We start from the raw sequence: 115343 nt of genomic DNA on the forward strand, positions 1-115343 counted from the left end.
GAAGCTTTTCTGTCGTTCTGTTCCTTATTTGCGGTTGCAAAAGTAATTATTTATTTTTAATTGACCAAATGTTTCAGAGGAAAATTTTAAAGTTTTTTAAGTAACCTTAACCCCTCCTAAACCTCAATCCTTACTCGCTTCTGCTCCCCGTTTAACCGGACTGCAAAGATACAAACTTTTTTAACTCTCGCAACTTTTATTTCTAAAAATTTTAAGAAGTTTTTCGTCTGTCTCTTAAAGCTCGTTTTAAATAGTTATGCTTATCTAAAAGCTCTTCTGTGCTACTGTATAACTCTCGTTTTTCAGTGGGGCAAAGATAACAACTTATTAATACGCAAAACAAGTTTATTTAACATAAAATTCATGAACAGGCCTTATAAATCCATAAGACACTGGGAAGCAGAGAGAAAAATTTTAAACTAATGTTTGATTTTCAGGCTTGCCTTTTCTAGAATAGTGATTTTACCTTTTTGAACGTTCATAGATCAGGCTCAAAAACTCGGCATAGGACTTTTCTAAGCCTATAATATCTCCGGATTTTAGATTTAAACCGCCGGTTCCGGAGGTGTCGGATTTTATTTTTGCTGAAGAAGCCTGGAAATAGAGGTTTTCATCGGCTGTCTTGGGTTGAACCTTAATAGTAGACCCTAAAAGTTTCTTTGTTGAAATGGTGTAGACCTCTTCGGGAATAATATCCAAGGTAAGATACGACCTTGGGGTCAATATATAATCTTTCTTATTGATGTTAATCTTCTGATCTCTGTCTGAGGAAGCAAAAACATACAACATTCCTTTCTTTACCTTCAATTCTTCTTTGGGAGTATAGTATAAAGCAATTTTATAATTTGCCGGATTGAGGGGCTGCAGAGTTCCATCTATGTTTTCAAAAGGTTTAAATGAAAATGTATTGGCTCCGATTTCTTTTGCCTTCTTATATATTAACGAAAAAATAGCAGCGTCATCATTTGAGAATCCCTGAACTTCTATTTCTCCCAAATATTCGGCACCGACTGTAGATTCTGTTTTTTGATACAGGAATTTATCTGTGTTATCGTTTGTTTTTGCCACTTTTGAAAGGTATACATTCTGGGCAGAGCACAGATGGACACAGAATATGGAAATGGCAACTGCAAGATTCTTGATCATAATTATTGTTGTGTTAGTATTCTGACAGATTCTTCAAGACTGTTTTCCCAATGTTTGGGTTCAATCTTATATATCTCTTCTATTTTATCTAAAGACATGGTGCTTCTGGCCGGTCTTTTTGCAGGAGTAGGATACTGTTCTGTCGTCAGCGGGTTTAACTGTATTGAAGAGTTTGAAAATTCTGCAATCTTTTTTGCAAACTCAAACCATGTTGTTTCCGGATAGTTTGAAAAATGAAAAACACCAAAGCTCTTGTTTGGATTCTGAACGATGTCCATGATTGCTTCTGCAAGGTCATTGGCATTGGTAGGCTGTCCGAACTGATCGGCAACAATTCCAAGCTCGTCTTTCTGAGAAAAGAGGTTCAGCATGGTTTTAACAAAATTCTTATTGAACTCTGAGTACAACCAAGAGGTTCTCAAAACTATGGTTCTTGGGTTAATCTCCAAAGCCAGTTCTTCACCTTTTCTTTTTGATTCCCCGTATATTCCCGTCGGGCTGGTAAAATCATCTTCTGAGTATGGAAGATTTGTATCTCCATCAAAAACATAATCGGTGGAGATGTGGATCAGGATACTTTTATGATCAGCACAAGCCTGAGCCAGATACCCAACTCCGTCTGCATTGACTGCAAAAGCCTTATCAATTTCTTTTTCGGCTAAATCAACTGCTGTATATGCAGAAGCATTGATACAGTAGTCCGGCTTGTTGTCATAAAAAAAACTACTGACCTGATCTTCGTCTGTAATATCTAAAGTCTGTGAATCTGTAAATATGAACTCATAAGAGTTTTCAAAATCAGGGGCAATTTTTCTGATACAGTTACCCAACTGTCCATTGCTTCCTAATACGGCTATTTTTTTCATCTGTAATTTTATTATTTTACTTATCAAATGTACTGTTAAAAGAAAATATTCACTTTATACTGCGTAATTATTTTCCTTTATCATGTGATCACGAATTTCTTGCGTTCTGAGATCTTAAAAACTTCACTCTCGGCTGGAAATCTTTCTGTTCAAGGTCTACATAGAATTTATGGAACGTTTCTTTTATATCTTCCGGATGAATTTCGGATTTTCTTGTTTTGATATTGAAATAGATCACGGTAACCCACAGTACGGCGTGAACCGTTTTTTCGTCAAGGCTTTTCATTAAAATTTCCACCTTAGCCGTTCTATCCTGTATTTCGATGGTTTTGCTGCTGATCACAACCTGCGTATTGTATCTTACTTCTTTCAGATAAGCGATCTCATTTTGAATGGCGATCCATGTACACCCTGTTTTCTTGGTGTATTCTTCATAGGTAAATCCATAAAATGTTTCTACATGATCTTCTCTGGCATTGAACATATAATCCAGATATTTTACATTATTCAAATGTCCTATCGGATCACAATCGCTGAACCTAACTTTTACGGTTGTTGATACTTCTTTTTCCATAGCGCAAAAATAAAAAAACCACCTCTAAAAGAGGCGGTTAATTTATAAAACTTTGTTAATTTATTAGTTGATCCCTAATTCTTTCTTAACAGCAGCTGTAGCATCAGCTCCAGATCTGTAAACAAATGCCGGAGAATTTGCATCCATGATGAATTCGTATCCGTTAGCTTTAGCTACTTTCTCGATAGCATCATTTAATTTTTTCTCAATCGGTCCGAAAACAACATCTTTCTTAGCTTCTAAATCTTTTCCAGCTTTTTCCTGCATCTGTCCGATTTCTTCCTGAAGCTTCTGTAATTCTGCTTCTCTTGCTTTGTTCTCGTCAGCTGTTTTCTTAGGAGCTTCGTCCGTATACTGCTTTAATTTAGCCTGACCTGCATCTGCTTTTTTCTTGATCTCAGATTGTTTTGTATCTAAGAAAGTTTTTATATCAGCATCAGCTTTCTTTTTTTCCGGCATTGCATTAAGCACTCCCATTACATCTACAGTAGCAAATTTCTGAGCTTTTGCCATACTTACCGACACAACCATTATTACCGCGGCAAATAATACACTTAATTTTTTCATAATTGGTAAAATAAATAATTTAATTTGTTTTTAGATTGTAAATTTAAGCAAAAGTTAATTGATTTACTTTTTGCTTTTAGATTTTTCTTTTTTATCAGATGTGGATCCTTTTAATAAGATCGTCAAGACTTTTTCTGTATAATCATATCTTGGAAGAAGGAAAAGCACATTGTTATCGGTTTTATCAAGAACCGTGCCCAATCCGTTTTTCTCAGCCATAGTTTTAATAGCGTTCCAGATCTCGTCCTGGAAAGGTACTACAAGATTTGTTCTCAGTTTTGTAATCTCTCCGTTAGCTCCAAAACGCAAACTGGTTGTCGTTTTGACGTTCTTTTCAAGATCCATTACTTCTTTTTCTCTAAGCTTCAGCTGGTCTCCTATCAACAATACTTTCTCACTTTCAAATGCCGCTTTTTTTCTTTCGTACTCAGACTGCAGATTCTGAAGTTCAGACTGCCAGGTATCGATCTGGGAATTTAATCTTGCTTCAGCTTCTTTGTATTGTGGCATCTTGTCTAAAATATAGCCTGTGTCTACCACTCCAACTTTCTGGGCGTTTGAAAACCCGAAAAGAAGGAATAATACAAATGTGAAAATGATTTTAAAGTTCTTCATATCTATGAATTATAATGATTGGTTCATTAAGAAGTGAGGAATCATTTTAGATTGTTTTTGTCCGGAAATCGTCTTATCAAATCCATAAGCAAAGTCAAATCCGATCAAACCAAAAGCTCCCATATAAACTCTTACCCCAATACCTACTGATCTTTTCAATTCAAATGGGTTATACGTTCCCCAGCTGTTCCATACGTTACCTCCTTCAGCGAATGTAAGTGCATAGATCTTAGCGGTTTGGTTCATTGAGATCGGGTATCTTAGTTCTAACGTAAATCTGTTATAGATTGTACCTCCTCCTTTTGGTGTAATATCATCTGGTTCTCCTCCGTAAGTGGAAGCATTTTCATATCCTCTTAAAGGAATCAATTCACGGCCGTCATATCTACCACCAAATAAACCTGTCCCTCCTACATAGAATCTTTCGAATGGCGGAGCACCCAGTTTTTTGTTATATCCATCCATGAATCCCATTTCAGCGGAAGATCTTAATACCAGTTTTCCAGCGATCTCGTTATAGATATCAGCTTTGAACTTGATTTTATAGAATTCCATCCACTTGTATTTATCCACCGGTGACATTGTAGAATAGTCTTTATTACTAAACAATGAGTAAGGGGCAGTCATTTTCGCGGAAAGTTCAATATTTGAACCCATTGTCGGGAAAATAGGGTCAAGACCTGCAGAGTTTCTGCTTAAACCTAAGTTAAGACTTAAGTTATTCGCATCACCGTAATATTCCGTAGTATCTCCAAACTGGAAAGGATAGTTACTGAATTTATAATTCTGAAACTGAATACCTGTGTATAGTGAGAAGTAATCATCCGGCCAGTTTAATAGTCTGTTCAGACCTACTGATGCGGAGAAAATATTAAGTTTCTGGGCACTACCAGTAGCATCACTATATTTTACTCTGGATGTATTTAAACTTACCGAAAGCGCTGTCGGTTTTGTTCCGAACAACCAAGGTTCAGTAAAGGAAACTCCGTAGTTTTGGAAATACTGTCCTGCCTGTGCCTGGATAGACAAGGTCTGACCGTCTCCCTGAGGTACCGGCTTAAAGTCTTTAAACTTAAGGAAGTTTTTCAGAGAGAAGTTGTTGAACGTAAGTCCTAATGTTCCGATAAAGCTGTTACCACCGTAACCTGCCTGTAGCTGAACCTGAGAAGAACCTTTTTCAACTAATTTCCAGTTGATATCTACCGTATTATCCTGTTGGTTTGGCTGAATATCCTGACCTACCTGCTGTGGATCAAAGAACGTCATTCCTGCAAGATCAAAGTAAGTTCTCTTAATCTCTGTCTTTTTGAAAAGCTCTCCCGGTTTTGTTCTTAGAGCTCTAAGTACCACGTGGTCATGGGTCGTTGTATTCCCCTGCCATGTTACTTTATTCCAGGTTGCCTGCTCTCCCTCAGTAATTCTGATTTCAAGATTTACAGCATCTCCTGATACCGATTTTTCTACTGGTGTAACACTGGAGAAAAGGTAACCGTTATTCATGTACACAGATTTGATATCTGAGTCATCTTCTTTACCTCCGTCTTCTCCTACTTTTTTGTTGAAACCTACAGCATCGTAGATATCTCCTTTTTTATATCCTAAAAGTCTTTGTAAATGCTCTGTAGCGTAAACTGTATTTCCGGTGAATGTAATATCCCCGATATAATATTTTTTACCTTCTTTAAGCTTTACATTGATCTCGTAATTGTTTCTTTTGTTTCTCCATACAGAATCTGAAACGATAGTAGCATCTCTGTATCCTAAAGAGTTATAATAGCTTACAAGGCTCTGCTTGTCTTCTTGGTATTTTTCTTCAATAAATTTTGAAGATTTCAGGATACCACCAATACTAAATCTTCTTTGTTTGGTTTCTTTGAAAGCTTTATTTCTAAGCTTAGCATCAGTAACGCTTTGATTTCCTTCAAATTCGATATGGTCGATTTTTATTCTCTTGCCCTTATCTACGTTGATGGTCCAGTCTACCATAGACGGATCGTTTGCGTTTACTTTATCCTGAATGGTAATTTTAGCATCAGCAAAACCTTTTTTCACGTAATCTTTAGGGACTTTCGTCTTAAGGCCGGAGATCAGGTTTTGAGTGATCTTTGTTCCAGGCTTCAGATTGTTGTCTTTGATCAGTTTTTCGTTTTTAGATTTACCAATCCCTTTACCTGCGAATTTTACTTCACCAAGTTCTTTAAGGTCTTGCAGGTAGAATCTTAAAATTATGGTTTCCCCTTCAATACTCTGCACATACACTTCAACTTCCGAAAAAGACTGGGTATCCCAAAGCTTTTTAACAGCGTTGCTGATTTTCTGTCCTGGAATATCTACAACTTCGCCTTTTGTTAAGCCTGTAAATCGTAAGATCTGAGCCGGCGTGTATTTTTTTACCCCATCTACAACAATGTCTTTAAGCGTGTAAGTTCCTGTGCCATTTTCTGCATGTACAGCATTATTTACTTTAGTGCTGTCCTGAGGAGTCACTTGTCCATAAAAATGCGCAGAAGCAGCAAACATTATGATGGGTAATAGTCTAAACTTCATTTTATCGAGTCTTTCTTTTCTTTAAATTTATTGGGCTTTTATCTGATCGCCGGTTAATCCGTATCTTCTTTCTTTGTTTTGATAATCAACAATACACTGGAAGAAAATATCTTTTGTGAAATCGGGCCATAGGACATTTAAAAACTGTAGTTCCGCATAAGCAATCTGCCAGAGGAGGAAGTTACTTATTCTTATTTCTCCGCTGGTTCTTATCAACAGGTCTACAGGAGGAAAGTCTTTTGTATAAAGGTAGCTTTCGAATAATTTTTCATCAATATTCTCAACATCCACTTTTCCTTCCTTCACATCAGAACTGATGTTTTTCACGGCTTCCAGTATTTCGTTCTGTGAGCCGTAGCTTATGGCAAGCACTAAGTTACCTTTTGTGTTTTCTTTTGTAAGCTCTACTACACGTTCCAGCTGTTCTCTCACCAGGAGAGGAAGCTTTGCCAGATTCCCTATAACATGCATTCTGAGACCTTTGCTAAAGATTTCTTCAGCTTCCAGCAATAAAGTTTCCACCAGCAGATTCATCAGTGTACTTACTTCATCTGCAGGACGGCTCCAGTTTTCAGAAGAAAATGTATACAGTGTTAAATAAGGTATATCAATCTCATTACAGGCATTAATGGCATTTCTTACTGCATTAATGGCATTCTTGTGACCGAAGGTTCTGTCTTCGCCACGAGTTTTTGCCCATCTTCCATTGCCATCCATAATGATGGCGACGTGTTTCGGTAAATTCTCAGAATTTATTTTATCTTTAATCAACGACATATTAGTTAATCACAATAGCACGGAGGTCTTCCGAATGAATAGGTAAGTCCTAAACTAAAAGTATTCATCCAGTCCTTAGACCTTTCGTCACCTATATTTCTTTTGTTAATAAGTTCTTGCTCTCTTTCTTTAGAGACTGCATAATAGTTTCCAGACTGCAATAACGAAGCTCCTGTAGCAGGATCCAAAATATCCGCATTAAAGCTGGATGTTACATCTTTTGGCATTAATCTGCTATGGTCAAGCTGATCCGTCATTGTATATCTGAATGTAGCTTCTGCAAATATAGCCCAATTATGATTGAACTTATACTTTAAACCTACTCCAAAAGGAATATGCATCGTTACTTTTTTTCCTAATGTATATACCGGAGTACTTTTAAAATCCAGTTCATTAAGAGGAGCCTGTGCTACTCCGTCTGCATCTCTTCTGAAGTCGTTCACAAGATCTGCTTTGGGAGCATCAAACATCAAAGCACCGATACCTCCGAAGATGTATGGGCTTACCATGCTTACCTGCTCATTATTAACAGGGAAAAGATTGTATTCGAACATTAAACTGGCTTCGTATACATTATTTTTTCCGTAAGAGTTTCTGTTCACTCTGTATTCTTCTTTCGCAGCTTTATCGCTGAACTGGATCTGGTTGTAGCCAAGGTCCAATCTCACGGTCTGATGCGGGTTAAAATTAAATCTATATAATAAACCTCCATAAAATGGGAATCCCCATTCTGACATCCTGTCTAAATCCAACGGCTTTTGTAAAATGTAATTGGTCCTTCCTACGTCCCCAACTAGGTTACTCATCCCTAGACGAACTCCCAATTCGTTTCTTTGTGCTTTAACACTTACCATTCCAAGGAACGCAAGAAAGCTAAACAATAATTTTTTATTCATAAAAGAATATGGATTTATGGTTATTTTAAAATTTAATTTTTGCAAATATAAAACATTTTTATATTAATGATATTCTTAATGTATAGTTAAAAATAAACAAAAAAACATAATTTGTTATAAAGTAAACGGCAAAGTGCCAAAAATATTCTTTTTTCCTTAGATTCCAAATACTGATAGTATAAAAAAACCCCCATTTGCTGAGGGTTTAAAACGCTATTTTTTATTAAATATTGTTTGTACCTTATTTCGTATTTTTATCAGTAATGGTTCTTTATAATTTTTGTCTTCATCAAAATAGCCATATCCGTACCCATAACCATATCCGTAACCATATCCATAGCCATATCCCTGCTTCGTATTGTAATCATTATATATAAGTCCGAAATGATCAATCTCTCCATTGTGGTACTTTTCAGTGATCATTTTCAGCATATATTTTTCTGTATATTCATGACGTACCACATAAATATTAGCATCAGAATGCTTCATCAGTTCATAAGAGTCTGCTACCAGTCCTACCGGCGGCGAATCAATGATAATGAAATCATATTTCTCTTTCAATTCTTCAATAAATCTGATATTCCTTTCACTCATTAAGAGTTCAGAAGGGTTTGGAGGAATCGGTCCAGAAGTCGCAACATCCAGATTCGGAATTTTCGTCTTGTTGATGATCTGATCTATTCCCACTTCTCCCGTAAGATAATTTGAGATCCCGTATTTGTTATCGATCTTAAAATCTCCAAAAATCTTTGGTTTTCTAAGGTCCATCCCAAGAAGGATTGTTTTTTTATCACTCAAACCTATTACTGAAGCCAGGTTGATGGAAACATAGGTCTTCCCTTCTCCACCGATGGACGATGTTATCAGAATAGTCTTTCCTTTACCATCTTCCTTATTATTCTCCATCAGGAATCTAATATTAGCACGAATTCCTCTAAATGCTTCTGATACTGACGATTTAGGCTGCTCAAGAACAGTCAGCATATTTTCGTTGCTGTTGTTTCCAATCACACCCAGAAGTGGGATTTTAGTTGCGCTCAGCAGTTCTTTAATATTTCTGATCTTGTTGTCCAGAACTTCTGCTATCAGGATAAATAATAACGGAAGTAGCATTAATCCAGCAATAATTCCAAACTTGATTGCTTTTACGTTGGGACCTATCGCACCTTGCCCAAGATTTTTGGCAGGGTCAATTACGGTAATATCAGACTGATTGGTCGCCACTTTCATCTGCGCTTCATTCTGTCTGGATAAAAGGCTGTTGTAGGTAGCTTCTATCATATTATACCCTCTCTCTGCATCCAGATACTTTCTTTCTTTCTCGGGATAGGAGGTCAGATCGGAATTGGCATCCGCTACCTGACGCTCGATCTTATTGATCTCATCATAATATTTCGTATAATAATTTCTCAAAGTTCCGGATGAGCCGGATCTTGCTTCATCAATAAGTCTGTTGATTTCTTTGATAGGCTCAGAGTTTGGCCTGTAAATAGAAGCCATTTCTCTTTTCTTCGCGTACAGGGCTTTAAGCTCTGTAACGGTAGCAGAGAAGAAACCATCTTCAAAACCGGCAGCATTGGTGCTGATCATCTTATCGAAATCCTGTGACTGAAGAGTAGTTCTGATATTATTCAGTGAACTGATTTTACTTACAATATCAGCTTTTTTCGCTTCAAGATCTTTTATTCTGTCCAAAGATTTCTCGTCTCTGTCCTTAATATTATACAGCTTTTCCGAAGTTTTTAAATAATTCAGGACTGCCGCACTTGAATCCAGTTTTTTACGGATGTTATCTATATTGGCCTGCAGATAAACATCTGTATTTTTATTAACAATATTTTTGTCAGCCAATCTTTTCTTTTGAAGCTCGGTTACTGATTTATTCAGGAAGTTAACGGTACTGTTAAGATTGAATCCTTTTTTATTAATAATCATGATCGTACCGATTTCTTTGTCAAACTCTACTGCTATTGTGGAAACAATATCATTAACACTCTGATTCACAGAATTAAGTGTTACGATAATATTGTCAACCTTTATTTTTGGAGTTTCTGTACTTTTAAGCAATCTGAATCTAAGGTTCGGAGAATTATACCATTCATTGATCTTGATGATCTTGTTGGCAGGTCTGCTATATCCATTTATAGACTGAAATCCTTCTGATTCATAACTGTATAAATTGGTAGACTGTCCTTCTTCAGGAAGAACCACTTCATAAGAATCATGTCCTTTTGGAATCAAAGTCACAGGATAATTGATCTGCTGAAGGTGTTTTTTATCGATCTGCATAAAAACCGGTGAATCCGTTTTATCAATATATGTAGATTTGATCATCCCTTTCGTGGAATAATTCACAAAAAGATCCAGTTCCTTTACCAAAAACTCGTTATGAGATCTGGATAGAAGCATTTTTTTCAGATAAATCCCGTCCTGATTTCCACTCGACCCCCAGATAAAGTTGATAGACTGGTTAGGCGTAAAATAACTGGAGGTATTATTGGATATACTTAAAGAAAGGTTAGAAGCATAAATGTTCTGTGCGTAGTATTTACTGTATACCCACGAAATGGCATAGCCTATAAACAGCATAAATACAAACCAGTACCAGTTTTTGAGTATTCTTCTCAGGAAATGTTCAATATCAAATAATGCAAACGATCCGTACTTTTCCTTCTGGGGTTCGTTTTTCCCTACTTTGGTGTCTCTTTCTGGAATCATGGTTAAAGATTTTTAAGAAGCAGGTAAATTGATAATGCTGTTGTAATCACAGATACTCCGGTGGTTAAAGTCTGTACAGGATCTTTTCCAAATCCGTTCAAGCTTTTCCCTCTCGTGTTCAGATAAATCTCATCTCCATTTTGTACGTAGTAGAAAGGAGAATTCATGATATCTTCACGGGTAAGATCTATTCTTGCCTTTTTGATTCCTTCCGGAAGTTTTCTGTGGATAACGATATTTTTACGGTCAATGGTTCGGTTCAAACCTCCGTTAATAGCTAATGCTTCGGTGATCGTCAATGTATTTTTATGTACTACTTTTTCACCTGAAAGACCGGTAGTTTCCACATCTCCCAAAATATAATAGGTAATTCCGTTGGTATTCAGTCTTACTTCCGCTTTTCCTTCCTGGAAGTTTTGGTTTACTTTTTCCTGAAGTTCCTGGCTGATATCTTCTACCGTTCGGCCTTCGGCCTTTACATATCCGATACCGAAAACATTGATATCTCCTTTGGAATCTACCTTCAGTCCATTAAAATAAAAGTTGATGTTGCCACCCATAGCAGAACCGCCTGTTGTTCCTAATGCTGTAGGGTTGGCAGCGCCTCCTACACCTCCTGATGTATTCAGAGATGAATAAAATTGAGCCGCATCTCCCTTAGGAGTGGTCACAATGTTAAGATTAAGGATGTCGTTTTTTGTAATTCGATAAGTGGGAATGTTGTAGGGAACCAATCCTTCTTCATTAATGACCAGGCTTTCACTTGGCTGCATATACCTTACATCTTTTTTGGTGATGCAGGAAGTAATAAACAAGGGGAAAATTAAAAATAAATACTTTAAGTTCTTCATCATATTTGAATGTATTGCAAAAGTAAAAATTAAATTGATATTTTCTTATTATTTCGTAAACGATAAATCAAATCCGGTAGATAAGCACCAAAAAAACCTAATAAGACAATGATCAACAGTAAAAGATTGATATTAAGATGTCTCAGGTAGTAGGCTACCGTCACAATCATAAGATAATATATAATGATATAAAATGTGGAACGTCTATGGGTAAGATCCAGTTTCAGGAGCTTGTGATGGATGTGGTTTTTATCTGCATCAAACGGCGATTTCTTATTGCACAGCCTTACAATGATCACATTTAAAGTATCCACAATCGGCAATATAAGAATAGCTACTGCTACGGCTGGTGCCGACTGAAGATGGTATCTCGGAACATTAGGAAGTTCTTTATCAATAAAAATATCAATGAAACAGATGGATGTAAAAGCCAGCAGGAAACCAAGAAGCATAGATCCTGTATCTCCCATGAATATTTTACTGGTCCTGTAATTGGATAAATTATAGTAGAGGAATGCCAGTACGGTTCCTATGATAATCGCGGACAAAACAACCAACGGATAATTATACTCCCCTAATCTGTAATAGCTTATTCCGAACAGGGCGCTACAGATCACAGAATAGCCACCGGCAAGCCCGTCGATCCCGTCTATCAAATTGAATGCATTGATCAGAATAATAAAAGTAATGATGCTGAACAGCACACTTACAAAATAGCTCATCTCATAAATTCCGAAAATCCCGAATAAACTCCGGATTCTGATATCTGATCCTATCACAACAAGTGAAGACACAATAATCTGTGCCACAAGCTTCTTATAAGCGCGCATCACCACAATGTCGTCCATTACCCCGATATACAGAAGGATAATTAATGAAGCGAATAAGAATTTGTATAGGTCAAAAAGCTCATACGCAAAGATCGATGCGCTGATCCCGATGGAATAAAAGATGGCAATCCCGCCAAGATTGGGGATTTTTCTGAGATGGGAACTCCTTACTCCGGGTTCATCCATAAGATTCTTTCTTCTGGATATTTTAATGATGGTGGGTATGGAGAAAAAGGTAATTAAAAAAGCGAACAGAAAACCGAATCCTATTTTCACGTAAAAAATAGAAATTCCTGATTCGCTTAAGAACAATTCAAAATTCTTCATTTTTTTTTATCAAGCACATCATCCATGCCCTTCATAAAACTCATTAAAATCTTTTTTTAAAAGACTCTCTGTCAAAGTTTTAGTAATGACCGAAATAATTGCACTTATCATTTGTGTTATAACATTTTTCTTATCAGCTTCTTTTGTCCGGCAAAAAATAACAGATAAAAAATCTTTTTTTTCACCGGCAAAGATAAAAGATAATTCTTACCAAAACGACTATAGCTCAATATATCTTGAATATTTATTTTCCTTTCCTGCATAAAAACAGCCAGTTCATCAGCCATTGTATTGAAAGTTTCTTCGCTCTTCACAAATGCCACATAAGCCAGAAAAGAATATACACCCTCAAAGATCTGAAAATTTTTCAATTCTTTTCTTTTGTGGGAATATCCGGATTTTTCAAAGGCCGATTCCACATCTTTCACCGCTTTCAGAATGTCCAATCCTTTTTCAGTGTGGGTTTTTGTGATAGAATCTGTACGTTCCAGATACTGATAATGAAAATTCTGCGTCTGAGCCACCACTTCACACTCGAGAAGCAACTGCGGGATCAGCTGAATATCTTCAAAATGAACTCCTTTCTTAAATCTTTTATGGTCAAAAAGCTCTTTTTTAAACAGCTTATTGCATGCAAAATAACTCAAATCTGAAAATACAGAGAAATGATCTTCCAACACTATCTTTTCAGATAAATGAGGAATCTGAGTCAGTTTCTGGGTAATTTTCCCGTTCTGGTCCACTTTCTGGATATTACAGATCACCATTTTGGCATTATGTTTTTCTGCCAGCTGCATCATTTCTTCAAACATCGTCTCCGTCACGTAATCGTCACTATCCACGAAACCAATATATTTTCCTGATGCTTTTTCCAGTCCAAAATTCCGGGCATCGCTCAAACCTCCGTTTTCTTTGGTAAAAGCTTTTATTTTCTCCGGAAATTTCCGGGCATATTCCTCAATGATCAATCCGGAACCGTCTTTACTCCCATCATCAACCACAATAATCTCGATTTCCTGAAGACTTTGGTTAATCAGAGAATCCAGACATTTGGCCAGGTAATTTTCAACATTATATACGGGAACTATAATTGAAACCATCATTTTGCATCTGTTAAATTAATAATTCCTTTTGCTAAAAACTCACTGAATTTAAGGTATCCAAGCTTATTCAGATGCAAAGGATCTCCAAATAAATTCCGGTCTTTTTCATAATCTCTGGTCACTTCATCGAAATTTAAAACGACTACTTTCTGATCCAGTCCATTACGTTTTAAATCTTTCAGAAGTGCATTTCTGTAATCCTGTATTTTAAATGCTGTACCGTCGTTTAAGACCAGTTCAGCACCTTTGTTACTCAGTCCGCTTATGATATTTTTATTTTTAAAATCTTCCTCTACTCCAAATTCCGGCAGAGAAACCACCACCGGCTTGATGTTGTAATGAAGCAGTGTTTTAATGATCATCATCATGTGATGGGTATAAAAATCCGGTCCCACATGGGTGGCTGCATCATTTACGCCTGCGATAACGATACAGTAGTCCGGTTTTTTCTCAATCACTTTTTTGGAAGAAAATTCTTCACTATCTTCTTTAAAAAGGTTTTCATAGATCTTTTTGGTCTTCGCACCCGGATTTCCGGATGAATAGATCTCTGCATGAACGCCCTGATCAGACAATTTTCTGCTTAAAAGGGAGTCCAGGTTCTGCCTTACGACCCAGCTGTCACCAATAATACCGATCTGTAAACCATCTTCGGGTTTTGTACCGGACGAAAAATAATTTTCTTCCCCGGCATAAGCGTATTTATTCCAGAAATAAACGAAGCAGAAGGCTCCGGCTAACAGAACAATACTTAAAACAATCTTTTTTTTCATCTTGTGTATCCTTAAAAGGTCAGCCTGGGATTAAGCGTTCCTCTTTTTGCTTCTTCAAAATCTTTTTTGGAACATGGAATGCAGTTCTCAATATTCTCATCATCTCCAAAGTACCATAAATTACTGAATGTATCCCGTTTGAACGCATACTGATCATCATCTATCAAAACATAGAACAGTTCATAATGTCTTTCCCTTGGATGAGATCTCTGGATATTAATTCCTTCGATCAGATACCAGATCATCTGGGCCAGTAACTGGTGATTCAGCTGGTTTTCCGAATAAATATTATAATTAAAAATCCCGACAGATTTTAAATTTTCACTCAATCCTATTTCTTTCATGTAGGCACAGATCTCTCTTCTGTTCAATCCGTTGACCTGAGGATTCATAGAAAACGGTTCGCTGAAACTTTCAACCGCATCACAATTCAACGTTACCAGATCGGTTTTTCTGAAGAAAGGCTCTGTTTTTTCTGTGGAATTCATCATTTCGGCAAGACGGATGATGTCAAACTCCACTTCCTTGATCAGCCTGATGGAATCTGCTTCATTCAAATGCTTCTGATAGCCTAAGTGATGGTAATTTTTAATCGAGAAATTTTTAGACCCTAATATTTTGCCTAAAAAAGTATGTTCATTGATCTGCTCGCCCTGCTTTAGGGAAATAATATTGCTGATCTGAGTATAATTAATATTTTTCTTATGAAAATTCAGTGTAGAAAACAATGAAAAAGCAAAATCATTGGATCCTCCGATAATGACCGGAAGCGCTCTTTTGTAATGACATGCCGACAAAACCTCCTGTAGAATATAATGGGAATCCTGAACTGATTTTCCGGAAACCAGATCTCCAAGATCTACGACAGGAATTTCAAAATCCAGCTGTGAAAGTTTATAAAACTCTTTTCTTACCGCTGTAAAATCCTGTACTTCCGCATCGCCGCCTGCTCCTCTGTAATCCGAAACAAAGAGAAGCACAATGCTATCTTCTTTGATATCTTTCGTGATCCTGCTGCCTATCTGCCAGCTTTCTGTTTTGAAATTTCTTGGTGAAATGATAAAATCTTCAAAATCCATATTTTTAATCTGAAAACTTGAGAAAATGTTAGTTTATTAATTCCTTTACCGAACAAACATACAAAAAAACCACAGCAAGTTCATATGCTGTGGCGTATTTTGTTGATAAAAAAAGCCGTCAACACATATTGTTAACGGCTTTGTATACTTATTTTAATATTACTTCTTTTTGGCGGCTGGCTTTTTAGCAGCAGTTGTTTTCTTCGCTGCAGGTTTCTTGGCGGCCGGCTTCTTTTTCTCTACAAAAGCATTTTTATCCTGATCCGTAATCCATTTTTTCACCTCATCCAGAGACACGTCTTTCAGCTCTTCAGCTTCATATTTGGTGTCGTCTTTTTTCTTCGGAATTTTGAACATGGCTTTTCCGAATTTTACGAATGGGCCCCATCTTCCGTTTTCAATAGAAATTTTTTCTTTTTCCCATTGCTGGATGTATCGGTTGGCTTCTTTTTCAAGTTTTGCATCAATCAGTTCATTGATGTCATCCTGAGAAAGATTATCGAAATTGTATTTTTTAGGAACATTGATAAAAAGATCTTTGTACTTGATAAACGGTCCGAATCTTCCGGTTCCTTTCGTTACAGGATCTCCTTTGTAAGAAGCAATCGGTGCATCAGCTTTTTTCTTTTCGTTGATGATCTCTTCTGCACGCGCCTGGCTTACTGAAAGCGGATCTTCTCCTTTTGGAATGCTGATGAATGTTTCGCCCCACTTCACGTAAGGTCCGAATCTGCCCACTCCCACGGAAACAGGCTGCCCGTCAAATGCACTCAGTTCAAACGGCAATTTGAAAAGTTCCAATGCTTCAGCCAGAGAAATGGTAGCAATATTCTGACCTGTCATCAGGGAAGCAAAGATTGGTTTTTCCTCATCTTCCGTTTCTCCGATCTGGATCATCGCCCCAAATCTTCCGATTCTTGCATGAACATTTTTACCGGTCTTAGGATCTACTCCAAGAAGTCTGTCGCCATTCGCTCTGTCTGCATTTTCTTCTACATCTTCAATTCTCGGGTGGAATTTTGAGTAGAAAGTGGTCATCATTTCTTTCCACTTCTGGTCTCCGTTTGCAATTTCGTCAAAACTTTCTTCTACTCTTGCTGTAAATCCGTAGTCCAGAATTTCTTTGAAATTATCGGTCAGGAAGTCATTAACGACCTCACCGATATCTGTAGGGATGAATTTATTTTTGTCGCCCCCGAATTTTTCTTCAAGAACTTCTTTTTTGATCTTATCGTTGGTAAGAGACATTTTCACAACCTCACGAGTCTGAGGATCGATTTCTCTTTTGTCTACATATTCTCTGTTCTGAATGGTCTGAATCGTCGGTGCATAAGTAGACGGACGACCAATTCCCAATTCTTCCAGCTTTTTCACCAAACCTGCTTCCGTATATCTCGCGCTTGGTCTTGTGAATTTTTCCGAAGCGGTGATCTTTTTATAACTTAAAATTTCACCTACACTTACTTTAGGAAGTAATTTCTCGTTGTTGTCCTCATCATCATCTTCTGTCTTTACAATTCCGTAAGCTTTTAAGAAACCATCAAAAATGATCACCTCCCCTTGTGCTTCAAAATGCTGAGGCAGTGATGCATTTCCTATTTCGATCACCGTCTTCTCAATTTTAGCATTAGCCATCTGAGAAGCTAGTGTTCTTCTGTATATTAATTGGTATAATCTGTTCAGTTGGGCATCACCGATACTTTTTACAGCAAAATCAGTTGGACGGATCGCTTCGTGAGCTTCCTGTGCCGATGCAGATTTTGTGGTGTAATTTCTTGGTGAAGAATATTCAGCGCCGTATTCTGATGTGATTTGTTTTTTTGCGCCTTCGATCGCTTCCTGGGAAAGGTTTACGGAGTCCGTTCTCATATAGGTAATGTACCCTTCTTCATACAGTCTTTGGGCAAGACGCATGGTGTTGGTTACATTGTATCCTAATCTTGATGAAGCTTCCTGCTGTAATGTGGAAGTCGTGAACGGTGCAGATGCAGTACGTGTTCCCGGTCTTGTTTCAACATTCAGAACTTTAAATTCTGTCGTTTTTGCTTTTTCAAGGAATTTCTCTGCGTCTTCTTCTTTTTCGAAGTCTTTTTTAAGCTTGGCCGAAATTTCCTGCTCGGTTTTATTTAAGAAGATCCCGTCCAGTTTAAAGCTCGCTTTCGGAACAAACTCACGAATCTCTTTTTCTCTTTCTACGATTAATCTTACGGCTACAGACTGCACTCTACCCGCAGATAGACCCGGTTTTACTTTTTTCCAAAGTACCGGAGACATTTCAAAACCTACGATTCTGTCCAGAACTCTTCTTGCCTGCTGGGCATTCACAAGATTCTGATCAATATCTCTTGGGTTTTCAATGGCTTTTAGAATGGCATTTTTAGTAATCTCGTGGAAAACAATTCTTTTTCTGTTTTCAGGCTTTAATTTCAATTCGTCTGCAAGGTGCCATGCAATAGCTTCCCCTTCACGGTCCTCATCGGAAGCCAGCCATACCATCTCTGCTTTCTTTACTGCAGCCTTTAATTCTGTTACCAGTTTCTTTTTATCAGCCGAAACTTCGTAATCAGGACTGAAGGTGGCAAGGTCAATTCCCATTCCTTTTTTCGGAAGGTCACGGATGTGTCCGAAACTCGATTTCACTTCGAAATCCTTCCCTAAATATTTCTGAATAGTTTTTGCTTTTGCCGGGGACTCTACGATTACTAAATTTTTCGACATTCTAAAAAAATTTTTTGCAAAAGTAAAGCTTTTTTATTAGATAGTTTTTTGGAGTTACATTTTATTTAGCAATTCAAGGGGAACAACAAACACTCTGTAGAGAATTCCCTCAAATGTAAAACCTCTTCCCGACATCTCTACTCTGTACATTAATGAGAAAATAATAATGAACTGTGTCATATAAAAGCTTTTATTAATAACAATGGGTCTAAACATGTATGCACAAACGTTTTTCTCTAATAATAAACCAAAAAGTACGATCATAAGCATCATGTGAATATACATCCACCTTCCCCAGTCTATAGCCAGATAAAACAGTGGAAAAGAAAATAAGAACGCGCCAATTAATAAAATAGACACCACCTTTCGGTTGTTTAGATATTTTAAATAATACCCAATATGAAAAATACTTAAAACCAAACTTACCAAATACAACAGATATTCGTTAAGATGCTGTTTAATATAATCTCTTTCATTTATATTCCAATATAAAATTCCGTATTTAGGGTGAACTCCCCTTTTGGCAAGAATCTGTAAGGACATTCCTTCGTTGATATTCTTACCAAATTTTAAAATCAAAAGTGCAGGAATTCCAACCGAGAGGAAATATTTAATATATCTTTTAAATTCTCGCTCCCCGGTTTTCAGATATAATGCAATGGCAAAATAAGGAACATAAAACAAAACCACTTCATGAAAAAAAGTTGCTAAACTAAGTGTAGCACAGAAAATATATTCTTTATTTTTCGAAAGCTTTTCATTATCCAGAAGATATACAAACCATGTAAATAAAAGAAAAACTATAAATTCTTTTTTTCCTACATAACTCACTGTATTTAAAAGCCCTACAAATCCTATTGGGGAAAGCAGCAGTGACAGGTAAAGAAGGTCAGTGAATTTATAGCGGATGAGTTTAATGAACAGTAAAAAAAATCCTGAAATAATTGAAAACTGAGCAAAATACACAAGATAATTGAGTCTTAAATTCGTAAAATCCTGAAGCAAAAAGAAGAAACTTCCCGACAGGCCTCTTCTTTTAAAACCGCCATCCTGATAATTGATCAGCCAATCTGCAAGGATATATCCGTCGTCTTTAAGATTGTAATAATAAGTAAATAACAGGGTATAAGCAGCCGTAACTGCAACCATAAGATAAATAAAAATCTTGAGATTGAAATAGGGTACAATTTTTTCTAGCATCATTTGTGTGTTTAAAATTTGGGACAAAAAAAAGAGAAGCAAAACAGCTTTTGTTTGGATTCCATCATTTTATAGCGCCTAAAATATTGAAATTAAACCAATTAGCTTTTTGCCTCTCCTTAATTACGTACCGAATTTCTTACCTATTTCTTGATAATTTTCACAATTTCTTTTAAATCATTAATTGTTAAAAAGTAGATCCCTGAAATCAAAGAAGAAAGATCTATTTTACCGTTTTTAAACTGCCCTGATTTCACAAGCTGACCAGACATGTTAAAAATCTGATAATCAAAATCTTTACTCTCCTGTGTCTGAATATGAAGCATATCTTTTACCGGATTCGGGAATAAGGTGATTTTGTTTTCATTCACTCTTTCTCTCACCTCAGCACTGCTTAAAATGGCAGCTCCTTTTCCGGAGGCCAAAGCGGTAATCTGCAGTTTTGGAATAGGTCCAGCTTCATTTCCATCGGAATCATATTTCATTCTAACGCATCGGCAGCCCGTTCCAAAATACGGGTCATTATTATCATGAAAAGCAATGAAACGGTTGGATGAAGATGCCGCATCAAATAAAACATTAATGGATCTTCCCAAATAATTGGCAGCCAAAGCTCCGGTCCATACCCCCGGAAACTGAAAATTCACAGTATTGAAAGTTCCTTGCGGAGACTGATTAGCCAGAACACTTCTGAACCCGCGGGATCCGGAATCCGGAAAATTCCCTACAGTGTACCCGGAACCATTGAACATGTACCCTATCGTAGACGTTGTAGAAGGGTTTCTCACCCTTGTTCCGGAATAATCTGTAGGTACACTGTAAAAAGTGGCTGCATTTTTATCTTTTTTATACCATGGCGACTGTCCAAAATCCTGATTCGAGATCAAAGCAGAGCTTGTAATATCCGGAATTCTCCAGCCTTCAGGACATGGATCAAAAGGAGATTTCTTCCCTCCTCTTCCCCATCGGTCCGGAGCAAGGTTGGGCTCATTCGCCAGCCAGTCTGTTCCATTGGTATAATTCGGCATGGCACTGTTATAAGATGCAAAAGAACTCGGAATCATATATACCAGAGGGTTTTTAACGGAGTAAGACATCACTTTCGCTACTTTCTCTGCCGGTCTGTCTGTACTCTGCGCATTTACAGCTGCTGCGTACGTATTGTAAGGAACAATATAGTTTCCAGGCGCAGTGTTGTATGTAGCCGGAGTAAGTGTTGTATAGGTAACTGTCCCGTTATCTGCTGCCGTTCCTAAAAACACATTATAGGAAGCTCTGTTATCTGCATATTGAAAGGTAGGAATCGGGTCTTTTCTTCCCCACTGATAATGCATTCCGGTAGAAGCTCTTATTTTAGCGAGTTCCGCAGCAGTGGGACTCAATCCGTTAGCCACCATGGGAAAAGCATCTGTTGCTCCCAGGTTTCTATCCATGAACTCTGTCTGAAGGGCGACATCCGCTTTGTTCACATAATTCACATAATTGACCGCTTCAATTGCCGGAAGCTCTGTGGTATAATTAAAGGATCCAAGAGCGGAATCTGTGATCCAGATATGCCAGCTCCAGTATACCGGAGATGTGATATTTCCATTATGAAGCGTTACTACAGCATTTCCACTTTGGTTAGGTCTGATTTCCACTAAAATTTTTGAGCTGCTAACACTTTGAAGTGATGAAGGCGAAGGATTTACCACACTTATCTTATTGATCAGAGCTGTATTGGTCGTCCACAACACATTCGCTTTTAAGTTGCTGAAACTGGAAGGGTTTAGAATTTCCTGGTTGTTCAATAATTGGCTTTGTACCGAAAATGCTTTACTTACAGGAATTTCTACCGTAAAAAGCTGGGCATTCTTAACAACCTGGTAGGTATTGGGATTATTGATTCCCTCTCTGTATTCTGTAGGGGGCGCTAAATATTCGGAAGGGAAATTATATTTATTCACAACATACAGCGGGTCTTTGATGCATCGGCAGCCATTCGCTTCTGAGGTATACATTCCGGACATCGGCATATAGGTATATCTTCCTTTAATGTTGGGATAAGCGGGATCAGGGACATCCGGCTGCCCTTTGTCGGGGATCATATAAAGCCCTCTGGTGATTACCGTGGGAGATCCATCAAAATGTCTGCCCATCGTGGCGGTCCATAAAGCGGTATGATGCTGGTCGGTATACTGCCCTTCATGGGCGCTTCTGATCAGCTGTCCTGTTCCCGGAAAAACGCCCATATTGTTTCCACCCACATTCGAAAGATCAAAACCCAGATTGGGATAAATTCTGAATCCGGTCATGAATGCAGGAACACCGGTGTTGGTAGGTTTTATAATGTGATATTTATTCGTTTCAAAAAGATCTTTCCCCATATTGGTTCTGACCCCGAAAGGAGAAAAATCTACCCTGATATCATCTGCATAAGACTGAGAACCTAAATTGGCAACAAGCATCGACGGTATTCTCCATCCGTTCGGGCAAGGGTCGTAAGGAGACTTGTCTCTATAAGGCTGGGCGCTGCCGTCATTATTATAATCCTCACTGATTATCCCTCGCGAGTTATCAGACCAAAGATTAAGCTCAGAAAGCCTTCCATCGCCTATTTCCGGAAAACGACCAAACCAGTTGACCGGAAGATTCGGGTTATTATTGTAATAGGCCTGGTTATTACTGCCATCTTTATTTACATAGATCAGGCTGAGCGGGTTCTTTACGGAAAGTCTCATATTACTGATGACTTCCGCATTGGCTAGCGGAACGAATCTCGTAAGGTTGTCAATACTTGCAGCTCCGGCAAAGTTCTTTGCTGCCCTGTGTCTTACTCTCCCCATGGAACCGGACACTTCATAGAAGTCATTTCCTCTTGTCACCAATGGTGGAATCGGGTCTTTCCGTCCCCACTGATAAAGAAGTCCGATGCTCCTGTTCCAGTCTGAGGAAGTGATAGAACTGCTCAATGCGCCAAGATTACGATCCATCCAACCCCAGTCTGCATCTGGAATAGGCTCAATGGTCCCATCGGCTTTCATTCTTGTGATGTTGTTGAAACTTTTGTAGGTTGATCCGTTACCAGGATCGTCAGTTACCCAGATATGCCAGCTCCAGTAGATCTCTCCGTTTACTCTGAAAGCAATGACGGCATTTCCTTTTTTTGTTTTGTTGATGGGAACTTTTATTTTGGCACTCTGATTAGAATCCAGAATCTCGAGCGAATACCCTGTTCCTGATTTGATCAGCCCGTGGGTATCTTCCCACAATACATCGGCTGTTACTGTACCGGCAGGAATTCCACCGTCTCTAATGTATTTATCTTCCGCCCACATGGCGTAGGCTTTTCGTACAGGGATCAGCAGGCCTTCACTGCTTTGACCGGGATCAAAAATATAGCTGTTGGGAGCTTTTGTCCAGTCCGGACCTGTGTCTCTGTTAGCAGGTCTCCGTAAGGTATCCCCTGTTAACACTAATCTTTCCGTATATCTATACGAGGGAGGAATTTCATTTAATTCCCTGCTATTCATGGAATAGGTACCAATCGACACTAAGCAAAAAATTGCCGCAAAATTCTTAATTAAATTTCTCATATCCTTAGACTTGTGTGCCTTTCAGGAAATACAACTTTTAAGCCTTCGCCAATAATAAATCATTAATAATATAAATAAGAATTAAATATTCAAATTATATCATTAATAATCAATCAGTAAAAGATTATAAATACGAAAACGGCACAACTCGTTTCACAGCGTGCAAAAATAAATGATTCAAATGACATATCTGAACCGAGAATTCAAGTTGAATAAATATTAACAAAGAGACAGAAATCCGCAAATGGGAAGATGAAAGTGGTAATTGCTCCTTTATTTTTAACAGCTCTCTTCACTGATAAAATAATAAAGCCGTCTGTGTTTCAGACAGAAAAGAAATAACAAAAAAGACAACCATAAAGCTGTCTTTTATATAGTATCATATATGAATTAAGTTCTTAAGGAAGGATGTGGTTTTTATAAAGTTCAGTCGTAAATCTACCCACTTTAATATTGTTAAATGAGCAGAAAACAATAATATTAAAAATAACAAGGGCTAAGATAAAGGCATAAATCATTTTCTTCACCCCACTGGACACTACATACATCGCATTAGGGATAATAACGAAGGAGAAACCAATAAATGCACCTACCAGCCTGGATGAGAATACAGGATTGTTTCTGAAAATAAAGTAAAAACATATTCCTATTACCGCATAAGCTCTATGGTATTCGTAATACGGATACAATTCTTTCATCTTGGTATCGAAAGCAAAAAGGAAGAAGGTAAGGATCATCATCATGGCCTCGGGAATTCCGAAACCACCATTCAGCCTTTCTATAGACTCATCCATATATCCGTTCAGACCTTCTACAAGGATATTCTCAGACGCCATACTGCTCAGGAAATCTCCAAAAACCCTGTACACTTCAAAAGGCGAAAGAAATACGGAAATAATAATCAGCACGAGCATCACAGTTTTGCTCAAAGGAATACGAACCAGCCAATACAGCGGAAGAAACAGATAACTTACCGTATGGATTCCGGATGCAATAAATATAAAGAAGAGATAATGCCAGAGCTTCCGCTCTTTGATATAGCGTATCGCAAAATAAACAATAAATGTTCCTAAATTCTGCCTGATCTGTCCACTCTCTCCAACAAAGAAGTAGGGGACAAACATAAACAGGATAAACGTAAAGGGGTAAAAAGTATTATCCTCCGTATATTCTATCTTAAAAAAGATGGCACAAATGGCAATTATTAAGGTAAGAACATAAAAAGGAGCATCGAAGACATTGAGCAATATTTTATTGATCAAAGTATACAGCCATTCTACATCCAGCTGATCCGGCCCCTCCATATGAAGCATCTTAAGAAAGATACTTTCATAGCTTTTGGTATCGGAATAAATGTACAATCCTTTATAACTTCCGTAATCCGGACCTACGTTGTCACGGAAACCGACCAGTATGATGAGATAAACCCCTAAAAACCAGAGCCATTTTTTATCTACTTTTTTGCCGAAAACTTCCTGTACACTAAAAAAAAGCATATAGACAATCGCCACTATAAAATATGGATGTAATACACTCATGCTAGTTGTAGGTTTTGTTTAACCGGTGCAGGGTGCACAAGAAGGCTCCAAATCTGTAATAAGATAAGAAATACAGCAGAAAAGGGAATACTATTGGGAATAGAAATCCGTCTATTTTTTCATCATTTTTTTTCAACATATCTAAAACAGATTCTTATTTCTTTAATAATAATATGGGTTTAAAATATATTTCTTGAAAGGGAACTTTTGCAAAAGTAGAATATTTTTTTATTCTGCCTAGAATATTTTGTTGATTTTCAGACAAAACTTATAGCCCAAATGTTTTGAACTAATGTTGAAAAAATTAAATTTGCAGACTTGATTTCACCATATAATGCATCGTTTTTTTATTTTTTTATATTATCTCATTTCTAAAAACAGGGTCCTTTCTGCTCTTATTGCTATTGGGACGGCTGTTCTATGCGGATTTTTTGCTTCAAAAATTAATTTTGAAGAAGATATCAACCAGATAATTCCTAAAAATGAAAAATCAGATCTTACGGCAAAAGTTCTCAAACAGCTGAATTTTTCGGACAAGATCATCGTGATTATAGAAAACAAGTCCAAAGAAGATAATTTTCAGTTATCCGAAACCGCTGATACTTTTCTGCAGAAAGTGGAACCTTTGAAGAAATATATCGGTTCTGTTCAGGGTAAAGTGAACGACAGTGAAATTTCGGAAACATTTGATTTTGTGAATCAGAATCTGCCTTTGTTCCTTGATGAAAACGATTATAAGGAAATCGAAAGAAAACTTCAGAAAGACAGCATTTCAAAACAGGTAGAGAACAATTATGTATCTCTGGTTTCGCCTACGAGTCTTGTGACAAAGGAGTTTATCAAAAAAGATCCGTTAGGAATCACTTATTTAGGCATTAAGAAATTAAATGCTTTAAACATCAGCAAAGATTTCAAACTTGAAGACAATTATATTGTCACCAAAGATGGGAAAAACCTTCTTCTCTTCATCGATCCGAAAAACAAAAGCAACGACACCAAGGGCAATGAAGTCTTTGTCAATCAGCTTAATGAGATAAAAGACGGCATCAATAAACAGTTCAAAGGGAAAACGGAGCTCAGCTATTTCGGTTCTCCAGTGATTGCCGTAGCGAATGCACAACAAATAAAAAAAGACATCCAGAATACGGTTATGATCTCAATGACAGTGCTATTGGTCCTGCTTATCTATTATTTCCGAAACTTTTTCACTCCGATTATCGTATTTCTCCCGACTGTATTTTCAGTGCTTCTCGCCCTGCTGATTCTTTATTTTATTAAAGATAAAATTTCCGCTATTTCTTTGAGTGTGGGAGCCATTCTTATCGGGATCACGATAGATTATGCCCTTCATATTCTTACCCATTATAAACATAACAACAATATAGAAGAACTTTACAAAGAGATCACCCAGCCCATCATACTGAGCAGTGCTACAACCGCTGTTTCTTTTCTGTGTCTGGTATTTGTGCGTTCTGAAGCGTTGAAAGATCTTGGTCTTTTTGCCGCGATTACTGTTATTTTATCTTCCGTCACGGCATTGATCATCGTCCCTCAGTTGTATAAACCCAAGCAGAAAGAAGAACACCAAAGCACCAATTTTATAGACAGGATAGGGTCTTATCCTTATGAGAAAAACAAACCTTTGATTATAGGCTGTTCTATCATCATCGTGGCCTGTCTGTTTGGTTTCAGACATGTAGGATTCAATGAAGATATCGGGGACCTTAATTATATTCCGAAAGATTTAAAAATAAGTGAAGCCAAGCTGCAGAAGCTTTCCGACATCACCTCAAAATCTATTTACACCATTTCTTACGGTAATTCTGAGGAAGAAGCCTTGGCAAGAAACTCCCGCCTGAGCAATTTCCTTGAAAAAGAGAAAAAGGAAGGAAAAATTCTGAGCTACAGTTCGCTCGGAAATGTTGTCTTGTCTGAAAAAGATCAGAAACAAAGGATTGAAACCTGGAAGAAATTCTGGGATGCAGATAAAAAGAACCGCACCGTTTCTGAACTGGTGAGCAGCGGAAATCAATTTGGCTTCAACAGCAGTGCCTTTGATAACTTCAATGAAGTTTTAAATAAAAATTATACGGAATTAAGTCTCAAAGACTACGAAAAAGTAAAAGCATTACAGATCTCCGAATTCCTGAGCAATGAAAATGGTTTTTACACGGTTTCCAATGTGGTCAAGGTAGATGAAAAGAAAAGAGATCACTTTATAAAAGATGTTGAGAAGCATCACGACGCGTTGGCCATTGACCGCCAGCAGATGAACGAAAACTTTCTGGGACTGCTGAAAAGAGATTTCAGTACGCTGATTAATTATTCGCTTCTGGCCATTGTTCTGACGATTATTGTTTTCTTCAGAAACTTTGAACTTACGGTTCTTACGATGTTTCCTATTGTTTTGACCGGAGTTGTAACAGCAGGTATTCTGTATTTTCTTGGATTGGAATTAAATATTTTCAGTACCGTGGTTTGTACACTGGTATTCGGTGTGGGTGACGACTTCAGTATTTTCCTTACAAAGGCGATGCAGAAGGAACATACCACCGGGAAAAACGAACTTCCGACTTACAGAACCTCCATTATTCTGGCGGTTTTCACAACGATATTGTCCATCGGCTCTCTGATCTTTGCAAAACATCCGGCATTACATTCACTGGCGCTGGTTGCCCTGATCGGAATGTTCTCCGTGATTATTATTACCTCAACGCTTTATCCGTTCTGGTTTAGATTGCTGATCACGAACAGAGCGAAAAAAGGACTTTCTCCTATCACGTTCAGACTGTTTTTAAGATGCATCATTTCATTCTTTTATTATGGATTGGGAGGATTGGTCTTTTCACTGATCGGAAGTGTCTTTGTCAAAAGATCGAAAGGGAAAACCTTAGATATTATTAAATTAATTTTAGCTAAATTTCTAACATCAGTCCTGCACATCAGTCCTTTTGTAAGAAAAAGAGTGATAAAAAATCCCGCAGAAGATTTCAGCAAACCGGCCGTGATCATTGCCAATCATACTTCTTTCCTGGACACCCTTGCGATCGCCATGGCAACGCATAAGATTATTTATCTGGTGAATGACTGGGTGTATGATTCTCCGGTTTTCGGAAAACTGGTAAGAGCATTGGGCTTTTATCCCGTTTCTCAGGGAATAGAGAACGGTATGGAAAAGCTGAAAGAAAAAATTGATCAGGGATATTCGCTGGTTGTTTTTCCGGAAGCGGAACGTTCTTATACGAATGATGTAAAAAGATTCCACAAAGGAGCCTTTTATCTTGCCGAACAGTTCGGACTGGATATTCTTCCCTTATACATTCACGGGAATTCTGAAGTGCTGCCGAAAGGTGACTTTATCATCTACGACGGAAGCATTACCGTAAAAGTTGGTGACAGGATCAGTAAAGATGACCTCAGCTTTGGAAAAAACTATTCCGAAAGAACGAAAAAGATTAATGCCTATTTCAGAGAAAAGTTTGCCGAACTGAGAATCGAACTGGAGGATGAAAATTATTTCAGGAAAAAACTATTTCTGAGTTATTTATTCAAAGACAGTGAGATGGTAAAAGAAGTCAAGGATGATTTCAATGCCCATAAATCGGTTTACTTTGAATTGAATAAGCACATTGCCAGAGATGCATCTATTCTGCATATGGCTGATGATTTTGGACAAAAAGATGTACTTTTAACTCTTTATCAGGCCGAAAGAAGAATTTTCTCTCTTATTAAAGATGAGGAGAGAAGACAAACCGCTATGCAGACGTATCTGGTTAAGAGAAGAAAGATTCACTATATCAAAAATGTTTCTGAGATTCATAAGGCTATTGATATCCTTTTGATTTCGGATCAGCAGTTTGACATCAGTACCCTGGAAAATCTTCCGGAGACCATTATCTTCCTGAATACGATTCATTCAGACTTTAATAATTCAGATTATTATGAAGAATTTAATTCAAAAGGAATAAAAATATTCAAAAAACACTAAATAAATATGAAAAGCATATTTTTGTAACCGTTAAAGAATACTAATGAAAAAAAATATACTCGTAATCTACTATTCGCAGACAGGACAGCTGGAAGATATTGTGAAGAATATAGCGCAGCCTTTCGAAGCCAAAAAGGAGGAATATGACGTTACGTATTATAATATTCAGCTGAAAGAGGATTTTCCTTTCCCCTGGCCGGAAGATGTTTTCTTCAATACGTTCCCTGAATCTTATCTTCAGATCCCGAAAGAGATCTTTCCTCCTTCTGAAGAGATTCTGAACAAAAAATATGACCTCATCTTATTCGGATATCAGGTATGGTATCTTACACCGTCTATTCCTATCATCTCTTTTTTAAAGAGTGGTTTTGCGGAAAAAATACTAAAAGGCACGGATGTGGTTACCATCTCAGGAACCAGAAATATGTGGATGCTTTCTCAGGAGAAACTGAAGGTATATTTAAAAGACCTGGGAGCAAAACTGGTAGGAAATATCGCTTTAGTAGACAGACATGACAATTATACAAGTGTACTCACGATCTTACGCTGGCTGACCACAGGAAAGAAAGAGAAATCGGGAATGCTTCCTCCTGCAGGGATTTCGGATGAAGAAATTTCGGGATCTGTAAAGTATGGCCGCATTATAGAAAAGCATTTCAACAGTGGAAATCTTTCCGGTCTTCAACCTGAACTGGTACAGAACGGAGCGATAGAAATCCGCCCATTTTTAGTGAGAGTGGAAAAAGTAGGGAACAAGATCTTCACCATATGGTCTAATCTCATTATGAAGAAAAAAGAGAAACGTCCATTGCTGATAAAATTCTTTAAGGTATATTTGATGGCTGCGATATGGATTATCTCACCTGTCGTCTTAGTTTTACACCTACTGACAACCCCCATATTTTGGTCTAAAAGACAAAAACAAAAAACATATTTACAAGGAATTAATTTAAAATAGAATGTACGACGTATTTATAACAAAAGCATCAACATACTTACCTAACAACCCGGTATCAAATGATGAAATGGAGACTTATCTTGGTCTGATAAATGACGCTCCTTCTAAAGCAAGATCACTGATTTTAAGAAATAACAAGATCACCACAAGATATTATGCTTTGGACAAAGAAGGAAATCCTACTCATACCAATGCACAGCTGACCGCAAAAGCTGTAGAAGGACTATTCGATGAAAATTTCAAAAAGGAAGATATGAAACTGTTGTCCGTAGGAACGACTTCTCCGGATCAGATGCAGCCTTCACACGCTTCTATGGTTCATGGTGAGCTGAATATCGGTAAATCTATTGAAATTAATACCGCTACAGGTCTTTGTAATTCCGGGATGAATGCCCTGAACTACGGATTCCTTTCTGTAAAGGCCGGTGTGAATGAAAATGCAGTATGTGCAGGTTCTGAGAGAATGTCTGCATGGATGACCGCCGATAAATTCAACCATGAAGCTGAAAATTTAAAAGCACTGGAAGAAAGACCTATCGTTGCCTTCAAGAGAGAATTCCTGAGATGGATGCTTTCTGATGGTGCAGGTTCATTCCTTCTTGAAAATAAACCAAGAGAAACCGGAATTTCTTTAAAAATAGAGTTCATCGATTTCTATTCCTACGCTCACGAGATCGAAGCATGTATGTATGCAGGATGCGACAAGCAGGAGGACGGAAGCCTTAAATCTTGGGCAGACTACCCTTCTGATGAGTGGCTGAAGCAGTCTATCTTTGCTATTAAACAAGACACCAAGATCCTGGATAAATACATCCTGGTAAAAGGTGCAGAAAGCTTAAGATCTTCTTTTGACAAACATCAATTAGATCCAGCAAAAATCGATCACGTTCTGGCTCATATTTCTTCAGGGTATTTCAAAGACGGCCTGAAAGATGAATTTGCTAAAAAAGGAATGGATTTCCCTGCGGAAAAATGGTTCTACAACCTTTCCGACATCGGAAATATCGGAGCTGGTTCTATCTTCGTAGCACTGGAAGAATTAATGAATTCAGGAACGCTGAAAAAAGGAGAAAAAGTATTGCTTTGTGTTCCTGAAAGTGGAAGATTTGCTTACTCTTGTGCCCTATTAACGGTTTGCTAATGGAGAACCAATTGCCAACATCTGATACGAATTTTGTAGGAAGCCTTATTCCCCAGCGTTTTCCGTTTGTCATGGTTCATGAGCTTACGGAATATTCTGAAAATCATCTGGTATCGGGATTTGAAATCAAGGATGACGCTATTTTTATCCAGGACGGAATATTTCAGGCTTCGGGACTTATAGAGCATCAGGCACAGAGTGTGGCTTTGCATACCGGTTACAAATATCATCTTTTAGGAAAAGATGCGCCTACCGGATATATCGGTGCCATCAAATCTTTTGAAGCGGAAACTCTTCCTAAAACAGGTGACCGCCTGGTATCGGAAGTAACGATCCTGAATGAAGTAATGGGTGTAACGCTGGTAGATATTGTAACGAAACTGAATGGCGCAATCATTGCAAAATCCCAAATGAAAACTGCTGTAAAATAACTGTCATGGAGATCAAAGAAGACCAACTTATCAATATACATAACTTTCTGCCGCACCGCGAACCGATGCTGATGGCAGATTATATCCTGGAATTGACCAAAGAAAAAGTTGTGACTTCCTTTGAAATAAAAGAAGATAATGTGTTCGTCCACAATCATGAACTTGTGGAAGCCGGCCTGATTGAAAATCTTGCCCAAACCTGCTCTTCTATTCTGGGACAAAGCTTCTTTGAAAACCCTGAAGCAGATACCAAAGTAATTGGCTTTATCACCAATATTAAAAAGATCGAACTTTTCGGTCTTCCAAAAACCGGCGATAAGATCATTTCAAAGGCCTCACTGATCTCTCAGTATGAAAATGTCTGCAATATCTTTTGTGAGACGTTTAATCATGATGAACTGCTCATCAGGGCGGAGATCAATCTGTTTATTCAGGAGGTAAAATCTTAAGAATCTATTTTAGTTAAAATATATAACCGTGCGATTATCGTGCGGTTTTTTTTGTGTTACATCAATGCTAAATTTAGGTTTTGGCTAAAGCCTTTTGTAAAGCGTATATCTTGTAAGCGGGCTAAAGCCCGCCCCTATTGATGTGTCTATTTGTGAAAAGATTCGTTTTATTTTTTAACCATAGATGGCACGGATTTTCACAGATGATTGTGAAGAACGGAAGCTGGAGGTTGGGAGCAGGAAGTTATTGAAGTTGGAGAATAACTTTAAGCCTGTCTTATTGTTCTTTTAAAACTACCTCATCAAATTGTAAGATAAACTATGAGATATGGAAAGCCTGCCGGTAACTTCCAGCCTCCATCTTCCCTCTTCCCTCCTAATGATCAAACAACCCTTATTTTTCGATATATTTGATGAAAATAAAAGTATGAGTGTAAAAGTAAGGTTCTATTCAGATAATGTTGAATTTGATTTTGAAAATTCTGTTGAGTTTCCCGTAGCTCCGCAAATTGGGGATGAAGTGAATCTTATTTCATTTTTTAAATACAAAACCTCCGAAAGACTGGAATACTATAACAATATGGACGATCTTGATCTGTATAATGACGCGGTAGTATCTCAGCGTACCTGGTGCAATGATCTTGACAAACAGGAAGTGTATCTGCTGGTAAAACTAACTTACCGTCAAAACAGATAAAAGTTGCTTTCCAAATTAAATTCAGAAAATAAAAAAGCGGAGCATTGCTGCTCCGCTTAAAAAAATTGGTATCATAAAGGGTTAGTATCCGAAGATTTCTTCAAGAGATACCTCCTGGAACGTTCCCATTTTATTGATGGATTCCATATTCAGGTTTTCTTTCTTACCGATGATCGCTGTGTTGTATTTCATAGGCTTGATCTCAGTATTGTAGAAGCTGGTAAGCTGTGGCAATGTCAGCCCCTGGATTTCAGCATATGTATCTTTTCTGATATCATAATCTACTCCCAGTTTTTTCAATGCTAACTGATTAAAGAAAATATTCGTTCTGTTAATTCTGTTAGACGCAATTTGCTTCAGGGCAGAACCTTTTGAGTTCTCAAACTGTGCAGGAATCTGTGGAAGAGAAGCCATAAGATCGCTCATTGCATTGACTGCTGATGGAAGCTTATTAGCCTGAGTTCCGATATAATTCGTGATATAGTTGGCATGTCCTTTTTCTGAAGCATTAGCATAATACACATAAGCTGAATACGCCAGTGATTTACTTTCTCTGATCTCCTGGAAAACAATAGAAGAAAGGCCTGATCCGAAATAGCCATTGAAAACATTAGCTTTTCCGAAATTACTTAAGTTTACATCACCTCCTTTAGCCACTTTAGACATTTCCATCTGAACCATGTCGTAGTTGGTGAAATATACTTTTCCGTCTGCTGCAGGCTCCTGGTATTCTTTAGCTTTTGCCGGCTGAACGCTCGCTTCTGAGATATACGGCTTAACTGCTTTTTCTAAACCTGACTGCTCCTGTCCATAAAGGAATACCTCATATGGCGACTGGTTCAGTACTTTGATTTTCTTAGTCAGTTCATTCACATCAATGCCTTCAAGACGTTCTTTAGAAACGATGTCTGCCATTCTTGAATTTTTGCCGTATTTAGCATAGTTCGTTAAAGCAGCCATGATTCTGGTTTTATCTTTTTTAGCAGCAGCTCTTGCTTCAAGGATTGTTTTCACAGTCTTTCCGTAAGTCTCTTTATCTGCTTTTACATTTGTCACCCAGTGATTCATCAGCTCAACACCTTTCTTCATATTGGCTTCAAGACCGCTCAGTGTGATAACTACCTGATCGTTTGAAGTTCTGAAGCTGTACGTGATTCCCAGTTTGTAGAATTCACCTTTCAGCTGCTCAGGCGTATATTTATCCGTTCCAAGGTATTCAAAAAGGGTTACCGCTACTGAAAGCTCCTTATCATTATCCGTTCCGAAAGGGAAAATATAGCTGATCTGTGCTACATCATTGTATTTATTCTTTACAAAGCTTACTTTCTTATCTTTGATCTGCGTTGTCTGGATCGCTGCTTTATAATCGATGAACTCAGGTTTGATCTCAGTTACTTTGCTGCTCAAAATACCTTTAAGGAAAGGAGATTGCGCTTCTCTGTTCAGTTTGATTGGAGTAATTCCAGGATTCTGTACACGAACCAGTTTGTCATTCACTCCTTTTTCTTTGTAAACAACCACGTAGTTGTCTTTGAAAAATTCGTTGGCAAACTTGACCACATCAGCCTTGGTGATTTTCTCGTATTGGTTGATATCATTTAATTCCTGCTCCCAACTTTGCTCGTTGATATACGTGCTGTATAGAGTAGTAGCTAATCCGTCTGCAGTTTCCCACGACTTCATACGCTGTACCTTTTTATCATTAACGATTGCCTTCAGCATCCAATCCGGGAACTGACCTTTTTTCACAAGATCCAGCTGATCCAATAGCAATTTCTTAGCATCATCAAAACTCTGTCCCTCTTTCGGCGTTACGGACATGGTAAAAGCACCATAGGTTTTAAAAGCAGATTCGTAAGCGCCTGCACTTAATACTTTTTGGGTCTGGTTCATATTAAGATCTATAAGACCCGCATCTCCACTATTACTTAAAATTTCTGCAACTACATCCGCTAATCTTGCATTCTGGCTTCCATTAGAATCGGATCTCCATGCAAGGGTCATTCTTTGTGTGCTCGGGCTTTTCACAGTTCTGGAAACAATGCTTTCCATAGGCTGTTCCGATACCATTTTTTTCATTGGCAGCTCTTTGTATTTGAAAGTTCCAAAATACTGATCTACCATTTTGATGGTTTTATCAAAATCCAGATCTCCTACCAGAACCACTGCCATATTATTAGGCACATAATACGTGTCAAAATATTTATGAATAGCAACCATTGAAGGGCTTTTCAAGTGCTCTGAAGTACCGATAGTGGTCTGCTGACCGTTTGGATGTTTTGGGAAAAGAGCTTCCATCATCGCATAATTGACAAGACGGAAATCGTTATCCTGAGCTCTGTTGTATTCCTCATAAACCGCTTCTAATTCTGTATGGAAAAGACGCAGTACCAGTTCGGAAAAACGTTCTTTCTCTACCTGAAGCCACTTTTCAAGCTCATTGGCCGGAATATTATTTTTATAAACCGTTTCATCAAGCCATGTGTGAGCGTTTGTTCCTGTTGCTCCCAATGAAGAGATCGCTTTGTCATATTCGTTAGCGATCGCATATTTAGATGCTTCCTGAGAAACTTCATCTATTTTCTTATAGAGTAATTTTTTCTTTTCAGGATCCTTTTCTGCTTTGTGCTGCTCATAAAGATCAGAGATCTGCTGAAGCAATGCTTTTTCCTTTGCCCAGTCCTGTGTTCCCAAGTGAGAAGTTCCTTTGAAAACCATGTGCTCAAGGTAATGCGCCAAACCGGTATTATCGCTAGGGTCGTTATTAGATCCTGTTCTTACCGGAATATAGGTTTGAATTCTCGGAGCGTCATCATTTTTTGCCAGATACACCTTCAGTCCGTTTTTCAGGGTATAAACTCTTACCCCTGACTGGTCATTCTTTACCGTTTTGTATGTATACCCCTGACTGTCTGTCATCTTCTGAGTATCAAACTTCTGTGCCATTGCATGAAGCATGCAGAAAAGCGAAACAGAAATAAAAAATTTCTTCATAAGTCTTATTTTATTTTATCCAAATTTCTTAGAACCTTATTAGTCTACATTTATATGACACTTGTTACAGCCTGTATATTACAAATTCAGGATTAATATTTTTGAGTTAAACACCGCTCTTCTCCTTTTAAAAAGCCCATCCTGAGCATTCTGATTTAATATGATTTACATATAATGTATTTTCACTATTTTAGCCAACTGATTAAAAAGAATTAAAAAGGCGACCCCTTTTTCATCTTAAAGTAGAAAAATAATACAGTTTACATGAAAAAACAAGACCTGCCTCAGGATGAAAGCAATCTGAAGTCAGCAAACATGACCGAAGTCTTGTATGTGACGGACGAAAACGATAATTATACGACGGCCAACAGCATCGGCTGGGAAGCTAAAAAAGCAGCCCTGGAAGAATCTTTAGAGCTTATTCATGAAAGAATTGAAGAAGCAAGACAGGATGTTGTTAATAATGTATCAAGTCCCATTATGTATTTTATGGAACTGAATAAAATGGATCTGGGTGTTCTTGCTTCCTATGTCGGAATGTGGCAATGGAGAGTAAAAAGACACGCAAAACCAAGAGTATTTAAAACACTAAACGAATCCGTACTGAAAAAATATGCCGATGCATTCGGGATTTCAGTGGATGAATTAAAGAACTTTGACGGAAAATAATACTGAAATGAAGCATACCATCCTATGCACAATTTCATTTCGCCAATGAAAAAGATAAAAGCAGCAAATGAAACTTAACTTTGAACACCATCAGACCGCGCATTGCGAAAACGGTGTTGCCTCCAATCTGTTACTCAACAAAGGCTTAAAACTCAGTGAACCAATGATCTTCGGGATCGGTTCCGGACTGTTTTTTGTCTATCTGCCATTTTTGAAAGTCAATTTTGCTCCCGGCTTCAGCTATCGTCCGATGCCCGGTGCTATTTTCAGCAAAGCAGCCAAAAGATTGGGAATTAAAATCAAAAGAGAAAAATTTTCTAATCCTAAAGACGCACAATCCGCTTTAGAAAGAAACTTAAATCAGAATATCCCGACTGGGCTTCAGGTAGGCGTTTTCAACCTTACCTATTTCCCTGAAGAATATAAATTCCACTTCAATGCACACAACCTGGTGGTATACGGAAAAGAAGACGGAAAATTCCTGATCAGCGATCCGGTAATGGATTATACAACTTCCTTGTCCGAAGCTGAACTTGAAAAAGTAAGATATGCCAAAGGCGCACTGCCTCCAAAAGGACATATGTACTACCCGACTTATATCCCTGAAAATGTAAATATTGAAGAAGCCATTAAAAAAGGAATCAAAGACACCTGTAAAAACATGCTGGCTCCGGTTCCCCTTATCGGGGTAAAAGCCATGAGATGGGTCGCCAAAAGCATCCCGAAATGGGCAGCAAAGAAGGGAACCAAAGTCACTAACCACTATCTCGGACAGCTGATCAGAATGCAGGAAGAGATTGGAACTGGCGGAGGCGGTTTCAGATTTATCTATGGCGCTTTTCTTCAGGAAGCAGCGGTCATCCTTAAAAATGATGAATTAAAAGAGCTGTCCAAAGAAATCACTGCGATTGGTGACCTGTGGAGAGACTTTGCCGTGGATATTGCCCGTGTTTACAAAAACAGGAATTCAAAAAGCGATATCTACAACAACCTTTCAAAATCTATGCTTCATATCGCAGATCTGGAAGAAGCTTTCTATAAAAAACTGAGAAAAGCGATCTGATATGGAGGAGAATATGATTGAGATCAAAAATCTATACAAAAAGTACAAAAACTCCGAAGAGTTTTCTGTGAACGATATCTCGCTGAATATTGAGAAAAATGAGATCTATGGAATTCTGGGGCCAAACGGTGCCGGAAAAACCACTCTGATTTCCATGCTTTCAGGATTAATCAAACCCACTTCCGGACAATTTACGATCAATGGTCTGTCTCCCCAAAAAGACAGTTTTAAGATCAAAGAAATCATCGGAATCGTGCCTCAGGAATACGCGCTCTATCCTACTCTTACGGCTAAGGAAAACTTAATGTTTTACGGAAGTCTGTACGGATTAAAGCATAAGGAACTTAAAAGAACCATCGATGAATCTTTAGAAATCATGGGCCTTTCAAAGTTTGCAGATAAAAAAGTGGAACAGTTTTCCGGAGGGATGAAACGCCGATGCAACCTTATCGCTGGAACGCTTCACAATCCGAAAGTATTATTCCTCGATGAACCCACTGTAGGTGTTGATGTTCAGTCTAAAAAAGTCATCATCGATTTCTTACAGGAACTGAATAAAAACGGGACGTGTATCATTTACACTTCTCACCACCTTTCCGAGGCGGAAGAATTCTGTACGAAGATCGCCATTATCGACAGAGGAAGGATCCACGCCGTAGGAACGCCGGAAGAACTGGTGTCACAGATCGCCAACGCTGAAAACCTGGAAGACGTTTTCATATCATTAACAGGAAAAGAACTAAGAGATGTTGTTGTATAAACTTTGGAGAAGCTTCGTGAAGGAAATCCTTCTTCTGAAGAGAGATATTGGGGGAATAGTCATTATTTTCGTCATGCCGTTGCTGTTAATTGTAACGATTACATTAATTCAGGATTCAACTTTCAAAAATCTGGAAGGCTCAAAGATCCCGATTATTTTCATTGACAATGACAAATCCGAGGTATCCAAAAACATAAAACAGGAACTGGAAACCAGCAAAACATTCCAGCTGCTGACGAATTATGACGAAAAATCAGCGCAGGAAGCCGTGTTTTCCGGAGATTACCAGATGGCGATTGTCATTCCTGAAAATTTAACGAAAGATTTAAATTCAAATATAGATTCCAAAGTTCAGACGATCGTAAGTTCGTTCGGACTGGAAGGCGATACGGCAGCGGTGAAAAAAGCGGCACCGAAAGCCAAAGAAATTCATCTGTATTTTGATCCGGCAACCAACGTAGGATTCAAAAACTCCGTGATGAATTCCGTGAATAAAATGGTTTTTGAGATTGAAAACAAAAAGATCTACAAAGCATTTCAGGATCAGCTGGGAACGGAAGAAAACCTTGATGAGAACAAAAATCTCATCAGTTTCAAAGAAATCACCCCGAAAAAAGGAGCGATGGATGTGATGCCGAACTCAGTTCAGCACAATGTTCCGGCCTGGACGCTTTTCGCGATCTTCTTTATTGTCGTTCCGCTCTCTATCAATTTAGTCAAAGAAAAAAGTCAGGGCACGAGTGTAAGAGCAAGGATCAGCCCTACGCCATACTTTGTTCATATTTTAGGAAAAACATTTACGTATCTCATCATCTGCATCATTCAGTTTTTACTGATGGTCGCAGTGGGAATTTACCTTTTCCCTTATATGGATCTGCCAGCTTTTGATGTTTCGGGGAAAATGTTCCAGCTTATTGTGGTGACTTTATTTTCCGGACTGGCAGCTATCGGATTTGGGGTTTTACTGGGAACTATTGCAGATACTCAGGAACAGTCTGCGCCTTTTGGAGCTACTTCAGTAGTGGTTCTGGCCGCTATTGGAGGAATATGGGTTCCCGTATTCTTAATGCCGGAATTTATGCAGACCGTAGCCAAATTCTCCCCGATGAACTGGGGACTGAATGCCTATTATGATATTATTTTAAGAAACAGCGGTATCGGAGGAATTGCCAAAGAACTTGCTTTCCTTTTTGCATTCTATATTGCAATGGTCGCTATTTCTATTTTTTACGAACGAAAACAAAATGCAGTCTAAAGAAAACATATTAACCTGTACGGAAGAAGTAAGGGTAAGATTCAACGAAACAGATCCGCTGGGCATCGTCTGGCACGGACATTATATCGTTTATTTCGAAGACGGAAGAGAAGCTTTCGGAAGAGAGCACGGCCTTACTTATCTCGATATTCAGAGAGAAGGCTATGTGACGCCTATCGTAAAAAGTACCTGTGAACATTTTCTTCCTTTAAAATATGGAGAAACGTTCAGGATCGTTACCACTTTTGTGAATTCCGTATCTGCCAAACTGATCTATACCTATGAACTGTTCAATCAGGATGATCAGCTGGTATGCAGCGGAGAAACCATTCAGGTTTTCTTAGACAGCAACGGAAGCTTATGCCTTTATAATCCTGAGTTTTTTCAGGCATGGAAAGATAAAATGGGATTATAATGAGGAAAGAAATTTATATTACAGACTACAACTGTGTCACTCCTTTAGGGTTTGACGTTACTTCGAACTGGAATCATCTGGTAGAAGGAAAATCAGGCGTGGGTCTGCATCAGGTGATAGAAAACCAGGACGCTTTTTATGCTTCCATTATTGATACTGAAAAGCTGGAAGAAGAATTTAAAAACAACTTTGACAATCAGGATTTTACAAGACTGGAGAAAATGTTTCTTCTAAGTTTAAAACCTCTGGTTGAAAAGCATCATATTTCAGAAGAAACGGCTTTTATCCTATCAACGACCAAAGGAAATATCAGCTTATTAAAAAATCAGACAGCATTACCGGAAGGCGTTTATCTTTCAAAATTAGCACAGAAAATTGCTGATTATTTTGGATTTAAAACAAAACCCATCGTGGTTTCCAATGCCTGCGTTTCAGGAGTAATGGCCATTGCTGTTGCTAAAAATATGATCCAGGCCGGGAAATATAAAGATGCTTTTGTAACTGCCGGTGATGAGGTTTCAGAGTTTGTGATCTCAGGATTCAACTCTTTTCAGGCCATCGGAACCGAACCGTGCAAACCTTATGACAAAAACAGAAACGGAATCAATATCGGCGAAGCGACAGCAGGGGTGTATATCACTTCCGTTCCTAGCGAAAACGAAAAACTTAGGTTTAAAATATCAGGAGACTCTGCAGTAAATGATGCCAATCACATTTCAGGACCTTCCAGAACGGGAGACGGATTGTATGCAAGCATCAAAAATGCCATGACAGAAGCGAATATCACCTCTGATCAGATCGATTTTATTTCCGCCCACGGAACCGCCACTATCTACAATGACGAAATGGAAGCTATCGCTTTCAACAGAATGGAACTTCAATATGCTCCATTGAACAGCATGAAGGGCTATTACGGACACTGTCTTGGTGCATCGGGACTTTTGGAAAGTATTATCTCTATGGAAAGTGCCCGCCACGGACTGCTGATTCCTTCTAAGAATTTTGAAGAAACGGGAGTTTCCCAACCTTTGAATATCATTACAGAAAACCAGTCTGCAAGCGTTCAGTATATATTAAAAACAGCTTCTGGATTCGGCGGATGCAATGCAGCGATTGTTTTGGAAAAATGTTAAAATGAAAGTGATGAAGAAAACGGACAGCTGTACCATAGAACATTCAAAAATAACCGTTAACGGACATCCTGTTTTTGAAAGCCAGACGGAAACATTTCACGATTTTGCGAAAGAGGCTTATAAAAGCTTAGAAATCAATTATTCCAAATTTCACAAGATGGATAATCTGAGTAAGCTTGCGTTTCTCGCCTCGGAAATGATTTTAAAAGACGAAGATCACAGCAGAACAGCAGTGGTTCTTGCCAACCGTTCATCCAGTCTCGATACAGATTTCAAATACCAGGAAAGCATCAACTCAGAAGAAAATTACTTCCCTAGCCCTGCCGTATTTGTCTACACCTTACCTAACATCTGCGTAGGTGAGATCAGCATCAGACATCAAATGCAGACGGAGAATGCTTTTTTCGTTCTGGATGAATTGGATGAACAATTTTTAAACGATTATGCAGAGCAGATCCTGCTGTCCGGAAAGGCAGAAAAAGTTCTCTGCGGCTGGACGGAACTTTATCAGGAAAATTATAAAGCTTTTGTATATTTGCTAACCTTATAAAAATGTAACAATATAACAATGGAACAATATAACAATGTAACAGTCTAGCAATGTAACAATTCTAAACATAGAAATGGATATATTCATGCATTGTTACACTGGTACATTAAGTACATTGGTACACTATTAATCTATATTATGGAAAACTTAAAAACAGAATTAAAGCACAAAATCATTGAAGTTCTAAACCTTGAAGACGTTTCTGTAGAAGAGATCAAAGATACAGATCCTCTGTTTGGAGGCGGTTTAGGTCTTGATTCTATTGACGCTCTTGAGCTTATTGTTCTTTTGGATAAAGACTACGGAATAAAATTAGCCGATCCAAAAAAAGGAAAGGAAATTTTCCAATCTATCGATACGATGGCTCAATTCATTGAAGACAACAGAACGAAATAAATAAATGTACCAATGTATCAGTTTAACAGTCTAGCAATCATTGTTACACTGGTACATTGCTACATTGGTACACTGTTATATTAAAATAATAAATGAACAAGAAAATTGCCATCACAGGAATGGGCATCATTTCTTCCATCGGAAACAATGTGGAGGAAAATTTTATTTCGTTAAAAACCGGAAAACATGGAATTTCTGACATCCAGATGTTTGAAACCCGCCATGCCGGAACTATAAAAACCGGCGAGATAAAATGGTCTAATGAAGAGCTTGTACAACAACTTCAGCTGCCTGAAGACAATAATGTGACGAGAACTTCTTTATTGGGCATGATCGCTGCAAGAGAAGCTGTAGCATCTGCCGGAATTTCGGATATCAATGAATACAAAACCGGGCTCATCTCTTCTACCAGTGTAGCCGGAATGGATATCACGGAAAGGTATTTCTACTCTTACGAAGACTTTCCTGAAAAGCAAAAATACATCGATGCTCATGATGCGGGAAATTCCTCATTGGCCATCGCTGATTATCTTGGATTAAATGGTATGGTTTCCACCATCAGCACAGCCTGCTCTTCAGCAGCGAATGCGATCATGATGGGTGCTAAACTGATTAAAAACGGTGTTTTGGACCGTGTGATCGTGGGTGGAACAGATTCCCTTTCAAAATTTACGTTGAACGGATTCAATACGCTGATGATTCTTACGGATTCTTACAACACCCCATTTGATAACGACAGAAAAGGATTGAATCTTGGTGAAGCAGCTGCTTTTATCGTTCTTGAGTCTGATGAAGTCGTGAAAAAAGAAAACAAAAAAGTCCTGGCTTACCTTTCCGGCTATGGCAATGCGAATGATGCCCATCATCAGACCGCTTCGTCAGAAAACGGACAGGGTGCTTTTCTCGCCATGCAACAGGCTCTTAAAATATCCGGCCTGGAAAAAGAGAACATCGATTATATCAACGTTCACGGAACGGCAACTCCCAATAATGATTTATCAGAAGGAATTGCCATGATCAGAATCTTCGGTGAAGATCAGGTTCCTGAATTCAGTTCTACCAAAGCTTTTACAGGACATACTCTGGCGGCGGCGGCAGGAATTGAAGCGGTATTTTCCATTTTGGCGATGCAGCACAGCGTCATTTTTCCCAATCTGAATTTCAAAACGAAAATGGCAGAATTTGATTTAACTCCGGTTACAGAGCTGAAGGAGAAAGACATTAACCATGTTCTTTCCAATTCATTTGGCTTCGGAGGAAACTGTTCTACTTTAATTTTCTCAAAATCATGAACGCAGTATACATCAACAGTGCATCCTGCATCTCTGTTCAGGACACTTTAAAAGAAAATTTTTCCCAGGATCTTAAGGCTGGCCCATCTGTTCAGATCTTAAAAGCTGTAGATCCCAACTATAAAGAATTCATTCCGCCTGCGATGATCAGGAGAATGTCTAAAACCGTAAAAATGAGCTCCGTAGCTTCCACTTACGCTTTAAAAGAAGCAGGAATTGAAAAACCGGACGCTATCATTGTAGGAACAGGAATGGGATGTTCCCAGGATTCTGAAAAGTTCCTGAAAAACGTAATCGATAATCATGAAGAGTTTCTGACTCCTACATTTTTTATCCAGTCTACCCATAACACCGTTGCAGGCCAGATTGCTCTTGGTCTTCAGTGTCATGCGTACAATTTCACGTATGTCAATACTTCTTCCTCACTGGAATTCTCTTTTCTGGACGCTCAGCTTCAGATCAACGACGGAGAGGCTGAAAATGTTCTCGTAGGCGCTGCAGATGAGCAGACGGCCAGAACCATGGAACTTTACCGTCTCAACAATACCATAAAAAAAGAAGAAGATCTTCCCGCTGATTATTTACATTCAAAAACGGATGGTGTGATCTGGGGCGAAGGTGCTGCTTTTTTTGTTTTAGGAAAAGATAAAACGGAAAGTTCTTACGCTCAACTTAGAGACATTCAGATCATCAACAGATTGGATATAGAAAAAACAACCTCTTTTATAGGAGATTTTTTAGCTAAAAACAATTTAAAACCTGAAGACATTGATGCTGTGATTTTAGGATTCAGTGGTGATGCAACATCTGATGTTTACTATACAAAAGCAATGGATGCATTTCAGAATTCAGCTTTATTATATTACAAGCATTTGAGCGGGGAATTCAATACGGCAAGTGGGTTTTCTACATTTATGGCCTGTCATATATTGAAGGAACAGCAAATTCCGGAAGTCATGATGATCCGTTCAGAGCAAAAGACCGACATTAAAAATATTCTTCTTTACAATCATCTGGCTGGAAATGACCATAGTCTGATGTTGTTGGAAAGAGCTTAATCAAACAGGAAAACATCTAATTTACGGGTTTTCTGAATGCAGTGATCAACATAAGTACAACTCAAAATACCGGAAGATGAAGCACTATCCATTTATTCTATTTTATCTTTTCTGCAACGTATTTATTTATGCGTTTCATGGAAGTATCTGGGTTTATCTGGCTGGATTTCTGGCTTTTTCTTTCGTAGTGGTTTGGGGATCATTTGATATTACGCTGGGGTATTTTGTGAACAGCATTACCCATAAAAGGACGAAAATCAATGAAGTTGCCCTGACTTTCGATGACGGACCGACTGAATTTACACCCCAATTTTTAGATCTGCTTAAAGAACATCAGGTAAAAGCTACTTTTTTCTGTATCGGAAAACAGATCGAAAAATACCCGGAAACTTTTCAGCGGATTATTGCTGAAGGCCACACCATCGGAAATCACACGCTTTCGCATTCTAACAATACAGGCTTTCTGTCTGCCTCAAAAATGACAGAGGAGATTGAAAAATGTGACGAAATCATCTTAAAAACCGGTCAGATTAAAACTGATTGGTACCGACCTCCTTTCGGTGTTACGAATCCGAGCATCGCCAAGGCCATTAAAAGAACTCATAAAAAAAGCATCGGCTGGAATGTCCGTTCACTGGATACGGTTACAGACGATAAAAAGAAAATCTATAAAAAAGTAACCAAAGGCCTGAAGAAAGGAAGCATTATCCTTCTTCATGATACCTCTGAAAAGACGTACAACATATTGGTCGATTTATTGTTATTTTTGAAGGAGAAAAAACATTCGACGTTTACGGTCGATTCAATTAACAAAATCAAATAAAAATGATTAAAAATATTGTTTTAGGCGCATTTATATTCATTTCAGGCTTCTTTTCTGCGCAGATGACCGCGATGTCCGGCGCAGAAGCTAAAGCATTTGTAACGAAAGTGTCTTCTGAAACCCAGGAGATCAAAACCCTTCAGAGCGATTTTACCCAGACCAAAAAGATGGATTTTCTTGATAAAAGCATTGTTACCTACGGAAAAATGTCTTTGAAATCACCGAATATGCTGAGCTGGAAGTATACAAAACCTTATCAGTACAGCATTGTTTTTAAAGAAGGTAAAATTTTCATCAATGATCAGGGGAAAAAATCGTCAGTAGATGCCAAGAGTAAGACCTTTGAGAAGATCAATAAGCTGATTGTAGGAAGTTCAAACGGAAAAATGTTCAGCGATCCTGAATTTACCGTGTCCTATTATAAAAACGGAAATTTCAATGTGGCCAAATTCACTCCGAAATCTGCCCAGCTGTTGAAATACATCAAACAGATTGAACTTCATTTTCCAAAAAACCAGTCAACGGTTTCACAGGTGAATATGACGGAAGCCTCGGGAGACACGACGAATATTGTATTCAAAAATACCAAGATCAATGCAGCGATTGCAGCTTCAGAGTTTAGTTTATAGTCTGGTTTTCCTGCTGTTGGTTTCGTGTAAAAGCTACCAGCTGACAGATGCAAAACCGGTTCAGAGTGCTGAGAAAACGGTTGAAAATTTATATTTTTCTTCTGGTGAAGATTATGTGTATAAATGCCAAATGGATATTTATAAGAATCATGTAAGCGGAATTCTGATCATTAAAAAACTGAGTGAAACGACTCACCGCGTGGCCATGACTTCAGATTTTGGAAATAAATTAATTGATTTCGAGATTTCTGAGAATGATTTTAAATTGAACTATGTCCTTCCGGATCTTGATAAGAGGATTGTGATTAATTTTTTAAAGAACGACTTCCGGGAGCTGCTGAAAAGGAAATTTCCGGTGAATGAATCTTTTGAAAACGATCATTCTAAAATCTATCTTTCCAAAGCTGACAAAAGGGCTTACTATCTGTTTTTCAATAAGGAAGACGGACTGCTGAAGAACATCATTTACACGAAAAACAATAAGGAAAAAATCGATTTCAGTTTTGCAGCAAAAAAACATATCTTCGCGGATAGCTTAAACCTGCAACACAAGGACTTTAAGATCAATATAAAACTATTTCAAATAACTGAAACCGAACAGAATTAACATGAACAAATTTCTACTATCAGCTGTCCTATTCATTTCAAGCCTGTCTTTTGCACAGGTAACTTTCAATCCGGGAATCAGAGTGGGGGCTAATATCGCCCATTTTTCTGATGGTCCTGCTCACGACTACTGGTATTATGTGGATAGTCAAAACTATTATTATAACGGAAGCAACACCTATGATATAAAGTCGAAAATTGATTTTTATATCGGTTTTCAGGCTAATATCCGATTTGCTAAATTCTATGCTCTTCAACCGGAAGTTTACTATACGCGTCAGGGAGCGAAATACGAAAGCCAGAACCCGGCTGTAGCCTCAAAGACTGTAAGTGTTTCTTATGTGGGAGCAGCGGTAGTGAATAAATTTTATTTTGATAAATTTAATATTCATTTCGGACCTACTTTAGAGCTTCTTACTGATCATAAAAACATTGAATCGCCTACTGATGCAGATTTAGGACTGCTTTTTGGAGCAGGATATGACATTACGAAAAACTTTGGCGTAGAAGCCCGAATTAAAAAAGGTTTTGTACACATCAAGAGCGATCAGACGAATGTGACATTCCAAACAGGTATTTATTATACCTTTAACACGAAAAAATAATTGTATGCAGACCATTCTTACAGACTTTTACACTTTAGAATCTTTTGAAAAGGGAGACCATGGAAGTTTCACTGCCAACATTCATCTGAATAAAGATCACGATATTTTTAAAGGCCATTTTCCGGGTAATCCAGTGACGCCGGGAGTTTGTATGATGCAGATCGTAAAAGAGCTAACAGAAGAATTTACCGGTTCAAAATTATTTTTAAAAACAGCCTCGAATGTAAAGTTCATGGCCATTATCAATCCTTTTGAGACGCCGGATCTGAAACTTCAGCTGGATATTACTGAAAATGAAGAAGATATTAAAGTAAAAAACATCACTTCTTTTGGCGAGACTATTGCATTGAAAATGTCTGTAAGCTATAAAAAATAAGATCATGAAACTTCTCTTATCTCTCGTAACCGCTTTTATCTTTTTCTTCCAGACTGATCTTGAGTCTTTAAGAAACAGCTATGCAAAGGCCAATCAGTCCAATGACAATACGGAAGCATTCATCAATCTTGCAGAAAAACAATCCGGTTCGGATGCCGTGACTACAGGCTATAAAGCTGCTGCACAGATTATGGAAGCTAAGATTACTAAAAAGAACAGAAAAGCACTTGTAAAAACCGGTGCAACAAGCCTTGAAAGCATTATCAAAAGTAACCCGAACAATATAGAACTGCGACTGATCAGACTGAGTGTTCAGGAAAATATTCCGAAAATAGTAGGTTACAGAGGCAGTATCAAAGATGATAAGGCATTTCTGATCAATAATTACAGCAAGCAGAATGCAGCCCTGAAAAGCTATGTGAAGAAGTTTGCAATGCAGTCCAAATCCTTTTCAGAGGCAGAAAGAGCCACTATAAAATAAAACAATGACCCTTCAAGAAGTACAAAATGCAGTGATTGAGAAAAAAATCTGCATTTTAATACCTACTTACAACAATGAAAAAACCCTGAGAAGGGTAATAGACGGTGTTTTGGGCTACACCGACAATATTATTGCGGTCAATGACGGTTCTACCGACTCTACTGCACATATTTTAACTGATTATCCCCAAATAACCGTTATTTCCCTGCCTGAGAACAAAGGCAAAGGAAACGGGCTGAAAATAGGCTTCAGAAAAGCCAAAGAGCTGGGTTATCATTATGCCATCACCATTGATTCTGATGGGCAGCATTATCCGGATGACATTCCTGTATTTGTGGAAGCTTTAATTCAGGAAAAACATGATGTTCTTCTGATCGGAAACCGGAATATGTCACAGGACGGAATTCCGAAAAAAAGTAGCTTTGGGAACAGGTTTTCCAATTTCTGGTTTTGGTTTGAGACCGGAATTAAACTGGAAGATACCCAATCCGGTTACAGGTTATATCCGTTATTAAAAATTCCCAAGAAATATTTCACTCCAAAATTTGAATTTGAAATCGAGATCATTGTAAGAACTGCCTGGAGGCACGTTCCTGTAAAAAATGTTCCGATCAAGGTTTTATATGATCCAGCAGAAAGGGTTTCTCATTTCAGGCCGTTCAAAGATTTTACGCGGATCAGTATTCTGAATACTATCTTGGTAACAATCACACTGCTGTACATTATTCCGCGAAATTTCGTGAATAATTTCAAAAAAAAAAGCTTTAAAAGATTCATCAAGGAAGATGTCCTTGAAAGTGACGGCAGCAACCGTACGAAGGCGTTTTCTATTGCGTTGGGCGTATTTATAGGATTTTCTCCCTTCTGGGGATTCCATACGCTTCTTGTGATCTCGCTATCTGTTCTGTTTAAACTGAATAAAGTTCTGGCTTTTGTGGCATCCAACGTAAGTCTTCCGCCATTTATTCCCTTTGTTATTGCAGCTTCTCTATTTTTAGGTTCTCCTTTTGTACACGGCGACAGTAATATTTTAAGCAGCGAACTCAATTTTGAACTGATCAAGAATAACCTGCTTCAATATGTGATCGGAAGTGCTATTCTGGCCACCTCTATGTCTGCACTCTGCGGCATTGCAACATTTTTTTTCCTGAATAAACTGAATCCGGAGAATGAGTAGGGGGTGTAAGAGTCAAGAACCAAGATGTCAGATTTCAGATTTCAGACGTAAGACCTTTTGCATTAAGCTTAAAGACTAGCAACTAGCAACTAGCAACTAGCAACTAGCAACTAGCAACTAGCAACTAGCAACAAAAATACTCTCAAACCCGGAAATAAATTCTACAACAAAAAAGCCCTGAAGCTGAGCTCCAGGACTTTCCTCTCTATATTGTTATTATTCTACTTTTATTTTGAAACAATAATTTTCTGGCTGTAATCAATGGTGTTGCCTTTGATGGTCACCATATAAGCACCGTTCAGCAGGGTATTAACATTTACTGTAGTCTGCTTATTAAGATTGATTTTCTCTGAAGAAACCAGTTTCCCTGTAAAATCATACACTGAAACCGTAGTGATTCCTGAAAGATCCATTCCTGAAGGGGTTTTGATCGTAAATTCAGTTTTCACCGGATTCGGATAGATGGATATTCCTTTGGTGTTGGAAGCGGCTTCATTCACTGCAAGAACACCACACTCTGCAGGGATGGTAAAGTCTTCAACCTGGTCGCTTAAGTCCGGAGCCGGCTGGTTGAATCCCTGCCATACACCTGTCAATCCGCCAGGAGCTGCATTAACACCTAAACCTCTTTTGGCAAATACTTTCCATATCAGACATTTATCTGCACCATTGGTTTTAGCCTGATCAGCAGCTAAGATAGCGTTTCTTCCCTGTATGAAATTAGGGTTACAAGGCTGTAATTTTAGAGCATCAACAACCAACTGCAGCACTCTTGCACTTCCACTGTTAGGATCGGCCAAAACATTACTGTTATATCCGTATTTCTCTACATATTTCCAATTAAGATCCCAAAGCATCGTTGCCCATACAAATCCGATGCTGTGAACATCTGCTCTTGTAACAGGAAGAACTCCACCAAGAATATCATTTACTTTCATCCCGTTGGTTCTTGCGTATGTAAAATTATTAATAGCAAAATCAGGTGAATATTTTGCAGGTCTTATCCCTGCTCCGTCGGTAGTCTGACTTGCTGTAAAGGTTGCCATACCTCTAGGAACAGAAGCATTGTCTCCCGGCTTGTTAGTCAGCATCAGGGCAAAGAAATCAGACCATCCTTCTCCCATTTGCTCATTGGACGTTCCGAAATTTAAACAGTTGTTCCCTGTACCCGTCATACGGTTGGTGATCCCATGACCATATTCGTGAGCTACAACACCGTTGTCTAAGCTTCCGTCTTTATAAACGTAATTTAATTTATCATATTTTAATGTTGCATTAATCGTTGCCCCATTAGTAATTTCAGCCGTTAAAAACTGTCCTTCTGTTTTTCCGATCATAATGGTAGGGATCGTAATCGTAGCATCAGTACCTCCTAAAGGTATTGGTGTATCACTGTTGGGATGATATTGTACGACTCCTATAGCCCCGGCATTCTGCAGATTTTTAGTCTTCACCGCAAAACCACAGGTAGCAGCAGTTACTACAGCTATTTTACCCGTTAAGCTTCCCGCTGCAACGGCGGTACACGCATCTGCAGGAGTAGAAAGTGCTAAATCTCCGGTTACTGGAGCATTCCCTTCAAGTCTTGGACCAAACTGTGCTGTTTTGCTTATAGGGATTCTCGCTGTATAAGCCGATGGCGAGTTGTAGAAAAGATTCTGCATCTGTGTAGGCTCAAATAGGTACATCTGCATTCTAGGTGCGGATCCGTCTGCAGGTGACTGAAAATTCGCATTATTATATGCTCCACCGTCTCTGGCTTCAGCTAAAACAGCATCATTTCCTGTAGCTCCTATTCCAAAGTTATTGGTTTGAAAGTTTCTGGCTGTTTCCGTGAACCCTAATTTATAAAATACATCATGCATTTTATTGTTGACATAGAATAGATTAGTCACTGCTGCAGAGGTATAGTTCTGAGGCGGCAGTGTCACATCCATTGGAAAGTCAAAAGCTCTTGAAGCTCCACCATCAGCAGAAAACTGAACCGTATTGGTATTATTTTCGTCGGTATATGCGTAGGCATTATTCCCTCTGGTGTTGGTATAATGATTGGTTCCGTCAGAATGCCATCCTTCCGGAGAAGCTGTGAGATCCCAAGGATTATTCAGCAGTGCTCTTGCCCCAAAAGAAGGTGCTTCTACAGGGAAAGGCAGTACGTTATAAGAGGCGTTGTCGGGAGCCAGAACAAAATTCTTATTCATGCCATTATTCTCTTGCTTTATGTAAGCAGGAAGTACAGAAGGCTGGCTATCCAGTTCTGTCTGATGTAATTCTGTAGGAAGATGCTCATGATTTCCATCATGGAAATTACATGAGATAGTAAGATTTTCACGGTATAAAACTGATCCATCTTCTGTGTTGATGACCAAACTCCAAAGATTACCGCTTCCCTTCTCCTCTACATTAAACAAATATCCAAGGACCAGTTCTCCGCCTTTCGCGAAATAAACCAGCTTAGTTTTTATAGGCTCTTCTTTTCCTTCACTGTTCTTTGCAGTAGTAAGCCCGTTCAATTCTTTTGCGGCATTCGCTACAAGTATATCTTTTTGTGCGCTCTGCTTGCCTTTTACGCTGGAAGGATAAGTTTTAAGAAAAGTATCTGCAAAACTCAATACTTTATCCTCTCTGATCAGAACATTAGCTGAACTTCCAAAGACAGGAACTCCATTGATCGTCTGCTGGATTCCAACAATGTCACCATTTAAACTTTTTGACGGATCCACATTCACGATGGTAAATGCTTTCAGTTCAGGGTTTATTCTTTGAAATGTCTTTTCGGAATTAACATAATCTTTTATTACCTGTTCATGCTTTTGGGCAGACAATGCGCCAAAACCAAAAAAAGAACAAAGCAATAAAAACTTAACACTTAGTCGAATTCTTTTCATATGATTTACTTTTTAACAAAATATTGATTAGATAACTTCCCTAGTTAGTAGTAAAAATAACAAAATGTTACATTATTTACACAAAAACTTAAAAAAGCATTCTATTATATGAAGCAAAAAGGAAATTTCAGATGCAAATATTACTTATTTCTGCTTCTAAAAATAAATCTTATTCATTCAGTGAATTACTTAAAGACGACATCTGAAAAAGATAACGGACTCAGAATCAATGTAACAAATATGGCGAGAATGATTAAAACCAGCTGATACTGATAAGAGGTTTTTTCCTTATCCTCTTCTTTCACTTCAAAAGTAAATTTGATCTTATCCGGTTTTCTGATGATCATCCATATAAAGCCTAAAATGATTAGATTTAAGACAATAGGTGCAAAAAGAAACAGTTTACTACCGAATCCGTCATTCTTCCCTCCATATCCATGAATTGGAATAATATCCGGAATAGCACTGTATCTGGTAAGAAGGTACGCAGTGTAGCCGATAATGATGATAAAAGGGATGCAGAACAGCAGTTTTATATGTTTTGGGATCATTTTAATTTTTTTAGAGTCTTCTTGAGATATTTTTCCACATCTTTCCGGTCCGGAACTGTGGTAATTTCTTTTGTCAGAGCTTTTTCAAAAGCTGCCTTTGCATTGGCAAACTCTTTTTTACTGTAATAATATTGGCCTGCCTGGTAATAACCTAACCAGAAATCAGGATTCAAAGACTGATAATGAGGAATGAAATCGTCTGTCAGGAATATATCTCTACTGTCTGTCGCAGCAATCACCTCTTCGCTCATCATTTTATACATTTCATAGTTCTCAAATTCCTGAGAATCTGCAAAAGGATCTCTGGCGATATTCAGTACTGTTTTTGCCTGTAAGCTTTCCGCTGCCCTTTTACCGGAAAAGATTTCATTGAGATCATAGCATACAAATTCTCCCAGCTGATAAGGATTGGAAGAAACCCAAACCAGTTTTTTTTCAGGTGAAAAGATAACGGCATGATGAGCCAGCAGCTGATTGATCGCCTTTTCATTTCCGTAACCTATCTTTTCATCATTTAAACCGGATTTATCCCGTAAAATAGCGGCCATTTTTTCAGGATTGAGTTTTTTCTTTTCCTCAAGAAGTTCCTGAAGTTTTTCGTAGCGATACTCGGAATGGCTTTCTATGATATGTTTCTGATTTCTTTTATCGTCCTTATAGGCTTCAGACTGGAAATGATTGGTACAGAAAACCTTGCTTGTATTTTCAACTCTATAAACTCCGAAATTTTTTGGGGAAACTTCGATAATCACTGCATTTTTATCATGAGCACTTCCCACCAGAATAGATTCGGAAACGAACACTTTTCTTTTTTTTGCAATGGCAATGGCCTCGTCAATATTTTTTGCATACTGCAGAATTTCCCTCGTTACGAGAGAGATTGGAGTCTTGGCAGTCAGAGGAATCTTAGATTTTCCGGCATTGATGGTTACTGTAATTCCTTCTTTATTCATCCCTGAAACTACGCCTATCATTCCCGGCCAGCTTACGGACATGTATGGAATTCCGGTATCCGGTTCTACAAATTCAATCAGTTTATTTTTAGCAAAATCATCTCCTACATAGAAATCAAAGTTTCTTCCGATTAGCATCTCGCCGTCTTCTGTATTTTCATTCCAGACCGCGAGTGAAGTACAGCCTACCATCGCCAAATCCTGCATGGCATGACCAATATCGTGAGCGCCATGAAGATACAGGTTCCGAAGATATTTGGGTGCTATAAAATTGTATTGATCCGATGAATACTTCGCCAAACCGTATAATTCAGCCTGATCATCTTCCCGTACATTCAGATACATTTTCCTGTTGTACCATTTTAAAAAACCACGAAGCAGCTTTTGTTTAAACTTCGAAGGAACAAAACCTTCCACTTTGGAAAAGAAGATCTGTTCCTGCTGCTGCATCAGATTTTGAGTCAGAGCTCCATTGTTATAGCCCAGCTGTAAAGGGTTTCCTTTGATATAAAGTTCCCAGAGCTGTTGTTTATTTTTGGTTAAATAATTCCGATTGAAACTGAACGTAGAATCATTGATCTTACTGACTATCGGAGTTTCCAAAGCATATCTGCTGATATCCGGAAGATGATGAACCGATCTTGAAACGCCACACGACAAAAGGGAAAGGAGCAGGAAAAACTGAATTCCCCGGAACGCTGCAGCGAGTCTGTTATTTATTTTCATGAGTTTTGATCATTTGTTTCAGACGATCGTCTATCGTTTCTTTTCCGAGAATTTCTGCGCAGGTGTTGAATGCGCCGATTGTTACGCCCAGAATTCCATGCATATTCACAGACTGTCCGGTAAGGAACAGGTTATCGGTCTTGGTACGCGGCGAAACCATTGTTTTTAACGGGTTATCCGAATTTTTCATGTATCCGTACATATTTCCTTCAAAACTGCCGATATAGTCCCTGTAAGACAGCGGTGAGGAAGTATAGATGCTTTTTATGGAATGTCTTAAATTTGGAATTTTCTTTTCTAACGCTGAGATCATTTTCTCTGCCTTTTCCAGCTTGAACTCTTCGTATTTTAATCCTCTTTCATGCTCTTCTGCCACCGTATTGATCGTTTTCGCCCAGGATTTCACCTCATCAAAGTCCATATATGAGATTGCTGTAAGGCTTTCTGCATAATCAGGATGATGTTTGGATTGCGTGGAGGAAAGCATGTAGGTTTCCGGCCAGGTTTCTTTACGGTAACGGAATGCATTCCAGACCATTTCTTCCGATGAATAGTGATAGATGTTGTAATTAAAATTCGGAAAAGAATGCGGTTTTAATACCAGATAGACACTAAAGCATGAAGAAACAGGCTCCCAGCTCATGACTCTGTTGGAAAAGGATTTTCTCAACCGGTCTTCTCCCATTAGTTTCATCGCAGAGCGGATTTCTATGTTGGAGATGAATTTTTTCGCTGCATATTCTTTTCCATCCTTTGTTTTCACAGAAGAGAGAACATTGTTTTCATTAAAGATGAATTCGGAAACCTCAGAATGTTTGTGAACTTCTGCTCCATATTGACGAAGCTTTTTAATCAGGAGCTTGGTGATCTGACTTCCGCCTTTGACACATTTATAGGCACTCTGAATATAAGAATTCACCGTAAGGGCATGAACGTAGAAAGGTATATTTTCTGAATCACCGCCATATAAAAAATTGGAACCAAGCAATACGGCCTGCAGCTTTTTATCCTGGGTCACAGACTCTATGAATCTTTTGGTATTGAGGTGAAGAATCTCTTCATTATAGCTGTCTTTTCCTACCACCTGATACCTTGGAAACTGCGCGCAGACATACTGGATCTCATCACAATAGCTCTCTAAGTTTTGTTTTTCGTTGGGAAAATAGGATGTAAGCTGTTCAACAAAGTTTTCATAGCCCTGCGCATGGGGATATTCTATGCTTTCTTCACCAAACGAAATCCGGTCATAGCCGTCTTCATTCATCTTGTGAAGTTCCAGATCCTCGATAATTTCAAGATAGGAAAAAAAGCGGTGAAGATTCTGCCCTTCTGAAAGGCCTCCCAGATAATGGACTCCGGTATCAAAGATCAGCTTATCGCGTGAAAAAGTCTGGAGATTTCCGCCATACTGGTTGTTTTTCTCTAGGACACAGACTTTCAGACCTTCTTTCGCCAAAATTAGAGCCGAAACAAGACCTCCCAATCCGCTACCGATTACAAGTATGTCGTATTCTTTTTTCAAAAGGAGAAAAGATGTGTGTTTTTATTTCAAAAATTAAGAAATCCTGAGATTTAGAAATTATATTTAAACCTAAATGAGAGGTTCAAATATCCAATTCCCGAATTTATTTAACGATTTGAGTTTATTAATTAGTTTTCAGGGATAAAATTAGAAAAATTAATCAATATCATCCCAAAAATCGAAATAATTGAACCATTGAAGGGGATATTTTCTGATCATAGATTCCAGATTCTGTACGTAAGAATTGAGAAGTCCCTGAGAATCACGGTTTTTAATGTTTTGTGCCACCCTTGCATACAGGTGGTAATGAAGATTTTTTTCTTTCATCACGTACACATAGACCACGGGAACGCCAAGACGTGAAGCAATAAGGAACGGACCGGCCGGAAATTTAGCACTTTTCCCCAGTAAATCGGCTTCAAGAAATTTTGAACCTTCGAAATAGCGGTCTCCGGTGAAACAGATCAATTCGTTATCTGACAAAGCCTTATTGATCTCAAAAATATGCGACATATCGTCTTTGACGTAGATGAATTTGATATTGCTCTGTTTGACGGCAACGCTTTCGAGATATTCTTTGATGACCGTTACTTCCTGATCTGTAGTCACCAGGTTGATCTGACAGTCGAAATCAATATCGGCAAAGAAATGTTCTGCAATTTCAAAGTTTCCGATGTGGGCACTGATAAGAACTCCACCTCTTTTTTCCGCCAAAAGGTTTCTGAGATTTTCTATACCATCGAATTCGTAGGTGTATTTTTCCCTTAAACCGGCAGAAATTGCGGTTTTATCAATCAAAACCTTTCCAAAAGTAAAATAGCTTTTGAATACACTGGCTTTGGATTTCCAGTATCCGTAATCGAGTCTTTTCTGAAAATAATAAAGAATGTAGCGGTTGCTCTTTTTTAAGAATAAAAAGTAATAGGACGCTACGAAATAGAGGACAACATATGAACTCCGGATCCCGATATTTCTAATACACCAGACGAATATTTTATATCCCAGTATGGTTCCTTTAGATTTACCTTTCCACTTGTTCATATCTTAGTTTACCAATTTATCAATGTACCAGTGTAACAATATTTCGGGTGAAGGTATTGTTACACTGGTACATTGTTTTATTGTTACATTATTAAAAAGAATAAAGTTCAATCGATAGCTTATGCGTTTTTTTCAGCAATCTTCTGCTCAATCGTCGTATAGAAATCATCAAATGTGACCATTTTTTTAAAATCTGCCTCACCTAATTTTACTCCGAAATTAGATTCAATCACTACGACCATGTCGATATAGTCCAGGCTGTCCAGCCCAAGCGTCTTTTTCAGGTTGGCGTCATTACTGATCTCATCGCCGTCTACCTCAAATTCGTTTACTAAGAAATCATTAACGATGTCAACAATTTTTTCCCTTTCCATGTTTTTAATCAAATTTTTTAACTATTAATGCGGAGTTGGTTCCCCCAAATCCGAAAGAATTCGACAAAAATACGTCAATTTTTTGAGTTTTCGTTTTTGAGACCAAATTTATCTTTTTCGCCTCATCGTCAGGGTTTTCCAGATTGATGTTCGGTGCAACGAAATTATTCTGCATCATCAGAATGGAGTAAACGACTTCACTTGCTCCTGCCATCCAGCATTCATGACCGGTCATAGACTTGGTAGAACTTACCGGAATCTCGCTTCCGAAGATCTCATGAATCGCTTTGGCTTCATTGGCATCTCCAATGGGTGTAGAGGTCGCATGAGCGTTAATATAATCGATATCTTCAACTTTTAATCCGGATTGTTTCAGGGCTCTCTTCATAGCTAAAGCCGGACCATCCACATTGGGTGTTGAAATGTGTCCGCCATTTGACGAGAAGCCATATCCTACGATTTCTGCAAGAATGGTAGCTCCTCTTCGCTGTGCAGATTCTAAACTTTCCACCACAAGACTGGCTGCTCCTCCGCTTGGGATCAGTCCGTCTCTTCCTGAATCAAAAGGTCTTGATGCTTTGGTAGGTTCGTCTTCTCTCACAGAAAAAACGCCCAGTCCGTCAAAACTTGCCATTGAGTATTTGTTCGTTTCCTGAGCCCCGCCGCAGACAATCATATCCTGAAAACCATTGCTGATCATCATATGCGCCAGTCCCAAAGAATGTGAGCCGCTGGCACACGCTGCACTGATGGTAAGATTAATTCCTTTCAGTTTAAAAATGGTTGAAAGGTTCATTGTTACTGTAGAATTCATTGATTTAAAGATCGCTCCGGACCCCATCAATGTCGTATCTTTCTTTTCTCTTGCAATATCGATAGATTCTACGACTGCCTGAGAAACACTGTCGTTTCCGTATAGAATCCCCACTTCATGGCTGTCCAGGAAATCCTGATCTATGCCTGCCTGTTTTAGCGCATCGCTGGTCGCAAGGTAAGCATATTCACTTTCCTCGCCCATGCTTACACGCTGGCGTCTGTTGAGCAGATTCTTAAGATCCGGTTTCGGCACTACCCCAGTAAGACCAGACCTGAATCCGAATTCTTTTCTTTCCTGTACTAAAGCAATACCGGATTTTCCTTGATATAGGGATTCTTTGACTTCTTCCAAAGAGGTCCCGATGCAAGAATAAATTCCCATTCCGGTAATTACAACCCTATTTTCCATGTCTTTATATTTAAATGTAACAATGTATCCGTATAACAATGTAACAATTATATTGATCTCAAAGCCAAATTGCTACACTGGTACAGTGCTATATTGTTACATTATTTTTTATTATTTAAGAGTAAATTCCTCCGTTGATGTTCACGATTTCACCGGTAATGTATGATGCTTTTCTTGACGCTAAAAACGCAACCAGATCCGCAACTTCTTCGGCTTCTCCAAATCTGTTGGCCGGAATCATCGCTTTAAGTTCGTCTTCATTGAAGTCCTGGGTCATATCTGTTCTGATGAATCCTGGAGCTACGGCATTTACTGTGATATTTCTTTTCGCGACTTCCTGAGCCAAAGCTTTTGTAGCACCTACCAAAGCCCCTTTTGCTGCAGAATAATTGGTCTGTCCTGCCGTTCCTTTTACTCCGGAAACTGAAACCATATTGATGATTCTTCCGTATTTATTGCGGAGAAGTTTCTGGATAAAGAAATTGGTAACGTTGAAAAAACCGTTCAGACTGGTGTTAATGACACTGTTCCAGTCTTCACTCTGCATCCACATGAATAATCCGTCTCTCGTGATACCTGCGTTGTTGACAATCACCTCAACGATAGCGTCCGGATTGCTGTCCTGCCATTGGGTCAAAACATTCAGGCTTTCTTCGGCATTGGCTACATCAAATTTTAGGAGCTCTCCTGTAGCACCCAATTCCTGTACTCTAGCTAAAGTTTCCTTTGCTGCGGTATCATTGGAAGTATAATTAATTAAAATATGATAGTTCTTTTCTTCTGCCAGTTTTAGACAGATTGCCCTTCCAATTCCTCTGGATCCGCCTGTTACGATTGCACATTTCATGTCTTAGTGTTAGTTTTTTTTAAGCTAATTTTTAATCCTTAAGTATATGACAATTCATCATCTCTGATAATTACATTGCCTTTAAATATTTTTTCACTTCCTCCAGATACGGATACATCACCATATCATCTGAGAAAGCGGGAATAATCTTTCTTATTTCGTCATACAGTTCTTTGGTAGAAGACGAAACTTTATCCTGAAATCCAAGATATTCAATAGCCTGAATGATGGTAATCGCTTCAATCGCCAATACCTCAAATGCATTCTCGATCACTTTTCTGCAGATCACCGCAGCATTGGTTCCCATGCTTACAATATCCTGATTATCATTATTATTAGGGATACTGTGTACATACATGGAATTTGACAGCATCTGACTTTCTGCCGTAGTAGATGTCGCTGTAAACTGAACGCCCTGCATTCCGAAATTGAACCCTAATTTACCTAAATTTACAAAAGGAGGCAAGATTTCGTTGATCTTTGCATTTAAAAGGTAGTTCAACTGTCTTTCTGCCAGCATCGTAAGCTTGGTAACAACGATTTTCAGTTTGTCCATTTCCAATGAAATATAATCTCCGTGGAAATTTCCTCCGTGATAAACGTGTTTGTCTGCTACATTAATAATCGGGTTATCATTTGCTGAATTGATCTCGTTTTCAAGAACATTCTCAGTATATTCCAAAGTATCCAAAACAGGTCCTAAGATCTGTGGAACACATCTTAATGAATAGTATTCCTGAACTTTTTCCTTAAATACTTTTTCCTGCTCTTCAAAATGAGTATAAAGATGATCTTCTCTTTTTCTGATCAGTTGACTGTCTGCCAGATGGGCACGCATTCTCTCGGCTACTTTCTGCTGACCGTAATGTTTTTTCGTCCCGTTCAACGCTTCCGAAAGGTGGTCGTCATATGCCTGAACGATTTCATTAATCGCGCAAGAAAGTCTGATTGAAATATCGGTCAGCTGATTCGCTTTATAGGCATTTACAATTCCTATCCCGGACATCACGGAAGTACCGTTCATCAAAGCAAGTCCTTCACGGATCTCTACTTTAATCGGCTCTAATCCTTCTGCTTCAAAAACATCTTTTGTCGCTTTTCTTTCGCCATTATAATATACTTCTCCTTCTCCTATCAGCACCAAAGCAAGGTGGGCAAGCTGTACCAAATCTCCACTTGCGCCTACTCCTCCGTGCTCAAAGATCAACGGTGTAATATCCCTGTTGATCAATTCTTTAAGTAAATGAACAACAGACTGATTAACGCCGGAATTTCCAAGTGAAAGGGTATTGAGTCTTGCCAGCATACAGGCTTTTACTTCCTGGGCAGGCAACGGGTTCCCGATCCCTGAAGAATGGCTTCTGATCAGGTTATATTGAAGCTGGTGCGTATCCTCATCACTGATTTTGAACTGAGCCATAGGCCCGAATCCGGTATTCACACCATATATTACTTTGTTTCGCGAAAATTCCTTTAAAAACTGAAAACTTGTTTCCACTCTATCTAAAAGTGTTTCGTCCAGTTCAATTTTTTCGTTCTCAATGATAATTTTTTGAAAATCCTTCAGTTCTAAAAAGCTATTTATTTTCATCAATTAAAAGTAATAGTTGATAATTTTGTAAAATATTAATTAATTGTCACTAATTTTGCGGCAAAGATAGAAGTTATTATTAAAATAAAAAATCAAGATGAGCAAAGAATTTGTTGATGTTCTCGTAATCGGGGCTGGGCCTTCCGGATGCGTATCTTCTTCATACTTAAAGAAGAACAATGTCAACGTAAAAGTGGTCGAAAAGACAAAATTCCCCAGACTTGTAGTAGGTGAAAGCCTAATTCCCAGGGTAATGGATCATTTTGACGAGGCCGGACTTTTTCCTGCTTTGGATAAAATGGGCTTTGAAAAAAAACTGGGCGCCCGTTTTTTACGGGGTGATGAAGTCTGCATTTTTGATTTCAGTGATAAGTTCGGAGAAGGCTGGGACTGGACCTGGCAGGTTCCGAGAGCTGATTTTGATAATACTCTTGCCCAGGAAGTGATCAACAAAGGCATCGATCTTGAATTTGAAACTGAAGTCATTGACATCCAGTTTAACGGTACAGATTCTATCACGACTGTAAAAACAAAGGATGGCGAAACAAAAGAGATTCATTCTAAATTCGTCATCGACTCCAGTGGATACGGAAGAGTGCTTCCGAGACTTCTTGATCTTGAAAAACCTTCCAAACTTTCTCCGCATTCTGCTATTTTTGCCCACGTAGAAGACATTAACAGAGAGGAAGGTGAAGAGGGAACACTGATCTCTTTTGATATTATAGAAACTGAAGTATGGCTTTGGGTGATTCCTTTCTCCAACGGCAATACGAGTGTGGGGATTGTAGGTCCTACGGAATACATCGACAAACTTTCTGAAAACGGTGATACTGCAGAAGCTTTAAGAAAAGCAATTTCACTATCTGATTATTATGTAAAACGTTTCGGAGGTGTAGATTTTCTTTTTGAACCAAGACATCTGAAAGATTATTCTTGCTCGGTAAAACAGTTATTCGGGGACGGATATGCGCTTACCGGAAATGCTTCTGAGTTCCTTGATCCGGTGTTCTCATCGGGAATGGCTTTTGCTACGGAATCAGGAATGCTGGCTGCAAAACTGGCTCTACGACAGCTGAACGGCGAGAAGATCGACTGGCAGACGGAATACACAGATTATATTCTTTATGGCGTAGATGTATTTACAACCTATGTAAAGGAATGGTATACCGGAAACCTACAGGAATTATTTTTCCATCAGCCGGAGAACCCGGAGGTTAAAAAGAAAATTTGTGCAGTATTAGCCGGTTATGTCTGGAACAAAGACAATCCGTTTGTCAAGAAACACGATACGGTTATTAAAAATCTTGCCAACCTGATTAAGCTTGAAAAACAGCAACAGCAGGAACAATCATAAAAAAAACGGTCTGAATTTCAGACCGTTTTTATTTTATCTTAAAGCTTTTTTTATTTCTCTTCCTACATATCTTCCGGCAGATTCATAACCAGCGGCAATTCTCCCATATTCCATTACGAACTCTTTATTATTCACAAATTTATCAAATTTATTAAGTTCTACTTCGGCTAAAACAACTGAAGGATTACCCGTTTCCACCAGTTTTATCTTACCTGTTATTTCTGCACTCATTGCGGTTAATCCTGCGTGCCAGCCCGGAAAGATCCATTTTGTTTCCAGCAACAAGGTATATTTTGCAGAACTGTTCTTTTTAAATGAAATATTTTTATAGGATTTGTTTAATCCTTTGATCAGATAATCTGCATAGTTTTCATTTTTATATTTCTCCCATTCCTCAATCCATTTCTTCCATGCTTCTTCTCCTCTTTTAGGATTTTCCAGAACTTGTTTTTTCCTGTTTTCAAGATACTGAGCTTCTGTAATATTTTCTTTCATAAATAATACATTTTCAAACTTCAGTTCCACATTTACCTCTGTTTGATCTTTTAAAGCAAGAAAATTTCCTGAGACAACATTGAATTTTTCCTGTGCGAAAGTGGTCGTTGCCACTGCCATAAACAGTAGCAATAATAATTTTTTCATTGTTTATTTTTTTTAATTTAATAGGTGAAAAATTTGATTTTTATCTCAAGTCGATAAATGTAATCGGTTTTCTGCTGTTCGGATTAAAAACAGTTTTGGACAGAATATCGAAGTCTATGATTTCAATTTTTGGGCTTACCCTGAGTTTTGCGCGGAAGTGGTCGCGGACTTCATTCACAAAGGTTTCCTGATCCTGATCTGTACTGAGTTTAATGATAATTTCATCCAGTCCGATTTCATTAGACTGAATAACGATCTGATAGCACAAAATAGTATTGAAATCATTTAAAATATCAGTCATCGCCGGCGGATACAGCGTTGTTCCTTTATATTTGATCATCTGCTGTTTTCTTCCGACAACAGGGCCGAGCCTCATCGTGTTTCTTCCACAACGGCAAGGTTCGTTGTGTGCTTTTACAATATCTCCCGTCTTGAAACGTAATAAAGGAATGGCTTCAACACCTAAAGTGGTGATCGTAAGCTCGCCGTTTTCTCCTTCCGCCACAGGATTTTCATTATCATCAAGAATTTCTGTGATAATCAGTTCCGGATGTTGATGTCCTCCGGTTTGAAATTCACACTCCGTGAAGGCTGTACTCATTTCTGTGGAAGCGTAAGTGGAAAATAATTTGATATTCCACTTCTCTTTGATCTTCTGTGAAAGAATATTGTCTGTAAAATCCTGATTTTTGATGCTTTCACCGATACAGATAGCTCCATAGACACTGGAATTCTTATAATCCACGCCATGTTTTTCTGCATAATCAATCATCTTTAATAGAAAAGATGGAACGGTGATCAGATATTTGGGTTTGTATCTGAAAATAGAATCCCACTGCAACTCAGGAATACCGGGTCCCATTCTGACCACACTGGCGCCCATTTTTCTCAATCCCAGAAAATAAGCCAGACCGGCCATAAATCTTTTATCAATGGTAGTGATCATCTGCACAACATCTCCTTTCTGAATTCCTGCACAGGCAAAAGAAATTGCTTCGTTGTAAGCCAGCCTTTCAAGGTCGCTGTCGGACAGCCCGAACGTAACCGGATCACCCAACGTTCCTGAAGTGGTGCTGTAGTCTACAATTTTATCCGGCGGAATACAGAAAAAATCGTGGTTGTGCTGCTGCAAATCATCTTTCGTGGTTGTGGGAATTTTCCGCAGGTCTTCCAATGTCTGAATATCCGAGATACTGATTCCGTTTTCCTGAAACAGTTTCTGATAAAAAGGTGATTTTTTTTCAAGATAAGAGAGAAGTTCCTGAAGCTTGTGCTCCTGAAACTTTTTGATGTCCTGAAGGTCTGATCTTTCGATGTCCGGATAGAATTCCAATGATTTTAATTTTAAGGAACAAATTTATTTAATTAAAATTAAAAGATGGAATGATTAAAAGATTAAAAATCCAACTGCTTCATCATTTTAACGCTGAAAGGTGAAAGTTTGTGTATTTGTGCTCCCAGCGGTATTGGTTGTGGTGACTTTTAAAGTATGTAAACCTGAACTTTTAGGAAATTTTTCATCAAAAACATAGAAAAAATCATCTTTTACACGGGCAAAACGAAGCCATTTCCCATCCAGCTCTGCACGGAAAGATATGATGTCTCCAATTTTAGTTTTTCCGCTTAACTTCAAAAAGCTGCTGTTTATAAGGGCTCCGTCTTTCCAACCCGGAGAGACAGACGGTAAACTTTGATCCAATAGCAATGTGGCTGTTCCCAATCTGTTGAACTGTGTTTCCATTCTATCACCGTCCCACTTTCCTTTGATCACCTTTGTATCGCTTCCATAATCAAAAAGAACAACTGTCTTTCCTTTTTCTTCACCCGTTAATTTTCTGTTGGGTTTTATTTTTAAGGTGTAATCATCATGCACCGGAATGTAGGGAGATTGCAGAACAATTGTATTTGAGACTCCATCTGCATTGGTAGCCTGCTTTTCAGACATTTGAAAATTCACGGCATCATACACTGCATTTTTACTGAAACTGATCTCAGCGTTTTCACTCGCAATCGTTTTCCCTTGGTTGGGCGATACTGTTTTTCCCGTTTGCGGAATTGCTTCTGAATTTTTATTTAACCGCACTTTTGTTTTCAGACGGCTTGTATTTCCATTGACATCTTTTAAAATAATTTCAATATCGTGAATGTCTTCGTCCTGAAGCGTGATCACACCATTTAAATCCGGCTGGCTATAATTTGTCAGTTTCATACCCGGTAAAGAAGATAAGTGCTGAATGCTTATTTTATCTTTTGCAAACCTGGTATAATCGATACATCCATTGATATAACGGGTATCATCATAACTCACCTGATCAATGGAAAAGCTGTAAATCAGGCGGTCATCCATTAATAATTCTGCATGATAAATTCCAAGATTAAATCCCTGATTGGCTTTATCTACTGCTTTTATTGCAAAGCTTATCGTTGGTGAACTTACCTGCACTACGTCAGTTGTGTATGTACCGCCGGCTTTTTTCACAGCAATTCCGTTGGCACCGGGTTCATAGGTACTGAAACGTCGGTCATACCAATAAAGTCCGCTGATAATCGGTGCTATACCATCCGGAATATTAAATCCGAAAAGCAAAGGATTGATGCATTCTTCCGTTTTTGTATCTCTGATTTCAAAATGCAGATGCGGGCCGGCTGAACCTCCGGTATTTCCGCTCAAAGCAATGAGTTGTCCTTTGGTTACAGGAAACTGCCCGGGAGAAAATGTGATATCCTGCTCCCATTTTTCGTCTTTATACTGTCTTTCTTTTACAAATTCATCCAGTTTGTCATAATACTTATTCAAATGGGCATACAAAGTAGTATACCCGTTCGGATGGGTAATATAAACCGCATTCCCAAAGCCATATCTTTCTACTTTTATTCTGCTCACATAACCATCTGCCGCCGCAACAACGGATAGGTTTTCCTGGCTGTTGGTCCGTAAATCCAGTCCCATGTGAAAATGATTGGAACGGACCGCTCCGAAGTTGGCCGCCAGCTGCATGGGAATATTGAGTGGATTCCGGAAATAATTTTGCGGATAGTTTTTCTGAGCCGATAGAATAATCGTACTGATGAAACAAACAATGAATACAATTTTAGAAAGGACTTTCATGCAGTGGTTGGGTTTGGGGGTTACTTAAATTTACAAAATTTTAAATTATACTACATAGGGTTCTTATTATTTTTTGTTCGCCTTTATGAGGAATGATTTTATTTTAACCACGGATAGCACGGATTTACACGAATGACTGTGTGAAGAACGGGTTGCTTTTATAAACTGAATATTTTTTTGGTTAAAATTTGGCTAAAGCCTGAGGATGGAGCATTTATTTTTTAAGCGGGCTGAAGCCCGCTCCTATTGAATATGATACTCCAATACCATGTAGATTACTACAGATAAAAAATTCAATATCCTGTAAAAGCTGTGAACTTTTTTATTAACCACTGATTACACAGATGGACACTGATGATCGTGTAAATTCTTTTACTGTTTAGGCTTTATTAAGTGAGCCCAAGGCCGTCATTATTCCTGAAAAATGATTAAAAAAATGTTATAAAATTCACATGAAAAATTGACGTATTCACCATTCACATTTCACATTTCACCGCTTCCTTTATTTATATTTCTGAAATTGAACTTTTTAATAGATATAAGCTAAATAAAACATATATTATAAACCGACAAAATTTAGTAAATTTGCAGACTTAATTAATCAACGATATTGAGATATTTACAATGAGCCAATTTAAAGAATACAAAAACCTCAACCTTATTGACATAGCCGAGAATGTATCGGAGTTTTGGAAACAGAATAAAACGTTCAGTAAAAGTGTTGAGATTCGCGAGGGTAATGCCGAGTTTGTTTTTTATGAAGGTCCGCCTTCAGCAAACGGTATGCCCGGAATTCACCACGTTATGGCCAGAGCATTAAAGGATATTTTTTGTCGTTACCAGACTCAGAACGGGAAACAGGTTTTCCGTAAAGCGGGCTGGGATACACATGGACTTCCTGTAGAACTGGGCGTAGAAAAAGAATTAGGAATTACTAAAGAGGATATTGGCAAAAAAATCTCTATTGAAGACTACAATAAAGCTTGTCGTGAAGCAGTAATGCGATATACAGACGTATGGAACAGCCTTACGGAAAAAATCGGATACTGGGTAGATCTTGAAGATCCGTACATCACGTATAAGTCAAAATATATGGAGACGGTTTGGTGGTTGCTGAAGCAGTTGTATAATAAAGAATTATTGTACAAAGGCTACACGATCCAGCCTTATTCTCCGAAAGCAGGAACAGGACTTTCTTCTGCGGAATTAAATATGCCGGGAACTTATCACGATGTTTCTGATACTACCGTTGTAGCTCAGTTCAAAGTAAAGAAAGAATCTTCCGAATTATTTAGTGATGTGGAAGGAGAGGTAAGCATTCTTGCCTGGACGACCACTCCATGGACCTTACCATCCAACACAGCATTGGCTGTAGGTAGAGATATTGAATATGTTTTGGTTAAAACATTCAACCAATATACATTTGAACCGATCGCTATTGTTTTATCCAGAGTTCTTTTACCTAAAGTATTCGGTAAGAAATATACAGAAGGAACGGATGATGATTTCGCTGGTTATACAGCAGAAAGCAAAGTGATTCCTTTCAAAATTGTCAAAGAATTTACAGGAGAAAAGCTTGCCGGAGCTCAATATGAGCAGTTAATCCCTTGGTTTAACCCTAATGATTCCCCTGAAAAAGCTTTCAGAGTGATTTTGGGAGATTTTGTAACCACTGAGGACGGTACCGGTATCGTTCACATCGCGCCTACTTTTGGTGCGGATGATGCAAGAGTGGCCAAAGAAGCCGGCATTCCTCCAATGTTGATCAAAGACGAAAATGATAATCTGGTTCCGCTGGTAGATTTGCAGGGAAGATTTATCAAAGGAGAAAATGTTCCTGAATTATTCTCAGGAAAATATATTAAGAACGAATATTACGATGATGGAACCGCGCCTGAGAAATCATGGGATGTGGAACTTGCCATCGTTCTGAAGACTGAAAATAAAGCCTTCAAAGTAGAGAAATACGTCCACAGTTACCCACACTGCTGGAGAACTGACAAACCGGTATTATACTATCCGCTGGATTCATGGTTTGTAAAAATGACTTCTGTGAAAGACAGATTGGTCGATTTAAATAAAGAAATCAACTGGAAGCCTAAATCTACGGGAGAAGGACGTTTTGCGAACTGGATTGAAAACGTAAACGACTGGAATTTATCCCGTTCAAGATATTGGGGAATTCCGTTACCGATCTGGAGAACTGAAGACCTTAAAGAAGAAAAGATCATCGGATCTGTAGAGGAGTTATACAACGAAATAGAAAAATCTATTGAGGCTGGATTTATGAAAGAGAATCCGTTCAAAGGTTTTGTGATCGGAAATATGTCTGAGCAGAACTATGAACTGGTGGATCTTCATAAAAATGTAGTAGACAAAATAGTTTTAGTTTCAGATTCAGGAAGAGCAATGAAGCGTGAAAGTGACTTGATCGACGTTTGGTTCGATTCAGGTTCGATGCCTTACGCCCAGTTGCATTATCCTTTTGAAAATAAAGAATTAATTGACAACAATAAAGCGTTCCCGGCAGATTTTATCGCAGAAGGCGTTGACCAGACGCGTGGTTGGTTCTACACCCTTCACGCGATCGGAACAGCGGTTTTTGATTCAGTTGCTTATAAAAATGTAATGAGTAACGGTCTTGTTTTGGATAAAAACGGACTGAAAATGTCAAAATCCAAAGGAAATGCAGTAGATCCATTCGAAACCCTTTCTGTATACGGTCCGGATGCTACCAGATGGTATATGATCTCGAATGCGAATCCTTGGGAAAACCTGAAGTTCGACATCGAAGGAATCGACGAAGTAAGAAGAAAGTTCTTCGGAACCCTTTATAATACCTATTCATTCTTTGCGCTATATGCGAATGTGGATGGCTTCAATTATTCTGAAAAAGAAGTGGAAAACCGTCCGGAAATCGACCGATGGATCCTTTCCGAGCTTAATCTTTTAATTAAAGAGGTAAAAGCATTCTACGAAGATTACGAACCAACAAGAGTAGCCAGATCAATCAGCACCTTTGTGAATGATAACCTGAGCAACTGGTACGTAAGACTTTGCAGAAGACGTTTCTGGAAAGGAGAATATTCTGATGATAAAATCTCGGCTTACCAGACTTTATATACGTGTCTTGAAACTGTGGCGAAATTATCTGCGCCTATTGCTCCGTTCTTTATGGATCAGCTGTATCAGGATTTAAATAAGGTAACCGGAAAAGAGAACTGTGAATCTGTGCATTTAACAGATTTCCCAGTAGCGGACGAAAGTCTGATCGATCAGGATCTGGTAGAAAAAACACACCTGGCTCAGAACATCACGAGTATGGTTTTCTCCCTGAGAAAGAAAGAGAACGTGAAAGTTCGCCAGCCGTTACAGAAAGTATTGGTTCCGGTTCTGGATGCTAAAACGGAAGAGCAGATCTTAGCTGTTGCAGACCTGATCAAACAGGAAGTGAACGTGAAAGAATTACAGTTGATTAATGCTGAAGAAGCATCTCATTTAATTATAAAACAAATCAAGCCGAATTTCAAAGCTTTAGGACCTAAATTAGGGAAAGACATGAAAACGGTAGGAGGAGCAATTGCGAATCTTAACACAGAGCAGATTGCCAGTCTTGAAAAAGACGGAAAAGTAGATATTCAGGGGTATGAAATCACCCTTGATGATGTGGAAATCTCTACAAAAGATATCCCGGGATGGACGGTAACTTCCGATGGGAAAACAACTGTGGCATTAGATTTGACGTTAACAGAAGAATTAAAATCTGAAGGTATCGCTAGAGAGTTCATCAACAGAATTCAGAACCTGCGAAAAGAGAAGGACTTTGAACTGACAGACAGGATCAAAATCTCCATTGAAGAAAACTCACCTTTCATTGAAGATGTTAAGGAAAATGAGGAATATATTTCTTCAGAGGTCTTGTCAAATAAAATAGAAATTGTATCTTCACTTTCAAATTTTAACGAAATCGAAATAGATGAGGTTAGTTTTAAGATAAATGTCGAAAAAAATTAACATATAGTTATTGTATTTCAAATTCCATTTCATAATTTTATTAAAAAAGAGAAAAGAATATGTCAGACGAAAGAGTTAGATACAGCGATGCTGATTTACAGGAATTTAAGGCTATTATAAAAGAAAAAATAGAAAAAGCAGAAAGAGATCTTCAGCTGATCAGAGAAAGTTTCATCAACGACCAGAATAATGGTACGGATGATACGTCTCCTACCTTCAAAGCTTTTGAAGAAGGAGCAGAAACACTGAGCAAGGAGCAGAACTCTATATTGGCAGGGCGCCAGGAAAAATTCGTACGTGATCTTAAGAATGCTTTGATCCGTATCGAAAATAAAACCTACGGTGTATGCAGAGTGACAGGAAAGCTGATTCCTAAGGAAAGACTTTTAGCCGTTCCACATGCTACGCTGAGCATTGAAGCGAAAAATATGCAAAAATAAACCGTCAAGGTTTGTAAAAATAATATTGGGTTTATATTGTATTCGCGGATACTTTATAAACCTAATTTTTAATGTATACCCATGAACGGAGTATTAATTTTAGGCATCATCGTGGCCGCAGTTTTGCTGTTTGTAAACAGGGCCTGGATCAAAAACAGATTCTTCCCCGAGCAACATAAGAACTACACCATCGATGATCAGTTTAATTCTGATAAACGCGAAAGGGAAAAAGAAATCGACAGACTTTTGAGTAAGATGGGCAAAAACGGGATCAGTGACCTGTCTGCAAAAGACCGGAAAAGACTCGATGAATTGTCCAAAATGTAACAATTAAAACAGAAAAGAAAATGGAATCTATCATAGTACATCCTAAAAATCCTATGGAAATGAGTGCACTGAAAAGTGTTTTAAAAGATATGAATATCAGATATGAGCGTACTCAGACCAAAAATACGTTCCATACGGAAAAGGTGGCGAAGAAAATTTTCGATAAGAAAAACACGGAAAAACCTTCTAAACCAAAAGGAGAATAATGAAAAAGATCTTAGCTATAACATTTTTAGTATTGTTAATTGATCAGGCTTCAAAAATTTACATCAAAACCCATTTCAATCTGGATGACAGCGTGACTGTTCTTCCGGGCTTTAAACTGACTTTCGTAGAGAATCCGGGAATGGCTTACGGGCTTCATTTCGGAGGAATCATCGGGAAATATTTCCTGGTAATCCTGAGACTTTTCTTAATCGGAGGAATGGTTTATATGTTTAAGAAATGGCTGAAACAAGGGGCTTCCAATTATCTTCTGATTCCAATGGCTATTATTTTCGCAGGTGCTATCGGAAATATCATTGACGGTATGTTCTATGGACTGATCTTCGACAGCGGAACCGTGTACGACCAAAGCATCGACCGATGGATCGGATACGGCGGCGTTTCCAAGTTTGTTCCCATAGGACAGGGCTATTCTTCCTTTATGAAAGGCTGCGTGGTAGACATGCTTCACTTTCCTTTGGTAGACTGGTATGTTCCTGAAAATATCCCTTTGATCGGAGGTAAACATCTTGAATTCTTCAAATATATTTTCAATGTGGCCGATTCTGCCATTACGGTAGGCGCTGCCTTCTTATTAATATTCAGAAAAAAAGCTTTCCCGAACGGACTTGAGTTTTAAAAAACAGTATTCCGGATGAAAAAAGTAATTAAAAATATTTTTAAAATATTCCTGCTGCTGCTTGCGGCGGGAATTATTTTTATAGCCTGGGCTAACTACAGCATTAGAAAAGAAAGCAGTGCTTTTGTTTCTTACCGCATTGCCGATGTTCCTGAAACCAAAACCGCTTTACTGCTGGGAACCGGAAAAACATTAAGCAACGGAATGCCCAACGCCTATTTCTACAACAGGATTCAGGCCGCCATTGATCTGTACAAAAGCGGAAAGATCAAATACATCATCGTAAGCGGAGACAACAGCACCAAGGATTATAATGAACCGGAAGATATGCAGCTCACTTTGATGCAATACGGGATTCCAAAAGACAAAATTGTGATGGATCATGCTGGATTCCGAACGCTGGATTCTGTGGTAAGAGCCAAAGAAATTTTCGGACAGAATAAACTGGTGATCATTTCGCAGAAATTTCACAATGAGCGAGCAGTCTTTCTTGCAAAGGAAAACGGAATGGAAGCTTTCGGGTTCAATGCGGCAGATGTGAACAAATATGCAGGTTTAAAAACCAACCTGAGAGAATACCTTGCGAAAGCAAAAGTGTACTGGGACCTGCTTTTTGGCGTGCAGCCTAAATTCGGAGGAGAAAAGATTGAAATAAAATAATTTTCTTACTTTAAAGTCCTAAATTAGGCTATGTTAAAAATTTATTCTACATTCCTTTTATTCGGACTTTTGTTTCTGCTTTCGTGTAAGAAAGAAGCGGTAAAAGATGACGGATATACAGATCCTGCATTGGGAATTCCTCAGACCCAGATAGATTCTATCCGAAAGGCTGAAGATCAGAAACAGGTTCTGCTGAAGAAAGTCTCTTATCAGACCGATTCTGCCAGCTCCGTTGAGATCATGCTTCCCGTCAGTAATTATGTAAAAGAATATTCATTTTCTCCGGGCATCAATCTTACCGATCCTCAAAAGACCACAGAAACAAACGATGAAACTACGTATACTCAAGGATTGAATATACAGAATGATTTTTCTGACAGCAGCTCTGATGAAGTGGTACTGATTGGACAATCCAATAACCCGGATGTATTTCCTGTTTCTGATATCAAAGAATTTAACGAGACGGAAAAAATTCTCTCTGAAGATAAAAATTCTTTGCTCTACATCGATGCTTTCGGACACAAAAAACTGTATTACAGACAATACGTTCCGGCTACCAAAACCTATTATCTCTATATCGCAGAAGTTCCTAAGTACAACAGTGAAAAGCTTCAGTACGCTGCCCTGTATTCAATATACAGCAAAGCAAAGCATCTGCTCTCATTTGATAAAGAAGCCCTGCCGGAAAACTTAACATGGGAAAAGGTAAAGCCGAGTATTTCTGAAGTAGAACTGAAAAATTATAATATTTATTACAATTCCCTTCAAAAAGAACTTAAATATTTCCTGAAAAATAATGACAGCACGGAGATCAGAAAGGATCATTTTGACCTTTATCTGTACAGTGACAATGCTCATACCCAAAAAGCAATGGATCAGACAACTCTTATCGCTGATTCCAACTTCTCGGGGCATTTTGAAGACCTTCCGTTTGAAAATCATTTGATTTCCGGATATTTCAGTGGAAAGTTCAGCAAAGATGATCTGTTTGCGTTTGTACGAAGACTCAGCAACAACAGCATTCTGGTAAGTGCAAAGAATGATAGCGGCTATGTGAATGATACGACGGAGTATTTTATCATCAGCTCCATCAAGACACCAAAAGGACAGTTTTATCTGATCAGCAGTACCAATAAAGATGGTAATGACATGACTGCTTTAATGAATGATTACTTCAGTAAACATTTAAAAATCTAATTATGAAGCCACTATACCTTATTATATTATGTTCTCTGTTTACTTTTTCCTGCAATCCTGTAGGTGAAAAAATAACGGAAGAAACACCCGCAGACATGCAGCTGGTTAACACCATTGACGGTCTGGATCTGAAAAAAGGTGACGTAATTGTTGTCTGGAGCAAGCTGGAAGCCTCTTTCGTAAAAAACGGACTGTTACCATCTTTTGATTTTATCTACAACCTAAGCCTGAACGGAAATACCGTAGCCAATTCTTCCGTTGCTATGTTCAGTGATAAAAAGCACATTATCAATTCTACTTATACCCAACAAAAGGAAGAGGAAGAACAGCCAATGACGGTACAGACTTCCGGATACAGCGATGATTCCGACACGACCCACGTGGAAAAACAGAAGGAAGTAAGCGCTTCATGGGAATTCGAGCAGAAAGTCATTGAAATTCCGATAGAAAAAGACGGCAAATATACACTCGACTATAAAGTAAAACCGAAGGATGCTGAAAGCAACAGCATGTTCAACAAAGCTGCTATTATTATCAGAAAGAAATAGGTCTTATTTTTTGGTATTCAAAGCCTGGTAAGCGATATAGTAAATCCCATAAAACACAATAACTGTAAGCACAAGTGCAATGGAGAAGGTATGTTTAAAAAGATCTAACACATAATCCTTGAACACAAACTCCTGATCATAAACGCCGTTATAAAAAGGAAACACTTTAATCACGGTCACCACCGCTCCCAAAACAACAGGGAAAAGCCACGTGAATTTCTTGATATATGCCACGATCCAAAAAGCAGCGATATAGATGATACACATCAGAATATCATCCACTTTCTTTTCCATCAATCCATTTCTGAACTGGAATATAATCAGAAGGGAAATAATACCCAAATGTATTTTTTTAGCCTTTTCTATATTGGAAGGAGCAAGAAATTTAATTTTATCATCAAACCTGATCATTAAAAGCGAGACAATATTGATCAGCGGAACCCAGATCGAAGCCCCTACTGCTCCGTAATATTTTTGTTTAAATACGCTTCTTTCTTTAAGCAGCTGTCCTGTAAATCTCGTGCAGATTACAAAAAACACGACAATCACCACCATATTCATCCATCCGATAAGGGTAAGATCTTTTCCGAAAAAGTCCAATTCCATAGATAATGCACTTTCCAGAAGACCTCCGAATGAAAATATAATACAGCTGATCACAATAAGCATGGCAGGAACAAAATACTTATTGGCAGTTTGTAATGCTTCCTTTGATAATGTATAAAAGCTTTCGCGGTTGGCAAGACAGGCCGTCAAAAAGAAAAATGCCCCAAGATAAGCCACATTTTTTATACTGGTAAGGGTATAATAAACGAAATTGACTATGAATTCCGTTGTTTTGGAGTCATAAGAAGCAGATCCGATCAGCTTTTCAATCAGGCCGAGATCTGTATTGTATAGAATAAAAAGTCCAAGATTTAACAGAAAAAGCTTAAGTAACGGTTGTTTAATATTCATCTCCTCTTCTACCAGATATCGCTTTGAAACTACAAAAACGGTAACAAACTGTATGATCAGATAGGTCCATTTTCTCAGCGTATCAGAGTTGATAGTCTCTTCAAACGGGACATAATAATCTACCATATTCCGGATGCCTTTCATGCAGAAGAACAGGATAATAAAAAAAGGAAGGATGATCAATACGGACTTCCAGCGTTTGTTGACCAGGAAATACCAGAGGAAAAACAGACTGCTTAAGGTATAGGAAAGATAATCCAGGATTTTAGACAGGGTGTTATCCGTTTCGGGATAAAAATAATTGCCTGCAAAATCCAATACAACGAAGATCAGTAATAAGATCCACAAGCTTTTAAGGGCATTAAAGAGCTTTGGAGACAAAAAATTGTTATTTCCCATATGGAAGAGGTGTTTCTACAAATATAATTTAAAAACTGTTACTGAGCACCTTAAATCATTCCCCATTAAAAAGGATTTGCCAGCCATCGCAATCTTTCCTATTTTTGTTCTTTATTTTAAACTTAATAATTTAAACAAATGTCAAGAATTCTTACCGGCATTCAAGCCACCGGAACACCCCATCTTGGAAATCTCCTTGGGGCGATCATTCCTGCTATTGAACTTTCCAAGCAGGAAGGAAATGAATCATTTTTATTCATTGCGAATCTTCATTCTCTTACCCAGATTAAAGACGCGAAGGAGCTCAAACAAAATACCTACGAGATCGCTGCGGCTTGGCTTGCTTGTGGGCTGGATACAGAAAAAACATATTTTTACAGACAGAGTGATATCCCTGAGACCTGTGAACTTTCTTGGCATTTATCATGTTTTTTTCCTTACCAGAGATTAACCCTTGCCCATTCGTTTAAGGATAAGGCAGACAGACTTCAGGACGTGAACGCCGGACTGTTTACCTACCCTATTCTGATGGCAGCGGATATTTTACTGTATGACGCAGAAATAGTTCCTGTAGGAAAAGACCAGCTTCAGCATCTGGAAATTGCCCGTGATGTAGCCTCAAGGTTCAACAATCAGATGGGAGAAGTTTTTGTACTGCCTCAGTCTGAACTTCAGGAAGACACGAAATATGTTCCCGGAACAGATGGCCGTAAAATGTCTAAATCCATGGGGAATATCATCAACATCTTCTTACCTGAAAAGGAACTGAAAAAGCAGGTGATGAGTATAGAAACCGATTCTAAAGGTCTGGAAGAACCAAAAGACCCTGAAACAGATAAAGTGTTCGCTATCTACGAACTGATCGCCAATCCTGAACAGACAGAAGAATTAAGAGCGAAATACCTAGCTGGGAACTTCGGGTATGGACACGCTAAATTAGAGCTGTTAAACCTGATCTTAACCCGTTTTGCAAAAGAAAGAGAGATGTTCACTTATTATATGAACAATCTGGACGAGCTTGAAGCTAAACTTCAGGAAGGAGCAGCAAAAACAAGAGTGGTTGCTACCGAAACCATTAAAAAAGTAAGAGCAAGTTTAGGAATTTAAAGCCTGTTATTTAAATATAAAAAAGCCTTTCTCACCGAAAGGCTTTTGTTTTTTTGTAATTTTATTGTAATGAAAAATATAGGGTTACTTATTCTTCTTGTTTTGACTTCATGCAAAAAAGAACCTCGTTATATCAATATTAAGGATGAATTGATCTATAAAAATAAAAATGGTTTGTTCTTAAAGCATACGATCATTCTTAAAAGCAGAAATCCTGAAGATTCAGGAAAGGTTACCCGCTTTTTCAACTATGTTCTATACAAAGACCAGGTTTTTGAATTAAAAGATTTCATTGATCTGAAAAGCTTTCACGAAGTTCGGAACAATAATCGGGACAGGTTTATTATAAGTGCCTACGAAGATTCCAGATATCGGTATCTGTTTAAAGATCATCCCGCTTCATCTCCCAATATTTTAATTCAGGAAAAATAAATGACAGTTAGCTTTTCGAAAGAATAAAATAATGCTCTGAATATTTTACACTGATCAGGTATTCCTGCAGGGTTTCCTTTATATTCAATAGGAGCGGGCTGAAGCCCGCTTACAAGATATGCACATCGCAAAAGGCTTTAGCCAAAACTAAGCATCAGGATTTTCTTTAGATTTTTTTCCACAATTAAGCATTGTTTTTCGAAAGAATAAAACAGTGCATTCCATCCTGGAACTCATAGACGATATCCCAACCCGGATATTGTTTTGTTATGGTCCGGATAATAGACAGCCCCAAACCGGTAGAACTGTGGTCTGAACCCTGTTTGTAAAAACGGTTAAAAATCTGTGTTTTGTCCAATGGAACACCACTGCCGTTATTCTGAAAGATCAGCCTGTTGTCTTCTATGATGATGTTCACATCTCCATCCTGGCTGTTATACTTCACTGCATTTTTAAGCAGGTTCGAAAGCAGAATATCCGCCAGATCAGGATTAAAGTCCGCACCAAAGAATCCTTTCTCTATAATGCTGACTTTAACTTTTTTAAACTCAATAAAGTCTTCGTAGCTTTTCACCAGCTCCGCAATCATTTCATTAAAATCTACTTTCGATGTTTTATTAAACTGGCTGTTTTCTATTTTTGAAAGCATCAGGAGGGATTTATTCAGTCCTGCCATTCTTCTCAGATCTCCCTTCACTTCGGTAAGGAAATTCATATTCTTTTTGTCCAGATCATCATTCTGGATCACGAGATCAATTTTATTAATCACAATAGCCAAAGGGGTCTGAAGTTCATGTGATGCATTTTCAATAAACTGTTTCTGCTGGTGAAAGACCAATTCATTACGCTCAATCATTTCCTCTATTTCTACATTCAGCTCTTCAAATTCTTTGATGGAATAATTTTGAGCCTCATTAGAAGCAGAAACCCCGAACTGATATTTTTTAAGCCGGTCAAGAATGGTATAGAAAGGCCGCATCGCTTTATTCAGCAGATAGCCATTGACAGCCAAAATACTTATCACAAGAAGAATATACAACACGATCAAAGCGGTAGTCAGGTCATATACCAATTCATCCTGCTCTACCGTAGAGGTCCGTATTTCAAGTCTCTGGCGTTTTCCGAACTGATCTATAAAATCCGTCTCAAGTACGCGGTAGGGCTGGTCTTTGTCGTCGTACTCCATATAAAACATCTTGTTATAGAGCCGGTTTTTGTCTTTATACTCAGATTCCGAAATCGGTTTGATTTTAAATTCATTAAATCCAAAATCCTTGCTATCCAACAGCTTAGGATCGTGGTAAACCGCTTTAATAATCTGTATCTTTCTGTCTTTCAGTCCGTCATCTACATTATCATACACTTCATCCAGAATATAGGCGTAAAAGAGCGCTGCCCAGACTGCAATGATGAGCAGCAGGATAACGATCATGTATTTGATGGTGTAGTATTTTAACGAAACTTTCATCAGACAAATTTATAACCTATTCCGTAAACAGCCTGGAAATCGGCTTCTGCATTAAGGGTTTTCAGTTTTTTGCGGAGATTTTTAATTTGTGAATAGATAAAATCGAGACTGTCTGCCTGATCTATATAATCTCCCCAGATGGCTTCAGCCAGGGTAGTTTTCTGCAGCGTTTTTTCCGGATGAATCACAAAATAATACAGCAGATCATATTCCTTACGGTTGAGGATCAGCTCTTCATTACCTACTTTTACCGTTCTGTTTTCCGGATCAATGCTGATATTTTTATACGTGATGGTATTTTCTCCATCCTGATTTTTCCTTCTGATGACTGAACGGATTCTTGCCATCAGCTCCGCAAGATGAAAAGGTTTCGCCAGATAATCATCGGCCCCGATTTCCAGTCCGGCGACTTTATCATCAACAGAATCCTTCGCCGACAGAATGATCACGGGATCCTTTTTATGCAGATTCTTGATTTCTCTCAGCAGATCTATTCCGTTTCCGTCCGGCAACATGATATCCAGAAGAATACAATCATATTCATAGGAAATGATCTTTTCAAGCCCGGCATTGTAAGTAAGGGCAAATTCTACAATAAAATGCTCTGCTTCCAGAAAAGTCTGTACAGTGTCTTTCAGTTCCGGCTCATCTTCTACGATTAATATCTTCATGCTGCAGTATTGGCTTATCAAATATATGAAAAATGAAAAGGAAGACGGAAGATAGACGGTTGAACTTATTCCCGGGCAACCAACTTCTATCCTCCGGCTTCACTTTTCCCACTTAATTACTTATCCTGTTTTCACAGCGTGTCCATCTGCATCAAAAGTAAGGCAAAGACCGCTCATCAGGTAGATTTTATAAGCACTGTATTTCTTTTCAATAGCATCCACCACGCTGCATGGATAATTCCTTGTCAGGAAAGAAACAATGTTCTTTCTTATACTTTGGGAAGACTGATTTCCTCCACTGCTGTTTATTATGCTCCAATTAACCATCATATTAAGATTTTAAGGTGTTTATTTAGAGGTAAGGAAGTCAGAAGCTCGAAGAGGGAAGTTATTGAAGTCTAAAGAAGAAATACTGGGTATTTTTATTCATCTTTTTAAAACGAATTAATTACATTTAAAAGGAATTGTTAAGTACTTAATACCCAATAGTAACTTCCATCCTCCAGCTTCCATCTTCCAACCTTCTTATACCGAACTCAGATTATTTAATTTGAATTAATCGTCGATTTTTTTGAAATTCCCGTTTCTGTCAAATTCAAGATCCAGTCCGTTCGAAAGTTCGGCTTTATAAGACCATCTTTCTTTTTCTATCTTAACGATGTAGGTGTTGGGGAAATTTTTAGCTGCGTAATTCCTGATTGATGCAGGAATAAATCCATAAGGCAGTTTCTGATGTTTTCCGTCTACTTCCTTCCAGTTTCCTTTGCTGTCAAATTCTACTTTCGTTCCGTTGGCCAGATATACCTGATATTCGTCAACGCCATAGATTTCTCTGTCTTCAATAGCAGATCCTATCGCAATCCCTTTAAAATGGGTAGAAAGGAAAACTTTAGCCGTTTTAGGAAGTTGGTTGGCGTTAATCGCTTTGTCCTGTGCAAAAATAAATCCGCCTGCCAATAAGAATAAGATAACAAGCGCTCCGGTGATTTTTCTAAAATTTTTCATAATATTAAATTTTTTCTGTCTTTATGATAGAGCAAAGTTCAGAATCAATTTAGGAAAGAATTAGGAAAAATGAAAAGTGGAGAATGAATAGTGAAAAATATTTGAACCATTAAGATTAAGTAAAAGGTTAAGAACATTAAGAAAGCTACTGCTTAATTAGGACGTATCGCCCCTACTAACCATGTCAAGGTTTTGAACCTTGACATGGTTAACCGTAATTTTTCTTATCCCGAATTTGGTTTAATTCAACTTAAATCGTCCATCATCTTAATGGTTCAAAAAATCAGTTTTTACCGTACTGAAAACTGTATATTTTATAAGTATTCTTTAATCTGCAAAAGATGAGTGATAGCCTTCAATCCCTCTTCCTGCTTATTTTCTTTATATACATCAAAGAAGATCACATCCAGTCCATAATTTTGAGAACCCACTACATCTGCGATCCAGTCGTCGCCGATCAGTATGCTTTCTTCCTTAGTGGCTTCTGCCAGTCCGAGAGAATATTCAAAGATCTTCGGATTAGGTTTTCTCACACCTATAGAATCAGCGCTGGTAATGGTTTTAAAGTATTTATCGATTCCGGACAGGATACATTTTCTTTCCGTTACTTCCTGGAAGCCGTTGGAAATGACATGCAGTGTATAGTGTTTGGATTTCAGGTATTCAAGAATATATTCCGCTCCTTCTACCAGCTCGTTGTGATTAAGGATTTTATCCAGAAAATGTTCCTCAAAATATTGGGAAAGCTCTTCATCATCCACTCCAAAATGTTTGAACGTATCATAGAAACGATGCTTTCTCAGATATTCTTTATCGATAAGCCCGTCCCTGATTTTCTCCCAAAGACTTTCATTGATGTCATGATAGACAGTATGGAAGCTTTCAAAGTCGATATGATAATGTAAAGTGATTTCCTGCTTTTCAAAAAGGTCTTTAATGGTAAGATATGCGTTCTTACGGTGATCCCAGAGCGTATTGTCCAGGTCAAAAAAAATGTGCTGAATTTTCATACAGCACAAAATTACTCAATTTAATTTTTGGAAATTGGGAAATTCTTGTTTTTGGTTGGTACCACTTCAATACTTTTTGAGTAATTCAGTAGAAAATCAATTGTTTGTTTCTTAGGTTTCAAAGTTTTCACTTTTAAGGAATCATTTTTTTTCATAGGCGAAAGTATGTTTTCCTTTAAACGTGAATTTTCTGAAATTATTATCCTAACGTGTCAATACAATATTATTTTCGTCCATGATTTTTCTCAGGTTGATCAATGCGTAGCGTACTCTTCCCAATGTGGTATTGATACTCATATTGGTATGATCTGCAATTTCTTTGAAGCTCAGCCCATCAAAAAACCTCAGTTTAATGACTTCCTGCTGGTTCTGTGGCAGAAACTGAAGCATCCTTAAAAGGTCTTCCTGAATCTGAAGGGTTACCAACTGATCTTCAATATTTTCCGATGGCTCTCTGATCAGATCAAAAATAGAATACTCGTCTGTTTCGAAAGTGGTTTCCGAAACTTTAACGTTTTTCGCTTTCAGTCTGAAATGATCGATGATAAGGTTGTGTGCGATTCTTTTTGCCCAAAGAATGAATTTGCCTTCTTCGTTATACCGTCCTTCTTTCAGCATCAGGATGATTTTCATGAATGTATCCTGAAAAACATCATTGGCCAGGTCTTCATCATTAATTTTGTAAAAAATGAATGTAAACAGTTCTCTCTGATGACGATGAATAAGGGCTGATAGGGCTTCTTCGTCTCCTTTCTGGTAAAGGGAAATTAGTAGGCTGTCCGTTTTTGATTTCATAACTCTTCTCAATAATAAAAAATTTGCAGACCAGCAATTCTCCAGATATTCTATCTGGCCCTAGCTGTAAATACAAAACAGTTTTTTGGAGTAAAGTAAAATCAATAGGCGGTACAATTATTATATGGTGTAAATATAATAATTTTTTAATAACTGTTAAGCAATTATTAAATTTTTACAAGAAAAATGTAAAAAAACTTATTTAAACATATCATGAATAAACACTGTAGGGATATTTAATGTTAAATTAATATTTAAACCTTTCATCTCTTTTCCGTTCAAACGCGCATCTCCGATCGGAAAAGCATAACCTCCGGCAAGATCCAAAAGCCCGAAAAGCGTCACTCCTATTTTCGGAGCGATATATTTATTGGTTCCTTCCGCACCGATCAAAAGATAGTAAGCGTGATAGAAATCTACATTTTTTTCAAAATTAAGCATGACATCGGCCTGCAGTTTCGGCATGATCGCAAATTTGGAACCGGCTGAACCCATCAGAGCAGATCCACCCAATCTGTATATCACATCATCATTCTTCAGGAAAAGCAGCTTGCCCCCAACTTCTCCAAAGCTCTGGTTCTGGTACGTATATCCCACGCTAACCATTTTATGCATGGTATACTGTGCTTTCGCCATTATGCTCAGGAAAAATACAAATACTACGGTTGCTGCTGTTCTAAAATTCATCATCTCTAAATTATTTAAGGTGTAAAATTAAAAAAAACTGCCTTACCCAAAGATAAAGCAGTCTATTTATTATTTCTGAAGAAAAAATTAAATACCGAAAGCGGCTTTAATTTCGTCTACTTTGTCAAGTTTTTCCCAGGTAAAGAACTCAAGACCTGTAAGGGTAATTTCATTCTTCTGGCCTTTATTAAATGTTTTGTCAGCGGTATAATGCTCTTTCCCCATGTGTCCGTAAGAAGCCGTTTCAAGGTAGATCGGGTTTCTTAATTTTAAGTTCTGCTCAATAGCATAAGGTCTTAAATCGAAGATAGTAGACACTTTCTTAGCAATGTCACCGTCGTTAAGATCTACTTTCGCAGTTCCGTAGGTATTGATATATAAACCACAAGGTTCAGCAACACCGATTGCGTAAGAAACCTGCACCAAAACTTCGTCAGCTACTCCTGCAGCCACTAAGTTTTTAGCGATGTGTCTTGTAGCATAAGCAGCACTTCTGTCTACTTTGGACGGATCTTTTCCAGAGAAAGCACCACCACCGTGGGCTCCTTTTCCTCCGTAAGTATCTACGATGATTTTTCTTCCTGTAAGACCTGTATCTCCGTGAGGACCACCGATCACAAATTTCCCTGTAGGGTTGATGTGATATTTGATCTGATCATTGAACAAAGCCTTGATCTCTTCAGTCTGCTGAGCCACTACTCTTGGAACCAGGATACTTTTGATATCTTCACGGATCCTGTTCAGCATTTCTTCTTCAGTACCGAAGTCATCGTGCTGTGTAGACACTACGATAGAATCAATTCTTACCGGTTTGTGGTCATCAGAATATTCAATAGTCACCTGGCTTTTTGCATCAGGACGCAGGTAAGCGATTTCGCTTCCGTCTCTTCTCAATACAGAAAGTTCTTTAAGAATCGTGTGGGCAAGGTCTAAAGCAAGAGGCATATAGTTAGCCGTCTCGTTAGTTGCATAACCGAACATCATCCCCTGGTCACCAGCTCCCTGTGCGTTTGCCTTAGCCTCGAAAGATTCGTCGTTTACTGCTCTGTCTACCCCTTGGTTGATATCCGGAGACTGCTCATGGATCGCGGAGATTACTCCACAAGAATCACCATTGAACATATATTCTCCTTTCGTATAGCCAATTCCGTTAATAACGTCTCTTGCAATGGTCTGAACATCAAGATAGGCGTCAGACTTCACTTCACCGGCAAGTACTACCTGTCCAGTAGTTACAAGGGTTTCACAAGCTACCTTAGAGTTTTTATCGTATGCTAAAAAATGATCGATTAATGCATCGGAAATTTGGTCGGCAATTTTATCCGGATGTCCTTCTGAAACGGATTCAGATGTAAATAGATAAGACATATTATTCTTTGTTTTTTAGATTAAAATAAGTGAAGAAAAATAAGAATAAACTGCCCAAAAAAGAATACTGTTTTAGCATATTTTTAGAGAGGTTGCAATCAGGTCAAATTTTTCCTCGTTTATAAACGTCTGCAAATTTAAGTACTATTTTTTTAATACTCAAGATTTTTGCTTATTAATTATAATTTTCTTAAAATTAATGATTTATATCACTTTGCGGACTTCTTAGTTCATTGCGGTTTAATGCTCACAAACTCTTTCGGGTTGATGTGATAATTAAGCTTCTGCTCTAAAGAACTCTTGATAGAATGAGATAATTCATCAATAATCTTCTGCTTGAAAGTTGGCTTATAATAGATGATCTTGATCTCTCTGTAAGGGAAAGGTTTTTTGAATCTGAACACATTTTCTTTCTGCTCATCAGAAAGCTGACTCAACGCTAATTCCGGCAGAATACTGATCCCTCCTACCTTGTCTACCATATGCACCAATGTTTGAATATTGGAAGCCAGGAAATCAAGATTTTTAGGTTTCAGTGTATTTTCTTTCAGATGACAGATATTCTCAAACTGGTTTCTCAGACAGTTCCCTTCCTCAAGAAGCCAAACTTTTTCAACGTTCAGTTCTTCAGGGATGATATAAGAATTCTTTTTATTCGCTTCCGTATTGGAGCTGTAAATCATCAGTTCCTCATTGAAAAGGAAATCCTGATAGAATTCATCAGCCGTGTCGTAGGGTGTAGAAATAATTCCAGCATCCAGTTCACCGGCTTTTAAAGCCTTGATGATATTATCTGTGGTCATTTCCTTCACATTCATCTGGATTTTCGGGTTGTCTTCCAAAAACTTAAAGATTTCTGTTGGTAAAATGAAAGACGAAACCGTAGGAATGATTCCTAAATTGATCGTTCCGCCTAAAATATTATTCAGAAGATTCGCTTTATTTTTCAGCTCATTGACAGATTCTATAATTACCTTTGCCTGATCAATGATCTGAAGCCCTACATCTGTAGTACGGATCGGGTGTGTAGTTCTGTCGAACACCTTCACATCCAGTTCATCCTCAAATTTTTGTATCATCGCACTTAACGTGGGCTGCGTAATAAAGCATGCCTGAGCTGCTTTACCAAAATGTTTGTACTTATCTACAGCGATAAGATACTCCAGTTGCTGAATGTTCATCTGATTAATATTATCTATTACAAAGATAAAATGTTTTTGCTATTAGTAATCAAAAATTCAAGTAAATTTGATATTTCATACGTCTGCATAAGACAGTTTACAAGGTAAATCAATCATACAAATCATAACTCTATGGATTCTAAAAAATTAACGCTAAGCAATGGCGCTCCTTATTTTGAACACCAGGACTCACAAACCGTAGGTCCCAGAGGGCCTGTCCTGCTGCAGGATTTTATCCTTCAGGAAAATCTCGCGCACTTTGTTAGGGAAAGAATCCCTGAAAGAATTGTACATGCCAAAGGAAGCGGTGCCTATGGAACATTTACAGTTACTCATGACATCAGCCAGTATACCAAAGCGAAATTATTTTCAAAAGTAGGAAACTCATGCAGGATGTTTGCCCGTTTCTCTACCGTGGGTGGAGAAAAAGGAAGCGCAGACACCGCAAGAGACCCGAGAGGTTTTGCTTTAAAATTTTATACCGAAGACGGAAACTGGGATCTGGTAGGAAACAATACACCGGTATTCTTTATTAAGGATGCTAAAAAATTCCCGGACTTTATCCACACCCAGAAAAGAGTACCAAAGACCAATTTAAAAAGTGCCACGATGATGTGGGATTTCTGGAGCCACAATCCTGAGTCTCTTCACCAGGTTCTTATTTTAATGTCCGACAGAGGAACACCTCACGGCTACAGACATATGCATGGATTCGGATCTCATACTTTCGCGATGATCAATGATAAGAATGAAAGGGTATGGGTAAAATTCCATTTTAAAACAAAACAGGGAATTAAAAACTTTACGGATGCCGAGGCAGTAAAAATGGCGGGAGAAAATCCGGACTTTGCACAGGAAGATCTTTGCAACGCCATCGAAAACGGAGATTTCCCGAAATGGACCTTGTTTATCCAGGTGATGACGGAAGAGCAGGCAAAAGATTTCAGATGGAATCCTTTTGACGTAACGAAAGTTTGGTTCCACGATGACTACCCGATGATCGAAGTGGGAGAAATGGAGCTGAATGAAGTACCTGTTAATTATTTTGCACACGTAGAGCAGTCTGCTTTTTCACCAAGCAGCCTGATTAACGGAATCAGTTTTTCTCCGGATAAAATGCTTCAGGGAAGATTATTCTCTTATCCTGATGCCCACAGATACAGAGTGGGAGTCAATGCTCATCTTCTGGAAGTGAACCGATGCCCTTTTGCGGTCAACAACTACCAGAGAGATGGTTTCATGGCAGATTCAAGTGAATATCAGGACAAGCCTAATTATTTCCCGAACAGTTTTGATAATGTAAAACCGGATCCTTCGTATAAAAATTACGAGTATGAACTGGACAGTGCCCATGTTGCCAGCTACAATAGAAACGAAAACGACGACGACCACTATACCCAACCCGGATTACTGTACACAAAATCTATGACCGCTGAAGACAGAGAACACCTAATCAGCAACATCGTGGGAAGTATGAAAGGAATCACGGGACCTAAAAAAGACGAGATCATCAACCGTCAGTTATGTCACTTTTTCAGGACTAATATTGAACTTGGCATGAAAGTGGCATCTCAGCTTCATGTCAATATAGATGCGAATATGATGAATCATTCGAAATAGTATTTTGAAAGATAAATCAATTAAAAGGAAAAAAAACCAATATTTTTTCCTTTTTTTTGTAAAAAATTTATAATTTGCAGAAAATAATATTTTAAAGTGGAAAAATGAGTTACGAAAATATATTATTAGAAAAAGAAGACAGGATTGCTGTCATTACGATCAACAGACCTCAGAGCTTAAATGCTCTTAATGCGAAGACTATTCAGGAAATTGGCTCAGCTATAGATGAACTGAACGCTGACACCACCTGTAGAGCAATTGTTCTAACAGGAAGCGGAGAAAAATCATTTGTAGCCGGAGCAGATATAAAAGAATTCAGTGATTTTGGACAGGAAAAAGCCGAAGAACTGGCCAGAAACGGGCAAAACAGCCTGTTCAACAAAATTGAAAATACATCTAAACCCGTGATTGCGGCCGTAAACGGTTTTGCATTAGGAGGTGGTTTAGAGCTTGCTATGGCGTGCCACATCAGATATGCATCAGAGAATGCAAGACTGGGGCTTCCGGAAGTAACTTTGGGATTGATTCCGGGTTATGGAGGAACACAGAGACTTCCTAAATTAGTAGGAAAAGGCATCGCCAACGAACTGATCTTCTCTGCCAAAATGATTCCCGCTCAAAGAGCAAAGGAAATCGGACTGGTGAATGAAGTATACCCAATTGAAGAATTATTAACCAAAACAAAAGAATTAGCAAGTATTATAGCCAGCAACTCACCAATGGCTATATCAAAGGCCATCCAAGCCGTTAACTTGTCTGATACGGATAAAGGTTTTGAATCTGAAATCAAGTATTTCGGAGAACTTTTTGATCTTGCAGACAAGAAAGAAGGAGTTACCGCTTTCCTAGAGAAAAGGAAGCCTAACTTCTAAGATTTTTAATCCAAATTATTTCGAAAAAAACTAATGCTGCGGTATGAATAAGTTTGATAAAGCTTATCTAAAAATGGCCCAGGAGTGGGCAAAACTATCCTACTGTAAGAGAAAACAGGTAGGAGCACTTATCGTAAAAGATAGGATGATTATTTCAGATGGTTACAACGGAACGCCTTCGGGGTTTGAAAACTGCTGTGAAGATGGAGAGGGGAAAACACACTGGTATGTACTTCATGCGGAAGCCAATGCGATATTAAAGCTGGCCGCTTCCACTCAGTCTGCAAAAGGTGCCACGTTATATTTAACGCTGTCGCCCTGCAAAGAATGCAGCAAACTGATTCTGCAGGCAGGAATTACAAGACTTGTGTATATCAATGAGTATTCAGACGACCACGGGATTTCGTTCCTGAGAAACCATAATATTGAAATAGAACAAATATCGGACTGTGAACTAAAAAAATAAGCACAAATGACTTGGGATGAAAAGATCAAAGATTTTGAAATATTTCTTCGCTTCGAAAGAAATTTTTCAGAAAACACGCTCGATGCCTATATTCGAGACATCAAAAAATTAAAAGATTATGCCATAGTGGATCTGGAAAACGTCGGTCCGGATGCTATAGGCTATGAAAACTTACAGGAATATATCTTCAATCTTTCCAAACAGAAGTTCAGCGAAAGATCTCAGGCAAGATGGATTTCTTCTATCAAAGCTTTCTTCAAGTTTCTTCTTGAGGATGAGTTCAGAGAAGACAATCCTGCGTCACTGCTTGAAGGCCCGAAACTGGGATTATATCTTCCTGACACCTTGAGCCTGCCGGATATCAATAAGATCATCGCAGCCATCGAGGCCAATTCTGATCTCGGAAAGAGAAATCATTGTATCATTGAAGTTCTGTACGGATGCGGATTACGTGTCTCGGAACTTATTGACCTTAAAATTTCGAACATCAATTTCAAAGAACAGTATATCAAAGTAAACGGAAAAGGCAATAAAACGCGTTTCGTTCCTTTGGCAGATTATACTGCTGAACTTTTGGAAACCTACATCAACGAGGTCCGTTCTACCAATAAGATCAATAAAAAGTATGAGGATACGCTGTTTCTTAACAGCCGTGGAACATCTATGTCCAGGGTGATCGTATTTCTGATCATCAAGGAACTTACAGACAAAGCAGGAGTAAGCAAAAAAATATCTCCACACACGTTCAGACATTCTTTTGCAACACACCTTTTACAGAATGGTGCAGACCTTCGTTATATCCAGGAAATGCTGGGACATTCCAGTATTACCACTACGGAGATTTATACCCATCTGAAGACAGAAGAACTTCGGGATGTGATCCTGAACTATCACCCGAGAAATATTAATATTGCTCAGTGATACGAAGTTCCATCTGAATTTTGAAAAAACGATTTTAAACAGATGAAAGTATTGAAATATTGCCCAAGCTGTGGCAAAGAAACGCTTCACTGGGACGGTGAAAAGAAATGGAGCTGTCCTGAATGCGGGTTTACCCTTTACAATAACGTAGCCGGCGCAGTAGCCGTTGTTATCCGGTGTGGTGATGAAATCTATCTTACCAGAAGAAACAGGGATCCTAAAAAGGGAAAACTGGATTTGGCGGGAGGTTTTGTAGATCCGAAGGAAAGTGCTGAGGAAACCTGTAAAAGAGAGCTTTTCGAAGAACTTCAGCTTGATGTGGATATTTCAAATTTAAAGTATCTGACCAGCCTTCCGAATGTGTATCAGTATAAGGAAATTGATTACAATACGATCGATCTCTTCTACGAGTATACGGTTCAGGAAAAGTTTGAGGTCAGTCTTGAGCTTTCTGAAATATCAGAAGCTGTCTGGATTCCTTTGAGTACATTGGATCTTAACGACATTGCTTTTGATTCTCAGAAGAAGTTTTTTGAGGAATATGTGAATAAAAACTTATAATATCTCCCACAGATCTCACAAAAAACACAGCTGTTTTCAATAATACTGTGTTACGGTGATATCTGTGGGATTTTCTTTGGATAAGAGTTTTGAGTTATAAATTATGAGTGATGAGTTTGAGAAGTACGGAATTTTGGTGGTTAAAACTATATGGGTATAACATATATAAACCACGAAATCATCATCCCAAAACATACTGAGCTGATAAAATTCCCTTGAAAAGTCTTCAATCTCACATCTGATGTCTGATGTCTGATGTCTAAAAAAAATATCTTAACCTGAACTCAGTTTTTTAATAAGATTTAGATTTCAGCATCTCTTCGAAGTACTGAACCATCAGTGTTCTTTCGGCTTCGGAAAGGTTGGCTTCTTTGTGATACACAATATAGCCCGGCATAGGCATTGTTTTATTTTGAACCGTCTGAATAGCTTTGCTCAGCATATTCTCCTTTAATTCCTTGTTATAAGTTCCCCAAATGGAAAAATTCAGGTGCTCTCTGCCTTCATTCACGTGGCTTTTTACAGACCATGAAATAGGGGCGAGGTAAGCATATTTAGGATATACTGTTTCATTGGAATGACAGTCGTAGCAGGCTCCTTTTATCAGATCCCTGATCTTCTCCGGAGTTTTCTTTGCTTCCACAAAATTAGCTGCTTTATCAACAGGCTTATTCACCCTGTCAATAGGGATAAACTGGATCAGCGCAAATGCGACCAATGTCCAGAACAATACTTTTTTTACCGTTTTCATATTTCTATTTTACCGGTGTCAGTACTGCGTTTCCGGAATCTGACTTCAGTTCTTTTTTTACTTCCTTCTGTACGGTTTCTTTCGGGGTTTCTTCCGTTGGAGTTTCTGCAGGTTTAGGAGCAACCGTTCCTTTAGGGTTATCCAGTGTTCTGGTGTCTTTCAGATCCCAGTCTTCTTTGGTTTCCCAAAGTGGCCTCACAATGGCTTTTTTGTAGAATACGTAAGAATCTTCTGCAGGGGTTTCCGTTTCGAAATCGGCTACGTCCCAGAATTTATTTCCGTTGTTGTCTACCAGTATCCTGACGATGTATTCATTAGGTTTCAGGATGTCAAATTTCACTTTGTCCCCTTTGGTATATCTTGAATAAACCACTTTGTCCGAAGCATCCAGAAGCTGGATCCAATAACTGGCTTCCGGAGCATTCTGAATAGAAAACGCCAGACTTCCGAACTGTTCTACTTTTTCTGCTTCGAAATCAAAACGTTTTGACTGTACATTTTTAGCATAATACGATGAAACGGTTTCTTTCGGAACAGTAAGCTGATATTTTTTACCCGGTACAAAATCTGAATGAATCATGATCTGGTACGGATCTGTTTCTGAAATTTTCGCTGTAAATTCCTGAGTGGTTAAACTGTCGCTCTTCAGCACCCATTTTTCAGGGCTTATCTTATCAATGATATAATTGGATCTAATCTTAAAATCAGAATTCGGGGCCAATGCAGGTCCTCCGTTATCATTTTCAAGATCCATGGCATTTTTCTTATTGTATTTGTAGAAAACGGATACGGTATCCTGTTTAGTACCCGTATCATAACTGAATTTAAGATTCTCTGTTACAGTCTGTCCTACATCACTTTTTACCGGATCAAACCAAATCCTTACGGTATCTGATTTCGGACGGTGAGTGAATTTTATATCCTTGAGTTTATCGCTTACAGAAGCTACTTTTACACTTTCCGGATTTCCTTCAAATGTCATGATAACTCCACCTGGATTTTCTTTCATCTCAGCATATTTCAGAGGCTTTTTGGAAGGATATACTTTTAATTTTACTCCTGAAATAGACTTTTCAACATCTACAGGATCTTTTTGGAAACCAATCTTTTCTTTTCCCGGATCATATACAGAATTGCCGTTTTCATCTTCAAAAGCGATGATCTTGTATTTTCCCTTTGTCAGATAATTAAGTTCGAAATAGCCATCTTCATCTACCTTGGTGATGTAGTACGGTTTCTGCTTATAATTAATGGTATCTTTTACCTGATAAAGGCCTACAACAAGCTTATTTTCACCCTGTTTCTTTTTAATCGCCGTGGCATCAATAATATCTCCACTGATGTACAGGTCATCAAGTTTATCTCCCGTAGAGAAAGCAAAATTGAAATAGCGGAGAATATTGGCTTCGTTATTATCTGCAATTGAATTTCCGAAGTTGAAATTATAGGTGGTATTTGCCTGAAGCGTGTCTTCCCACTGGATCATCACATACCTATTGGCGATATTGGAAGGAAGGATCCGCTTTATACTTTTGATAGGCGGAGAAATGATCAGGTTTTTATTAATATCCTTTAAAGTAATATATTCGTCAAAATCCAGCCTGAGCTCATGGATGTCTCTTTTCACATTGACTCTTGTGGTGTCAATATTTGAACTTAAAAACTTTGGCGCCAGGGTATCTTTCGGACCACCAACGGGAGCCCCTACTCTTGCACATGAGTGTACAAGAAAACAGATAACGAATAATAGAAGAAGTCTTTTCATATATGTTTAACAAAATTAAACATTATTCTCCAAAAACTTCATGTCCGGCATTCAAAGTATCTTTATTGTCGTTCATTACACTGTGGAGTTTATCTTTCTGAACAGGAAAATCTTCAAATAATCCTGATAAAGCAAGGGCTGTGTACACCTGATTCGAATATTTATTTCCAATCGCTACGATCGTCACTTTTGATTTCAGAAGGTGTGCAAATACGGAATTGGTCCCGTGCCACCAACCATTGTGGTAGGTAAGCTTCTCTCCGTTGTCAAAAATTTTCATCCTGAAACCCAGCCCATAATTATTCATTCCTGATTTTTCATTGCTGTATGGCGTGAAAACCATCTGCATCAAATCAGATTTTAAGAAATCTTTTGAATACATGGCTTTTGAGAAATTGTAAAGATCTCTTGGCGTAGTGTAGACATTTTTATCTCCATAAATAAGATCAAGTCTGTCCAGAGGATATAATCTGTTTCCACCGTAATAAAATGATTGTGCCGCCGTAGGAATATCTTTTTCCTGGAAAATATAAGTGTGCTCCATTTTCAGAGGCTGAAATATCATTTCTTTCATCGCCTGTGGAAAAGGAGTTTTTGTGATCTTTTCGATCAGGAGAGCCAACATCGCAAAATTGGTATTACAGTACATAAAACCTGTATCTGTATCTCTTGCAAGATCCGGCTTATACTTGATGATCATGTCCAGAACATCCTGGTTGGTAATGAAAGGCTTTGATAATTCTGCCGGAGCCGGCTGTATTTTGGGAATAAAATATTCGTATTTCGGAAGACCGCTTCTCTGATCCAGTAAGGTTTGCACCGTAACGTTCGGATAAGGGAATCCCGGGAAATATTGGGTAAGGTGATCTGTCAGTTTAATTTTTCCGGCTTCTACCAGCTTCAACATCGCCATGGCTGTCAAAGTTTTTGAAACGGAAGCCACATGAAGCGGCGTGTTTTTATCAATCGGCATCTGGTTTCCTTCTCTTCCGAAACCTCTGTAGTTTTCATATAGAATTTCGTCTCCTTTTGCTACCAGAATCCCTCCACTCAGGTTTCCTCCTTCCCAGATTTTTTTGTAATACTGATCAATATATCCCGTGAGTATTCCTTTGTCACCAAGCTGGCTGTCAGCTTTGGTAAAAACACTGTTCAGATCTACGTTTCCATAGTTCGGAAGGTTGGTTGTATTTTCTGCTGAAGCCTTTTTGGAATCAGCATCTTTTTTACAGGAAATAAGGGATAAAAAAACAGTTACAATAAGTACTAAATTACGCGTCGTCATGAGTATCAAAAAATGAGCAGCAATTTAATAAAACTCAAAATAAATCCTCAATCCGGAGCGTACATTATGAATTATTTAACATTATCAAATGCGCTTTTGAAAAATATAAAATCAAATGACACAAATCTTCTCAATGTGGAAACTTTCTTATAATTTAGATTAAGCACTTATTTTTTAAAGTGTAAAAAATCAATAAGATTTCTTTTATAAATATATATTTTAGATAAATCAACGCTAAAAAGGATAATTTATACGGAATTCAGGCGATTATTTGCAATTTTAATTTTTGTTTTTATGTCTTATTTATGGGAAATATGTATTTTTGCGCTCAATAAAAATTAATAAAAATGTTAAAAAAAATTTACTTTTTCTCTTTCTTCTTTTTGGCCATTAGTGCTCTAGGGGCACAGACGCCACTGATATTAAAATTTTTGGTGACCGATGCTAACAGCCTAAAAATAAAATTAAATACCCAAGGCGTTTACAGCTACTCATATGTAAAGACCAACAATTCTACTGTTACAGGTAATGGAAATGGAAATACGGGTTTAACAGAAATAAACGTTCCTTCAATAGGAACATATGCTATTTCAATTACGCCTACCGGCACTTTTAGACTTGGTTCCGGGACTGATGCAGATAAAGTGGTCGAACTAACACAATGGGGGCAAATAACCTGGAATACTAATTTATCAGGAATGTTTTCCGGATATGCGAATATTCAAATTACAGCAACTGATATTCCCGATTTTTCACAAGTTACCAATCTAAGCTCGTTTTTTTCAGGTTGTACCAACTTATCCATTGTAAACAATATTAACAACTGGAATGTGGGCAACGTGACCAATATGAGTAATTTATTCTTTAATGCCAAGGCTTTTAATAAGCCAATCGGTAGTTGGAATACATCTAAAGTTACAGATATGAGCCAGATGTTCTTTTATGCTGATGCATTCAATCAGGATATTGGTAATTGGAATGTTTCAAATGTGACTAACATGAGTTCAATGTTTAATCGTGCAAAGGCATTCAACCAGAATATTAATACCTGGAACGTGTCAAATGTTCAGAATATGTCACTGATGTTCGAAGCATCTCAGGCGTTTAACCAACCATTAAACAACTGGAATACTTCAAATGTTACCAATATGGCTCAAATGTTTTCTTATCCAAGTTTCAACCAAGACATTTCCTCTTGGGATGTATCGAATGTTACCGACATGTCTCGCATGTTTTGGTCTAACAATAATTTTAATAAGAATTTAGGCAACTGGACACTTTCGCCAATAGTGAATATGACAGAAATTTTTGGCTATAGTGGTTTAGATTGTGGAAATTATGGGGCAACATTAAAAGGCTGGGCTGAAAATCCTAATTCTCCACTTGGACGACTCGTAGGAGCAGTTGGAAGAACTTATGGAAACGGGGGCCAACTATATCGTAACCATTTAATTAACAACAAGGGCTGGACATTTGTTGGAGACAGTTTTTCTCCAAACTGCTCGGAGCCTTCGTTACTTGTTGAAGAAATAAAATCAGGCAAGACAAAATTACTGCTGTACCCAAATCCTGCCTCAGAAATGATCTTTATAAAATCAGAATACATCACTAAATCGGTACAGGTTTTAGATGCTTCAGGAAAAGTATTACTGAACAAAGTAGGTGAAACAAATCAATTAAACCTGCAACAAATTCCTACCGGCACCTATTTTATTAAAATTGCAACAGCCGATGGATCTGAGAGTACACACAAACTCATAAAAAAATAAACAATACGTAAAAATTGCCTTTTGCTATGTAAATATACCAGCTTCCGGCAATAAATGGAAAAGCACAGATCTTACGATCTGTGCTTTTTTATTATTTGAAAGTAAAAATATTATTTAGTGAAAATCATTTGGAAAGGTTACGTCAAAAATAGATCAGTACCTTCAGCAAGGATGATTACCTACCCTGCAAAGCTCTCTACAATTTTATCTACAATCACCTGAGCAAGTTTTTCTTTACTCTGATGCGTCCAGCCGGCAATGTGTGGGGTTACAATTGTTTTTTCAGATTCCAGAAGATACTTGAGATCTTCATTTTCTGTTTCAAGGTTTTCAAAAGATGCTTTTTCATACTCAAGAACATCCAGACACGCGCCTTTTACTTTCCCAGACTTCAAAGCATCAACTAGATATTTAGTTTCTACATTTTTTCCTCTTGCGGTATTGACAAAATAGAAGTCTTTTTTCATTCCTGAAATAAACTTTTCATCAACAAGATAGTGGGTTTCAGAAGTAAGCGGAATATGCAGGCTTACAATATCTGCAGACTGCTGTAGTTCTTCCAGACTGACCTGTGAAGCATACTCATCAGCAAGTCCGGGAAGAATATCATGAAAAACAACTTTACATCCGAATCCGGAGAATCTCTTTGCCGTAGCTTTTCCCATATTTCCGTATCCGATAAGGCCTACTGTCTTTCCAAGAAGCTCGTCGCCTCTGTTCTCTTCCCGTTTCCAGATTCCGTTTTTCACTTCATTGGAAGCGATGAAAAGGCGGTTCATCAGAATCAGCAACATTGCTACAACGTGTTCCGCGACAGAATCTCTGTTGCCTTCGGGAGAATTGATCAACTGTATTCCCAATTGCTCTGCAACAGGAATATCAATATTTTCCATTCCCGCTCCCACTCTGGCGATGAATTTCAGATTTTTTCCTTTTTCAAGAAAGTTTTTATCCAAAGGAATTCTGCTCCTGATGATGATTCCGTCATAATTTTCAATTTTATGGCAAACCTCATCGTAGGAAGACGTAAAATCCTCTTCCAGCACAAAGTTTTTAGCCAGAAGCTGCTCTGTGATGAGAGGATGGTTTTTATCTAAAAGGAGAATTTTCATTTTTTTAAGCACGAATGATTTAAACACTAATGACACTAATTATTTTCACAAATGACACCAATGTGAATTTTATAGTGTCCCATTGATTACTCTTTTTACCCCGTTTTTAAACTGGAGGGTATTAAAATTGATCAGCATTCCAAGCTTGCAGTTGCTTAAGCGAAGATAGGTCAGAATTTGAGCAAGATGTATGTCATTCAATGACTCCACAGCTTTAATCTCCAGAACAAATTTACTTTCAATCAGAAAATCCAGCCTGTAACCCACATCCAATTTCACTTCATCATAAACCAAGGGCATTGGTTTTTGTTTTTCAACCAGGAGATCATGCTTACCCAGCTCATAGAACATACATTCTTCATAGGCACTCTCCAAAAGTCCGGGACCTAAAGTTTTATGAACAATATATCCTACTTCATACACCATTCTTGATATATCATTCTCTGAAATACCTGATGTTATCATTTTTTTCATTTATTCCGCACAAATCATTTGTGAAAATTTGTGCAGCCATTTGTGTTATTTGTATTTAAGTCTTACAAAGGCAGGTTTTATTTTTTATCCTTCTTTGAATCCTTTGTTTCTTCCGGCTCCTGAAACAGTTTTTTAAGCTCTACAGAGTCAAGAGGCTTCATTCTTCCAGAAAGGATAAGGGAAAGTTCTTTTCTTCTGATCGCCGCAGCATGTCTCAGCTTTTCTTCTTCAGTCTCAGGGATCATATCCGGGATCGGAATAGGACGGTTGAATTCATCCACGGCAACGAAAGTATAGATTCCTTCATTGGTGTGAATTTTTTTCTGATTGATCGGGTCATCCAACCATACATCTACATACACCTCCATTGAAGTAGAGAAAGCTCTGGATACTTTAGATTCCAGAACCACTACGCCACCTTCAGGGATAGGATGATTGAAAGAAACGTGATTTACAGATGCTGTTACCACTCTTCTTTCACAGTGTCTGGCTGCAGAAATGGAAGCACAACGGTCCATTTTTGCCAGAAGTTCACCTCCGAAAAGGTTTCTTAAAGAGTTGGTTTCGTTCGGAAGAACAATATTAGTCATGATGGTCAGGGATTCTGACGCTTTTTTTACTTTTGCCATTGAGTCTTAGTGTTGTTTTGAACGGCCGGAGCAGGTTTTACCCCATTCACGGCAGGTTTTGATAATGAATCTTTTTTCAGGGAATCCGAAACTGCTGTTTTGGGAGCAACTATTGCTTTTACAGTATCTTTTGCAATTCTGTGCGTAGAAGTCTGTACAGAAACTTTATCAAAAGATTTTTTTCCGAAAAGAAGTTCCTGTTGGGTAAATGCCAGATACAGAATTCCAAGAACAGGAATTACAAGAAGGAAAATCCAGAGGATCGTCTTTTTGAATCGATAATCTTTTTCCCTGTTGACTGTGGTGTTTATTTTTTCACCGTTATTGATATCTGAAATCCTGATTTCTTCGAGTCCGTAAAAGTCCGGATGTCCCGATTCTATTCTTTTCCCTTTGAAATGGGTATGATCTTCTTCAATATTAATGAATCCAAGGTTTTGAATGTCCAGAACCTGATCTGCCTGAAGTTTTTTCTTCCAAAAATCGGTCTGAATCTTCAAATCGCTTTTGGATGCTTCCAGAGACATCTGTTTCTGGGCCGCAATGAAAGCAGCCAGCTCATCAGACTGTATCTCATAATCCACCGCAAAAACAATCTCGCTGGCGGGCGGAAGGATGCTTCCGTTCTCAGAATTAATAATTGCCTTGGAGTTTTTAAGCGAAAACACACCGAAGCCCGGAACCGTCACAGTTCCAAATTGTTTCAGATATTCTAAAATGTAAGCTGAAATATTCATTTGGCAGCAAATTTATAATTTTTTCGTGACTTTTTGAAGAGATTTAACGGATATAAAAAAAGACTGCCGAAACAGTCTTTTGATAAATATGTATAAAATTGAAAGTATTAAAACCTGTTTGGTAAATTATTCTACAGATTATTGAATTTTCCAGCTGATCCCAAACATAAAATTAGTACCTGCCTGTGAAAAATAATATGGATCGCCACTGTAAACGGCTCCGTTGTTCACATATTTTTTGTTGAAAAGATTATTCACCAATAATTTTAAAGCGATATCATTATGTGCGATGGTAAAATGATACTGGGCATTAAAATCGGTTAAGAAATAATCTTTCAGCTGCAGGTTTTTATCACCGGTATTATCCAGATACTGTTTTCCAACATATTGGTTCATTAAAGCAAACTGGAAATTCTTGTTTGGATTAAATTTCAGACCCAGATTGGCGATCACATTCGGGGAGAATGATATTTCGGTATCTCCCAAATTCTGAAGAACGCCTTTATTTTTAATATTAAAATCAAGATTTTTATTCTGACTAAGACTGACATTTCCCGTCACTTCCCATTGCTTGGAAAGTTTAGCCAATGCTCCGATCTCAATTCCTCTTCTGTAGCTTTTCCCTGAGTTTGTTCTGATAAATGCACCTACATTGTTCAATTGTCCGTTCAGTACCAGCTGATTCAGATAGTACATATAATATAGATTGGCTGTTACGGATACTATTCCAAACTGCTTCTCAATACCTGCTTCGAAATCGTGTAATTTTTCAGCTTTCACATTGTTGTCACTCATCAGGTCATCCCTGTTCGGTTCACGCTGTGCATGGGCATAGGAAAGGAATACTTTTCCGTTTCCGATTTTATAATTCACGCCCGCTTTTGGATTAAAGAAAAGCCAGTTTTTATCAAGGTTTCCTCCTTCTCCATCTCCTGCTGTCAGGATCTTTGTATCGTAATCAATATTTCTGAGCTGAAGATCTCCAAAGAATTCAAAATGTTCTCCCGTTCTCCACAACGCTTTTGCAAAACCTGCCAATTCAGTTTTCACAGAACGGTTTCTGTAGTATTCATATTCATTGATCTGCGGAAAATAAACACCGGTCACATTTCCAAAGTGCCTTCCGTAATACTGGTTAGCCACCACACCGAAATTAAGATCTACATTCTCCAGCTTTCCATACAATGTGGAAACGGCACCGTAAAAATCATTATTCAGCCATTTTTTTCTGATAAAATCGGTTATTTCTACCGGAGCACCATTCACTACAGGTACCGGGAGATTATAATTGGAATAATGGGTAGCCTCTACATCCGTTTCATCTACTCTTTTGTAGTTTTCGTAATATCCTCTTCCTTTTGTATAGTGAAGGGTTGTTTCTAAACTCCAGTTATCATTGAATTTCTGCTCCCACAAAAGCTGATAATGATTCTGTCTGTAATTGTCCGTTTCATTATCATAAAACTTCTCTTCTCCGGTAACCAGGTCTGTATATTGTCCTGAATAATTGAACTTCGGATTCGTTTCCCAGGTCGGTCTGTCGATCCCGTTCCAGGCCTGATAGGTTTTTTCTTTTCCTCCGAAAGCCATCAGACGAATCCTTGTTTTTCCCTCTTCAAATAATGCCGTGAAGTTGTAAGAATCCAGATTCGAAGAAGCTCTGTCAATATATCCGTCGGAATGAATTTTCGTATATCTACCCATCACAGAAAGTCTGTTTTTCCAGAATTTCCCGGAACCGGCTTCCGCTGAATATTTATAGGTATTGAATGAGCCATAACTGTCATCCGTCTTGAAATACATCTTTTCGTCCGGTTCTTTGGAGATCACATTGATGCTCGCTCCAAACGCAGAAACACCATTATTGGAAGTTCCCACCCCTCTCTGAATCACGATTTGTGAAGCGGAACTCGTAAGATCCGGAACATTGACAAAGAAAGTTCCCTGACTTTCAGAATCGTTGTACGGAACTCCGTTCATCATCACATTGATTCCTCTTCCGGCTACCCCACGGATTCTGAATCCTGTATAACCCACCCCGTTTCCGGCGTCAGAAGTAGAGATAATGGAAGTTTGATTTTTCAGGAGGATCGGGAGATCCTGGCCCAGATTTCTGCTGTCTACATCTTTCTGTACGTTGATGATTTCCTTAGCAACGGGCAGCCTTTTTGTAAAGCTGACCGCTTCAATTTCCCTGATCTTCAGAGAATCCTTATTTTGAGCCTGGATAAAGGCTGCAGAGCCTATGGTAAGCCCTAAAAAAAATAATCCCTTCATTCTATAAATCTTTAAAATTTAATGAATAAAAGGGGCGGATTAAATAATGTAGCAATTTACTAATTTAACAGTCTAGCAATGAGATTGGTATATTGTTATACTGTTCCATTGGTACATTTTCAAATTTCCCTAAACAGCATTATCCGTTCCAGGTTCATTGGGTATAATCTCAGCCTGTTAAAGCACCCCTTTATTTCAGCCGCGAAATTACAAAAAAAATACGGGTTTTTGAGGTACGCGTTTCAGGGTTTTGAGATACGAGGGCGGGATTTGAGTGATAGAGGTTAATCCGGTTATATAGATCTGTTCAATTTGTTTGATCTGCGTGAAATTTTAAAGACTAAAGATTCATTCTCTACACATTTCAAACAGCCAAAAGCCATCCGCCAAAAGCTTACTGCTTATAGCCTACTGCCTACCGCATTAATACGTCTTATTCCTCACATCAATATAATAATAGTTCGCGCCGTCTTTTGTCACTTCAAACATTCTCCCCAGTTTCCAGCTGAAGTTTCTTTTGATATTGGAATATTCGAAAGGAATGATCACTTTATTATTCACATCAATCACTCCGAATCTGTCGTTATGAGAAGCTACAATCATTGGATCTGACGTGTCATCGCCTTCCATGATGTATAAATACTGGTATTGAGGATAGATCTGGTATTGTCTGTAATCTGCCGCATTCACGAATTTGGCTTTTTCAATGATTCCGTAAAAACCATTCAGAACATAGGCCTGATAAAGCTGTTGTTTATAGTCTCCGAACTTACATTTTCCGAGATCCGCATCTTTGAACTGATACACTCTTTTTCCTGTTTTGTCTACACGGTAAGAGATCATATCTTTTTCAACCGTAGCATAGTCATCAGTTCCGAACTTCCTTGCCTTCAGGTTGGGAGAATTCAGCAAATTACAGTCTTCATAGAAAAAGACCGCAATATGATATTCAGGCTTGATGATGAATTTTCCGTTTTGATTCACGTATCCGAATTTCCCATTCTCCTTTTTCGGGATCAGAACAGGAAGATCCTGATGGATGGTTACGAGATCCGGGTTCGGTTTAGGAACAGAAGTCGCCTTTTTTACTGCAGTTTTCGTTACATTTTTAACCGGTAGTTTTTTCACGGATTTCGTCTGAGAAAAAACGAAAATCGAAATAAATACGCATAAAAAATTCAGGATATTTTTCATATTCACCATTTGCGTGCAAAACTACGGCCAAAAATAGAAATTATCAAAATCATATTTATAAAGAATCTAAATAATTTAGCGTATAAAAAATATTAAAAATCCGTAAATTTGGGAACACTTTTTAAGTGTTTGATAATCTAAAAACGTTTTGGAGATATAATTTCTGGCAGTCATGCTGTCAAAAAGGTGTATAAATCTTACCCAAAGAGAGTTTTTTCAACAGGACAAACCGCAGGTAAACTACGTACACTTCTATTAGAGATCATCTATACTTCACTTCGAAACTGAACATTATCTCGCATTTTTTAAGGAGGTAGATGATGTTGTTTATTACTATAGTCGTTTTGCTGCGGCAACTTTAAATGTTTTATTGTAATTTATAACCCTGTTAAGAATAACAGAATTGATTCTACTTTTAAAATTTTAAAAGACTTCTATTATTATGAATATGTATCAGGATTACATCCAAGAGATTGAGGAAAGAAAAAACCAGGGGCTAAATCCAAAGCCAATTGACGGTGCCGGATTATTAAGCGAAATCATTGCACAGATTAAAGACTCAGGTAACGAATACCGATCGGATTCTCTTCAATTTTTCATTTACAACACCTTACCCGGAACGACCAGTGCAGCAGGTGTGAAAGCTCAGTTTTTAAAAGAAATCATTCTCGGTGAATCCGTAGTAGAAGAAATAACCCCGGCGTATGCTTTTGAGTTATTATCTCATATGAAAGGAGGTCCTTCCATTGAGGTATTGCTGGATCTGGCTTTAGGGAATGATATTTCTATTGCTAAACAGGCGGCCAACGTTCTTAAGACACAGGTTTTCCTTTATGATGCGGATACAAACCGTCTGAAGGAAGCATTTAATAGCGGTAATGAAATCGCACAGGAAATCGTTGACAGTTATGCAAAAGCTGAGTTCTTTACTCAACTTCCGGAAATTGCTGAAGAAATTAAAGTGGTAACATTTATCGCCGGTGAAGGTGATATCTCAACCGATTTACTTTCTCCTGGTAACCAGGCTCACTCAAGATCAGACCGTGAACTTCACGGGAAATGCATGATCACTCCTCAGGCACAGGAAGAAATCAAAGCTTTACAGGCACAACATCCTGACAAAAGTGTGATGCTTATTGCTGAAAAAGGTACGATGGGTGTAGGTTCATCCAGAATGTCAGGAGTAAACAACGTGGCTTTATGGACTGGGAAACAGGCTAGCCCGTACATTCCTTTCGTAAATATTGCTCCAATTGTTGGAGGAACAAATGGTATTTCTCCGATTTTCCTTACTACAGTAGACGTTACCGGTGGTATTGGTCTTGACCTTAAAAACTGGGTAAAAAAACTGGACGAGAACGGACAGCCAATCCGTAACGAAGCAGGAGAGCCGATTCTTGAAGAAGCATATTCTGTGGCTACAGGAACTGTTCTTACCATCAACACTAAAACAAAAAAACTTTATAACGGCGACCAGGAGCTGATTGACATTGCTAAGGCATTCACGCCTCAGAAAATGGAATTCATCAAAGCCGGTGGATCATACGCTATTGTATTCGGTAAAAAGCTTCAGACATTTGCTGCCAAACTTTTAGGAATAGATACTCCTCTTGTTTTTGCTCCGTCTAAAGAGATTTCTCACGAAGGACAAGGTCTTACCGCAGTAGAAAAAATCTTCAACAGAAATGCTGTAGGTTCTACGCCAGGAAAAGTATTGCACGCAGGTTCTGACGTTCGTGTAGAAGTTAATATCGTTGGATCTCAGGATACAACAGGTCTAATGACTTCTCAGGAGCTGGAATCAATGGCAGCTACAGTGATTTCTCCGATTGTTGACGGTGCTTACCAATCCGGATGTCACACCGCTTCAGTATGGGATAAAAAAGCTCAGGCTAATATTCCAAAATTAATGAAATTTATGAACGATTTCGGTTTGATCACAGCCCGTGACCCGAAAGGTGAATACCACGCCATGACAGACGTAATTCACAAAGTTCTTAACGATATTACGATAGACGAGTGGGCGATCATCATTGGTGGTGACTCTCACACAAGAATGTCTAAAGGAGTTGCTTTCGGAGCAGACTCAGGAACAGTGGCTCTTGCACTGGCTACAGGTGAAGCATCTATGCCAATCCCTGAATCCGTGAAAGTAACATTCAAAGGAGACATGAAAGAACACATGGATTTCCGTGATGTGGTTCATGCGACTCAGGCTCAGATGCTTAAGCAGTTTGGAGGAGAAAACGTATTCCAGGGTAGAATCATTGAGGTTCACATCGGAACACTTCCAGCTGACCAGGCATTTACCTTTACAGACTGGACGGCAGAGATGAAGGCAAAAGCTTCAATCAACATTTCTGAAGACGAAACCCTGATTGAATCACTGGAGATTGCAAAAGGCAGAATCCAGATCATGATCGACAAGGGCATGGATAATCACAACCAGGTTCTTCAGGGATTAATCAATAAAGCAGATAAGAGAATTTCAGAGATCAGATCAGGTGAGAAACCTGCTTTAACTCCGGATTCAAATGCTAAATATTACGCTGAAGTTGTTGTGGACCTTGATATCATCGTGGAACCCATGATTGCTGACCCGGATGTAAACAATGATGATGTTTCCAAAAGATATACTCACGACACGATCAGAACCCTTTCTTACTACGGTGGAGAGAAAAAAGTAGATCTTGGTTTTGTAGGATCTTGTATGGTTCACAAAGGAGACTTGAAGATTGTTTCTCAAATGCTTAGAAACATCGAAAAGCAACAAGGTAAGGTAGAATTCAATGCGCCTCTTGTAGTAGCAGCTCCAACTTATAACATCATCGATGAGTTAAAAGCAGAAGGAGACTGGGAATTTTTAGAAAAATATTCAGGTTTCGAATTTGATGATAATGCTCCAAAAGGAGAAGCTCGTGTTGAATACAAAAACATGATGTATCTTGAGCGTCCCGGATGTAACCTTTGTATGGGTAACCAAGAGAAAGCGGCTAAAGGAGATACCGTACTGGCCACTTCTACCCGTCTTTTCCAGGGAAGAGTCGTTGAAGATTCTGAACGTAAAAAAGGAGAATCTTTATTAGCTTCAACTCCGGTTGTTGTTCTTTCAGCGATTATCGGAAGAATTCCTAATATCGACGAGTACAAGGCAGCGGTTGAGGGTATTGACCTTACTAAATTTGCTCCACCGATCAAGGAGTTGGTTCAGGTTGGCCATTAATACAATGTAACGAAGTCTCAGGACTTTTTTAAAATAATATCATTGAAAGATTTTAGTCCTGAGGGATTTAAAATCTTTCAATTTTTGTTTAGAACCTTTCCATTTAAGACCGATTAAGAATTATTTTACATAAAACTGAGCCATAAAATTCCATTTTTTCTTAACTTGATAGAAATAAAACATGCCCATTATTGATTAGAAATATCCTTTTTATAAGCCTAAGGAACAGAATTTGATGAATCGTAGTAACGAAAGATTTTTTTCCGTTTTAAGCATTCAATGAATGACGGGAAAGTATATTTAAAAAGAGAAAAATTAAATTAAGATATGACTTTTGATATTGATATGATCAAAAAAGTGTACGAGCGTTACCCGGAAAGAATTGCTTCGGCAAGACAAATCGTGGGAAAACCTCTTACCCTTTCAGAAAAAATCCTTTACACCCATCTTTGGGAAGGAAATGCCACATCAGCGCATGAAAGAGGAAACTCTTATGTAGATTTCGCACCAGACAGAGTAGCCATGCAGGATGCCACCGCACAGATGGCACTTTTACAGTTTATGCAGGCTGGAAAGGCTAAAGTAGCGGTACCTTCAACAGCTCACGCCGATCACCTGATCCAGGCAAGAGTAGGTGCAGAAGCAGATTTACAGGAAGGTATCAACAAAAACTCGGAGGTTTTCAACTTTCTGAGCTCTGTTTGTGATAAATATGGAATTGGTTTCTGGAAGCCGGGAGCTGGTATCATTCACCAGGTGGTACTTGAAAACTATGCATTCCCGGGAGGAATGATGATCGGTACCGACTCTCACACGGTAAATGCAGGAGGTTTAGGAATGGTAGCCATCGGTGTAGGGGGTGCTGATGCAGTAGATGTCATGGCCGGAATGGCATGGGAACTAAAAATGCCAAAACTTATCGGAATAAAATTAACCGGTAAAATGAGCGGATGGACGTCGGCCAAAGACGTTATCCTGAAAGTGGCAGGAATTCTTACCGTAAAAGGAGGAACAGGATGCATCGTAGAATATTTCGGAGAAGGAGCAGAATCTCTTTCAGCAACAGGTAAGGGAACCATCTGTAACATGGGTGCTGAGATCGGAGCGACCACTTCTACTTTCGGATACGATGATTCCATGAGAAGATATTTAGCTGCAACCGGAAGACAGGATGTAGTAGATGCCGCTGATAAAATTGCAGAACACTTAACGGGTGATGCTGAAGTATACGCCAACCCTGAGCAATATTTTGATCAGGTTATCGAGATCAACCTTTCTGAGCTTACGCCACACTTAAACGGGCCTTTCACTCCGGACTTAGCAACACCAGTCGCTGAATTCAAAGCTAAAGCTGAAGCAAACGGATGGCCAATAGAGGTAGAATGGGCATTGATCGGTTCATGTACCAACTCTTCGTATGAAGATTTGTCAAGAGCTGCTTCTATCGTAGAAGATGCGGTAGCCAAAGGAGTTAAGCCTAAAGCGATTCTGGGAATTAACCCAGGTTCTGAGCAGGTGAAATTCACAGCGGAAAGAGACGGTTTCTTAAATTCTTTCAGAAAATTTGAGAACACAAGAATCTTCACCAATGCTTGTGGACCTTGTATCGGACAGTGGGACAGAGAGGGTGCTGATAAAGGGGAGAAAAACTCTATTATCCACTCTTTCAACAGAAACTTTGCAAAAAGAGCTGACGGTAACCCGAATACCCACGCTTTTGTAGCTTCTCCGGAAATGGTAGCTGCAGTAGCGATTTCAGGAAGATTAGACTTTAACCCGATTACAGATACATTAACAGCCGAAAACGGCGAGCAGGTGAAACTGGATGAGCCTAAAGGTTCTGAATTACCACCAAGAGGATTCGCTGTAGATGATAACGGATATCAGGCACCTTCTGAAGACGGTTCTTCAGTTGTGGTGAACGTAAGCCCTACTTCGGACAGACTTCAGCTATTGGAAGAATTCCCGGCTTGGGACGGTAAAAACATCGAAGGAGCTAAGGTATTGATCAAAGCTTTCGGAAAATGTACAACCGACCACATTTCTATGGCGGGACCATGGTTGAAATACAGAGGTCACCTTGACAATATTTCAAACAATATGTTGATTGGAGCTGTTAATGCTTACAACATGGAAACCAACCACGTTAAAAGTGAAATAACGGGTGAATATGGTGAAGTTCCGGCTGTACAGAGAGCTTATAAAGCCGCTGGGATTCCTACCATCGTTGTCGGAGACCAGAACTACGGAGAAGGTTCTTCAAGAGAGCATGCAGCTATGGAGCCGAGACACCTTGGTGTAAAAGCGGTATTGGTAAAATCATTCGCGAGAATCCATGAAACGAACCTTAAAAAACAGGGGATGTTGGGAATCACTTTCGCTAATGAAGCTGATTATGACAAAATCCAGGAAGATGACACGGTTAACTTCTTAGATCTTGATCAGTTTGCTCCGGGAAAACAGCTGACTTTAGAATTCGTTCATGCTGACGGAACTAAAGACATTATCATGGCCAACCATACGTATAATGATCAGCAGATTGATTGGTTTAAGGCAGGTTCTGCACTTAACCTGATTAAGAGACAGGAAAATTAATTGTTAGATTTAATTAATCATAGAAAAGCGGCTTCCAAGGAAGCCGCTTTTCATTTTATCTTACTCAGAAGATGGCTCCGATAGCTTTCTCCGATCGGAATTTCCTGTTCTGAGACTAAAACAATTTTCCTGATCCCAATATTCTTGGTTTGATCCAGATTCACGATGAATGATTTATGAACGCGGACAAATCTTTCAGAAAGCTGGGTTTCCAGAGATTTAAGCGTATCCAGAACAATATATTCCTCATTTGAGGTTTTGATGTTCACATAATCCTTGATGCTTTCGATATACAGAATATCATTAAAGCTGATGCGGTGCTGCTGGCCGGAAGATTTCACAAAAAAGTAGGATTCTTCATTGCTTTCAGAAAAGGAAAAACGTTCCTGTGCCTTCACTGCACTTTTATAGAAACGCTCAAAAGAAACTGGCTTCAGAAGATAATCAATAATATTGTGTTCATACCCTTCCAGTGCATATTCGGAATAGGCGGTTGTCAAAATATATTTTTTCTTTTCCCCTACAATTTTCATGAAATTAATCCCTGAAAGTTCAGGCATCTGAATATCCAGAAAAATAAGATCCGCTTCATTGTTTTGTATATATTCCAACGCCAGAATAGGATTCTCCGCAGAGAAAACCAGTTCTAAAAAGGGAATTTTCCGGACATAATTTTCCAGCAGCGATATCGCCAGCGGCTCGTCGTCTACAATAAGGCATTTAATCGTTTTCATAAGGGAAAATAATTCTTAAATCTACAATAAATTCAGATTCCAGATCTTTTATATAGAGCTCATGCTTCTTCGGATACAGAATTTCCAGCCTTTTTTTCACATTATCGATCCCGATTCCGGACGCAGTATCTTTCACTTTCTGGTTTTTAAAATTGTGAAGGTAAAAATGAAGCACTTTATTGTCATCCGACACTTTTAATACAAATCCTTTCTCCCGAAAATCCCCATGTTTAAAAGCATTTTCCACAAACGGAACCAACAGCATAGGTGAAATATTGATTTTAGGATGATTGATGTTCTTTTCAATGATCAGGAGTTCAGGATTTTTGATTCTGAGCTTTTCCAAACCGATTAAGCTTTCAATATAGCCTATTTCCTTATCCAGACTGATGACATCTTTCTCAAGATCTTTCGTGCTGTACCGCAGCAATTCACTCAGTTTTTCAATGGCCGGGAGTGCTTTATCCGAATTCTGATACACCAGGGAATAGATGTTATTTAAAGAATTAAAAATAAAATGAGGATTGATCTGGGTTTTCAGGGCCTGAAGCTGAGCATGCTTTCTTTCTTCAACAAGCCTGTTACGCTCTTCTTCCACTTTAAAATAATACTTAAAGAACCATAGGTTGGTACTCACGAAAACCGTTAAGCTCGAATAATAGATGTTATCATAAAAATAGTACAGAAAAGTTGTTCCTTCCGCATAATTTCTGAAGCCTACTACCGCAGGAAGCAGCAACTCTTCCATTGAATATCTGAAAAGCACGAAAATAAATACACCTACAAAAAAACCGACGATCATCATGTAGAATCTGTTAGGATTGAAAAACCGTGGCGCGACGAAAAAATAATTAACGTAAAAACCCAGAAAATTGGCCAGGAAGATCGTGACATCCAAAACATCAAGACCAGATTTACTGTATACCGCCCTGGAAAGGATGCCGTTAAAAATAATCAACAGCCAATAAAAAACGTGCAGGAGGAGAACTTGTTTTTGCTTCATGTTCAAATTTAAGCTTCATATGTTTTAAATTCCTACACATTTCCGACGAAACCCGTTTTTTTTCCGATGAAAATATTTTGAGCGGATTAATCTGCGCTGAAATCTAAACGCCATTTCACATAAAGAAGTTTGAAAATACCTTTGGACCAAGATTTTAAACTATGAAACTGAAATATATTCTTATCAGCACCCTTTTATCAGCATCGTTATCTGCACAGGTTCAAAAAGACAGCATTAAGCATGTGGAACAGATCAATCTGTTAGTCAAGAAAAAACTTCTTGAAAGAAAAGCAGACCGTCTTATCTTTAATGTAGAAGCATCGATAGCTTCCCAGGGAATGGACGCAACAGAAACCCTTGCCAACGTTCCTATGCTGAAAGTAGATGAAAACATGGGCTCTATTTCAATCACCGGAAAAAGCAGTGTGAACGTAATGATCAACGGAAGAATGCTGAATCTTTCGGGAAATGCTCTTTTGAATTATCTGAAATCCATCCGATCAGAAAATATCTCCAAAATAGAAGTCATCACGACGCCTCCTTCAAAATACGAAGCTCAGGGAAACAGCGGACTCATTAATATTATCCTGAAAAAGAATCCGAATTTAGGGTTCAGCGGAAATATCAACTCGAACCTCATCCAGAGAAGTTATTCCGGCTTCAGTTCCAATGGTTCGCTTAATTATCAGACGGAAAAATTCAGCAGCAGTCTGAAACTGACGTATTATGATTCAGCCAAGCGTACCGACGAAAATTACAATATTATCGGAGCTTCCCAAAACTACAGCAACTCCATCCGGAAAGATATGTGGAAGGAACTTACGCCAACCCTCAATCTCTCCTATAAAATCAGCAAAAATGCTGAAATCGGAATGGAATACATCTACGCGCATCAAAAATCCGGGATGGACATCGTCAATACCACAAAAAATATTGATGCTAGTCTTAATGAGGAAAACCTTTTAACCAATACCTTTCACCGCGAAAAACTTCCTACTCATACCTTAAGCGCTTATTACGACCTGAAACTGGATTCATTGGGTAAGAAACTAAGCATTGCAGGAAATTTTTATAAGAACAATTCGGATACGGAAGTGAATTTTTCTACGCTTACCCTTTCAGATCATTCTGTTCAGGATGTAAAGACAACGTCTTTGATCTCGCCACAGATCTTTTCTGCTCAGGCAGATCTGGAACTTCCTTTCTCTTTCGGAACCATTGAAACCGGAGTGAAGTTTAATCAGTTTAAAAACAGTTCGGACATTCAGTATTTTAATCTGAATGGCGGACAATATGTACCGGATCTTTCAAGAGCTAATCTGTTCACCTATCAGGAAGAAAATTATGCCGGATATTTCAGTTATGCCAAAACATTCGGGGAGCACTGGGAAACCAAAGCGGGCCTTCGCTATGAACATACCAATGCAGAAAGTTTTACACCCTCTTCCAATTCAGAAAACAAATACAATTACGGACAATGGTTCCCATCTGCTTATGTTTCGTACAAAGAAGATAAAAATGTATTCAGCTTTTCCTATTCCAGAAGGATCAACCGTCCGAGTATGGGTAATCTTAACCCGTTTCGCTGGTACTCAAATCCCTATTCTTATTCATCAGGAAATCCTTTGCTGACCCCGGCTTACATCAATAACTGGGAATTGGGATATACCTTTAATAATAAATTCTCAACCAGTGTTTATTATTTGAGAATGAAAAATGCATTCGGTCAAATTTCTGCCATTGATGATATTTCACAGATCTCAACCTACCTGAACTATTACAACAATAATTTCTGGGGTCTTAATGCCTCTTATACGGATACTTTTTTCAAGTTCTGGGAAAGCAGTATCTCGATGAATGCCTCACTTCAGAATTCATCCGTATTCAATGTGGATGCGGAAACCCAGAAAGGAAGTTCTTTCAGCTACTCCATCAACAATACATTTACTTTAAACAAAAATAAGACGCTTGTATTCTTTCTGAACTACAGCCACAGCCTGGCTTACAAAAATGTGAACTCTTATTTCCAGGCTTTCCCGGAATTGACTTCAGGATTAAAAGTCTCACTCATGGAAAAGAAACTTCAGATCAATGCAACGGTAACCAATATTTTTGCCCAGAGATACCGAGGAGAATTGTATTTCTCTGATAATACCCAGTACATGAATAACTATTGGGACGGCAGAAGTTTCAGATTAAGTGTTAATTATACTTTTGGAAGCAGCAAGAAGAAAATCACCAAGAAAAATATCAAATTTGAGGAAAAAGAAAGAGCACAGTAATTGTTTTTGCTATTCACTCAAACAAAAAAACAGAGAATTGTTCTCTGTTTTTTGCTTTTATCTTTATCTGTTTTTAAAATTTAAATTCTACTCGCGCGAAAACGAAACGCCCTCCAATCCCGTATTGCGAAACCTGTCTGGAATACACAAACTGGTTATCCGCCGTCAATGAATTGATATTCGGGCTTTTGGAAGGCATTACATTAAATATATTATTACTTCCCACCGTCGCTGAAATGTTTTTATTGAAATCATAGCCTACGGAAAGGTCTGTCACAAAGCGGTCATTTAAAACGAAATGTTCTCTGCTTTCGGTAACGCCGTCAAAATTGGCATCCAGGACATCCGCATCTGTCACTTTTCCAAAGTAGGAATTTCTGAGAGCAACCGTAAGCGCGGAAAATTTCAGGGTATTGGCCAGCGTAGCTTTGATTCGGGGTACGGCTTCTTCAAAATACACTCTGTTAGGTTCAGAAAAATAATTATTGATCTGGCTTATCAGTTTCGGTGAAGCATGAATATCCCCCACTCTTCTGGTCTGATTCAGGTTAAGTCCTAAATTATTCTCCAAAGATATTCCTTCCGAAATTCTTGTATTCTGGGAAACCGTGATATCCAGTCCTTTGGTCTGGGAATCTACTGCATTGGCAAAGAAATTCGCGGCACTGGCTCTCGCAAGATCAAAGGCTCCCTGAAGAACTGCCTGATCTGATCCCGGGGTAAAGCTTCCGGACGGACGGAAAAACAAATCGGTAAGTACCACTCTATCCTTAATCTTTATCAGATAAGCATCCGCTGTAAATACTAAACTTAAAGAAGGAATCTTCCAGGTAATTCCCGTACTGTAAGACTGTGAAGTTTCCTGTTTCAGTTTTGGGATTCCTAAGGCCTGGGCTGCTTCTGAATTGTTTCTGAAAGTTCCCACCTGTGTAGTTTGTCCCTGCTGGATCAGGGTAGAGGTAGAACTGTAGTAAATCTGTGCTAAAGAAGGCGCTCTGAATCCTGTGGAAACCGCTCCTCTCCAATTGAAATTTTTAGCCAGTTTGACATTGGTAGCCAATTTATAATTAAAGGTAGAACCGAAGTCTGAATAATTTTCAAAACGTACCGCGCCTTCCAATAACCACCAATCCGTTGGTTCAATCTCAACATCGGCATAGGCTGCTAAACTGTTCCGGCTTCCTGAAACGGCATTATCCGGGCTGAAACCTGGAAATACCTGAGAACCTGCGGGTCTTGTAGCTCCAAAGAAGTCGGTTACCTTTTCATTGTCAGGGGTAGCAGCAGTCACTACACGCCCGAAAATATCATAGGAGACGTAGGAATTTTCATTTCCTGCATTCACTTTATAATTTTCATAGCGGTATTCTCCTCCGAAAGCTACATTTAAGCCATGAAGGACATCATATTTTTTTGAGAAATCCAGATTCAGGGTATTTTGTGAAAACTCAGATCCTCCTGCTTTAAAAGTTCTTGGTGAATTGTCGCCCAGAGAGGCATTAAATGTATTAACCACCCCAAAGTTAAAAGCATTCTTTCCGAAAGTATTACTCAAATCTACATTCCAGCCGCTCCACTTTCCTTTGATTCCTCCGGCTAAGGAATAATCATTCACATTAGCTTCAATTTGCGGTAAATATCCATTGGGCGTAACGGCATTGATGTTTCTTTCTGTATTCGGAAGACGAAAAAATCCTCCGGCATTTCCCAAACGGTAGCTGTAACCTCCAAAAGAATACACTTTCCAGTCTTCATTCACCGGAATTTCAGAATTGAAAAAAAGCTGTCCTGATTGTAGTTTAGACTGCCCCGCTCTCAGACTGAAATCTTTTCTTTCCAGACCTCTGTAATTAAGTTCCTGATCTGTAAAATCTTTTCCTAATAAGCCCTGCAATGCCGCAATACTGTTAGCTCCCGATATCTGATTTTTAAAATCCTGCGAAAAATAATCAACCTGCGACGCATACTGCTTGACCGTATTGATAATTTGCTGGCTGTTGGATGTATTGGTAATATTTTTATACAGTCCGTCGATATTCACTCCGCTCTGCAATGCCCTGTAATTAATCGCGTTATAGGCATTAAAAATATCCCCCTGACGTACGCCCGCCCTTGAATACGGATCGCGGTATTGTACAGAACCTGTTACATTAATAAAGCCTTTCTCCCCAATTTTTGCTCCATAGTTCAGATCTGCAGAAATAGACTGCCCATCTATCCCTCCGGAAAAATTTTTGGCAACTGATGAAGCGTATCCTCCCAGAAATACCTGTCCCGATAGTCCTAGCCTTCTTTTAAGCCCTAAATTTACGACACCCGCAATGGCATCAGATCCATACTGAGCAGAAGCTCCATCTCTTAAGACTTCGATTTTTTCCAGTGCAAATGCTGGAATTGCATTAAGATCTGTTCCTACCGAACCTCTTCCCGGAGTCAATGTCACATTGATAAGAGAAGACTGGTATCTCCTTTTTCCGTTAAGCAGGACCAGAACCTGATCCGGGCCAAGTCCTCTGAGAAGGGCCGGATCTACAAAATCGGTTCCATCGTTCACGGTATGTGAAGTGGATGAGAATGAAGGCACCACATAATTGAGGGCCTGGCTGATATTGTTAACCGGACTTTGTCTTAAGATCTTTGATATATTGATGATATCTACCGGTACCGGAGTATCTGTAAGAGATCTTCCTGATCCTCTTGATCCGAGGATGACTACATCTTCAATCTTTTTGGATGAGGTGGAATCCGACTGTCCAAAGTAAAATGCTGATATAAATGCTGCCGAAGCTATGATTGTTTTTTTCTCGAAATTGCGCATGTGTTTTCTATTTTTTATTACTGATTGTTGATTTGATTTCAGGCCATAGTTTTCCTGCAACCTCTATTTCAGGTCGCTTTATAAAGCCGGAATGTTTACATTATTTTTTAAAGAAGTCTAGATCATGTGCAAAACTTGGGAAGAGAAAATGGTTTTTAACGCAAAGCTTCATCTTGTTAACGTTTAGTTTTGAGGAAGGCAAAGAATGTGACTGCGTCACTGATGAAGCTATAGGTTTACAACATTCGCTTAATCGAATCAATGAAATTGATTCCGCCTTTGCTTCCCTTTATCAATACAATAATTAATTTCTTTGCGTCAAAAAAAGCTTATCTCTTACACAGGTTTTGAAGTTGATCCAAAGTCTAGAAACAACAACACATACGCATGTGGAAATGGCATGAAAAGAGATCAGAATAATGAAGCGGTACTTCATGATCTGAGAAACGAAAATTTAAATTGGTCTTGTGGTTTCCCTTGTCTTTAAACATTGATTTTATTTTTAAAACAAAAATGTCAAGATGGGGAGAAAATAGAGAATAAACATTTTTTCCGGGCATACCGGCTTATCTATTTCAGCACCTTGCTTGTTTTTGCAGGTTGCTATCCCATCTATGAGATTCTTGATAATTACCTGGCAAAGATATAATTATTTCGGAAATAAAAAAATAATTGCTTAAAAATTTAACTTTTCGCAAATTTTGCCGTAACAAATTACTCTTTTTTACGTCTAACTGGAGAGTAGGAAAAAAACATTATGAAAAAAACTATATTAACTTTATCTCTGTTGGGATCTTTTTTCGCCTATTCACAGGAGAAACCCAATAGCGGTACGGAGAAGGAGAAGCAAATTGAAGGTGTAGTAATCACCAAAACTAAAAAAGCCGTTGAACAGAAAGCAGACCGTACTATTTTCGATTTTTCGGAGCAGCCACAGCTGAATAACGGTAACGTTTTAGAAGGAATTAAAAAACTTCCGGGATTGGTATCTACCGATATCGCGGGAATGATGTATCAGGGTAAAATCCTGGATGTATATCTGAACGGAAGACCTTTAAATATCACTTCCAATGAATTGAATTCTTTCCTTGAAGGAATGCCGGCCAACTCGGTAGACAGAATTGAAGTGATCACGCAACCGGGTGCTGAATATCCTGCCACTTCGGGAGGTGCCATCATGAATATCATTACTAATAAAAATGCCAATAAATATTTAACGGCTACTTATTCCGGAAACTACTCTTTTACGAATTACGATAAATTCAGAAGCAGAACCACCCATTCCCTGAACCTGAATGCCAGAAATAAACTGTTCGGATGGCAGCTGAATGTAGGCCAGAATTACCGTGAAAGCATGCTGAACACCATGCAGGATGTATTGTTGAACAGTAATACAGACCGAATCGGCCGCGGATATTTTGCCAAATCAGGAATGACTTTTGACCTTGGGAACGACAGGCTATTGTTAAACTACGATATCTATCATAATAATAATGACAATTATACTGCGAGTAATGGTCTTGCGGAAATTTTTGATAAAGAAAAAGATAAATACAGAGAAGCGGATTTTAACGCTTTTGATGCTGCCCGAACCAATAATCTAAGACAGGAAGCTGTTGCTACCTATCAAAAACGTTTTAGCGATAAGTCTCAAAAACTGGATTTCCAGTTTGGTT

At 38.4% G+C, this 115343-nt stretch carries 97 protein-coding genes and 1 riboswitch (1 of these 98 running past the window's edge); of the genes, 44 read left to right on the forward strand and 53 right to left on the reverse strand.

From position 1 onward, the window contains the following. Positions 1–462: 462 nt before the first annotated feature. The 18 genes from BUA72_RS22690 to BUA72_RS22775 all read right to left on the reverse strand — a co-directional run bounded on the left by BUA72_RS22690 (position 463) and on the right by BUA72_RS22775 (position 24700). Positions 463–1146, reverse strand: coding sequence for a hypothetical protein (locus BUA72_RS22690; protein WP_072925442.1), 684 nt, complete (start codon positions 1144–1146; stop codon positions 463–465). Between the two features lie 2 nt (positions 1147–1148). After that, entirely contained in the window at positions 1149–2036 is an 888-nt protein-coding gene (gene rfbD, locus BUA72_RS22695; protein WP_262484422.1) for a dTDP-4-dehydrorhamnose reductase, read from the reverse strand. 64 nt (positions 2037–2100) lie between these two features. Beyond that, positions 2101–2586 (reverse strand): acyl-CoA thioesterase, encoded by a 486-nt coding sequence (locus BUA72_RS22700; RefSeq protein ID WP_047452609.1) that lies wholly within the window; start codon positions 2584–2586, stop codon positions 2101–2103. Between the two features lie 63 nt (positions 2587–2649). Beyond that, the gene (locus BUA72_RS22705) at positions 2650–3153 is read right to left on the reverse strand and encodes an OmpH/Skp family outer membrane protein (RefSeq protein WP_047452611.1); all 504 of its coding nucleotides are present in this window, start codon (positions 3151–3153) and stop codon (positions 2650–2652) included. 63 nt (positions 3154–3216) lie between these two features. Further along, the gene (locus BUA72_RS22710) at positions 3217–3768 is read right to left on the reverse strand and encodes an OmpH/Skp family outer membrane protein (protein ID WP_047452614.1); all 552 of its coding nucleotides are present in this window, start codon (positions 3766–3768) and stop codon (positions 3217–3219) included. A gap of 9 nt (positions 3769–3777) precedes the next feature. Continuing rightward, positions 3778–6315: an outer membrane protein assembly factor BamA gene (gene bamA / locus BUA72_RS22715; protein WP_047452618.1), complete on the reverse strand. Its 2538-nt coding sequence runs from the start codon at positions 6313–6315 to the stop codon at positions 3778–3780. A gap of 27 nt (positions 6316–6342) precedes the next feature. Continuing rightward, positions 6343–7092, reverse strand: coding sequence for an isoprenyl transferase (locus BUA72_RS22720; protein WP_047452620.1), 750 nt, complete (start codon positions 7090–7092; stop codon positions 6343–6345). 5 nt (positions 7093–7097) lie between these two features. Next, positions 7098–7988 carry a type IX secretion system protein PorG gene (locus BUA72_RS22725; protein WP_034727024.1) on the reverse strand — a complete coding sequence of 297 codons (891 nt, stop codon included), beginning with the start codon at positions 7986–7988 and terminating at the stop codon, positions 7098–7100. Between the two features lie 213 nt (positions 7989–8201). Next, positions 8202–10706 carry an exopolysaccharide transport family protein gene (locus BUA72_RS22730; protein WP_047452622.1) on the reverse strand — a complete coding sequence of 835 codons (2505 nt, stop codon included), beginning with the start codon at positions 10704–10706 and terminating at the stop codon, positions 8202–8204. Between the two features lie 2 nt (positions 10707–10708). Beyond that, positions 10709–11560: a polysaccharide biosynthesis/export family protein gene (locus BUA72_RS22735; protein WP_047452624.1), complete on the reverse strand. Its 852-nt coding sequence runs from the start codon at positions 11558–11560 to the stop codon at positions 10709–10711. Positions 11561–11586: 26 nt separating this feature from the next. After that, a complete protein-coding gene (locus BUA72_RS22740) occupies positions 11587–12714 on the reverse strand; it encodes a glycosyltransferase family 4 protein (RefSeq protein WP_047452625.1) in 1128 nt (375 codons plus the stop codon). A 116-nt stretch (positions 12715–12830) separates the two neighbouring features. Further along, positions 12831–13817 (reverse strand): glycosyltransferase family 2 protein, encoded by a 987-nt coding sequence (locus tag BUA72_RS22745; protein ID WP_072925447.1) that lies wholly within the window; start codon positions 13815–13817, stop codon positions 12831–12833. Continuing rightward, positions 13814–14590 carry an SGNH/GDSL hydrolase family protein gene (locus tag BUA72_RS22750; RefSeq protein WP_072925448.1) on the reverse strand — a complete coding sequence of 259 codons (777 nt, stop codon included), beginning with the start codon at positions 14588–14590 and terminating at the stop codon, positions 13814–13816. The genes BUA72_RS22745 and BUA72_RS22750 overlap by 4 nt, the downstream gene beginning before the upstream one ends. An 11-nt stretch (positions 14591–14601) precedes the next feature. Next, entirely contained in the window at positions 14602–15669 is a 1068-nt protein-coding gene (locus BUA72_RS22755; protein ID WP_051891229.1) for a formimidoylglutamase, read from the reverse strand. A 159-nt stretch (positions 15670–15828) separates the two neighbouring features. Continuing rightward, positions 15829–18387, reverse strand: coding sequence for a type I DNA topoisomerase (gene topA, locus BUA72_RS22760; protein ID WP_047452631.1), 2559 nt, complete (start codon positions 18385–18387; stop codon positions 15829–15831). Between the two features lie 54 nt (positions 18388–18441). Then, positions 18442–19590 carry a hypothetical protein gene (locus tag BUA72_RS22765; protein WP_072925450.1) on the reverse strand — a complete coding sequence of 383 codons (1149 nt, stop codon included), beginning with the start codon at positions 19588–19590 and terminating at the stop codon, positions 18442–18444. Positions 19591–19730: 140 nt separating this feature from the next. Continuing rightward, on the reverse strand, positions 19731–23099 hold the full coding sequence (locus BUA72_RS22770) for a T9SS type A sorting domain-containing protein (RefSeq protein ID WP_139259671.1): 3369 nt from the start codon (positions 23097–23099) through the stop codon (positions 19731–19733). Between the two features lie 461 nt (positions 23100–23560). Beyond that, on the reverse strand, positions 23561–24700 hold the full coding sequence (locus BUA72_RS22775; protein ID WP_052202420.1) for an EpsG family protein: 1140 nt from the start codon (positions 24698–24700) through the stop codon (positions 23561–23563). A 334-nt stretch (positions 24701–25034) separates the two neighbouring features. On the opposite strand from BUA72_RS22775, the gene BUA72_RS22780 reads away from it, so the two are divergent. From BUA72_RS22780 to BUA72_RS22805, 6 genes are all read left to right on the forward strand, one after another. Next, positions 25035–28688, forward strand: a complete 3654-nt coding sequence (locus tag BUA72_RS22780) for an MMPL family transporter (protein ID WP_072925452.1) — start codon at positions 25035–25037, stop codon at positions 28686–28688. Positions 28689–28731: 43 nt separating this feature from the next. Further along, positions 28732–29646, forward strand: coding sequence for a flavodoxin family protein (locus tag BUA72_RS22785; protein WP_072925454.1), 915 nt, complete (start codon positions 28732–28734; stop codon positions 29644–29646). Position 29647: 1 nt separating this feature from the next. Next, entirely contained in the window at positions 29648–30787 is a 1140-nt protein-coding gene (locus BUA72_RS22790; RefSeq protein ID WP_047452639.1) for a dialkylresorcinol biosynthesis protein DarB, read from the forward strand. Then, positions 30787–31218 carry a hotdog family protein gene (locus tag BUA72_RS22795; protein WP_072925455.1) on the forward strand — a complete coding sequence of 144 codons (432 nt, stop codon included), beginning with the start codon at positions 30787–30789 and terminating at the stop codon, positions 31216–31218. The genes BUA72_RS22790 and BUA72_RS22795 overlap by 1 nt, the downstream gene beginning before the upstream one ends. Positions 31219–31223: 5 nt before the next feature. Next, complete coding sequence (locus tag BUA72_RS22800; RefSeq protein ID WP_047452644.1) at positions 31224–31667, forward strand: hotdog family protein; 444 nt, start codon at positions 31224–31226, stop codon at positions 31665–31667. 328 nt (positions 31668–31995) lie between these two features. Further along, positions 31996–32364 carry a hypothetical protein gene (locus BUA72_RS22805; protein WP_072925458.1) on the forward strand — a complete coding sequence of 123 codons (369 nt, stop codon included), beginning with the start codon at positions 31996–31998 and terminating at the stop codon, positions 32362–32364. Positions 32365–32445: 81 nt separating this feature from the next. On the opposite strand, the gene BUA72_RS22810 is transcribed toward BUA72_RS22805, so the two are convergent. After that, complete coding sequence (locus BUA72_RS22810; protein ID WP_072925459.1) at positions 32446–35358, reverse strand: M16 family metallopeptidase; 2913 nt, start codon at positions 35356–35358, stop codon at positions 32446–32448. A gap of 264 nt (positions 35359–35622) precedes the next feature. Between BUA72_RS22810 and BUA72_RS22815 the strand changes: the two genes are divergently transcribed. From BUA72_RS22815 to BUA72_RS22895, 17 genes are all read left to right on the forward strand, one after another. Further along, on the forward strand, positions 35623–36027 hold the full coding sequence (locus BUA72_RS22815) for a flexirubin biosynthesis protein DarG (RefSeq protein ID WP_072925461.1): 405 nt from the start codon (positions 35623–35625) through the stop codon (positions 36025–36027). A gap of 67 nt (positions 36028–36094) precedes the next feature. After that, positions 36095–37090 (forward strand): BtrH-related acyltransferase DarH, encoded by a 996-nt coding sequence (locus tag BUA72_RS22820; protein ID WP_072925464.1) that lies wholly within the window; start codon positions 36095–36097, stop codon positions 37088–37090. A gap of 1 nt (position 37091) precedes the next feature. Continuing rightward, positions 37092–37850 (forward strand): ABC transporter ATP-binding protein, encoded by a 759-nt coding sequence (locus tag BUA72_RS22825; RefSeq protein ID WP_072925465.1) that lies wholly within the window; start codon positions 37092–37094, stop codon positions 37848–37850. After that, positions 37837–39105 (forward strand): ABC transporter permease, encoded by a 1269-nt coding sequence (locus BUA72_RS22830; protein WP_072925468.1) that lies wholly within the window; start codon positions 37837–37839, stop codon positions 39103–39105. Before BUA72_RS22825 ends, BUA72_RS22830 begins: the two co-directional genes overlap by 14 nt. Next, positions 39095–39520: an acyl-CoA thioesterase gene (locus tag BUA72_RS22835; protein WP_034727007.1), complete on the forward strand. Its 426-nt coding sequence runs from the start codon at positions 39095–39097 to the stop codon at positions 39518–39520. The genes BUA72_RS22830 and BUA72_RS22835 overlap by 11 nt, the downstream gene beginning before the upstream one ends. Continuing rightward, positions 39520–40653: a beta-ketoacyl synthase N-terminal-like domain-containing protein gene (locus BUA72_RS22840; RefSeq protein WP_072925470.1), complete on the forward strand. Its 1134-nt coding sequence runs from the start codon at positions 39520–39522 to the stop codon at positions 40651–40653. The genes BUA72_RS22835 and BUA72_RS22840 overlap by 1 nt, the downstream gene beginning before the upstream one ends. Before the next feature lie 10 nt (positions 40654–40663). Beyond that, positions 40664–41203, forward strand: a complete 540-nt coding sequence (locus BUA72_RS22845; RefSeq protein ID WP_072925797.1) for a 3-oxoacyl-ACP synthase — start codon at positions 40664–40666, stop codon at positions 41201–41203. Between the two features lie 138 nt (positions 41204–41341). Then, a complete protein-coding gene (locus tag BUA72_RS22850; protein WP_034727005.1) occupies positions 41342–41599 on the forward strand; it encodes a phosphopantetheine-binding protein in 258 nt (85 codons plus the stop codon). 92 nt (positions 41600–41691) lie between these two features. Continuing rightward, entirely contained in the window at positions 41692–42891 is a 1200-nt protein-coding gene (locus BUA72_RS22855) for a beta-ketoacyl-[acyl-carrier-protein] synthase family protein (RefSeq protein ID WP_072925473.1), read from the forward strand. Further along, on the forward strand, positions 42888–43949 hold the full coding sequence (locus tag BUA72_RS22860) for a beta-ketoacyl synthase N-terminal-like domain-containing protein (protein ID WP_072925475.1): 1062 nt from the start codon (positions 42888–42890) through the stop codon (positions 43947–43949). The genes BUA72_RS22855 and BUA72_RS22860 overlap by 4 nt, the downstream gene beginning before the upstream one ends. A 76-nt stretch (positions 43950–44025) precedes the next feature. Next, complete coding sequence (locus BUA72_RS22865) at positions 44026–44772, forward strand: polysaccharide deacetylase family protein (RefSeq protein ID WP_072925477.1); 747 nt, start codon at positions 44026–44028, stop codon at positions 44770–44772. A 2-nt stretch (positions 44773–44774) separates the two neighbouring features. After that, on the forward strand, positions 44775–45401 hold the full coding sequence (locus BUA72_RS22870) for a flexirubin biosynthesis/transport protein LolA2 (protein ID WP_072925480.1): 627 nt from the start codon (positions 44775–44777) through the stop codon (positions 45399–45401). Then, a complete protein-coding gene (locus BUA72_RS22875) occupies positions 45367–46008 on the forward strand; it encodes a flexirubin biosynthesis protein LolB2 (RefSeq protein WP_072925482.1) in 642 nt (213 codons plus the stop codon). The genes BUA72_RS22870 and BUA72_RS22875 overlap by 35 nt, the downstream gene beginning before the upstream one ends. A gap of 1 nt (position 46009) precedes the next feature. Then, positions 46010–46612: an outer membrane beta-barrel protein gene (locus tag BUA72_RS22880; protein ID WP_072925485.1), complete on the forward strand. Its 603-nt coding sequence runs from the start codon at positions 46010–46012 to the stop codon at positions 46610–46612. Between the two features lie 4 nt (positions 46613–46616). Beyond that, positions 46617–46988 carry an ApeI family dehydratase gene (locus BUA72_RS22885; protein WP_083544283.1) on the forward strand — a complete coding sequence of 124 codons (372 nt, stop codon included), beginning with the start codon at positions 46617–46619 and terminating at the stop codon, positions 46986–46988. A gap of 4 nt (positions 46989–46992) precedes the next feature. Further along, positions 46993–47469, forward strand: a complete 477-nt coding sequence (locus BUA72_RS22890) for a hypothetical protein (protein ID WP_072925488.1) — start codon at positions 46993–46995, stop codon at positions 47467–47469. Between the two features lie 4 nt (positions 47470–47473). Continuing rightward, a complete protein-coding gene (locus tag BUA72_RS22895; RefSeq protein ID WP_072925491.1) occupies positions 47474–48646 on the forward strand; it encodes a DUF2062 domain-containing protein in 1173 nt (390 codons plus the stop codon). 227 nt (positions 48647–48873) lie between these two features. Here the strand turns inward: BUA72_RS22895 and BUA72_RS22900 are convergent, their stop codons facing one another. The 9 genes from BUA72_RS22900 to hutH form a co-directional block, all read right to left on the reverse strand. After that, on the reverse strand, positions 48874–51534 hold the full coding sequence (locus BUA72_RS22900) for a T9SS-dependent M36 family metallopeptidase (RefSeq protein WP_072925493.1): 2661 nt from the start codon (positions 51532–51534) through the stop codon (positions 48874–48876). A 185-nt stretch (positions 51535–51719) separates the two neighbouring features. Beyond that, complete coding sequence (locus BUA72_RS22905; protein ID WP_072925495.1) at positions 51720–52085, reverse strand: DUF1648 domain-containing protein; 366 nt, start codon at positions 52083–52085, stop codon at positions 51720–51722. Continuing rightward, entirely contained in the window at positions 52082–53764 is a 1683-nt protein-coding gene (locus tag BUA72_RS22910) for a C45 family autoproteolytic acyltransferase/hydolase (protein WP_072925498.1), read from the reverse strand. The genes BUA72_RS22905 and BUA72_RS22910 overlap by 4 nt, the downstream gene beginning before the upstream one ends. Then, positions 53751–55286, reverse strand: a complete 1536-nt coding sequence (locus BUA72_RS22915) for a phytoene desaturase family protein (protein ID WP_072925500.1) — start codon at positions 55284–55286, stop codon at positions 53751–53753. Before BUA72_RS22915 ends, BUA72_RS22910 begins: the two co-directional genes overlap by 14 nt. A 156-nt stretch (positions 55287–55442) precedes the next feature. Beyond that, a complete protein-coding gene (locus tag BUA72_RS22920; RefSeq protein WP_072925502.1) occupies positions 55443–56327 on the reverse strand; it encodes an LpxL/LpxP family acyltransferase in 885 nt (294 codons plus the stop codon). A gap of 119 nt (positions 56328–56446) precedes the next feature. Further along, on the reverse strand, positions 56447–56701 hold the full coding sequence (locus tag BUA72_RS22925; protein ID WP_034727052.1) for an acyl carrier protein: 255 nt from the start codon (positions 56699–56701) through the stop codon (positions 56447–56449). Between the two features lie 4 nt (positions 56702–56705). Then, entirely contained in the window at positions 56706–57926 is a 1221-nt protein-coding gene (locus BUA72_RS22930; protein WP_072925802.1) for a beta-ketoacyl-[acyl-carrier-protein] synthase family protein, read from the reverse strand. 115 nt (positions 57927–58041) lie between these two features. Then, a complete protein-coding gene (gene fabG, locus BUA72_RS22935) occupies positions 58042–58773 on the reverse strand; it encodes a flexirubin biosynthesis SDR family reductase FlxB (RefSeq protein WP_072925505.1) in 732 nt (243 codons plus the stop codon). Positions 58774–58843: 70 nt separating this feature from the next. Then, complete coding sequence (gene hutH, locus BUA72_RS22940; RefSeq protein WP_072925508.1) at positions 58844–60364, reverse strand: flexirubin biosynthesis tyrosine ammonia-lyase FlxA; 1521 nt, start codon at positions 60362–60364, stop codon at positions 58844–58846. A gap of 97 nt (positions 60365–60461) precedes the next feature. Between hutH and BUA72_RS22945 the strand changes: the two genes are divergently transcribed. Then, a complete protein-coding gene (locus tag BUA72_RS22945) occupies positions 60462–61718 on the forward strand; it encodes an NAD(P)/FAD-dependent oxidoreductase (protein ID WP_072925510.1) in 1257 nt (418 codons plus the stop codon). 33 nt (positions 61719–61751) lie between these two features. On the opposite strand, the gene BUA72_RS22950 is transcribed toward BUA72_RS22945, so the two are convergent. From BUA72_RS22950 to BUA72_RS24765, 3 genes are all read right to left on the reverse strand, one after another. Then, on the reverse strand, positions 61752–62360 hold the full coding sequence (locus BUA72_RS22950; protein ID WP_072925513.1) for a hypothetical protein: 609 nt from the start codon (positions 62358–62360) through the stop codon (positions 61752–61754). 40 nt (positions 62361–62400) lie between these two features. Continuing rightward, positions 62401–63693 (reverse strand): flexirubin biosynthesis putative acyl-CoA ligase FlxY, encoded by a 1293-nt coding sequence (locus BUA72_RS22955; protein ID WP_072925515.1) that lies wholly within the window; start codon positions 63691–63693, stop codon positions 62401–62403. An 87-nt stretch (positions 63694–63780) separates the two neighbouring features. Next, complete coding sequence (locus tag BUA72_RS24765; RefSeq protein WP_072925517.1) at positions 63781–65469, reverse strand: M23 family metallopeptidase; 1689 nt, start codon at positions 65467–65469, stop codon at positions 63781–63783. A 624-nt stretch (positions 65470–66093) separates the two neighbouring features. On the opposite strand from BUA72_RS24765, the gene ileS reads away from it, so the two are divergent. From ileS to BUA72_RS23000, 8 genes are all read left to right on the forward strand, one after another. Then, positions 66094–69483: an isoleucine--tRNA ligase gene (gene ileS / locus BUA72_RS22965; RefSeq protein ID WP_072925520.1), complete on the forward strand. Its 3390-nt coding sequence runs from the start codon at positions 66094–66096 to the stop codon at positions 69481–69483. Between the two features lie 59 nt (positions 69484–69542). Next, the gene (locus tag BUA72_RS22970) at positions 69543–69923 is read left to right on the forward strand and encodes a TraR/DksA family transcriptional regulator (RefSeq protein ID WP_034726982.1); all 381 of its coding nucleotides are present in this window, start codon (positions 69543–69545) and stop codon (positions 69921–69923) included. Positions 69924–70004: 81 nt separating this feature from the next. Next, positions 70005–70250, forward strand: coding sequence for a DUF6576 domain-containing protein (locus BUA72_RS22975; RefSeq protein WP_072925522.1), 246 nt, complete (start codon positions 70005–70007; stop codon positions 70248–70250). Positions 70251–70270: 20 nt separating this feature from the next. Beyond that, positions 70271–70456, forward strand: coding sequence for a DUF2683 family protein (locus BUA72_RS22980; RefSeq protein ID WP_047452684.1), 186 nt, complete (start codon positions 70271–70273; stop codon positions 70454–70456). Next, entirely contained in the window at positions 70456–71094 is a 639-nt protein-coding gene (locus BUA72_RS22985; protein ID WP_047452685.1) for a lipoprotein signal peptidase, read from the forward strand. Before BUA72_RS22980 ends, BUA72_RS22985 begins: the two co-directional genes overlap by 1 nt. A 15-nt stretch (positions 71095–71109) precedes the next feature. After that, complete coding sequence (locus BUA72_RS22990; RefSeq protein ID WP_072925524.1) at positions 71110–71754, forward strand: SanA/YdcF family protein; 645 nt, start codon at positions 71110–71112, stop codon at positions 71752–71754. 30 nt (positions 71755–71784) lie between these two features. Beyond that, positions 71785–72951, forward strand: a complete 1167-nt coding sequence (locus BUA72_RS22995) for a hypothetical protein (protein WP_072925526.1) — start codon at positions 71785–71787, stop codon at positions 72949–72951. A 2-nt stretch (positions 72952–72953) separates the two neighbouring features. Beyond that, positions 72954–73499: a hypothetical protein gene (locus tag BUA72_RS23000; protein WP_072925529.1), complete on the forward strand. Its 546-nt coding sequence runs from the start codon at positions 72954–72956 to the stop codon at positions 73497–73499. 3 nt (positions 73500–73502) lie between these two features. Here BUA72_RS23000 and BUA72_RS23005 read toward each other — a convergent pair whose 3' ends face one another. Continuing rightward, a complete protein-coding gene (locus BUA72_RS23005) occupies positions 73503–74855 on the reverse strand; it encodes a hypothetical protein (protein ID WP_072925531.1) in 1353 nt (450 codons plus the stop codon). A 138-nt stretch (positions 74856–74993) separates the two neighbouring features. Here BUA72_RS23005 and trpS point away from each other — a divergent pair, with 138 nt between their 5' ends. Next, a complete protein-coding gene (trpS, locus tag BUA72_RS23010) occupies positions 74994–75962 on the forward strand; it encodes a tryptophan--tRNA ligase (RefSeq protein ID WP_072925534.1) in 969 nt (322 codons plus the stop codon). 69 nt (positions 75963–76031) lie between these two features. Next, positions 76032–76394, forward strand: coding sequence for a hypothetical protein (locus BUA72_RS23015; RefSeq protein ID WP_072925537.1), 363 nt, complete (start codon positions 76032–76034; stop codon positions 76392–76394). 184 nt (positions 76395–76578) lie between these two features. Here the strand turns inward: BUA72_RS23015 and BUA72_RS23020 are convergent, their stop codons facing one another. The 9 genes from BUA72_RS23020 to BUA72_RS23060 form a co-directional block, all read right to left on the reverse strand. Beyond that, positions 76579–77862, reverse strand: coding sequence for a sensor histidine kinase (locus BUA72_RS23020; protein ID WP_047452692.1), 1284 nt, complete (start codon positions 77860–77862; stop codon positions 76579–76581). Next, on the reverse strand, positions 77862–78533 hold the full coding sequence (locus BUA72_RS23025) for a response regulator transcription factor (RefSeq protein WP_047452693.1): 672 nt from the start codon (positions 78531–78533) through the stop codon (positions 77862–77864). Before BUA72_RS23025 ends, BUA72_RS23020 begins: the two co-directional genes overlap by 1 nt. Before the next feature lie 120 nt (positions 78534–78653). Beyond that, positions 78654–78863, reverse strand: coding sequence for a hypothetical protein (locus BUA72_RS23030; RefSeq protein WP_072925538.1), 210 nt, complete (start codon positions 78861–78863; stop codon positions 78654–78656). A 225-nt stretch (positions 78864–79088) separates the two neighbouring features. Next, entirely contained in the window at positions 79089–79538 is a 450-nt protein-coding gene (locus tag BUA72_RS23035; protein WP_034726969.1) for a PepSY-like domain-containing protein, read from the reverse strand. Positions 79539–79852: 314 nt separating this feature from the next. Continuing rightward, a complete protein-coding gene (locus tag BUA72_RS23040) occupies positions 79853–80548 on the reverse strand; it encodes a YjjG family noncanonical pyrimidine nucleotidase (protein ID WP_072925541.1) in 696 nt (231 codons plus the stop codon). 204 nt (positions 80549–80752) lie between these two features. Beyond that, on the reverse strand, positions 80753–81343 hold the full coding sequence (locus BUA72_RS23045; protein WP_034726967.1) for an RNA polymerase sigma factor: 591 nt from the start codon (positions 81341–81343) through the stop codon (positions 80753–80755). Between the two features lie 198 nt (positions 81344–81541). Continuing rightward, on the reverse strand, positions 81542–82033 hold the full coding sequence (locus tag BUA72_RS23050; RefSeq protein ID WP_072925544.1) for a hypothetical protein: 492 nt from the start codon (positions 82031–82033) through the stop codon (positions 81542–81544). Positions 82034–82117: 84 nt separating this feature from the next. Then, a complete protein-coding gene (metK, locus tag BUA72_RS23055; RefSeq protein WP_072925546.1) occupies positions 82118–83398 on the reverse strand; it encodes a methionine adenosyltransferase in 1281 nt (426 codons plus the stop codon). A gap of 230 nt (positions 83399–83628) precedes the next feature. Beyond that, on the reverse strand, positions 83629–84579 hold the full coding sequence (locus BUA72_RS23060) for a LysR substrate-binding domain-containing protein (RefSeq protein ID WP_034726964.1): 951 nt from the start codon (positions 84577–84579) through the stop codon (positions 83629–83631). A gap of 132 nt (positions 84580–84711) precedes the next feature. Here BUA72_RS23060 and BUA72_RS23065 point away from each other — a divergent pair, with 132 nt between their 5' ends. From BUA72_RS23065 to BUA72_RS23085, 5 genes are all read left to right on the forward strand, one after another. Then, positions 84712–86199 (forward strand): catalase, encoded by a 1488-nt coding sequence (locus tag BUA72_RS23065; protein ID WP_072925549.1) that lies wholly within the window; start codon positions 84712–84714, stop codon positions 86197–86199. 104 nt (positions 86200–86303) lie between these two features. Further along, positions 86304–87071, forward strand: coding sequence for an enoyl-CoA hydratase/isomerase family protein (locus tag BUA72_RS23070; RefSeq protein ID WP_034726962.1), 768 nt, complete (start codon positions 86304–86306; stop codon positions 87069–87071). Between the two features lie 43 nt (positions 87072–87114). Next, a complete protein-coding gene (locus tag BUA72_RS23075) occupies positions 87115–87537 on the forward strand; it encodes a deoxycytidylate deaminase (RefSeq protein ID WP_072925552.1) in 423 nt (140 codons plus the stop codon). A 6-nt stretch (positions 87538–87543) separates the two neighbouring features. Then, positions 87544–88458, forward strand: a complete 915-nt coding sequence (xerD, locus tag BUA72_RS23080) for a site-specific tyrosine recombinase XerD (RefSeq protein ID WP_034726960.1) — start codon at positions 87544–87546, stop codon at positions 88456–88458. 42 nt (positions 88459–88500) lie between these two features. Further along, the gene (locus tag BUA72_RS23085) at positions 88501–89019 is read left to right on the forward strand and encodes an NUDIX hydrolase (protein ID WP_072925554.1); all 519 of its coding nucleotides are present in this window, start codon (positions 88501–88503) and stop codon (positions 89017–89019) included. Between the two features lie 292 nt (positions 89020–89311). Here the strand turns inward: BUA72_RS23085 and BUA72_RS23090 are convergent, their stop codons facing one another. From BUA72_RS23090 to BUA72_RS23100, 3 genes are read right to left on the reverse strand one after another with little or no spacing between them, the layout of a single operon-like run. Further along, the gene (locus tag BUA72_RS23090) at positions 89312–89770 is read right to left on the reverse strand and encodes a heme-binding domain-containing protein (protein ID WP_052202425.1); all 459 of its coding nucleotides are present in this window, start codon (positions 89768–89770) and stop codon (positions 89312–89314) included. A 4-nt stretch (positions 89771–89774) separates the two neighbouring features. Continuing rightward, positions 89775–91535, reverse strand: coding sequence for an Ig-like domain-containing domain (locus tag BUA72_RS23095; protein WP_072925557.1), 1761 nt, complete (start codon positions 91533–91535; stop codon positions 89775–89777). 22 nt (positions 91536–91557) lie between these two features. Next, a complete protein-coding gene (locus BUA72_RS23100; protein WP_072925559.1) occupies positions 91558–92820 on the reverse strand; it encodes a serine hydrolase domain-containing protein in 1263 nt (420 codons plus the stop codon). A 347-nt stretch (positions 92821–93167) separates the two neighbouring features. On the opposite strand from BUA72_RS23100, the gene BUA72_RS23105 reads away from it, so the two are divergent. Further along, positions 93168–94589, forward strand: a complete 1422-nt coding sequence (locus tag BUA72_RS23105) for a BspA family leucine-rich repeat surface protein (protein ID WP_072925562.1) — start codon at positions 93168–93170, stop codon at positions 94587–94589. Positions 94590–94768: 179 nt separating this feature from the next. Here BUA72_RS23105 and BUA72_RS23110 read toward each other — a convergent pair whose 3' ends face one another. The 6 genes from BUA72_RS23110 to BUA72_RS23135 form a co-directional block, all read right to left on the reverse strand. Continuing rightward, on the reverse strand, positions 94769–95701 hold the full coding sequence (locus tag BUA72_RS23110; protein ID WP_072925565.1) for a 2-hydroxyacid dehydrogenase: 933 nt from the start codon (positions 95699–95701) through the stop codon (positions 94769–94771). A 69-nt stretch (positions 95702–95770) separates the two neighbouring features. Next, positions 95771–96166 carry a GxxExxY protein gene (locus BUA72_RS23115; RefSeq protein WP_083544287.1) on the reverse strand — a complete coding sequence of 132 codons (396 nt, stop codon included), beginning with the start codon at positions 96164–96166 and terminating at the stop codon, positions 95771–95773. A gap of 86 nt (positions 96167–96252) precedes the next feature. Beyond that, the gene (locus BUA72_RS23120) at positions 96253–96804 is read right to left on the reverse strand and encodes an acyl-CoA thioesterase (protein WP_034726956.1); all 552 of its coding nucleotides are present in this window, start codon (positions 96802–96804) and stop codon (positions 96253–96255) included. Further along, the gene (locus tag BUA72_RS23125; RefSeq protein ID WP_072925567.1) at positions 96792–97541 is read right to left on the reverse strand and encodes an HU domain-containing protein; all 750 of its coding nucleotides are present in this window, start codon (positions 97539–97541) and stop codon (positions 96792–96794) included. Before BUA72_RS23125 ends, BUA72_RS23120 begins: the two co-directional genes overlap by 13 nt. 138 nt (positions 97542–97679) lie before the next feature. Next, positions 97680–99818, reverse strand: a complete 2139-nt coding sequence (locus tag BUA72_RS23130) for a TonB-dependent receptor (protein ID WP_072925570.1) — start codon at positions 99816–99818, stop codon at positions 97680–97682. A gap of 423 nt (positions 99819–100241) precedes the next feature. Continuing rightward, entirely contained in the window at positions 100242–101012 is a 771-nt protein-coding gene (locus BUA72_RS23135) for a WG repeat-containing protein (RefSeq protein WP_072925807.1), read from the reverse strand. 442 nt (positions 101013–101454) lie between these two features. Between BUA72_RS23135 and BUA72_RS23140 the strand changes: the two genes are divergently transcribed. Both BUA72_RS23140 and BUA72_RS23145 read left to right on the forward strand, forming a co-directional pair. Then, positions 101455–104235 (forward strand): bifunctional aconitate hydratase 2/2-methylisocitrate dehydratase, encoded by a 2781-nt coding sequence (locus tag BUA72_RS23140; RefSeq protein WP_072925573.1) that lies wholly within the window; start codon positions 101455–101457, stop codon positions 104233–104235. A 327-nt stretch (positions 104236–104562) separates the two neighbouring features. After that, complete coding sequence (locus tag BUA72_RS23145; RefSeq protein WP_072925575.1) at positions 104563–106830, forward strand: aconitate hydratase; 2268 nt, start codon at positions 104563–104565, stop codon at positions 106828–106830. A 50-nt stretch (positions 106831–106880) separates the two neighbouring features. On the opposite strand, the gene BUA72_RS23150 is transcribed toward BUA72_RS23145, so the two are convergent. Both BUA72_RS23150 and BUA72_RS23155 read right to left on the reverse strand, forming a co-directional pair. After that, on the reverse strand, positions 106881–107564 hold the full coding sequence (locus BUA72_RS23150) for a LytR/AlgR family response regulator transcription factor (protein ID WP_072925579.1): 684 nt from the start codon (positions 107562–107564) through the stop codon (positions 106881–106883). Next, positions 107551–108567 carry a sensor histidine kinase gene (locus BUA72_RS23155; RefSeq protein ID WP_072925582.1) on the reverse strand — a complete coding sequence of 339 codons (1017 nt, stop codon included), beginning with the start codon at positions 108565–108567 and terminating at the stop codon, positions 107551–107553. The genes BUA72_RS23150 and BUA72_RS23155 overlap by 14 nt, the downstream gene beginning before the upstream one ends. A gap of 161 nt (positions 108568–108728) precedes the next feature. Here BUA72_RS23155 and BUA72_RS23160 point away from each other — a divergent pair, with 161 nt between their 5' ends. Continuing rightward, a complete protein-coding gene (locus BUA72_RS23160) occupies positions 108729–110849 on the forward strand; it encodes an outer membrane beta-barrel family protein (RefSeq protein ID WP_072925584.1) in 2121 nt (706 codons plus the stop codon). A 73-nt stretch (positions 110850–110922) separates the two neighbouring features. On the opposite strand, the gene BUA72_RS23165 is transcribed toward BUA72_RS23160, so the two are convergent. Then, complete coding sequence (locus BUA72_RS23165; protein ID WP_072925810.1) at positions 110923–113667, reverse strand: TonB-dependent receptor plug domain-containing protein; 2745 nt, start codon at positions 113665–113667, stop codon at positions 110923–110925. 536 nt (positions 113668–114203) lie between these two features. Then, a riboswitch (SAM-I-IV-variant riboswitch) is annotated at positions 114204–114302 on the reverse strand. A 122-nt stretch (positions 114303–114424) separates the two neighbouring features. Here BUA72_RS23165 and BUA72_RS23170 point away from each other — a divergent pair. Continuing rightward, a protein-coding gene (locus BUA72_RS23170; protein WP_034726946.1) for an outer membrane beta-barrel protein crosses the window boundary here: on the forward strand, positions 114425–115343 show its 5' portion. It continues 1295 nt past the right edge of the window; only the first 919 of its 2214 coding nucleotides appear in the window; it begins with the start codon at positions 114425–114427; its stop codon lies beyond the right edge, outside the window.

Origin of the sequence: Chryseobacterium sp. OV279 (assembly GCF_900128945.1) — a bacterium.
Classification (GTDB): domain Bacteria; phylum Bacteroidota; class Bacteroidia; order Flavobacteriales; family Weeksellaceae; genus Chryseobacterium.

Excerpts from the sequence above, each read along its gene's own strand:
- BUA72_RS22690 (WP_072925442.1), bottom strand. The coding sequence starts at position 1,146 with ATGATCAAGAATCTTGCAGTTGCCATTTCCATATTCTGTGTCCATCTG.
- BUA72_RS22700 (WP_047452609.1), bottom strand. The coding sequence starts at position 2,586 with ATGGAAAAAGAAGTATCAACAACCGTAAAAGTTAGGTTCAGCGATTGT.
- BUA72_RS22705 (WP_047452611.1), bottom strand. The coding sequence starts at position 3,153 with ATGAAAAAATTAAGTGTATTATTTGCCGCGGTAATAATGGTTGTGTCG.
- BUA72_RS22710 (WP_047452614.1), bottom strand. The coding sequence starts at position 3,768 with ATGAAGAACTTTAAAATCATTTTCACATTTGTATTATTCCTTCTTTTC.
- bamA (WP_047452618.1), bottom strand. The coding sequence starts at position 6,315 with ATGAAGTTTAGACTATTACCCATCATAATGTTTGCTGCTTCTGCGCAT.
- BUA72_RS22720 (WP_047452620.1), bottom strand. The coding sequence starts at position 7,092 with ATGTCGTTGATTAAAGATAAAATAAATTCTGAGAATTTACCGAAACAC.
- BUA72_RS22725 (WP_034727024.1), bottom strand. The coding sequence starts at position 7,988 with ATGAATAAAAAATTATTGTTTAGCTTTCTTGCGTTCCTTGGAATGGTA.
- BUA72_RS22730 (WP_047452622.1), bottom strand. The coding sequence starts at position 10,706 with ATGATTCCAGAAAGAGACACCAAAGTAGGGAAAAACGAACCCCAGAAG.
- BUA72_RS22735 (WP_047452624.1), bottom strand. The coding sequence starts at position 11,560 with ATGATGAAGAACTTAAAGTATTTATTTTTAATTTTCCCCTTGTTTATT.
- BUA72_RS22740 (WP_047452625.1), bottom strand. The coding sequence starts at position 12,714 with ATGAAGAATTTTGAATTGTTCTTAAGCGAATCAGGAATTTCTATTTTT.
- BUA72_RS22745 (WP_072925447.1), bottom strand. The coding sequence starts at position 13,817 with ATGATGGTTTCAATTATAGTTCCCGTATATAATGTTGAAAATTACCTG.
- BUA72_RS22750 (WP_072925448.1), bottom strand. The coding sequence starts at position 14,590 with ATGAAAAAAAAGATTGTTTTAAGTATTGTTCTGTTAGCCGGAGCCTTC.
- BUA72_RS22755 (WP_051891229.1), bottom strand. The coding sequence starts at position 15,669 with ATGGATTTTGAAGATTTTATCATTTCACCAAGAAATTTCAAAACAGAA.
- topA (WP_047452631.1), bottom strand. The coding sequence starts at position 18,387 with ATGTCGAAAAATTTAGTAATCGTAGAGTCCCCGGCAAAAGCAAAAACT.
- BUA72_RS22765 (WP_072925450.1), bottom strand. The coding sequence starts at position 19,590 with ATGATGCTAGAAAAAATTGTACCCTATTTCAATCTCAAGATTTTTATT.
- BUA72_RS22770 (WP_139259671.1), bottom strand. The coding sequence starts at position 23,099 with ATGAATAGCAGGGAATTAAATGAAATTCCTCCCTCGTATAGATATACG.
- BUA72_RS22775 (WP_052202420.1), bottom strand. The coding sequence starts at position 24,700 with ATGAGTGTATTACATCCATATTTTATAGTGGCGATTGTCTATATGCTT.
- BUA72_RS22780 (WP_072925452.1), top strand. The coding sequence starts at position 25,035 with ATGCATCGTTTTTTTATTTTTTTATATTATCTCATTTCTAAAAACAGG.
- BUA72_RS22785 (WP_072925454.1), top strand. The coding sequence starts at position 28,732 with ATGAAAAAAAATATACTCGTAATCTACTATTCGCAGACAGGACAGCTG.
- BUA72_RS22790 (WP_047452639.1), top strand. The coding sequence starts at position 29,648 with ATGTACGACGTATTTATAACAAAAGCATCAACATACTTACCTAACAAC.
- BUA72_RS22795 (WP_072925455.1), top strand. The coding sequence starts at position 30,787 with ATGGAGAACCAATTGCCAACATCTGATACGAATTTTGTAGGAAGCCTT.
- BUA72_RS22800 (WP_047452644.1), top strand. The coding sequence starts at position 31,224 with ATGGAGATCAAAGAAGACCAACTTATCAATATACATAACTTTCTGCCG.
- BUA72_RS22805 (WP_072925458.1), top strand. The coding sequence starts at position 31,996 with ATGGAAAGCCTGCCGGTAACTTCCAGCCTCCATCTTCCCTCTTCCCTC.
- BUA72_RS22810 (WP_072925459.1), bottom strand. The coding sequence starts at position 35,358 with ATGAAGAAATTTTTTATTTCTGTTTCGCTTTTCTGCATGCTTCATGCA.
- BUA72_RS22815 (WP_072925461.1), top strand. The coding sequence starts at position 35,623 with ATGAAAAAACAAGACCTGCCTCAGGATGAAAGCAATCTGAAGTCAGCA.
- BUA72_RS22820 (WP_072925464.1), top strand. The coding sequence starts at position 36,095 with ATGAAACTTAACTTTGAACACCATCAGACCGCGCATTGCGAAAACGGT.
- BUA72_RS22825 (WP_072925465.1), top strand. The coding sequence starts at position 37,092 with ATGGAGGAGAATATGATTGAGATCAAAAATCTATACAAAAAGTACAAA.
- BUA72_RS22830 (WP_072925468.1), top strand. The coding sequence starts at position 37,837 with ATGTTGTTGTATAAACTTTGGAGAAGCTTCGTGAAGGAAATCCTTCTT.
- BUA72_RS22835 (WP_034727007.1), top strand. The coding sequence starts at position 39,095 with ATGCAGTCTAAAGAAAACATATTAACCTGTACGGAAGAAGTAAGGGTA.
- BUA72_RS22840 (WP_072925470.1), top strand. The coding sequence starts at position 39,520 with ATGAGGAAAGAAATTTATATTACAGACTACAACTGTGTCACTCCTTTA.
- BUA72_RS22845 (WP_072925797.1), top strand. The coding sequence starts at position 40,664 with ATGAAGAAAACGGACAGCTGTACCATAGAACATTCAAAAATAACCGTT.
- BUA72_RS22850 (WP_034727005.1), top strand. The coding sequence starts at position 41,342 with ATGGAAAACTTAAAAACAGAATTAAAGCACAAAATCATTGAAGTTCTA.
- BUA72_RS22855 (WP_072925473.1), top strand. The coding sequence starts at position 41,692 with ATGAACAAGAAAATTGCCATCACAGGAATGGGCATCATTTCTTCCATC.
- BUA72_RS22860 (WP_072925475.1), top strand. The coding sequence starts at position 42,888 with ATGAACGCAGTATACATCAACAGTGCATCCTGCATCTCTGTTCAGGAC.
- BUA72_RS22865 (WP_072925477.1), top strand. The coding sequence starts at position 44,026 with ATGAAGCACTATCCATTTATTCTATTTTATCTTTTCTGCAACGTATTT.
- BUA72_RS22870 (WP_072925480.1), top strand. The coding sequence starts at position 44,775 with ATGATTAAAAATATTGTTTTAGGCGCATTTATATTCATTTCAGGCTTC.
- BUA72_RS22875 (WP_072925482.1), top strand. The coding sequence starts at position 45,367 with ATGCAGCGATTGCAGCTTCAGAGTTTAGTTTATAGTCTGGTTTTCCTG.
- BUA72_RS22880 (WP_072925485.1), top strand. The coding sequence starts at position 46,010 with ATGAACAAATTTCTACTATCAGCTGTCCTATTCATTTCAAGCCTGTCT.
- BUA72_RS22885 (WP_083544283.1), top strand. The coding sequence starts at position 46,617 with ATGCAGACCATTCTTACAGACTTTTACACTTTAGAATCTTTTGAAAAG.
- BUA72_RS22890 (WP_072925488.1), top strand. The coding sequence starts at position 46,993 with ATGAAACTTCTCTTATCTCTCGTAACCGCTTTTATCTTTTTCTTCCAG.
- BUA72_RS22895 (WP_072925491.1), top strand. The coding sequence starts at position 47,474 with ATGACCCTTCAAGAAGTACAAAATGCAGTGATTGAGAAAAAAATCTGC.
- BUA72_RS22900 (WP_072925493.1), bottom strand. The coding sequence starts at position 51,534 with ATGAAAAGAATTCGACTAAGTGTTAAGTTTTTATTGCTTTGTTCTTTT.
- BUA72_RS22905 (WP_072925495.1), bottom strand. The coding sequence starts at position 52,085 with ATGATCCCAAAACATATAAAACTGCTGTTCTGCATCCCTTTTATCATC.
- BUA72_RS22910 (WP_072925498.1), bottom strand. The coding sequence starts at position 53,764 with ATGAAAATAAATAACAGACTCGCTGCAGCGTTCCGGGGAATTCAGTTT.
- BUA72_RS22920 (WP_072925502.1), bottom strand. The coding sequence starts at position 56,327 with ATGAACAAGTGGAAAGGTAAATCTAAAGGAACCATACTGGGATATAAA.
- BUA72_RS22925 (WP_034727052.1), bottom strand. The coding sequence starts at position 56,701 with ATGGAAAGGGAAAAAATTGTTGACATCGTTAATGATTTCTTAGTAAAC.
- BUA72_RS22930 (WP_072925802.1), bottom strand. The coding sequence starts at position 57,926 with ATGGAAAATAGGGTTGTAATTACCGGAATGGGAATTTATTCTTGCATC.
- fabG (WP_072925505.1), bottom strand. The coding sequence starts at position 58,773 with ATGAAATGTGCAATCGTAACAGGCGGATCCAGAGGAATTGGAAGGGCA.
- hutH (WP_072925508.1), bottom strand. The coding sequence starts at position 60,364 with ATGAAAATAAATAGCTTTTTAGAACTGAAGGATTTTCAAAAAATTATC.
- BUA72_RS22945 (WP_072925510.1), top strand. The coding sequence starts at position 60,462 with ATGAGCAAAGAATTTGTTGATGTTCTCGTAATCGGGGCTGGGCCTTCC.
- BUA72_RS22950 (WP_072925513.1), bottom strand. The coding sequence starts at position 62,360 with ATGAAAAAATTATTATTGCTACTGTTTATGGCAGTGGCAACGACCACT.
- BUA72_RS24765 (WP_072925517.1), bottom strand. The coding sequence starts at position 65,469 with ATGAAAGTCCTTTCTAAAATTGTATTCATTGTTTGTTTCATCAGTACG.
- ileS (WP_072925520.1), top strand. The coding sequence starts at position 66,094 with ATGAGCCAATTTAAAGAATACAAAAACCTCAACCTTATTGACATAGCC.
- BUA72_RS22970 (WP_034726982.1), top strand. The coding sequence starts at position 69,543 with ATGTCAGACGAAAGAGTTAGATACAGCGATGCTGATTTACAGGAATTT.
- BUA72_RS22975 (WP_072925522.1), top strand. The coding sequence starts at position 70,005 with ATGAACGGAGTATTAATTTTAGGCATCATCGTGGCCGCAGTTTTGCTG.
- BUA72_RS22980 (WP_047452684.1), top strand. The coding sequence starts at position 70,271 with ATGGAATCTATCATAGTACATCCTAAAAATCCTATGGAAATGAGTGCA.
- BUA72_RS22985 (WP_047452685.1), top strand. The coding sequence starts at position 70,456 with ATGAAAAAGATCTTAGCTATAACATTTTTAGTATTGTTAATTGATCAG.
- BUA72_RS22990 (WP_072925524.1), top strand. The coding sequence starts at position 71,110 with ATGAAAAAAGTAATTAAAAATATTTTTAAAATATTCCTGCTGCTGCTT.
- BUA72_RS22995 (WP_072925526.1), top strand. The coding sequence starts at position 71,785 with ATGTTAAAAATTTATTCTACATTCCTTTTATTCGGACTTTTGTTTCTG.
- BUA72_RS23000 (WP_072925529.1), top strand. The coding sequence starts at position 72,954 with ATGAAGCCACTATACCTTATTATATTATGTTCTCTGTTTACTTTTTCC.
- BUA72_RS23005 (WP_072925531.1), bottom strand. The coding sequence starts at position 74,855 with ATGGGAAATAACAATTTTTTGTCTCCAAAGCTCTTTAATGCCCTTAAA.
- trpS (WP_072925534.1), top strand. The coding sequence starts at position 74,994 with ATGTCAAGAATTCTTACCGGCATTCAAGCCACCGGAACACCCCATCTT.
- BUA72_RS23015 (WP_072925537.1), top strand. The coding sequence starts at position 76,032 with ATGAAAAATATAGGGTTACTTATTCTTCTTGTTTTGACTTCATGCAAA.
- BUA72_RS23020 (WP_047452692.1), bottom strand. The coding sequence starts at position 77,862 with ATGAAAGTTTCGTTAAAATACTACACCATCAAATACATGATCGTTATC.
- BUA72_RS23025 (WP_047452693.1), bottom strand. The coding sequence starts at position 78,533 with ATGAAGATATTAATCGTAGAAGATGAGCCGGAACTGAAAGACACTGTA.
- BUA72_RS23030 (WP_072925538.1), bottom strand. The coding sequence starts at position 78,863 with ATGATGGTTAATTGGAGCATAATAAACAGCAGTGGAGGAAATCAGTCT.
- BUA72_RS23035 (WP_034726969.1), bottom strand. The coding sequence starts at position 79,538 with ATGAAAAATTTTAGAAAAATCACCGGAGCGCTTGTTATCTTATTCTTA.
- BUA72_RS23040 (WP_072925541.1), bottom strand. The coding sequence starts at position 80,548 with ATGAAAATTCAGCACATTTTTTTTGACCTGGACAATACGCTCTGGGAT.
- BUA72_RS23045 (WP_034726967.1), bottom strand. The coding sequence starts at position 81,343 with ATGAAATCAAAAACGGACAGCCTACTAATTTCCCTTTACCAGAAAGGA.
- BUA72_RS23050 (WP_072925544.1), bottom strand. The coding sequence starts at position 82,033 with ATGATGAATTTTAGAACAGCAGCAACCGTAGTATTTGTATTTTTCCTG.
- metK (WP_072925546.1), bottom strand. The coding sequence starts at position 83,398 with ATGTCTTATCTATTTACATCTGAATCCGTTTCAGAAGGACATCCGGAT.
- BUA72_RS23060 (WP_034726964.1), bottom strand. The coding sequence starts at position 84,579 with ATGAACATTCAGCAACTGGAGTATCTTATCGCTGTAGATAAGTACAAA.
- BUA72_RS23065 (WP_072925549.1), top strand. The coding sequence starts at position 84,712 with ATGGATTCTAAAAAATTAACGCTAAGCAATGGCGCTCCTTATTTTGAA.
- BUA72_RS23070 (WP_034726962.1), top strand. The coding sequence starts at position 86,304 with ATGAGTTACGAAAATATATTATTAGAAAAAGAAGACAGGATTGCTGTC.
- BUA72_RS23075 (WP_072925552.1), top strand. The coding sequence starts at position 87,115 with ATGAATAAGTTTGATAAAGCTTATCTAAAAATGGCCCAGGAGTGGGCA.
- xerD (WP_034726960.1), top strand. The coding sequence starts at position 87,544 with ATGACTTGGGATGAAAAGATCAAAGATTTTGAAATATTTCTTCGCTTC.
- BUA72_RS23085 (WP_072925554.1), top strand. The coding sequence starts at position 88,501 with ATGAAAGTATTGAAATATTGCCCAAGCTGTGGCAAAGAAACGCTTCAC.
- BUA72_RS23090 (WP_052202425.1), bottom strand. The coding sequence starts at position 89,770 with ATGAAAACGGTAAAAAAAGTATTGTTCTGGACATTGGTCGCATTTGCG.
- BUA72_RS23095 (WP_072925557.1), bottom strand. The coding sequence starts at position 91,535 with ATGAAAAGACTTCTTCTATTATTCGTTATCTGTTTTCTTGTACACTCA.
- BUA72_RS23100 (WP_072925559.1), bottom strand. The coding sequence starts at position 92,820 with ATGACGACGCGTAATTTAGTACTTATTGTAACTGTTTTTTTATCCCTT.
- BUA72_RS23105 (WP_072925562.1), top strand. The coding sequence starts at position 93,168 with ATGTTAAAAAAAATTTACTTTTTCTCTTTCTTCTTTTTGGCCATTAGT.
- BUA72_RS23110 (WP_072925565.1), bottom strand. The coding sequence starts at position 95,701 with ATGAAAATTCTCCTTTTAGATAAAAACCATCCTCTCATCACAGAGCAG.
- BUA72_RS23115 (WP_083544287.1), bottom strand. The coding sequence starts at position 96,166 with ATGATAACATCAGGTATTTCAGAGAATGATATATCAAGAATGGTGTAT.
- BUA72_RS23120 (WP_034726956.1), bottom strand. The coding sequence starts at position 96,804 with ATGGCAAAAGTAAAAAAAGCGTCAGAATCCCTGACCATCATGACTAAT.
- BUA72_RS23125 (WP_072925567.1), bottom strand. The coding sequence starts at position 97,541 with ATGAATATTTCAGCTTACATTTTAGAATATCTGAAACAATTTGGAACT.
- BUA72_RS23130 (WP_072925570.1), bottom strand. The coding sequence starts at position 99,818 with ATGAAGGGATTATTTTTTTTAGGGCTTACCATAGGCTCTGCAGCCTTT.
- BUA72_RS23135 (WP_072925807.1), bottom strand. The coding sequence starts at position 101,012 with ATGAAAAATATCCTGAATTTTTTATGCGTATTTATTTCGATTTTCGTT.
- BUA72_RS23140 (WP_072925573.1), top strand. The coding sequence starts at position 101,455 with ATGAATATGTATCAGGATTACATCCAAGAGATTGAGGAAAGAAAAAAC.
- BUA72_RS23145 (WP_072925575.1), top strand. The coding sequence starts at position 104,563 with ATGACTTTTGATATTGATATGATCAAAAAAGTGTACGAGCGTTACCCG.
- BUA72_RS23150 (WP_072925579.1), bottom strand. The coding sequence starts at position 107,564 with ATGAAAACGATTAAATGCCTTATTGTAGACGACGAGCCGCTGGCGATA.
- BUA72_RS23155 (WP_072925582.1), bottom strand. The coding sequence starts at position 108,567 with ATGAAGCAAAAACAAGTTCTCCTCCTGCACGTTTTTTATTGGCTGTTG.
- BUA72_RS23160 (WP_072925584.1), top strand. The coding sequence starts at position 108,729 with ATGAAACTGAAATATATTCTTATCAGCACCCTTTTATCAGCATCGTTA.
- BUA72_RS23165 (WP_072925810.1), bottom strand. The coding sequence starts at position 113,667 with ATGCGCAATTTCGAGAAAAAAACAATCATAGCTTCGGCAGCATTTATA.